This window comes from Streptomyces sp. NPDC042346 (assembly GCF_055581845.1).
This window is the reverse complement of sequence record NZ_JBVJEH010000004.1, coordinates 610,364-720,679: the sequence shown is the minus strand read 5'-3', so window position 1 is coordinate 720,679 and position 110,316 is coordinate 610,364. Positions and strand designations below refer to the sequence as shown.

At 72.1% G+C, this 110,316-nt stretch carries 109 protein-coding genes, 4 tRNA genes and 1 pseudogene (2 of these 114 only partly in view); 67 read left to right on the top strand and 47 right to left on the bottom strand.

Annotation, left to right across the window (positions count from 1 at the left end):
- Window positions 1-66: the end of an MMPL family transporter gene (locus ACZ6K0_RS21340; protein ID WP_376398245.1), read on the top strand. The gene continues 2,049 nt to the left of window position 1, outside the view; 66 of the gene's 2,115 nt are visible here — the last part of the coding sequence; its start codon lies beyond the left edge, outside the window; the stop codon is at window positions 64-66.
- Between the two features lie 195 nt (window positions 67-261).
- On the top strand, window positions 262-483 hold the full coding sequence (locus ACZ6K0_RS21335) for a hypothetical protein (RefSeq protein WP_376398242.1): 222 nt from the start codon (window positions 262-264) through the stop codon (window positions 481-483).
- A 98-nt stretch (window positions 484-581) separates the two neighbouring features.
- Here ACZ6K0_RS21335 and ACZ6K0_RS21330 read toward each other — a convergent pair whose 3' ends face one another.
- Complete coding sequence (locus tag ACZ6K0_RS21330) at window positions 582-1,175, bottom strand: hypothetical protein (protein ID WP_469231402.1); 594 nt, start codon at window positions 1,173-1,175, stop codon at window positions 582-584.
- A 283-nt stretch (window positions 1,176-1,458) separates the two neighbouring features.
- Between ACZ6K0_RS21330 and ACZ6K0_RS21325 the strand changes: the two genes are divergently transcribed.
- From ACZ6K0_RS21325 to ACZ6K0_RS21315, 3 genes are all read left to right on the top strand, one after another.
- A complete protein-coding gene (locus ACZ6K0_RS21325; RefSeq protein ID WP_376398236.1) occupies window positions 1,459-1,944 on the top strand; it encodes a DUF1269 domain-containing protein in 486 nt (161 codons plus the stop codon).
- Window positions 1,945-1,989: 45 nt separating this feature from the next.
- Window positions 1,990-2,667, top strand: a complete 678-nt coding sequence (locus tag ACZ6K0_RS21320) for a GAP family protein (protein WP_376398233.1) — start codon at window positions 1,990-1,992, stop codon at window positions 2,665-2,667.
- A 134-nt stretch (window positions 2,668-2,801) separates the two neighbouring features.
- A complete protein-coding gene (locus ACZ6K0_RS21315) occupies window positions 2,802-4,430 on the top strand; it encodes a SulP family inorganic anion transporter (protein WP_469231400.1) in 1,629 nt (542 codons plus the stop codon).
- Between the two features lie 7 nt (window positions 4,431-4,437).
- Here ACZ6K0_RS21315 and ACZ6K0_RS21310 read toward each other — a convergent pair whose 3' ends face one another.
- On the bottom strand, window positions 4,438-5,457 hold the full coding sequence (locus ACZ6K0_RS21310) for an AraC family transcriptional regulator (protein ID WP_469231399.1): 1,020 nt from the start codon (window positions 5,455-5,457) through the stop codon (window positions 4,438-4,440).
- A gap of 85 nt (window positions 5,458-5,542) precedes the next feature.
- Here ACZ6K0_RS21310 and ACZ6K0_RS21305 point away from each other — a divergent pair, with 85 nt between their 5' ends.
- The 5 genes from ACZ6K0_RS21305 (at window position 5,543) to ACZ6K0_RS21285 (ending at window position 10,307) form a co-directional block, all read left to right on the top strand.
- Complete coding sequence (locus ACZ6K0_RS21305) at window positions 5,543-6,529, top strand: NADP-dependent oxidoreductase (protein WP_469231397.1); 987 nt, start codon at window positions 5,543-5,545, stop codon at window positions 6,527-6,529.
- Window positions 6,530-6,629: 100 nt separating this feature from the next.
- On the top strand, window positions 6,630-7,037 hold the full coding sequence (locus ACZ6K0_RS21300) for a hypothetical protein (protein ID WP_469231395.1): 408 nt from the start codon (window positions 6,630-6,632) through the stop codon (window positions 7,035-7,037).
- Window positions 7,038-7,094: 57 nt separating this feature from the next.
- Entirely contained in the window at window positions 7,095-7,769 is a 675-nt protein-coding gene (locus ACZ6K0_RS21295; protein WP_469231393.1) for an ABC transporter ATP-binding protein, read from the top strand.
- A gap of 68 nt (window positions 7,770-7,837) precedes the next feature.
- Entirely contained in the window at window positions 7,838-10,018 is a 2,181-nt protein-coding gene (locus ACZ6K0_RS21290; protein ID WP_469231391.1) for an ABC transporter permease family protein, read from the top strand.
- Between the two features lie 79 nt (window positions 10,019-10,097).
- Window positions 10,098-10,307: a DUF4287 domain-containing protein gene (locus ACZ6K0_RS21285; protein WP_376398214.1), complete on the top strand. Its 210-nt coding sequence runs from the start codon at window positions 10,098-10,100 to the stop codon at window positions 10,305-10,307.
- 6 nt (window positions 10,308-10,313) lie between these two features.
- On the opposite strand, the gene ACZ6K0_RS21280 is transcribed toward ACZ6K0_RS21285, so the two are convergent.
- Entirely contained in the window at window positions 10,314-11,534 is a 1,221-nt protein-coding gene (locus ACZ6K0_RS21280; protein WP_376398211.1) for an MFS transporter, read from the bottom strand.
- Window positions 11,535-11,637: 103 nt separating this feature from the next.
- On the opposite strand from ACZ6K0_RS21280, the gene ACZ6K0_RS21275 reads away from it, so the two are divergent.
- The 3 genes from ACZ6K0_RS21275 to ACZ6K0_RS21265 all read left to right on the top strand — a co-directional run bounded on the left by ACZ6K0_RS21275 (window position 11,638) and on the right by ACZ6K0_RS21265 (window position 14,656).
- Window positions 11,638-12,624 (top strand): ArsR/SmtB family transcription factor, encoded by a 987-nt coding sequence (locus tag ACZ6K0_RS21275; RefSeq protein ID WP_376398208.1) that lies wholly within the window; start codon window positions 11,638-11,640, stop codon window positions 12,622-12,624.
- 14 nt (window positions 12,625-12,638) lie between these two features.
- The gene (locus ACZ6K0_RS21270) at window positions 12,639-13,469 is read left to right on the top strand and encodes an alpha/beta fold hydrolase (RefSeq protein ID WP_376398206.1); all 831 of its coding nucleotides are present in this window, start codon (window positions 12,639-12,641) and stop codon (window positions 13,467-13,469) included.
- A 128-nt stretch (window positions 13,470-13,597) separates the two neighbouring features.
- Window positions 13,598-14,656 carry an aldo/keto reductase gene (locus ACZ6K0_RS21265; protein ID WP_469231388.1) on the top strand — a complete coding sequence of 353 codons (1,059 nt, stop codon included), beginning with the start codon at window positions 13,598-13,600 and terminating at the stop codon, window positions 14,654-14,656.
- 87 nt (window positions 14,657-14,743) lie between these two features.
- Here the strand turns inward: ACZ6K0_RS21265 and ACZ6K0_RS21260 are convergent, their stop codons facing one another.
- Window positions 14,744-15,604, bottom strand: coding sequence for a helix-turn-helix transcriptional regulator (locus tag ACZ6K0_RS21260; RefSeq protein ID WP_376398200.1), 861 nt, complete (start codon window positions 15,602-15,604; stop codon window positions 14,744-14,746).
- 155 nt (window positions 15,605-15,759) lie between these two features.
- On the opposite strand from ACZ6K0_RS21260, the gene ACZ6K0_RS21255 reads away from it, so the two are divergent.
- Together ACZ6K0_RS21255 and ACZ6K0_RS21250 are read left to right on the top strand one after the other, a co-directional pair.
- Window positions 15,760-16,620 (top strand): alpha/beta fold hydrolase, encoded by an 861-nt coding sequence (locus ACZ6K0_RS21255; RefSeq protein ID WP_469231386.1) that lies wholly within the window; start codon window positions 15,760-15,762, stop codon window positions 16,618-16,620.
- 16 nt (window positions 16,621-16,636) lie between these two features.
- Window positions 16,637-17,851 (top strand): winged helix DNA-binding domain-containing protein, encoded by a 1,215-nt coding sequence (locus ACZ6K0_RS21250; RefSeq protein WP_469231384.1) that lies wholly within the window; start codon window positions 16,637-16,639, stop codon window positions 17,849-17,851.
- A gap of 14 nt (window positions 17,852-17,865) precedes the next feature.
- Here the strand turns inward: ACZ6K0_RS21250 and ACZ6K0_RS21245 are convergent, their stop codons facing one another.
- Window positions 17,866-18,495 carry a MarC family protein gene (locus ACZ6K0_RS21245; RefSeq protein WP_376398190.1) on the bottom strand — a complete coding sequence of 210 codons (630 nt, stop codon included), beginning with the start codon at window positions 18,493-18,495 and terminating at the stop codon, window positions 17,866-17,868.
- A gap of 133 nt (window positions 18,496-18,628) precedes the next feature.
- Here ACZ6K0_RS21245 and ACZ6K0_RS21240 point away from each other — a divergent pair, with 133 nt between their 5' ends.
- A complete protein-coding gene (locus ACZ6K0_RS21240) occupies window positions 18,629-19,045 on the top strand; it encodes a YciI family protein (RefSeq protein WP_376398187.1) in 417 nt (138 codons plus the stop codon).
- Between the two features lie 46 nt (window positions 19,046-19,091).
- On the opposite strand, the gene ACZ6K0_RS21235 is transcribed toward ACZ6K0_RS21240, so the two are convergent.
- Complete coding sequence (locus tag ACZ6K0_RS21235; protein WP_469231382.1) at window positions 19,092-20,588, bottom strand: MFS transporter; 1,497 nt, start codon at window positions 20,586-20,588, stop codon at window positions 19,092-19,094.
- A 64-nt stretch (window positions 20,589-20,652) separates the two neighbouring features.
- Between ACZ6K0_RS21235 and ACZ6K0_RS21230 the strand changes: the two genes are divergently transcribed.
- Both ACZ6K0_RS21230 and ACZ6K0_RS21225 read left to right on the top strand, forming a co-directional pair.
- Window positions 20,653-21,327, top strand: a complete 675-nt coding sequence (locus ACZ6K0_RS21230) for a TetR/AcrR family transcriptional regulator (RefSeq protein ID WP_469231380.1) — start codon at window positions 20,653-20,655, stop codon at window positions 21,325-21,327.
- Between the two features lie 107 nt (window positions 21,328-21,434).
- Entirely contained in the window at window positions 21,435-21,722 is a 288-nt protein-coding gene (locus ACZ6K0_RS21225) for a metal-sensitive transcriptional regulator (protein WP_141299218.1), read from the top strand.
- An 83-nt stretch (window positions 21,723-21,805) separates the two neighbouring features.
- Here the strand turns inward: ACZ6K0_RS21225 and wrbA are convergent, their stop codons facing one another.
- Window positions 21,806-22,414 carry an NAD(P)H:quinone oxidoreductase gene (gene wrbA / locus ACZ6K0_RS21220; RefSeq protein WP_376398178.1) on the bottom strand — a complete coding sequence of 203 codons (609 nt, stop codon included), beginning with the start codon at window positions 22,412-22,414 and terminating at the stop codon, window positions 21,806-21,808.
- Window positions 22,415-22,581: 167 nt separating this feature from the next.
- Here wrbA and ACZ6K0_RS21215 point away from each other — a divergent pair, with 167 nt between their 5' ends.
- The 5 genes from ACZ6K0_RS21215 to ACZ6K0_RS21195 all read left to right on the top strand — a co-directional run bounded on the left by ACZ6K0_RS21215 (window position 22,582) and on the right by ACZ6K0_RS21195 (window position 27,154).
- Entirely contained in the window at window positions 22,582-23,220 is a 639-nt protein-coding gene (locus tag ACZ6K0_RS21215; RefSeq protein ID WP_469231377.1) for a TetR/AcrR family transcriptional regulator, read from the top strand.
- Between the two features lie 74 nt (window positions 23,221-23,294).
- Window positions 23,295-23,855: an RBBP9/YdeN family alpha/beta hydrolase gene (locus ACZ6K0_RS21210; protein WP_376398172.1), complete on the top strand. Its 561-nt coding sequence runs from the start codon at window positions 23,295-23,297 to the stop codon at window positions 23,853-23,855.
- Window positions 23,856-23,865: 10 nt separating this feature from the next.
- On the top strand, window positions 23,866-24,816 hold the full coding sequence (gene pip, locus ACZ6K0_RS21205; protein ID WP_376398170.1) for a prolyl aminopeptidase: 951 nt from the start codon (window positions 23,866-23,868) through the stop codon (window positions 24,814-24,816).
- A 42-nt stretch (window positions 24,817-24,858) separates the two neighbouring features.
- Window positions 24,859-25,485 carry an HhH-GPD-type base excision DNA repair protein gene (locus tag ACZ6K0_RS21200; protein ID WP_469231375.1) on the top strand — a complete coding sequence of 209 codons (627 nt, stop codon included), beginning with the start codon at window positions 24,859-24,861 and terminating at the stop codon, window positions 25,483-25,485.
- Window positions 25,486-25,600: 115 nt separating this feature from the next.
- Entirely contained in the window at window positions 25,601-27,154 is a 1,554-nt protein-coding gene (locus ACZ6K0_RS21195) for a M28 family metallopeptidase (RefSeq protein ID WP_469231373.1), read from the top strand.
- A 19-nt stretch (window positions 27,155-27,173) separates the two neighbouring features.
- Here ACZ6K0_RS21195 and ACZ6K0_RS21190 read toward each other — a convergent pair whose 3' ends face one another.
- Window positions 27,174-28,784 carry a helicase HerA-like domain-containing protein gene (locus ACZ6K0_RS21190; protein ID WP_469231371.1) on the bottom strand — a complete coding sequence of 537 codons (1,611 nt, stop codon included), beginning with the start codon at window positions 28,782-28,784 and terminating at the stop codon, window positions 27,174-27,176.
- A 97-nt stretch (window positions 28,785-28,881) separates the two neighbouring features.
- On the opposite strand from ACZ6K0_RS21190, the gene ACZ6K0_RS21185 reads away from it, so the two are divergent.
- Together ACZ6K0_RS21185 and ACZ6K0_RS21180 are read left to right on the top strand one after the other, a co-directional pair.
- Window positions 28,882-29,178: a type II toxin-antitoxin system VapB family antitoxin gene (locus tag ACZ6K0_RS21185; protein WP_017240525.1), complete on the top strand. Its 297-nt coding sequence runs from the start codon at window positions 28,882-28,884 to the stop codon at window positions 29,176-29,178.
- 109 nt (window positions 29,179-29,287) lie between these two features.
- Complete coding sequence (locus ACZ6K0_RS21180; protein ID WP_376398157.1) at window positions 29,288-29,917, top strand: LytR C-terminal domain-containing protein; 630 nt, start codon at window positions 29,288-29,290, stop codon at window positions 29,915-29,917.
- A 64-nt stretch (window positions 29,918-29,981) separates the two neighbouring features.
- On the opposite strand, the gene upp is transcribed toward ACZ6K0_RS21180, so the two are convergent.
- A complete protein-coding gene (upp, locus tag ACZ6K0_RS21175) occupies window positions 29,982-30,617 on the bottom strand; it encodes a uracil phosphoribosyltransferase (protein ID WP_024756127.1) in 636 nt (211 codons plus the stop codon).
- Window positions 30,618-30,709: 92 nt separating this feature from the next.
- Between upp and ACZ6K0_RS21170 the strand changes: the two genes are divergently transcribed.
- The 9 genes from ACZ6K0_RS21170 (at window position 30,710) to ACZ6K0_RS21130 (ending at window position 36,415) form a co-directional block, all read left to right on the top strand.
- Window positions 30,710-30,919 (top strand): hypothetical protein, encoded by a 210-nt coding sequence (locus tag ACZ6K0_RS21170; protein ID WP_376398154.1) that lies wholly within the window; start codon window positions 30,710-30,712, stop codon window positions 30,917-30,919.
- Between the two features lie 204 nt (window positions 30,920-31,123).
- Window positions 31,124-31,663, top strand: a complete 540-nt coding sequence (locus tag ACZ6K0_RS21165; RefSeq protein ID WP_376398151.1) for a tRNA adenosine deaminase-associated protein — start codon at window positions 31,124-31,126, stop codon at window positions 31,661-31,663.
- Between the two features lie 107 nt (window positions 31,664-31,770).
- Entirely contained in the window at window positions 31,771-32,199 is a 429-nt protein-coding gene (tadA, locus tag ACZ6K0_RS21160; RefSeq protein ID WP_376398471.1) for a tRNA adenosine(34) deaminase TadA, read from the top strand.
- A 67-nt stretch (window positions 32,200-32,266) separates the two neighbouring features.
- Window positions 32,267-32,351: transfer RNA gene (locus ACZ6K0_RS21155), tRNA-Ser, on the top strand.
- Between the two features lie 417 nt (window positions 32,352-32,768).
- The gene (locus tag ACZ6K0_RS21150) at window positions 32,769-32,930 is read left to right on the top strand and encodes a hypothetical protein (RefSeq protein WP_469576705.1); all 162 of its coding nucleotides are present in this window, start codon (window positions 32,769-32,771) and stop codon (window positions 32,928-32,930) included.
- Window positions 32,931-32,941: 11 nt separating this feature from the next.
- Window positions 32,942-33,235 carry a Dabb family protein gene (locus tag ACZ6K0_RS21145; RefSeq protein ID WP_055642352.1) on the top strand — a complete coding sequence of 98 codons (294 nt, stop codon included), beginning with the start codon at window positions 32,942-32,944 and terminating at the stop codon, window positions 33,233-33,235.
- 243 nt (window positions 33,236-33,478) lie between these two features.
- Complete coding sequence (locus tag ACZ6K0_RS21140; RefSeq protein WP_376398147.1) at window positions 33,479-34,321, top strand: RNA polymerase sigma factor SigF; 843 nt, start codon at window positions 33,479-33,481, stop codon at window positions 34,319-34,321.
- A 235-nt stretch (window positions 34,322-34,556) separates the two neighbouring features.
- The gene (locus ACZ6K0_RS21135; protein WP_376398145.1) at window positions 34,557-35,465 is read left to right on the top strand and encodes an RNA polymerase sigma factor SigF; all 909 of its coding nucleotides are present in this window, start codon (window positions 34,557-34,559) and stop codon (window positions 35,463-35,465) included.
- A 50-nt stretch (window positions 35,466-35,515) separates the two neighbouring features.
- Window positions 35,516-36,415 (top strand): hypothetical protein, encoded by a 900-nt coding sequence (locus tag ACZ6K0_RS21130; protein ID WP_469231368.1) that lies wholly within the window; start codon window positions 35,516-35,518, stop codon window positions 36,413-36,415.
- On the opposite strand, the gene ACZ6K0_RS21125 is transcribed toward ACZ6K0_RS21130, so the two are convergent.
- Window positions 36,402-37,349 (bottom strand): oxidoreductase, encoded by a 948-nt coding sequence (locus ACZ6K0_RS21125; protein ID WP_469231366.1) that lies wholly within the window; start codon window positions 37,347-37,349, stop codon window positions 36,402-36,404. The two genes, ACZ6K0_RS21130 and ACZ6K0_RS21125, sit on opposite strands and share 14 nt — an antisense overlap.
- Before the next feature lie 81 nt (window positions 37,350-37,430).
- Between ACZ6K0_RS21125 and ACZ6K0_RS21120 the strand changes: the two genes are divergently transcribed.
- Window positions 37,431-38,066 (top strand): TetR family transcriptional regulator, encoded by a 636-nt coding sequence (locus ACZ6K0_RS21120; protein WP_469231364.1) that lies wholly within the window; start codon window positions 37,431-37,433, stop codon window positions 38,064-38,066.
- A gap of 69 nt (window positions 38,067-38,135) precedes the next feature.
- Here ACZ6K0_RS21120 and ACZ6K0_RS21115 read toward each other — a convergent pair whose 3' ends face one another.
- Window positions 38,136-38,384: a hypothetical protein gene (locus tag ACZ6K0_RS21115; protein WP_376398134.1), complete on the bottom strand. Its 249-nt coding sequence runs from the start codon at window positions 38,382-38,384 to the stop codon at window positions 38,136-38,138.
- A 209-nt stretch (window positions 38,385-38,593) separates the two neighbouring features.
- Between ACZ6K0_RS21115 and ACZ6K0_RS21110 the strand changes: the two genes are divergently transcribed.
- Both ACZ6K0_RS21110 and ACZ6K0_RS21105 read left to right on the top strand, forming a co-directional pair.
- Window positions 38,594-39,037, top strand: a complete 444-nt coding sequence (locus tag ACZ6K0_RS21110) for a MarR family winged helix-turn-helix transcriptional regulator (protein ID WP_376398468.1) — start codon at window positions 38,594-38,596, stop codon at window positions 39,035-39,037.
- Window positions 39,038-39,130: 93 nt separating this feature from the next.
- Window positions 39,131-40,630 (top strand): annotated as a pseudogene (locus tag ACZ6K0_RS21105) (MDR family MFS transporter); the annotation flags it as partial.
- Between the two features lie 195 nt (window positions 40,631-40,825).
- Here ACZ6K0_RS21105 and ACZ6K0_RS21100 read toward each other — a convergent pair.
- From ACZ6K0_RS21100 to ACZ6K0_RS21040, 13 genes are all read right to left on the bottom strand, one after another.
- Window positions 40,826-41,611 carry a TetR/AcrR family transcriptional regulator gene (locus ACZ6K0_RS21100; protein ID WP_376398128.1) on the bottom strand — a complete coding sequence of 262 codons (786 nt, stop codon included), beginning with the start codon at window positions 41,609-41,611 and terminating at the stop codon, window positions 40,826-40,828.
- A gap of 35 nt (window positions 41,612-41,646) precedes the next feature.
- Window positions 41,647-43,185: an MFS transporter gene (locus ACZ6K0_RS21095; protein WP_469231362.1), complete on the bottom strand. Its 1,539-nt coding sequence runs from the start codon at window positions 43,183-43,185 to the stop codon at window positions 41,647-41,649.
- 75 nt (window positions 43,186-43,260) lie between these two features.
- Window positions 43,261-45,429, bottom strand: coding sequence for an ArnT family glycosyltransferase (locus ACZ6K0_RS21090; protein WP_469231361.1), 2,169 nt, complete (start codon window positions 45,427-45,429; stop codon window positions 43,261-43,263).
- The gene (locus tag ACZ6K0_RS21085) at window positions 45,426-46,706 is read right to left on the bottom strand and encodes a bifunctional glycosyltransferase family 2/GtrA family protein (RefSeq protein WP_376398119.1); all 1,281 of its coding nucleotides are present in this window, start codon (window positions 46,704-46,706) and stop codon (window positions 45,426-45,428) included. Before ACZ6K0_RS21085 ends, ACZ6K0_RS21090 begins: the two co-directional genes overlap by 4 nt.
- A 26-nt stretch (window positions 46,707-46,732) precedes the next feature.
- Complete coding sequence (locus ACZ6K0_RS21080) at window positions 46,733-48,325, bottom strand: sensor histidine kinase (protein ID WP_376398116.1); 1,593 nt, start codon at window positions 48,323-48,325, stop codon at window positions 46,733-46,735.
- Window positions 48,326-48,330: 5 nt separating this feature from the next.
- A complete protein-coding gene (locus ACZ6K0_RS21075; RefSeq protein ID WP_376398113.1) occupies window positions 48,331-49,074 on the bottom strand; it encodes a response regulator transcription factor in 744 nt (247 codons plus the stop codon).
- Between the two features lie 97 nt (window positions 49,075-49,171).
- Window positions 49,172-50,047 (bottom strand): amidohydrolase family protein, encoded by an 876-nt coding sequence (locus tag ACZ6K0_RS21070; RefSeq protein ID WP_469231358.1) that lies wholly within the window; start codon window positions 50,045-50,047, stop codon window positions 49,172-49,174.
- Window positions 50,034-50,369, bottom strand: coding sequence for an antibiotic biosynthesis monooxygenase family protein (locus tag ACZ6K0_RS21065; protein ID WP_376398107.1), 336 nt, complete (start codon window positions 50,367-50,369; stop codon window positions 50,034-50,036). Before ACZ6K0_RS21065 ends, ACZ6K0_RS21070 begins: the two co-directional genes overlap by 14 nt.
- Before the next feature lie 74 nt (window positions 50,370-50,443).
- Window positions 50,444-51,313, bottom strand: a complete 870-nt coding sequence (locus ACZ6K0_RS21060; protein ID WP_469231356.1) for a DUF2797 domain-containing protein — start codon at window positions 51,311-51,313, stop codon at window positions 50,444-50,446.
- A gap of 138 nt (window positions 51,314-51,451) precedes the next feature.
- The gene (locus ACZ6K0_RS21055) at window positions 51,452-52,279 is read right to left on the bottom strand and encodes a BRO-N domain-containing protein (protein ID WP_376398101.1); all 828 of its coding nucleotides are present in this window, start codon (window positions 52,277-52,279) and stop codon (window positions 51,452-51,454) included.
- 138 nt (window positions 52,280-52,417) lie between these two features.
- Window positions 52,418-52,783: a PH domain-containing protein gene (locus tag ACZ6K0_RS21050; protein WP_024756150.1), complete on the bottom strand. Its 366-nt coding sequence runs from the start codon at window positions 52,781-52,783 to the stop codon at window positions 52,418-52,420.
- A 99-nt stretch (window positions 52,784-52,882) separates the two neighbouring features.
- Window positions 52,883-52,955 (bottom strand) — tRNA-Arg (locus tag ACZ6K0_RS21045).
- 288 nt (window positions 52,956-53,243) lie between these two features.
- Window positions 53,244-53,334 (bottom strand) — tRNA-Ser (locus tag ACZ6K0_RS21040).
- A 292-nt stretch (window positions 53,335-53,626) separates the two neighbouring features.
- Between ACZ6K0_RS21040 and ACZ6K0_RS21035 the strand changes: the two genes are divergently transcribed.
- Both ACZ6K0_RS21035 and ACZ6K0_RS21030 read left to right on the top strand, forming a co-directional pair.
- On the top strand, window positions 53,627-54,052 hold the full coding sequence (locus ACZ6K0_RS21035; protein ID WP_376398097.1) for an SSI family serine proteinase inhibitor: 426 nt from the start codon (window positions 53,627-53,629) through the stop codon (window positions 54,050-54,052).
- A 141-nt stretch (window positions 54,053-54,193) separates the two neighbouring features.
- Complete coding sequence (locus tag ACZ6K0_RS21030; protein ID WP_469231353.1) at window positions 54,194-57,970, top strand: response regulator; 3,777 nt, start codon at window positions 54,194-54,196, stop codon at window positions 57,968-57,970.
- A 120-nt stretch (window positions 57,971-58,090) separates the two neighbouring features.
- Here the strand turns inward: ACZ6K0_RS21030 and ACZ6K0_RS21025 are convergent, their stop codons facing one another.
- From ACZ6K0_RS21025 to ACZ6K0_RS21015, 3 genes are all read right to left on the bottom strand, one after another.
- A complete protein-coding gene (locus ACZ6K0_RS21025) occupies window positions 58,091-59,743 on the bottom strand; it encodes a long-chain fatty acid--CoA ligase (RefSeq protein WP_376398091.1) in 1,653 nt (550 codons plus the stop codon).
- A gap of 146 nt (window positions 59,744-59,889) precedes the next feature.
- Entirely contained in the window at window positions 59,890-60,447 is a 558-nt protein-coding gene (locus ACZ6K0_RS21020) for a SigE family RNA polymerase sigma factor (RefSeq protein WP_317597343.1), read from the bottom strand.
- Window positions 60,448-60,767: 320 nt separating this feature from the next.
- Window positions 60,768-61,736: a DUF1906 domain-containing protein gene (locus ACZ6K0_RS21015; protein WP_376398087.1), complete on the bottom strand. Its 969-nt coding sequence runs from the start codon at window positions 61,734-61,736 to the stop codon at window positions 60,768-60,770.
- Between ACZ6K0_RS21015 and ACZ6K0_RS21010 the strand changes: the two genes are divergently transcribed.
- Window positions 61,729-61,872, top strand: coding sequence for a hypothetical protein (locus ACZ6K0_RS21010; RefSeq protein ID WP_376398084.1), 144 nt, complete (start codon window positions 61,729-61,731; stop codon window positions 61,870-61,872). The two genes, ACZ6K0_RS21015 and ACZ6K0_RS21010, sit on opposite strands and share 8 nt — an antisense overlap.
- A 60-nt stretch (window positions 61,873-61,932) precedes the next feature.
- Here ACZ6K0_RS21010 and ACZ6K0_RS21005 read toward each other — a convergent pair whose 3' ends face one another.
- The 8 genes from ACZ6K0_RS21005 to ACZ6K0_RS20970 all read right to left on the bottom strand — a co-directional run bounded on the left by ACZ6K0_RS21005 (window position 61,933) and on the right by ACZ6K0_RS20970 (window position 68,394).
- Window positions 61,933-63,099, bottom strand: a complete 1,167-nt coding sequence (locus ACZ6K0_RS21005; RefSeq protein ID WP_376398082.1) for a lipid-transfer protein — start codon at window positions 63,097-63,099, stop codon at window positions 61,933-61,935.
- Window positions 63,096-63,479 (bottom strand): MaoC family dehydratase, encoded by a 384-nt coding sequence (locus ACZ6K0_RS21000; protein ID WP_376398079.1) that lies wholly within the window; start codon window positions 63,477-63,479, stop codon window positions 63,096-63,098. The genes ACZ6K0_RS21005 and ACZ6K0_RS21000 overlap by 4 nt, the downstream gene beginning before the upstream one ends.
- Entirely contained in the window at window positions 63,476-64,597 is a 1,122-nt protein-coding gene (locus ACZ6K0_RS20995; RefSeq protein WP_376398076.1) for an acyl-CoA dehydrogenase family protein, read from the bottom strand. Before ACZ6K0_RS20995 ends, ACZ6K0_RS21000 begins: the two co-directional genes overlap by 4 nt.
- Before the next feature lies 1 nt (window position 64,598).
- On the bottom strand, window positions 64,599-65,555 hold the full coding sequence (locus tag ACZ6K0_RS20990; RefSeq protein ID WP_469231350.1) for a bifunctional MaoC family dehydratase N-terminal/OB-fold nucleic acid binding domain-containing protein: 957 nt from the start codon (window positions 65,553-65,555) through the stop codon (window positions 64,599-64,601).
- Window positions 65,552-66,718, bottom strand: a complete 1,167-nt coding sequence (locus ACZ6K0_RS20985; protein WP_469231348.1) for an acyl-CoA dehydrogenase family protein — start codon at window positions 66,716-66,718, stop codon at window positions 65,552-65,554. The genes ACZ6K0_RS20990 and ACZ6K0_RS20985 overlap by 4 nt, the downstream gene beginning before the upstream one ends.
- 240 nt (window positions 66,719-66,958) lie before the next feature.
- A complete protein-coding gene (locus ACZ6K0_RS20980) occupies window positions 66,959-67,264 on the bottom strand; it encodes a hypothetical protein (protein ID WP_376398068.1) in 306 nt (101 codons plus the stop codon).
- Between the two features lie 440 nt (window positions 67,265-67,704).
- Entirely contained in the window at window positions 67,705-68,229 is a 525-nt protein-coding gene (locus ACZ6K0_RS20975) for an O-acetyl-ADP-ribose deacetylase (protein ID WP_376398065.1), read from the bottom strand.
- A 78-nt stretch (window positions 68,230-68,307) separates the two neighbouring features.
- A tRNA-Ser gene (locus tag ACZ6K0_RS20970) sits at window positions 68,308-68,394 on the bottom strand.
- A gap of 164 nt (window positions 68,395-68,558) precedes the next feature.
- Here ACZ6K0_RS20970 and ACZ6K0_RS20965 point away from each other — a divergent pair.
- Window positions 68,559-69,500, top strand: a complete 942-nt coding sequence (locus ACZ6K0_RS20965; RefSeq protein WP_376398063.1) for an MHYT domain-containing protein — start codon at window positions 68,559-68,561, stop codon at window positions 69,498-69,500.
- Here the strand turns inward: ACZ6K0_RS20965 and ACZ6K0_RS20960 are convergent.
- Window positions 69,497-70,978: a S1C family serine protease gene (locus ACZ6K0_RS20960; RefSeq protein WP_376398060.1), complete on the bottom strand. Its 1,482-nt coding sequence runs from the start codon at window positions 70,976-70,978 to the stop codon at window positions 69,497-69,499. The two genes, ACZ6K0_RS20965 and ACZ6K0_RS20960, sit on opposite strands and share 4 nt — an antisense overlap.
- A gap of 241 nt (window positions 70,979-71,219) precedes the next feature.
- On the opposite strand from ACZ6K0_RS20960, the gene ACZ6K0_RS20955 reads away from it, so the two are divergent.
- From ACZ6K0_RS20955 to ACZ6K0_RS20945, 3 genes are all read left to right on the top strand, one after another.
- Window positions 71,220-72,050 (top strand): glycerophosphodiester phosphodiesterase, encoded by an 831-nt coding sequence (locus ACZ6K0_RS20955; protein ID WP_351814560.1) that lies wholly within the window; start codon window positions 71,220-71,222, stop codon window positions 72,048-72,050.
- A gap of 168 nt (window positions 72,051-72,218) precedes the next feature.
- Window positions 72,219-72,734, top strand: a complete 516-nt coding sequence (locus ACZ6K0_RS20950) for an ATP-binding protein (protein ID WP_376398056.1) — start codon at window positions 72,219-72,221, stop codon at window positions 72,732-72,734.
- 195 nt (window positions 72,735-72,929) lie between these two features.
- Window positions 72,930-73,907 carry a DUF5926 family protein gene (locus tag ACZ6K0_RS20945; RefSeq protein ID WP_376398053.1) on the top strand — a complete coding sequence of 326 codons (978 nt, stop codon included), beginning with the start codon at window positions 72,930-72,932 and terminating at the stop codon, window positions 73,905-73,907.
- Window positions 73,908-75,068: 1,161 nt separating this feature from the next.
- Here ACZ6K0_RS20945 and ACZ6K0_RS20940 read toward each other — a convergent pair.
- Window positions 75,069-75,776 carry a bifunctional DNA primase/polymerase gene (locus ACZ6K0_RS20940; protein WP_469231345.1) on the bottom strand — a complete coding sequence of 236 codons (708 nt, stop codon included), beginning with the start codon at window positions 75,774-75,776 and terminating at the stop codon, window positions 75,069-75,071.
- 613 nt (window positions 75,777-76,389) lie between these two features.
- On the opposite strand from ACZ6K0_RS20940, the gene ACZ6K0_RS20935 reads away from it, so the two are divergent.
- Window positions 76,390-77,841 carry a PP2C family protein-serine/threonine phosphatase gene (locus ACZ6K0_RS20935; protein WP_469231343.1) on the top strand — a complete coding sequence of 484 codons (1,452 nt, stop codon included), beginning with the start codon at window positions 76,390-76,392 and terminating at the stop codon, window positions 77,839-77,841.
- A 151-nt stretch (window positions 77,842-77,992) separates the two neighbouring features.
- Window positions 77,993-79,456, top strand: coding sequence for an aminopeptidase P family protein (locus ACZ6K0_RS20930; RefSeq protein WP_376398045.1), 1,464 nt, complete (start codon window positions 77,993-77,995; stop codon window positions 79,454-79,456).
- Window positions 79,457-79,600: 144 nt separating this feature from the next.
- Here ACZ6K0_RS20930 and ACZ6K0_RS20925 read toward each other — a convergent pair whose 3' ends face one another.
- Window positions 79,601-80,071 carry an ATP-binding protein gene (locus ACZ6K0_RS20925; protein WP_469231341.1) on the bottom strand — a complete coding sequence of 157 codons (471 nt, stop codon included), beginning with the start codon at window positions 80,069-80,071 and terminating at the stop codon, window positions 79,601-79,603.
- A gap of 204 nt (window positions 80,072-80,275) precedes the next feature.
- On the opposite strand from ACZ6K0_RS20925, the gene ACZ6K0_RS20920 reads away from it, so the two are divergent.
- The 9 genes from ACZ6K0_RS20920 (at window position 80,276) to ACZ6K0_RS20880 (ending at window position 90,158) form a co-directional block, all read left to right on the top strand.
- Window positions 80,276-81,046, top strand: coding sequence for a hypothetical protein (locus tag ACZ6K0_RS20920; RefSeq protein ID WP_469231339.1), 771 nt, complete (start codon window positions 80,276-80,278; stop codon window positions 81,044-81,046).
- A 110-nt stretch (window positions 81,047-81,156) separates the two neighbouring features.
- Window positions 81,157-81,963, top strand: a complete 807-nt coding sequence (locus ACZ6K0_RS20915) for a YcnI family copper-binding membrane protein (protein ID WP_469231337.1) — start codon at window positions 81,157-81,159, stop codon at window positions 81,961-81,963.
- Between the two features lie 53 nt (window positions 81,964-82,016).
- Window positions 82,017-82,748, top strand: a complete 732-nt coding sequence (locus tag ACZ6K0_RS20910) for an SCO family protein (RefSeq protein ID WP_376398034.1) — start codon at window positions 82,017-82,019, stop codon at window positions 82,746-82,748.
- Window positions 82,745-83,215, top strand: coding sequence for a copper chaperone PCu(A)C (locus ACZ6K0_RS20905; RefSeq protein WP_376398031.1), 471 nt, complete (start codon window positions 82,745-82,747; stop codon window positions 83,213-83,215). The genes ACZ6K0_RS20910 and ACZ6K0_RS20905 overlap by 4 nt, the downstream gene beginning before the upstream one ends.
- Window positions 83,216-83,239: 24 nt before the next feature.
- The gene (locus ACZ6K0_RS20900) at window positions 83,240-85,210 is read left to right on the top strand and encodes a copper resistance CopC/CopD family protein (RefSeq protein WP_469231334.1); all 1,971 of its coding nucleotides are present in this window, start codon (window positions 83,240-83,242) and stop codon (window positions 85,208-85,210) included.
- A gap of 74 nt (window positions 85,211-85,284) precedes the next feature.
- Window positions 85,285-86,535 carry an iron uptake transporter deferrochelatase/peroxidase subunit gene (gene efeB, locus ACZ6K0_RS20895; protein ID WP_469231502.1) on the top strand — a complete coding sequence of 417 codons (1,251 nt, stop codon included), beginning with the start codon at window positions 85,285-85,287 and terminating at the stop codon, window positions 86,533-86,535.
- Between the two features lie 99 nt (window positions 86,536-86,634).
- The gene (gene pheA, locus ACZ6K0_RS20890; protein ID WP_376398025.1) at window positions 86,635-87,570 is read left to right on the top strand and encodes a prephenate dehydratase; all 936 of its coding nucleotides are present in this window, start codon (window positions 86,635-86,637) and stop codon (window positions 87,568-87,570) included.
- 495 nt (window positions 87,571-88,065) lie between these two features.
- The gene (gene serS, locus ACZ6K0_RS20885) at window positions 88,066-89,355 is read left to right on the top strand and encodes a serine--tRNA ligase (protein WP_376398023.1); all 1,290 of its coding nucleotides are present in this window, start codon (window positions 88,066-88,068) and stop codon (window positions 89,353-89,355) included.
- On the top strand, window positions 89,352-90,158 hold the full coding sequence (locus tag ACZ6K0_RS20880; protein ID WP_469231331.1) for an HAD family hydrolase: 807 nt from the start codon (window positions 89,352-89,354) through the stop codon (window positions 90,156-90,158). Before serS ends, ACZ6K0_RS20880 begins: the two co-directional genes overlap by 4 nt.
- 176 nt (window positions 90,159-90,334) lie before the next feature.
- Here the strand turns inward: ACZ6K0_RS20880 and ACZ6K0_RS20875 are convergent, their stop codons facing one another.
- The gene (locus ACZ6K0_RS20875) at window positions 90,335-90,952 is read right to left on the bottom strand and encodes a rhomboid-like protein (RefSeq protein WP_376398463.1); all 618 of its coding nucleotides are present in this window, start codon (window positions 90,950-90,952) and stop codon (window positions 90,335-90,337) included.
- A gap of 113 nt (window positions 90,953-91,065) precedes the next feature.
- Window positions 91,066-92,469: a dihydrolipoyl dehydrogenase gene (lpdA, locus tag ACZ6K0_RS20870; RefSeq protein ID WP_469231329.1), complete on the bottom strand. Its 1,404-nt coding sequence runs from the start codon at window positions 92,467-92,469 to the stop codon at window positions 91,066-91,068.
- Window positions 92,470-92,592: 123 nt separating this feature from the next.
- On the opposite strand from lpdA, the gene ACZ6K0_RS20865 reads away from it, so the two are divergent.
- Together ACZ6K0_RS20865 and ACZ6K0_RS20860 are read left to right on the top strand one after the other, a co-directional pair.
- On the top strand, window positions 92,593-93,330 hold the full coding sequence (locus ACZ6K0_RS20865) for a FadR/GntR family transcriptional regulator (protein WP_469231327.1): 738 nt from the start codon (window positions 92,593-92,595) through the stop codon (window positions 93,328-93,330).
- The gene (locus ACZ6K0_RS20860) at window positions 93,327-94,625 is read left to right on the top strand and encodes a CynX/NimT family MFS transporter (RefSeq protein WP_469231325.1); all 1,299 of its coding nucleotides are present in this window, start codon (window positions 93,327-93,329) and stop codon (window positions 94,623-94,625) included. The genes ACZ6K0_RS20865 and ACZ6K0_RS20860 overlap by 4 nt, the downstream gene beginning before the upstream one ends.
- Before the next feature lie 95 nt (window positions 94,626-94,720).
- Here ACZ6K0_RS20860 and ACZ6K0_RS20855 read toward each other — a convergent pair whose 3' ends face one another.
- Genes ACZ6K0_RS20855 through ACZ6K0_RS20840 form a run of 4 tightly spaced genes read right to left on the bottom strand, consistent with a single transcriptional unit; the run spans window position 94,721 to window position 98,233 of the window.
- Window positions 94,721-95,440, bottom strand: coding sequence for an ABC transporter permease subunit (locus ACZ6K0_RS20855; protein ID WP_469231323.1), 720 nt, complete (start codon window positions 95,438-95,440; stop codon window positions 94,721-94,723).
- Window positions 95,441-95,454: 14 nt separating this feature from the next.
- Complete coding sequence (locus tag ACZ6K0_RS20850) at window positions 95,455-96,366, bottom strand: ABC transporter ATP-binding protein (protein ID WP_376398007.1); 912 nt, start codon at window positions 96,364-96,366, stop codon at window positions 95,455-95,457.
- Window positions 96,363-97,271: an ABC transporter permease gene (locus ACZ6K0_RS20845; RefSeq protein ID WP_376398004.1), complete on the bottom strand. Its 909-nt coding sequence runs from the start codon at window positions 97,269-97,271 to the stop codon at window positions 96,363-96,365. The genes ACZ6K0_RS20850 and ACZ6K0_RS20845 overlap by 4 nt, the downstream gene beginning before the upstream one ends.
- Complete coding sequence (locus tag ACZ6K0_RS20840) at window positions 97,268-98,233, bottom strand: ABC transporter ATP-binding protein (protein WP_376398460.1); 966 nt, start codon at window positions 98,231-98,233, stop codon at window positions 97,268-97,270. Before ACZ6K0_RS20840 ends, ACZ6K0_RS20845 begins: the two co-directional genes overlap by 4 nt.
- A 283-nt stretch (window positions 98,234-98,516) precedes the next feature.
- On the opposite strand from ACZ6K0_RS20840, the gene ACZ6K0_RS20835 reads away from it, so the two are divergent.
- The 6 genes from ACZ6K0_RS20835 (at window position 98,517) to ACZ6K0_RS20810 (ending at window position 104,435) form a co-directional block, all read left to right on the top strand.
- Window positions 98,517-99,362 carry a M24 family metallopeptidase gene (locus tag ACZ6K0_RS20835; RefSeq protein WP_376398001.1) on the top strand — a complete coding sequence of 282 codons (846 nt, stop codon included), beginning with the start codon at window positions 98,517-98,519 and terminating at the stop codon, window positions 99,360-99,362.
- Window positions 99,362-101,170 (top strand): SDR family oxidoreductase, encoded by a 1,809-nt coding sequence (locus ACZ6K0_RS20830; RefSeq protein WP_469231320.1) that lies wholly within the window; start codon window positions 99,362-99,364, stop codon window positions 101,168-101,170. The genes ACZ6K0_RS20835 and ACZ6K0_RS20830 overlap by 1 nt, the downstream gene beginning before the upstream one ends.
- Before the next feature lie 201 nt (window positions 101,171-101,371).
- On the top strand, window positions 101,372-102,301 hold the full coding sequence (locus ACZ6K0_RS20825; RefSeq protein WP_469231318.1) for a MerR family transcriptional regulator: 930 nt from the start codon (window positions 101,372-101,374) through the stop codon (window positions 102,299-102,301).
- 159 nt (window positions 102,302-102,460) lie between these two features.
- Entirely contained in the window at window positions 102,461-103,003 is a 543-nt protein-coding gene (locus ACZ6K0_RS20820; RefSeq protein WP_469231316.1) for an RNA 2'-phosphotransferase, read from the top strand.
- Between the two features lie 46 nt (window positions 103,004-103,049).
- Window positions 103,050-103,502, top strand: a complete 453-nt coding sequence (locus ACZ6K0_RS20815; RefSeq protein WP_469231314.1) for a hypothetical protein — start codon at window positions 103,050-103,052, stop codon at window positions 103,500-103,502.
- 30 nt (window positions 103,503-103,532) lie between these two features.
- Complete coding sequence (locus ACZ6K0_RS20810) at window positions 103,533-104,435, top strand: LLM class flavin-dependent oxidoreductase (RefSeq protein WP_376397987.1); 903 nt, start codon at window positions 103,533-103,535, stop codon at window positions 104,433-104,435.
- A 10-nt stretch (window positions 104,436-104,445) separates the two neighbouring features.
- Here the strand turns inward: ACZ6K0_RS20810 and ACZ6K0_RS20805 are convergent, their stop codons facing one another.
- Together ACZ6K0_RS20805 and ACZ6K0_RS20800 are read right to left on the bottom strand one after the other, a co-directional pair.
- Window positions 104,446-104,955, bottom strand: a complete 510-nt coding sequence (locus tag ACZ6K0_RS20805) for a DUF6083 domain-containing protein (RefSeq protein WP_469231312.1) — start codon at window positions 104,953-104,955, stop codon at window positions 104,446-104,448.
- A gap of 197 nt (window positions 104,956-105,152) precedes the next feature.
- A complete protein-coding gene (locus tag ACZ6K0_RS20800) occupies window positions 105,153-105,674 on the bottom strand; it encodes a MarR family winged helix-turn-helix transcriptional regulator (RefSeq protein ID WP_469231310.1) in 522 nt (173 codons plus the stop codon).
- A gap of 69 nt (window positions 105,675-105,743) precedes the next feature.
- Between ACZ6K0_RS20800 and ACZ6K0_RS20795 the strand changes: the two genes are divergently transcribed.
- From ACZ6K0_RS20795 to ACZ6K0_RS20780, 4 genes are all read left to right on the top strand, one after another.
- Window positions 105,744-106,469: a hypothetical protein gene (locus tag ACZ6K0_RS20795; protein ID WP_376397983.1), complete on the top strand. Its 726-nt coding sequence runs from the start codon at window positions 105,744-105,746 to the stop codon at window positions 106,467-106,469.
- Between the two features lies 1 nt (window position 106,470).
- Window positions 106,471-107,427 (top strand): GDSL-type esterase/lipase family protein, encoded by a 957-nt coding sequence (locus tag ACZ6K0_RS20790; protein WP_469231307.1) that lies wholly within the window; start codon window positions 106,471-106,473, stop codon window positions 107,425-107,427.
- Window positions 107,424-108,074: an NAD(P)-dependent oxidoreductase gene (locus ACZ6K0_RS20785; RefSeq protein WP_469231306.1), complete on the top strand. Its 651-nt coding sequence runs from the start codon at window positions 107,424-107,426 to the stop codon at window positions 108,072-108,074. Before ACZ6K0_RS20790 ends, ACZ6K0_RS20785 begins: the two co-directional genes overlap by 4 nt.
- An 89-nt stretch (window positions 108,075-108,163) precedes the next feature.
- Complete coding sequence (locus tag ACZ6K0_RS20780; RefSeq protein ID WP_469231304.1) at window positions 108,164-109,036, top strand: Cof-type HAD-IIB family hydrolase; 873 nt, start codon at window positions 108,164-108,166, stop codon at window positions 109,034-109,036.
- A 47-nt stretch (window positions 109,037-109,083) separates the two neighbouring features.
- On the opposite strand, the gene ACZ6K0_RS20775 is transcribed toward ACZ6K0_RS20780, so the two are convergent.
- Window positions 109,084-110,316: the 3' portion of a sensor histidine kinase gene (locus ACZ6K0_RS20775; RefSeq protein WP_376397974.1), read on the bottom strand. The gene runs 480 nt beyond the window's last position; the window shows 1,233 of its 1,713 coding nt (coding positions 481-1,713); its start codon lies off the right edge, out of view — the gene reads right to left on this strand; its stop codon occupies window positions 109,084-109,086.

The window sequence follows — 110,316 nt, the reverse complement described above, 5'->3', positions numbered from 1 at the left end:
CACCACGAGGCCCCCGGGGCGCCGGCGGGCAGGCCCGACCCCGAACCCGCCCTCACGCGCATGTGACGAGCAGCTCAGAGGGCTGGATCGCGTAGGCGTTCCGGCCCCCTGAGCGGCGCTCTGGCGGTGCTCAGGGGGTGTTCTGGCGGTGTTCTGGCGCTCCTCTGGCGGTCCCCCGTCGGGGGTTCGACCCCGGCTTCCGTCGTATTCGTCGGCGGACGACCACCGCACAGGGCCGTTCGCGGGCGCATACTGGTCGCAATGACAAAGCCAGCTGCACCGAAGCGCTACTTGCCGACCAGTCCCTTCAAGGCCCCGGTCGCCCCGCCGCCCAAGGAGTTCGCCGTGGGCGACCAGGTGACACACGACATGTACGGCCTCGGCCGAGTGATCGGCATCGAGGACGGAGTCGCCGCACTTGTCGACTTCGGCTCGGTGCAAGAGCGGATCCTGAGCCCGTACTCCAAGATGAGCAAGCTGTAGGACCGCTGTGTCGGCCACGGCACGGCAGCCCCAGAGGGCCGGACCGCATCAAGCGGCCCGGCCCTCTGGCATTCCCGGAGCGGGAGCGTCCTGCGGGGCTACACGGGGCAGGGGCGGTATTCGAGGCTGAGCTCGCGGTCGACGGCGTAGCTCGTACGCATCGAGGCGTCGATGACCTGCTGCCACGAACCGTACTTGGCGTACAGCTGATCCGCGTTCGGGCCGAGCGGGTTTCCGTACTTGGCGAGGTTCCGCTCCTCCAGGATGCGGACCTCCTCCGGGCTCATGCCCGCGCGGGTGATCTCCTTCGCCTGGTTCCGCATGTCGACGAGCTCCCGGGCGATCTCCTCGTCGGTGAAGCCCGCCTCGCGCATGTTCGCCTCGGTACGGTGCATGTCCTCCAGGAGCCCGTGGTACCGCATCCGCGTCCGCTGGGCCTCGACCTTCTCGTCCATCGGCAGGACGCGGATCCGGCACACGACCGGGTCGGTGCTGGGACAGGGGTCGTCGGCGGAGACGGGCCGCGCGAGCGGGGCCGTGATGACCGATCCGCACGACTCCGCCGCCGTGACCACGGACGTGCCGGCCGTGCCGAGGAGCGCGACCGCGGCCACGAACGGGAGCAGTGCGCGGCGCAGGCGGCGAGAGGCAAGGGGAGGAGAGGGCGCAGGGGAGAGGGAGGGAAGGTGCATGCGCGCCACCCTGGCCAGGGCGCGGCGCCCCTTCACGCAGGCGCACCGATGATCACCCCTACGGGGACCCGGTTCCTTGGCCGTCCTTGGTCGCCCGTGGTCACCCGTGGTCGCCCTTGACTGTCCTTGGTCGTCCTTGGCCGTCCTTGGCCGTCCTTGGCCGTCCTTGGCCTACCGCCTCGCACACCTCACCCATATGTCCGAGATGCGCCATTCGTGATCACCGCATTTACTAGGGCTACCTGTTGCCGAGCGCCGTTGGGCGAGCTTCTGGAGGCTGGACGTGGCCACGTTGACCGTGTGGAAATTCGATGCACCCGAGGGTGCCGGGGCCGTGGAGGACACCCTGCTCCAGCTGCAGAAGCAGGAGCTGATCAAGGTCATCGACGCAGCCACCGTCAGCTGGCCGGAGGAGGCGAGCAAGCCGAAGACGAAGCAGCTCAACAACCTCACCGGCGCCGGCGCGCTCTCCGGCACCTTCTGGGGCATGCTCTTCGGCCTCCTCTTCTTCATGCCGCTCCTCGGCGCGGCGGTCGGCGCGGCCGCCGGTGCGCTCGGCGGCAAGATGGCCGACGTCGGCATCGACGACGACTTCATCGACTCGGTCAAGTCGAAGGTGACACCGGGTAGTTCAGCGCTCTTCCTGCTGTCCGCCGACGCCGTCGTCGACCGCGTGAAGGACGCCTTCCCGAACGGCCACGCCGAGCTGATCCAGTCCAACCTGGACAGCGAGAAGGAAGCCAAGCTCCGCGAAGTCTTCGCGAACTGACCCGAGTTCGCAGAACCACGACAGAGGAAAGCGGGGCTGATCCCCATGGGCGACGCTGTCGGACAGATGCTGACCTCGGCCGTCGGCATCGCCATCAGCCCCGTCCCTCTCATCGCGGTCATCCTGATGCTGGCGACCCCGCGCGGGCGCGGCAACGGCATCGCGTTCACGGCGAGTTGGATGGTCTCGCTCGCCGTCATCGTGACCGCCGTCGTCCTGCTCGGTTCGGGCGCGGGCGCCTCCGGTGACGACGGGCCCGCCGACTGGACGCTGTGGCTCAAGCTCGGGCTCGGCGTCCTGTTCCTCCTCATGGGCGCCAAGCAGTGGAAGGACCGTCCGCGGGAGGGGCAGGAGCCCGAGCCGCCGGGCTGGATGAAGGCGATCGACCGGTTCACGCCCGGCAAGGCGGCAGGCCTCGCCGCGGCCCTCGTGGTCGCCAACCCGAAGAACCTGGTCCTGGCGATCGGCGGCGCCGTCTCCATCGCCGGCAGCGGCGCCTCGGCCGGCGGCAAGACCGTCGCCGCCGTCCTGATGGTGCTGATCGCCTCCCTCTGCGCCCTGGCACCGCTCGCCGTCTACCTGCTCGGCGGCGAGCGGTCCGCGCAGACCCTCGGCGGCTGGAAGATCTGGATGTCCCGGCACAACGCGGCGATCATGATGGTGGTGCTCGTGGTCCTCGGGGCGAAGTACGTCGGCGACGCGATCAGCGGACTGGCGGGATGACCCGAGGGGGGCGGAGCCGCCGTACATCGGGGCGGAGCCGTAAGACCGTGTGGACGGGGCAGGCGGGGCGGCGGCCAGGGCGGGGGTTCGGCCGGCGCCTCGGTCGGCGCCTCGGACGGCCCCAGCCCGCCGACGTGGGATCCGGCCTCGTCACCGGCCTCTTCTCCATCCCCGAGGGCATGGCGTACGCCGCCATCGCCGGTTTCAACCCGGTCGCCGGTCTCTACGCCGGTGTCGTCCCCGCGATCGTCGGCTCCGTCACCGCCCGCACCGTCCTCATGGTCACCACCCTGACCAGCGCCATCGCCCTCACCTCCCAGAGCGTCCTGTCCGACGCGGGTCTCGACGCGAAGGACCCCGGCAACATCGCGACCCTCACGCTCCTCGCCGGGCTCGTCATGCTCCTGATGGGCGTGCTGCGGCTCGGGGCGGTGATGAGCTTCGTCTCGAACGCCGTCATGACCGGCTTCTCCACCGGCATCGCCCTCCAGATCGTCACCGGCGTACTGAAGGACGCCACCGGCTACAAGCCGCAGGGCCACAACCGGCTCTATCAACTCGGCGACTGGCTCGCCCACATCGGCGACTGGGCGCTCGACGCGACCCTCGTCGCCGTCGCCACGATCGCCGTCTGGGCCGTGACCCGGCGCGTGAAACGCCTCGAACCCGTCGCCCTGCTCGTCGCGATGGTCCTGGCGAGCGTCGCCGTGGCCGTTCTCGGGACGGACGTGGAACTCGTCCGGGACATCGCCCACATCCCGGCCTCACTGCCCGGCTTCTCCGCGCCCGACCTCTCCGTCGTCCCCGAGCTGCTCGGCGGCTCGGTCGCCGTCGCCCTCGTCGCCCTCGCCCAGGCCGCGAGCATCGGCCCCTCCGTACCCAACCCGGACGGCTCCCGCTCCTCCTCCGTCAACGGCGACTTCGCCGCCCAGGGCCTGGCCAACCTCGCCGGCGGCTTCTTCCAGTCGCTGCCCGCGGGCGGCTCCCTCTCCCGTACGGGCGTCGCCGTCTCCGCCGGGGCCCGCACCCGCTGGGCCGGCATCTTCTCCGGCATCCTGCTCGCCGTCATCGTCCTGATCTGCGCCCCGCTCGCCGAACGCATCCCGATGCCCGTGATCGGCGGGCTGATCCTCGTCGTCGGCGGCGAACTGATCTGGGGGAAGCGGGGCGACATCCTGCTGGTGCTCCGCACCTCGCGCCTGTCGTCGGCGGCGATGATCCTGACGTTCCTCGCCACCACCCAACTCCCGCTCCAGCAGGCCATCGTGCTCGGCGCGGTCCTCTCCCTCCTCCTCTACTGCGCCCAGGCCGCCCGCCGCGCCCGTCTCGTCGCCTTCGTACGCGACGAGGAGGGCGGCTGGCGCACGGCCGAGCCGCCGAAACGCCTCACCGCGGGCGAGACCACCGTCCTCTACTACGACGGCATCGGCTTCTTCGCCGAACTCCCCCACATCGAGGACACCTTGCCGCGCCCGGACGACGCTCCGGGCGCCGTGCTCGTCCTCGTCATGCGGGGCGTTCCGGACGTGCCGTCCTCGACCGTCGTCAAGCTCCTCCGCCGCTACGTGACGGAGCTCCAACGGCACGGCGGCCGCCTCGTCATCGCGGGCGCGGAACCCGGTCTCGTCCGCACCCTCAAGGCCACGGGACTCGACCGCGACCTCGGCCCCGGCGGCATCATCCCGGCCGAGGGCACGCTCTTCGCGCCGCTGGACCGGGCGCTGGCGGAGGCGGCGCGCGGACGGCAGGACCAGGGAGCCTGACCTCCGGCTACCCGCCGGAGGTGGCGGTACGGCTGGCGGTACGGCCGGCGGTGCGGCGGGTGGTGCGCCGGTAGCCGCCGGGGGCCGAGCCGTGGACGCGCTTGAAGGCCGCCGAGAAGGCGAACTCCGTTCCGTAACCGACCTGTTCGGCGACGGCACGGAGCGGGGCGTCCGTCGTCCGGAGCAGCCGCTCGGCGAGGGTCATGCGCCACCAGGTGAGGTACGCGAGGGGCGGCCGCCCGACGAGCGCGGCGAACCGGCGGGCGAACGGGGCCCGCGAGAGACCCGCCTCCGCCGCGAGGCGCTCCACCGTCCAGGGCGCGTCGGGCGACCGGTGCATCGCGTGCAGCGCGGCCGTGACCGCCGGATCCCCGAGCGCGGCGGCCCAGCCGGAGGCGCCGGGCCCCGCCGCGGCCGCCTGCTCGGCGAACCAGATGCGCAGGATGTAGAGGAGCAGGGTGTCCAGGAGGGCGGGCACGGCGGCGTCCGTGCCGAGCCCGGGCCGCCGCAGCTCGGCGGCGAGCAGCGTGACGGCCGCGGCCAGCTCGGGGGCGCGACCGGACCGGGCGGCCGGCAGGTGGATCAGGTCGGGCAGGCCGTGCAGCAGGGGGTGCGTACGGGCAGGGTCGAGCTGGTACGTGCCGCAGAGCAGCGCGGTGACGGGGCCGCCGCGGCCGGTCGGGTCGACGCGGTCGGACACGTAGGGGGAGGCCGAGAGGGTGGGGGCGCAGTCCTCGCCGGGGCCGCTGAGCGTCGGCTCGTGGTGCGCGTCCCCGGAGGCGGGGCAGTCGGCGAGGAGGTGCCCGGTGCCGTGCGGAAGGAACACGACGTCTCCGGCGGCCAGTTCGAGGTCACCGGCGCCGGCGCCGGGCGAGCGCAGGACGCAGGTGCCCTCCAGGACCACCTGGAACCCCGCCGATCCCGGCACGGAGGCGAAACGCTGCGCCCAGGGCGCGTGCCAGCGGACGGAGGCGGACCGGGGGCGGCCGGTCCGCATCACGGCGATCACATCGCTGAGGACGTCCATGGAGGGGAGCCTAGCGAGACGGCTGCGTATGAAGAAGGGACACAGACACATGGATCGTCTCTCTCGACGCTCCTAGATTCACCCCATGACGACATCAAGATCACCCCAGAGCCCGCGCCTGCCTCTGTCGATGAAGGCCGCCCGGATCCATCAGTACGGCGACGCCTCGGCAATCCGTTACGAGGACGTCCCCTTGCCCGTCCCGGCCGCCGGCGAGGTGCTCGTACGGGTCGCGGCGACCTCGTTCAACCCGACCGAGACGGCCCTGCGGGCGGGCCTGCTGCACGGCTTCCTGCCGGTGGACCTGCCGTTCACGCTCGGCTGGGACGTGGCGGGAGTCGTCGCCGAAGTGGGGCCGGGAGTACGGGACTTCGCGATCGGCGACCGGGTCGTGGGCCGACTCGACGGCGGGGCCGGGGCCGCGTACGTGGCGGCGCCGGCGAGGCTGCTGGCCGCCGCGCCGACCTCCGTACCACTCGCACACGCCGCCGCGCTGCCCGTCGCCGGCCTCACGGCATGGCAGGCGGCCTTCGAGCACGGGCGGGTGAAGGAGGGACAGCGGGTCCTCGTGAACGGCGCGGGCGGCGGAGTCGGCGGCTTCGCCACCCAACTGGCGGCCCACGCGGGCGCGGACGTCACTGCCACGGCGAGCGCCAGGAGCGCGGCGGCGGTGCGGCGGCAGGGGGCGCGACGGATCCTCGACTACACGACGACCCCGCTCGCGGAGGGCCTGCCGTCCCCGGTCGACCTGCTGCTGAACCTGGTCCCCGTCACGACGGAAGAGGCGGCGAGACTGCCCGCCCTCGTGCGCCCGGGCGGCCACATCGTCTCGATAGCGACACCCATACCGCCGGACCCGGTCCGGTCGGTGACGTCCCAGCACATGGTGGCCAGGAACGACGTGAGCCAACTGGAGGAACTGATCGCGCTGGTGGACGGGGGTGCGGTGACCGTGGACATCACGGAGACGCGACCGCTGGAGGAGCTGGCGGACGTCCACAGGTCGAGCGAGAGCGGGGGCGTACGGGGGAAGGTGCTCCTGGTGCCGGGAGGGGACTCGTTCACCGGATAGGGGGGTGCTGGGAGGGAGGGACGTTCCTGCGGCCACCGGTGTGTAGTGATGCCGATACTTTCTGTGATGACCAGTCGGTTCGACCAGACAGGGGTTATCGATGCGGAAGTTGGCGACTGCGGTGGTGGCTGCGGGGCTGTTCTTTGGGGGGATGGGGGTGGCGGTGGCGGACTCAGAGCACCCGCTGCTCATCACCGACCCAGGTGTTGTGTTCGCCGGCACGTACCAGTGGCAGCCCACGAGCAAGGTGCCGAGCGGACTTCACGTGAAGGGCGAGCTGAGGGACGACGACCACGATGACGGCCACAACGTCTACCTCCGCTCTCGAGTTGAGGGCTATCCGTGGGGCCGCTTCACAGGCACTCAGAAGAAGAGCGTCAAGGTCGACAAGGTCTTCTTCGACGGCGCGGTTCTGAAGACAAAGGAAGTCCGGCTGCAGGTGTGCCGCGACCGTGGCTCCTTGCGGCCGGACAACTGCTCCCCAGAGCGGCTGTTCTCGCGGCGATAGTCGACGGTTCTGGGAGCCGCCTCTGTGCGGCTCCCAATCTGTAGGGAGCACACCACGATGGACGTCATCCTCCGCGCCGAGGGCGTGGATCTTTCATACGGCACACATCAGGCCGTCAGCGGTGCCGACTTCACGCTCAAGCGCGGCGAGGTAGCCGCCATCATGGGCAGCAGCGGGTCAGGGAAGTCGTCTCTGCTGTACTGCCTCGCGGGGGTTCTTCCTCCCTCCAACGGAACGGTGACCTTCGACGGGGTCCAGCTCTCGTCTCTCCCCGACGGGGAGCTGAGCGCCCTGCGCCGTACTCGCTTGGGGTTCGTCTTCCAGTACGGGGAGTTGTTGCCCGAGCTGACCGTGGAGGAGAACGCTGCGCTTCCCCTCCGGCTTGCCGGGATCAGTAAGACGCATGCTCATGCGATGGCCGGCCAAGTACTCGGACGGCTGGGGATGAGCGACCTGCTCCGGCGAAGGACTTCAAAGCTGTCGGGTGGCCAGAGTCAGCGCGTGGCGGTTGCACGGGCTCTTGTTCACCGGCCGGACGTGGTGTTCGCGGACGAGCCGACCGGGGCCCTGGACAGCGCCAACGCGGCTGCCGTGTTGGAGGAGTTCCTCCAACTGGCGCGGAGACAGAAGACGGCCGTGGTCATCGTCACGCACGACGCCGACGTAGCTGGAAAGGCGGACACGCAGTACACAATGTCGGACGGTCTGCTGACTCAGCGGGTGACGGTGTGAACGCGTTTCTCCTCGGTCTCCGCCTACTTCATGGCAGTGGACGCAGGGGGCGGGCTCGGTTCCTCCTGATGGCACTCGGATCTGCGCTCGGGGTGGCCTGTCTTGCCGCAGTACTCACCATCCCGTCGATTCTCACCGCTCATGACGCTCGCACGGCTGCCCGGGAGCCACGGCCCGGCGATAGCAACTCCGAATATCGCGAGTTTCGGGACCCGTACGGGTCGCAGCCACTTCATCGGGTCTTCGTCGCGCGCACAAAACCCGGGCCGACACCGGTGCCACCAGGTATCGACAAGCTTCCCGAGGCCGGGGAGGCGATCGTTTCTCCGAGGCTGGTTGAGATCCTGGCAGCCAATCCGCAGGCGGCAGGTCTTGTCCCTGGGCGCGTAATCGGCACCATCGCGCCAGAGGGATTGGGCGACTCGGACGATCTGTATGCCTATATCGGCACCACTTCAGCCGAGCTAATCGGAGCAGAGCAACTGGGCAGCTTCGGCACCGGTCGGTCGTGGCGGCAGATCGTCGACCCATCCACACTCGACATCTTGCGGTTCACCCTCGGGTGCATCGTGCTGCTCCCCCTCGTCATCTTTCTCTCCGTCTGCGCTCGCCTCTCCGGCGAATCCAGGGCCCGTCGGCTCGCTACCCTCCGGCTCGTCGGGCTCAGTGTGAAGGACACCCTCCGCGTCAATGCTGGAGAGAGCGTGGTTGCCGCCTTCGTTGGGGCCACACTCGGAGTCGTCGGGTATCTCGGGGTCAACGAGGTCATGGCGCGGGTCGGGTTGCCGGGACTGCGGTGGTATCCGGCTGACGGGCGGCCCGGGGCATCGACGATTGCCGTGTGTCTGCTCGGGTGTCCAGCGCTCGCTTGGGTCGTGGGGCAGTTCAGTGCGCGACGGGCAGCCCTGTCGCCAATCAGCGTCCGGCGGACCGGGGAGCGTAAGCCGCCAAGGATGTACGGCGCCTTGCTGCTGATCCCGGGGCTCGGGGTCATCGGCGGGTACTGCGTACTCAGTGTGATGGGTCGGGATCCATCCGGGGGTTCCGCCAGTTCCGTGCTCGTGCCCGGTGCCGTGTTGCTGACCGGCGCCGGGCTCGTCTTCGGTCTGGCACCGATCACGGCATGGCTCGCACGACAGATGGCCGGGATGTCGAAGTCACTGCCGGTGGCGTTGGCGATGCGGCGTATGGAGGTCGACCCCGGCTCCTCGCTGCGGGTCGCCACCGGGCTCGTCCTGCTCGTGTTCGGGGCCTCGCTCACGCAGGGTGTGCTCGTCGAACTGGACCAGGTCAGTCGACGGACGGCTCCCGTTCAGGAGTACAAGATCAGTCTCGGCGAACTGAATGCCAAGCAAAGGCACCAGCTCACACAAGTCCCTGACGTGCGGATGCAGGTGGCCTCGTACACCTCATGGGATCCGCTGGACGGCAACCTACGACAGCGCGTCGATCTATTGGTCGCCACTTGCGCCCAGCTCACCGGAGCGACTCAGTGGGCTAGAGGCTGTGTGGACGGAAGGGTCATGCAGTTGCACGACACCAACTCTGCTTACCCGGAGGACCCTCAGCCTGGTGACCGGTTCCCCTTCGAGACGCGTGACGGCCGAAGGATCGTTATCACCGTTCCTCCCGAGCGGATCGGCATGAGGCCGTACCAACCGTCCGTCTTCCACACGAGCGCCCTGCTCGTACCGCCCTCCCTCGTCCCTCCGAACCTGGCAGACGCGGCCGGCACCCTCACCCTCGTCAGTGATTCCGACCCCGCCACCATCCGTTCCGTTCTCGACGGTGTCGGGGCCATCGCGCCCACCGCGGCCGTCGAGCCCGTCGGGATTGTGATCGATTCGCTCGCGCAGCTTGCCGTGATTCGGAGTCTGTTGGCCGTCGGGATGGTGTTGGGGCTGGTCATCGGGGTCGCCGCGTTTGTCGTGTCCGTGGCCGATCGGGCCATGGAGCGGCGGGGGCAGGTGACCGCGCTCGCCTTGTTGGGGGCTCGGGCCGGGACCTTGCGGGTGGTGCAGGTCGTGCAGGTGGTGTTGCCGTTGGGCGTGGGGTTGGGGGCGGCGATCGTCACCGGGTGGCTGGCCGAGTCCAGTTATCTGATCACCGGGGGTGGAGCCGTTCACTGGGACTGGGAGGGGCTGCCGCTGCTCTTCGTCTGTGCCCTGGGCGTGCTGCTCGCCGCCGCTCTCGCCTCCGTGCCCATGGTCCGGCGGCACATCGATCCCGAACACATTCGGCGGGATTGATCTTGCGGTCGGCGATGAGTTCCGGGTGGGGTGGGAGTCATACGACCAGTTGCCCGCCCCACCCCACCAGGAGTTCATCGTGGCCGAGAACACGCCCAAGGGTCCCGCCAGCTACTTCCCCTCCATCGAGAAGAAGTACGGGCGCCCCATCTCCGAGTGGCAGGAGCTCATCCGTTCCTCGCCGCTCACCAAGCACATGGAGCTCGTTTCCTGGCTCAAGGCCGAGCACGGGCTCGGGCACGGGCACGCCACCGCTCTCGTCGTGCACACCCTGGCCGAGGGTAAGTAGGCGTCTTCAGGCCGCCAGTTCGTGGGCCGTGCGGCGGGCGACCCGGGGTGCCAGGGCCAGGGTCGCGACCGCGGCCGCCGTTCCCGCCACCAGCGCCGTCCACCACAGCGCGGCCGGGCCCAGGCTCGTGTACGCCGCGACGCCCACGGTGAGGGCCGCGAAGCGGGCCACTCCCCACGTCCAGCTGAAGGCGCCCTGGTAGCGGCCCCGGGCGTGCGCCGGGGCGAGGTTGGCGACGACGCCGGCGGCGATGCCGGCGACCACGACCTCGCCGAGCGACCAGACCACGACCGACACCGTGAAGCCGACGACCCCGTCCGCGAGGCCGGTGAGCGCGACGCCCGCCGCGATCAGGACACTGCCCGCGCACTGCACCGCCAGCTGCGGCAGCTTGGCCAGCCGGGCGGTCGCGAAGGGCTGGAGGGCGACCACCAGGACCGCGTTGACCGCCGCCATCGCCCCGTACACCGCCGGCGAGAGGCCGCTGTCGCGGACCGCCAGCGGAAGCGCGACCTCGGTCAGCGAGTACACGAAGAGCTGGATGCCGAAGAGCGGCAGGAGAAGCAGGGCCAGGCGGTCTCGGAGGACCACTCCGTAGCCGATTCCGTCCTTCTTCCCGGTCGTCGAGGGCGTCGCTCGGGTCGGGTCCTTCAGGCGCGTCGCCACCACCCCCGCGTACAGCAGCATCGAACCCGCGTCCACCGCGAACAGCAGCCAGTACCCGTGGGCGGCGAGGTAGCCGCCCAGGACGCCCGCGACGGCGGTGCCGATGTTCACGCCCCAGCCGAAGAGGGCGTACGCGCGCTGGCGGCGTTCGCTGTCGACCGCGTCGGCCAGCAGCGCGTACGCCGCCGGCGACACCGTGCTGCCCGCCGTGCTGATCAGCAGCGACGCCGCCGCCATCGTCCACACCCCCGGCGCCAGGAACAGCGCGCCCTGCGCCGCCGCCGCGCCGATCAGGCCGATCAGCATCGTCGTCCGGCGGCCGATGCGGTCGGCGAGGATGCCGCCGACGGCCGGGCCGATGAGGTTGCCCGCGCCGAGGGCGCCGAGGACGTACGAGGTGTCGGTGCCGGTCACTCCGCGCGAGGCGAGGAAGAAGACCAGGAACGGCGTGACGAGGTAGCCGAGGCGGTTGACGATCGTTCCGGCGAAGATCGTCCAGACGACGGGCGGGAGACCTCGGAAGGGGGAGGCCGAGGAGGAAGGCGAGGAGGTAGAGGGCATGGGGGGATCCTCTGGCCCTCGCCCCTCTGCCTCCAATGATTAAGCTCAGGACGAATCCATTCATCCGCAGTGCCGCCGTGACGACGAGGACGTGACTCACTCCATGGAATCCGGGCTCCGTTTCTCCGCCGCCGATCTCGCCCAGACCCGCTTCGCCGTCTCCCCCATGTGGGAGGTCGTCACCAGCTTCCGTCTCCTCGCCCGGCACCCCGACAGCACCGGCGCCTCCCCGCACCGCCGTTGGGCCGCCCAGGTCCGCCCCCGCCTCGTCCGGGCCGGACTCGACCGCGGCTGGCTCGCCGCCCTCGTCCCCGCCCACGGCTACCTCGCCGACTTCCTCAACCCCACCCCCACCGGCCCCTTCCCCACCCTCGACGCCGAGCTCGACGCCATCCGCCGCACCCCGCCCGAGCAGGTACGCGACGACCTCCGCCGACTCGCGGTCGAGGGCGGCGACGGGGCCCGGCGCCGGCTGCTGCACGAGGCCCCCGAGGCCGCCCTCCGCAAGGTCGCCGACGAGGTCGACACGTATTGGGAGATCGGACTCGCGCCCTACTGGGCCCGTATCCAGAAGCTCCTGGAGGCCGACGTCTTCCACCGGGCCCGCCAGGTCGCCGAGCACGGTTCGGCCCGGGTCCTGAGCGAACTCCACGAGACCGTACGGTGGGACGACGGCACCCTGCGACTCGTACGCCGCCACTGCTCGCTCACCCGCGACCAGGCCGGCTCCGGGCTGCTGCTCATCCCCTCCGCCTTCGCCTGGCCCAAGGTCCTCACCCGGTCCGTCCACCCCGATCCGCCCCAGCTCGCCTACCCCGCCCGGGGCATCGGCACCCTGTGGGAGCCCCGTACCACCGGCGCCACGGACGCCGTCGCCGCCGTCCTCGGCCGCTCCCGCACCCTGCTGCTCACCGAGCTCGACACCCCGGCCTCCACCACCCAGCTCGCCACCCACTGCGGCCTGTCCGCCGCCGGCGTCTCCCAGCACCTCATCGCCCTGCGGAACGCCGGCCTGGTCACCGCCCACCGCAGCGGGCGCTCCGTCCTCTACGCCAGGACCGCCGTCGCCGACCAGCTCCTCAACCCGTAGAGGAGGATGGGGGGATGGGTGATCATTCGCGTTTCCGCTGGTCCGAGCGTGTCGTCGTGGCGCGTGACGGGGTACGCCTGTCCTGTCGCGACTGGGGCGGTTCCGGGCCCGACGTGCTCCTCCTCCACGGGCTCGCCGGGCACGCCGGGGAGTGGGACGCGACCGCCCGCGCCCTGTGCGGCGCCGGCTACCGCGTCCTCGCCCTCGACCAGCGCGGCCACGGGAACAGCGAGCGGCGGCCCGCGGACGTCTCGCGCGCCGCGTACGTCGCCGACGTCATCGCCGTCGTGACCGAACTCGGGCTCCGGCAGCCCGCGTTGGTCGGGCAGTCCCTCGGCGGGCACACCGCGCTGCTCACCGCCGCCGCCCGCCCCGAGCTGCCGAGCGCCCTCGTCCTCGTCGAGGCCGGGCCCGGCGGGTCGAACCCCGGCGTGCAGGACGCCATCGGCGCGTGGTTCGCCGCCTGGCCCGTGCCCTTCCCCACCCGAGAGGCGGCCGTCGCGTACCTCGGCGGCGGGAAGCGGCCCGTCGGCGAAGGGTGGGCTAGCGGTCTCGACGAGCGCGCCGACGGGCTCTGGCCGCGCTTCGACACCGACATCATGGTCCGGTCCCTCGACGACAACGCCACCCGCGCCTTCTGGGACGAGTGGGCGGCGATCACCTGCCCCACCCTCGCCGTCCTCGGACAGGGCGAACAGGACGGGATCATCGGCGACGAGGAGTACGCCGAGATGGTCCGGCTCCGGCCCGGCCTGCACGGGGTCGGCGTGCCCGGCGCCGGACACGACGTCCATCTGGAGCGGCCCGAGGTCCTGCACTCGCTGCTGACGGAGTTCCTGGGCTGACCGGGTCTGCCGGGCCGCCCCGGCCTGCCCGGTCGGCCTGGCCTGCCCCATCGGCCCGACCTGCCCCGTCAGCCCCGGCGGCCTTTCGCTCTTGCCTTGGAGCGCACTCTCATTCCTAGAGTGCGCGCATGCGCTATCGAACACTCGGCGGGACCGGGATCGACGTCAGCACCTACTGCCTCGGCACCATGATGTTCGGTGCCGTCGGCAATCCCGACCACGAGGAATCCGTACGGATCATCCACGCCGCCCTCGACCAGGGCATCAACTTCGTGGACACCGCCGACATGTACTCGGCCGGGGAGTCCGAGGAGATCGTCGGCAAGGCGCTGCGCGACTCCCGGCGCCGCGAGGAGACCGTCCTCGCCACCAAGGTGTACTTCCCGATGGGCGGCGAGGGCCCCAACAAGGGCGGGCTGTCCCGCCGTTGGATCACCCTCGCCGTCGAGAACAGCCTGCGGCGGCTCGGTACCGACTGGATCGACCTCTACCAGGTCCACCGGCCCGACCCCGGTACGGACATCGAGGAGACCCTCGACGTCCTCGGCGACCTCGTCACCCAGGGGAAGATCCGGGCGTTCGGCTGCTCCACCTTCCCGGCCGAGGAGATCGTCGAGGCGCACGCCGTCGCCGAGCGACGCGGGCTGCGCCGCTTCCGCTCCGAGCAGCCGCCCTACTCGCTGCTCGCGCGCGGCGTGGAGGCGTCCGTGCTGCCCGTGGCCCAGCGGTACGGGATGGGGGTGCTGACCTGGAGCCCGCTCGCGTCCGGCTTCCTCACCGGCCGGTACCGCAAGGGCGCGCCGATCGACCTGACCAGCGGGCGGGCCGCGCTCACCCCGCACCGCTTCGACCCGACGCTGCCGGTCAACGCCGCGAAGCTCGACGCCGTCGAGGAGTTCGTCGCGCTGGCGGACGAGATCGGGTGCAGCCTGCCCGAGCTGGCGATCGCCTTCGTGACCGCGCACCCGGCGGTGACCTCCGTCATCCTCGGGCCGCGCACGATGGAGCAGCTGGAGGGACTCCTGAAGGGGGCGACGGTGGTGCTCGCGGACGAGATCCTCGACCGGATCGACGCGATCGTGCCGCCGGGGACGAACCTCTACCCGCCGGACGGCGTCTGGCGCCCCCGTGCCCTCACCGAATCGGGCCTGCGGCGGCGGCCGTTGGAGGAGCGGGCGGCGGGGTGAGACCAGGGCCGGGGTGGGTGGGTAGGTAGGTAGATAGGACTAGGGCCGGGCCGGAGCGAGACAGGGGCGCGGGCGGTGCCCGGGCGCCTATCCCCCCTGCGCCGGCGCGAACTGTTCCCCGCCCACCACCCTGAGCAGCGCCAGTCGTTCCCCCGCGTCCGTGCCCGGCGGCGGTGTGTGGATCACGAGCCGCTGCTCGCCCTCCGGGGCCAGCAGCACCTGGCAGTCCAGGTCCACCGGGCCGATCACCGGGTGCACGACCCGCATCCGGCTGTGCCGCCGGACCGCCACCTCGTGCAGCGCCCACAGCTCCGCGAACTCCTCGCTCGCCCCGCGCAGTCGCTCCACCAGACGGGCGCTTGCCGGGTCGCCGGAGCGGCGGCCGACGGCCGCGCGCAGGTCGGCGACGTGGAGGCGGCTGTAGTACGCGTGCTCCTCGGCCGGGTACGCCGCACGGCCCTCGGGGTCGGCGAACCAGCGCCACACCACGTTCCGCCCGTGCTCGGACACCGTGCACACGCCGCCGAGCAGGGCGCGGGCCATGGCGTTCTGGGCGAGGACGTCCCCGAGGTCGCTGAGGACCTGCGCCGGAGTCGTGTCCAGCTGGTCCAGGAGGTGCAGGAGGCCGGGTGAGACGTGGTCGCCCACGGTGGGCCCGGCGGGCGGGCGGTGCCCGGCGAGGAGGTGGAGGTGGTCCCGCCCGTCGGTGTCGAGGCGCAGCGCGCGGGCGAGCGCGGCCAGCATCTGGGGTGAGGGATGGGGGCCCCGGGCCTGCTCCAGGCGGATGTAGTAGTCGGCCGACATGCCGGCGAGCTGGGCGACCTCCTCGCGGCGCAGCCCGGGCGTACGGCGGCGGGGACCGGCCGGGAGGCCGGCGTCCTGCGGTCGGACCCGTTCGCGGGAGCGGCGCAGGAAGTCGGCGAGTTCGCGTCGGTCGATCGTCGTCATACGGACCATCCTGCCGGAGGAGCGGGGGCTCATCCAGGCCGTATCCAGGGACTGCCGATCCCAGGGTCGGAAGGGCTCTCCCGCCCGTTCCCGCAGGTCGGCAGAGTCCTCGGTGTCAGCCACTCACCCCCTCCACTCCACCGGGAGCAGCGATCATGGCCACCGTCACCGTCGGCACCGCCCACGTCCACTACGACGTCCAGGGCTCGGGCGCCGGTCCCGCCCTCCTCCTCGTCCACGGCACCGGTTCGGCCGGCTCCGCCCTCACCTGGGGCGGGACGACGCCCCGCTTCACCGTCGACCGCACGGTGATCACGCTGGATCTGTCCGGTGCCGACCTGACCGTCGACGACGGCGGGCCGCTGACCGTCGAGTCGCTCGCCGCGCAGGTGATCGCGGTGATCGAGGCGGCGGGTACCGGGCCGGTCGACCTGCTCGGCTTCTCGATGGGCTCCCCGGTATCGGCGGCCGTCGCCGCCCTCCGCCCCGACCTGGTGAACAAGCTGGTGCTGGTGGCGGGTTGGGCGTACACGGACGGCGACGAGTACCTGCGGAACCTGTTCACGCTGTGGCAGCGGCTCGGTACGTACGATCCGGCGGGCTTCGGGCGGAGCGTGACGATGACCGGGTTCAGCCGCGGCTTCCTCAACGGCATCGGCCGCGAGGGCGTCGAGGGGCTCATCCCGAACATGCCGCCCACTCCCGGCACCCTGCGGCACGTGGCGCTCGACCTGGAGGTCGACATCCGGGAGCTGCTGCCCCGGATCACGGCGGAGACGCTGGTCGTGGGGTGCGCTCAGGACGCGACCGTACCGGTGGAGAACAGCCGGGCGCTGCACGCGGCGATCGACGGCAGCACGTACGCGGAGATCGACGCCGGGCATGTCGTCTTCTTCGAGAAGGAGGACGAGTTCGTGGAGACGGTGACGGGCTTCCTCGGCTCCTCCGGGCGCTCCTCCGGACGCTCCTTCGTCGGCTCCCCCGTCGGTTCGCTCGTCGGTTCGGGGCGCTCCTGACTTCATGCTTGGCCCCATGAGTGAGACGCGTACGAGAACGATCGGCGACGCCGAGCGCAGGGCCCGGCTCGCGGTGCGGCACCGGCTGGCCGGGGCCGCGCGGGCGGCGACGGCGGAGGAGGTCGGGGACTCCTTGGTGGCGCTGCACGGGACGGACCCGGCGAGTGTGTTCCTCGCGGTGGGGGCGCGGCTGGCGGGGGACGCCGGGCCCGTCGGGGAGCTGGAGCGGGCACTGTACGAGGACGGGTCCCTGATCCGGATGCACGGCATGCGGCACACGGTCTTCGTGTTCCCGTCCTCCCTCGCGCCGGCCGTGCGGTCCTCGACGGCCCTCCCGGCGGCCGTCCGTGAACGGGCCGTGCTCGTACGCCACTTGGCGGAGGGAAGCTCCTTCGACGAGGACTGGCTGGCGGAGACCGAGCGGCTCGTCCTCGCCGAACTGGCCGTCCGCGGGGAGGCGACCGGCACCGAACTGGGCGCGGCCGTACCGAGGTTGCGGGAGACGTACGTGTACGGGCCGGGCACGCGCCAGGAGGGCGTCCAGTCCGTGGCGAGCCGGGTGCTGCGGATCCTCGGCATGGAGGGGCGGATCGTCCGGGGGCGGCCGCAGGGGACGTGGACGTCGAGCCGCTTCCGCTGGACGCTCCCGTACGCGCGCACCGGGGAGGCCCCCGCTGCGGAGCTCCCGGCCCCGGAGGTCCCGGCCGCGGAGGCGCGGGCCGAGCTGATCGGGCGCTGGCTGGCGGCCTGCGGGCCGGCGAGCGAGGCGGATCTGAAGTGGTGGACGGGGTGGAAGGTCACCGACGTGCGCGGGGCGCTCGCCGCGGTGGGGGCGGTGCCGGTGACGCTGGCCCACGGGACGGGCTTCGTCCTGCCGGACGACCTCGACCCCGTACCGGCACCGGAGCCGTGGGCGGCGCTGCTGCCCGCGCTGGACCCGACGGCGATGGGCTGGCAGGCCCGGGACTGGTACCAGGACCCGGAGCACCGGGCCGCGCTGTACGACCGCAGCGGGAACATCGCGCCGACGGTGTGGTGGGACGGCCGGATCGTCGGGGTGTGGGCGCAGCGGCCGGACGGGGTGATCGCCCGCCGCCTGCTGGCCGACGTGGGCCGGGAGGCGGAGCGGGCGATCGGGGCGGAGGCGGAGCGGCTGGCGGCGTGGGTGGGGGACGTACGCGTGACACCCCGGTTCCGTACGCCCCTGGAACGGGAGCTCGCCGCGACCTGATCACCGGCACCCGCCTACTCGGTGTCGCCGAGTCCGGGGACCCCCAGCTCGGCGAGGCCGTTGAGGACGAGGTCGACGCCGACCGCGGCGAGCAGCAGGCCGAGGAGCCGGCCGAGGAGCTCGATGGTGGTTCCTTTGGCTCGGCGCAGGACGCCGGCGAGGAGCAGGACGCAGGCCAGGTCGAGGGCGATGACGGCCGCGTACGCGAGGACGACGGTCGAGCGCCAGCCGAAGGAGTCGCCGGAGGCGCCCCCGATGAGGATCGCCGTCATGGCGAGGGGGCTCACGACGTACGGCGTGAGCAGCTCGCGCACTCCGCTGACCAGGTCCGGGGCGTCCTGGTGGACGCTGACGGGGCCGATGTGGAGACCGAGGACGAGCCCGAGGGCGTAGAGGAAGAAGATGACGCCGCCCGCGAGCATGAGCGCGGGCGTGCTGATGTGGAAGAGATCGAGCAGCCACGGGGCCGTGATGCCGGTGCCCACTCCGACGAGGACGGCCAGGCCCGAGGAGACGAGGGCGATGGAGCGCAGCTGGCGGGCGGAGTGGATCTGGGCGAGGCCGGCGAACGAGAGGAGCACCTTGGGCGGGCCGACGACGGAGAAGAAGGCGATGAAGGCGGTGGAGAAGCTGAGTGCGTGCACCCTGGAATCATGGGTCGGTCGGGTGATTTCTCCCGTCTTTCCGGCTGTTGTCCGCGCGGTGTCGAGAACCGTCCGCCGGCTCCGACTCTCCTGCGAAAGGGCAGAAACGGAACCCGGAGGCTAGGAGGACGTCATGAAGTACCTGGTGATGGTGCAGGGCTCGCAGGCCGACTACGAGGCGATGGTGGGCCGCGGCTCCGCCGGGAGCCCCGCCTGGGACAAGGCGGCGCTCAAGACGATGTTCGAGCACATGAACGCGATCAACACCGAGCTGACCGCCCGTGGCGAGATGCTCGACGCCCAGGGCCTCGCCGCCCCGTCCACGACCCGCTTCGTGACGGTGGACGGGGAGGGCAGGCCGGTCGTCACCGACGGCCCGTACGCGGAGACCAAGGAAGTCCTCGCCGGCTACTGGCTCCTCGACTGCGCCTCACTGGACCGCGTCACGGAGATCGCCGCCCAGGTGGCCCGCTGCCCGGTCCCGGCCGGCTCCCCCGAGTACGCGGTGGTGATCCGGCCGGTCGACGAGGGCGGTCCGAGCCAGGACTGAAGGCAGGACTGAAGGCAGGGCTGAGAGGGCGACCTGGCTCCCTTCCTCAGTGCATCCCGTGGGGGCCGCCCGTCGGGCGGGGGGTGCCCCGGGGGATGAGGAAGGGGGCGGCCAGGGCCGCCGCGGCCGCCGCTGCCGTGCAGAGGGTGAAGGCCGCCGTGAAGCCGGCCGGCGTCGCCTCCGTCGTGGCGGTGAGGGCGAGGGTGGACACGGCGGCGATGCCGATGGAGCCGCCGACCTCGTGGAAGGTGTTGACGATGCCGGAGGCGAGGCCGGCCTCGTGCGGGGCGATCAGGCCGAGGGAGGTGGTGGTCGCCGCGACGAAGACCGCGCCCAGGCCGAAGGAGGCCGTGGCGAGGGCCGGCAGGAGGGTGGCCCAGGGGTTGGCGCCCGGGGTGAGGAAGGTCAGCGGCAGGCAGCCGAGGGCCGCCAGGGCCAGGCCGCCGGTGGCGCAGGCGCGCGGGCCCGCCGTCGTCACCAGGCGCGAGCCGAGGTGGGCGCCGATCGCGGTGGTCAGGGCGATCGGGAGGAAGAGCAGGCCGGTGCGGAGGGCCCCGAGGCCGTAGACGTGCTGGAGCTGCATCGAGCCCAGGAAGAAGAACGAGATCAGCAGCGCCGTCGCGACCAGCATGAGCAGGGAGCCCGCCACGACCGGGCGCCGCTTCAGCATCCTCAGGTCCATCAGCGGGGCGCTGCTCGCCCGCTCGACCGCGGCGAAGACCCCGTAGAGCGCGAGCGCGCCGAGCAGCGGCAGCAGGGTCGCCGCGGAGGCCCAGCCGGAGTCGCCCGCCTGCACGAGGCCGTACACGAGCGCGCCGGTGGCCGTGGTCACGAGGAGGGCGCCGGGGACGTCCAGGCGGGTGTGCGTACGGGAACGGGCGGCGGTGTCCGCGGGGAGGACGCGCGGGAGCGCGGCCAGCAGGGCCAGGCCCACCGGGACGTTGACGTAGAAGACCCAGGGCCAGCCCGGTCCTTCCGTGAGGGCGCCGCCGAGCAGGACGCCGACGGCCGAGCCGGTGCCGCCGATCGCCGCCCAGGCGCCGAGGGCCTTGGCCCGCTCGGCGCCGTGGAAGGCGGTCGTGACGAGGGCGAGCGCGGCCGGGGAGAGGAGCGCGGCGCCGATGCCCTGGGCGATGCGGCCGCCGAGCAGCACGGGGGCGTTCGCCGCGAGGCCGCAGACCAGGGACGCCGTGGTGAAGAGGGCGAGTCCGGCGAGGAGGACGCGGCGGGCGCCCAGGGCGTCGGCGAGGCGGCCGCCGAGGAGCATGAGCCCGCCGAAGCAGAGCGTGTACGCGGTGACGACCCAGGTCAGGGCGGTGCGCCCGAGGTCGAGGTCGGCGGAGAGGGCGGGCAGCGCGACGTTCACGACGGTGACGTCGAGGATCAGCATGAACTGGGCCGCGCAGATCAGGGCGAGGGCCGTCCAGCGGCGGGGATGCGGGTCGCCGTGGGGGTGCTGGGGGGCCGAGTGGCCAGGGGTGGCGGGGGCGGAAGGTGTGGAGTGGGCAGGGGTGTGGGCTTGGGCGTCCGGGTGAGCCGTCATAACTGAACTGTACGGCACAGTACAGTTGAACTCAACGGTACAGTTCGGTTGTAGGGTGACCGGTATGAACGCGCAGCCCTCGGACGGTCCCGCCGCATCCAAGCCCGCACCCACCGGGGCCCGCGCCGCCCGCAAGCGGCAGGCCGTCGTACGGGCCGCCCGCGACCTCTTCCTCCGCGAGGGCTTCGGCGTCGGCATGGACGCCATCGCCGCCGAGGCGGGCGTCTCCAAGGTCACCGTCTACAACCACTTCGGCAGCAAGGAAGCGCTCTTCACCGCCGTCGTCGCCGGCGCCCTCGACGAGCCCCTGGCCTCGGGAGAGGGCGCGGAAGGGCCGGACCTCGCGCTGCTCGTCGCCGCCGAGGGGCCCGACGCGCTCAAGGCCGCCCTCACCGACGCCGGCCACGCCTGGGCCCGGGCCGTACGCGCCGACGACGAGGGCCGCGCCCTGCGCACGCTCGTCGCCACCGAGCTCCACCGATTCCCCGAGCTGGGCCGCGCCTGGCGCGCCCACGGCCCGGCCGGCCACCACCCCGCCGTCGCGGACGCGCTGCGCGCCCTCGCCGACCGGGGCCTCCTGGAGATCCCCGACCTGGAGGTCGCGGTCCTCCAGCTCTACTCGCTGCTGGTCTTCCCGCAGATGGTCTTCGAGCAGTACGGGACGGAGCTCGCCGAGGGGCTGAGCGAGCGGCTCGTCACGGACGGGGTCGAGATGTTCCTCCGCCGCTACGCCGCCTGAGACGCACGACACCTCCCGAGCCTCGCCGCAAGTGTCATCCTTGGTCTTCGGCGTAGCCCCGTGCTGGGGAGTAAATTACCCCCTGGGGTATCTGTGGAGGAGTCATCGTGGAACTCGATCTCGCGGGCGCGGAGCTCAAGGCCGTACTGAACCGGCTGCGCCGGGCCCAGGGCCAGATCGCCGGCGTGATCCGGATGATCGAGGAGGGGCGCGACTGCGAGGAGGTCGTGACCCAGCTCGCCGCCGCCTCCCGCGCCCTCGACCGGGCCGGGTTCGCGATCATCGCGACCGGGCTCCAGCAGTGCCTGACCGACATCGAGGACGGCCGGAAGAACGGCGAGGACCGCGATGCCATGCGGGCGCGCCTGGAGAAGCTCTTCCTGTCGCTGGCATAGAGCCACCCTGACCAGAGACGCCGAGCGCCCCCGGGATGTCCCCGGGGGCGCTCGGCATTTCTCACGTACTCAGTCGCCAGTCGTCAGTCGTCCGCGAGGCCCTTCAGGCGCTTCGCGATCCGCGTCAGGCGGGCGCCCTGGTACCGGGCGGCCTGGAGGACGTTCTCCTCCGGGGCGCCGTTGGCGCCGGGGTGGGAGGTGCCGTAGGGGTTGCCGCCGGCCGCGTACACGGCCGGGTCGGTGAAGCCGGGCGAGACGATGACCGAGCCCCAGTGGTGGAAGGTGTTGTAGAGCGCGAGCAGCGTCGACTCGTTGCCGCCGTGGACGTTGTGGGCGCTGGTGAAGGCGGTGGCGGCCTTGTCCGCCATGACGCCGCGCTGCCACAGGCCGCCCGAGGTGTCGACGTACTGCTTGAGCTGGGCGGCGACGTTGCCGAAGCGGGTCGGGGAACCCAGCGCGTACGCGTCGGCCCACTCCAGGTCGTCCAGCGTGGCGGTCTCCACGTCACCCGTGGCGTCGACGTGGGCGCGCCAGGCCGGGTTCGCGTCGATGGCGGCGTCGGGGGCGAGCTCGGACACCCGGCGCAGGCGGACCTCCGCGCCGGCCTTCTCTGCGCCCTCGGCGACGGCCTGGGCGAGCTGGTGGACGGCACCGGTGGCCGAGTAGTAGATGACGGCGACCTTGACGGACATGACGAACTCCCTCAACCGGATTCTTTTCCGCTTCGATGGTTCGAGGTTAAACGGATTGCTATCCGGTTTGCAAGGGCAGCAGGTATGCTCACTTCAAGGAGCGGCCGAGGGAACGCGGGGGAACACGGGCGAGCGCGGACGAACGCACGAAGGACAGGAGCCGGCAGATGAGCACGAGAGAACCGCAGAGCGGGAACGCGGCGGCGCCGATGCTCAGCCTGCTCCCCACCGTCGGCGGCGGCCCCGCCCCCGAGCGCGCCGACGCCGCCCGCAACCGGCGCAAGATCCTCGACGCGGCCGCCCGGATCGTCGCCGAGGACGGCCCCGAGGCCGTCACCATGAACCAGGTCGCCCACGCCAGCGGCATCGGCGTCGGCACCGTCTACCGCCGCTTCGGCGACGTCTCCCAGCTCCTGTGGGCCCTGCTCGACGACCGCGAGCGCCAGTTCCAGGAGGCGTACATGAGCGGCCCGCCGCCGCTCGGGCCCGGCGCCCCGGCCGCCGAGCGGCTCGACGCCTTCCTCGACGCGCTCGTCGACCGGGTCGGCGAGCAGCGCGAGATCCTGCTCGCCGCCCACTCCGCGGCGCCCCGCGCCCGCTACCACAGCGGTGCCTACCGGGTGATGCACACCCATGTCGCGCTGCTCATCGGGGAGTTGAGGCCCGGCTCCGACGCCACGCTCCTCGCGCACCTGACGCTCGCCTCGTTCTCGCCGGACGTCATGCACCACCTGACGGTCGAGCAGGAGCTGTCGAGCGAGCGCCTGAAGGCGGGCGTACGGGAGCTGCTGACCCTGCGGGGCTGACCGTCCGCCGGTTCCCGCGCCCGCTCCGTGGACGGTGGTGGACCGGGAGCGGGCGGCGGTCGCAGGATCGTGCCATGACCACGTACCTGATCCTGCACGGCTTCCAGAACCACCGTCCCGCCGGCCACTGGCAGCACTGGCTCGCCGGGGAGCTGCGGGCGCGCGGCCACGAGGTGCGCTACCCGCAGCTGCCCGAGGCGGACGCGCCCGTCCTCGCGGACTGGCTCGCGGCCCTGGAGGAGCACGGGAAGCGCCCGGCCGAGGGCGAGTTCACGGTCCTCGCGCACAGCCTGTCGGTGCTGCTGTGGCTGCGGGCCGGGGAGCGGCGGCCGGCCGCCGACCGGGTGCTGCTCGTCGCCCCGCCCTCGCCGCCGGTGACCGCGTCCATCCCGGAGATCGCCGCGTTCGCCGACGGCCTCGACCTGGCGGAGAAGGGCCTGGCGGCCCGGCTCGTGTACGGGGACGGCGACCCGTACTGCCCCGAGGGCGCCGACGTCCACTACGGCACCCCGCTCGGCCTCGACACGGACCACGTCCCGGGCGGCGCGCACCTCAACCCCGATTCGGGGTACGGGGAATGGGCCTCGCTCCTGGAATGGTGCGAGGACCCGGCGGTGCGCGTCCGGGGTCGGTAGCCTCGGTCGGATGTACTCCGAGACCGCACCGTACGACCAGGGCCTGCTCGACGTGGGCGACGGCAACCTCGTCCACTGGGAGGTGTCCGGCAACCCGGCGGGCAGGCCCGCGCTCGTCGTGCACGGCGGGCCGGGCTCCGGGTCCTCGCCGCGCAACCGGCGCTACTTCGACCCGGCGGCGTACCGGGTCGTCCTCTTCGACCAGCGCGGCTGCGGGCGCTCCACCCCGCACGCGAGCGACCCGGCCGCCGACCTGTCCGTGAACACCACCGCGCACCTGGTGGCCGACATGGAGCGGCTGCGCGAGCACCTCGGGATCGACCGCTGGCTGCTGTACGGCGGCTCCTGGGGCTCCACGCTGATCCTGGCGTACGCGGAGGCGTACCCGGAGCGCGTCACGGAGATCGTCATCGCGGCCGTCACGACCACCCGCCGCTCCGAGACGGCCTGGCTGTACGAGGGCGTCGGCCGGTTCTTCCCGGAGGCCCACGACCGCTTCCGCGCCGGGGTCGACGGGGCCGCGACCGACGGGGCCGCCGAGCTCGTGAGCGCGTACGCCGCCCGGATGAACGACCCCGACAGGGCCGTACGGGAGAAGGCGGCGGCCGACTGGTGCGCCTGGGAGGACGCCGTCCTGTCGATGGAGGGCCAGGGCACCCCGTACACCGACCGGGTCGACGACACCCGGCTCGGCTTCGTCCGGATCTGCTCGCACTACTTCGCCCACGGCGCCTGGCTGGCGGAGGGCGCCCTGATCCGCGACGCGCACCGGCTCGCCGGAATCCCCGGCGTCCTGATCCACGGCAGGCTCGACATGGGCGGCCCGCTCGCCACCGCCTGGGAGCTCTCCCGCGCCTGGCCGGACGCCGAACTGCACGTGGTCGAGGACGCCGGCCACCTGGGCGGCGAGCAGACCCGGAAGCTGGTCCTGGCGGCCCTGGACCGCTTCGCGATGGGGTGAACCCACCGGGCGGACGCCCGGCGCGGGCGGGATGATCGGTTCATGAGCACCAAGCCCCAGGCCCCCGAGATCCATCTCGCCCAGCAGCCCGAGGCCGACGAGCTGCTCGGGCGTTCGCCGCTCGCCGCGCTCGTCGGCATGCTCCTGGACCAGCAGGTCCCGATGGAGTGGGCGTTCTCCGGCCCGTACACGATCGCCTCACGGCTCGGGGCGGACGATCTCGACGCCCACGAGATCGCCGTCCGCGACCCGGAGGAGTTCGCCGCGCTGCTCTCCGAGAAGCCGGCCGTGCACCGCTACCCGGGCTCGATGGCCCAGCGCGTGCAGCAGCTCTGCCGGTTCCTGGTCGAGGAGTACGGGGGCGACGCCGAGGCCGTCTGGGCGGACGCGGCCACCGGGAAGGAGCTGCTCGCGCGGCTCCAGGCGCTGCCCGGCTTCGGGAAGCAGAAGGCGCAGATCTTCCTGGCGCTGCTCGGCAAGCAGTACGGGGTGCGGCCCACGGGCTGGCGGGAGGCGGCGGGGCCGTACGGCGAGCAGGGCTCGTACCGCTCGGCCGCCGACATCACCGGGCCCGAGTCGCTCGCGAAGGTGCGCGCCCACAAGCAGGAGATGAAGGCCGCCGCGAAGGCGGCGAAAGCCACCAAGAGCAGCAAATCATCCGGGAATTGATAATTCCAGATGTCAATCCTGCTCAAGGTGACAGGAATTGCGCAGAACCTGTTCACAGAACCCCCCTGAGATCGCTAACTTCCCCTCAACCTCGTCCGTACCGGGAAGGACTTCTGTGAACGCAACCCAGCGCCGTGCCGCGGCCATTCTGGCCGCCGCCGCCCTCGCCACCCCGCTGGTGCTCGCCTCTCCCGCCACCGCCGGCCAGGACCCCGCGGCCGCGCCGGCCCGCGACGCCGCCAAGCTGGCGAAGAAGCTGGTCCGCGAGACCTCCGGCCAGGACGCCTTCAAGCACCTGCAGAAGTTCCAGGCGATAGCCGACTCGGCCGGCGGCAACCGCGCGGCCGGTTCGCTGGGGCACGACGCCTCCGCCGCGTACGTCTACACGCAGCTCAAGAAGGCCGGCTACGACGTCCGGTACCAGAAGTTCGAGTTCCTCTTCACGGAGACGCTCGCCGAGAAGGCCTCCGTCGTCTCGCCCGCGCCCCGCACGCTCGACGTCAAGGCGATGACGTACACCAAGTCCACCCCGGTCGGCGGCCTCACGGCGGCCCTCGCGGCCGTGCCCGTCGACGCCGACGGCACCACCGGCTGCGAGCCGGGCGACTTCGCCTCCGGCACCTTCACCGGCAAGATCGCCCTGATCAAGCGCGGTGGCTGCAGCTTCGCCATCAAGCAGCAGAACGCCGCCACGGCCGGCGCCGCCGCCGCCCTCGTCTACAACAACGTCGACGGCGTCCTCTCCGGCACCCTCGGCGACCCCGCCTCCGGGAAGCTCCCGACCGGCGGTCTCACCCTGGCCGAGGGCACGGCGCTCACCACCGACCTCGCGAACGGCCCGGTCTCGCTCTCCGTGGAGATCCGCCAGCTCCAGGAGAAGCGTTCCACCAACAACGTCATCGCGGAGACCAGGGGCGGCAACGCCGCCAACACCGTGATGCTCGGCTCGCACCTCGACTCCGTCACCGCCGGCCCCGGCATCAACGACAACGGCTCCGGCTCCGCCGGCCTCCTCCAGACCGCCCTGGAGCTCGCCAAGTCGAAGGACAAGGTCCGCAACAAGGTCCGCTTCGCCTGGTGGTCCGCGGAGGAGAACGGCCTCCTCGGCTCCGAGCACTACGTGGACAACCTCACCGCGCTCGACAAGAGCGAGATCAAGCTCTACCTCAACTTCGACATGATCGCCTCGCCGAACTACGGCCTGTTCGTGTACGACGGCGACAACTCCGACGGCGTCGGCGCCGAGGCGGGCCCGGAGGGCTCGGCCCAGCTGGAGCGCGACATCAACGACTTCATGGACCAGCGCGGGGTCCCGCACGAGGGCACCGACTTCACCGGCCGCTCCGACTACGGCCCGTTCATCGCGGTCGGCATCCCCTCCGGCGGCACCTTCACCGGCGCCGAGGGCATCAAGACCGCCGCCCAGGCCGCCAAGTACGGCGGCGAGGCGGGCGTCGCGTACGACGTGAACTACCACGCCAAGGGCGACGACATCCGCAACATCAACATGAAGGCCTTCGACGTCAACATCGACGTCATCGCCAACGCCGTGGGCACCTACGCCCACGACATCTCCTCCCTGCGCAAGCCGGTCGTCTCCGTTCCGACCACCGGTGACGCGGGCAGCGGCGGCGGCCTGCACGACGACCACCACGAGGTCACCGAGTAGCACGCGGTCCACGGGGAGGTCAGCGCCTCCGGCGGGCCGTCCCGAAGATCGAGCGGCTGATCTCCCGGCCCAGCTGGGTGCCGACCGACCGGGCGAGGGACTTGAAGATCCCACTGCCCACCACCTGTTCGGCGAGCGAGGGCTCCGGCTTCGGAGCCCTCGCTCCCTGCTGTCCGGACGCCGTCCCGCCCTTCTCGGCCTCCTTCTCGGCCTCCTTCGCCGCCGCTTCGAGCGCCGCCGCCTCCGCCGCCCGCTGCTCCGCCGTCAGCCGCTCGTACGCCGACTCCCGGTCCACCGCCTGCGCGTACCGCCCGTACAGCGGCGACCCCTTCACGGCGGCGTCCAGGGCGGCCGCGTCGATCGGCCCCATCAGCGACTCGGGCGCCCGCAGCCGCGTCGCCGCCACCGGCGTCGGCGCGCCCTTCTCGCTCAGTACGGTGACCACCGCCTCGCCCGTACCGAGGCCCGTGAGCACCTCCTCCAGGTCGTACGGGGAGTTCGGGAAGGTCCGCACCGTCGCCTTCAGGGCCTTCGCGTCGTCCGGGGTGAACGCGCGCAGCGCGTGCTGCACCCGGTTGCCGAGCTGGGCGAGCACGTCCGAGGGAACGTCCTTCGGCGTCTGGGTCACGAAGAAGATCCCCACGCCCTTCGAGCGGATCAGCCGGACCGTCTGCGTGATCGACTCCAGGAACGCCTTCGACGCCCCCTTGAACAGCAGGTGCGCCTCGTCGAAGAAGAAGACCAGCTTCGGCTGCTCCAGGTCGCCGACCTCCGGAAGGTCGTTGAAGAGGTCCGCCAGCATCCACATGAGGAAGGTCGAGAACAGCTGCGGCTTGTCCTGCACGGCCGGCAGCTCCAGGACCGAGACGGTCCCCCGCCCGTCCGCCGCCGTCCGCAGGAACTCGTTCGTGTCGAACTCCGGCTCCCCGAAGAACTCCCCCGCGCCCTGCTGCTCGAACGCCGTGATGGACCGCAGGATCACCCCGGCCGTCACCGTCGAGAGCCCGCCGATCCCCTTCAGTTCGGCCTTCCCGGTGTCCGAGACCAGGAAGGCCACCACCGCCCGCAGGTCCTTGAGGTCGACGAGCTCCAGGCCCTTGGAGTCGGCGTAGTGGAAGATCAGGCCGAGCGACTGCTCCTGCGTCCGGTTGAGCTGGAGCACCTTGGAGAGCAGGACCGGGCCGAAGCTGGTCACCGTGGCCCGCACCGGGATGCCGGGGCCGATGCCCCCGAGCCCGTAGAACTCGCAGGGGAAGCCCGTACCCCGCCACTCCTGGCCGACCTGGGCGGCCCGCTCCCGCACCTTCTCGCCGTCCGCGCCGGGGGCCGAGATCCCCGAGACGTCGCCCTTGATGTCGGCGAGGAAGACCGGCACGCCATGGGCCGAGAGCTGCTCGGCGATCAGCTGGAGCGTCTTCGTCTTGCCGGTGCCGGTGGCGCCGGCGACCAGACCGTGGCGGTTGAGCATCGGCAGCGGGATGCGCACCGGCGCGTCCGGGTGACATGCACCGTCCCAGAGCAGCGCCCCCAGATCGAGTGCCGCACCGTCGAAGGCGTACCCGGCGGCGATGTCGGCGGCGGGCCCGGCAAGGGGGGCGGGCGGCTGCGCGCTCTGCTCACTGACGCTCATGACGGCACCTTGATTTCGCTTTTGTCACGGTTCGCACCAGCATCCCACCGCCCTCGCGTGGCTGCGCCGGGAGCCGCTCGCCCGGTAGGCTTTCCGTGTGATCTTCAAGCGCATCGGAAACGGAAAGCCGTATCCCGACCACGGCCGGGAAAGCACCCGGCAGTGGGCTGACGTCGCCCCGCGCCCGGTCCGCCTCGACCAGCTCGTCACCACCAAGGGCCAGCTGGACCTGGAGACGCTGCTCGCCGAGGACTCCACCTTCTACGGCGACCTCTTCGCGCACGTCGTGAAGTGGCGCGGCGACCTCTACCTCGAGGACGGACTGCACCGCGCCGTCCGCGCGGCGCTCCAGCAGCGCCAGGTGCTGCACGCCCGCGTCCTGGAAATGGACTGACCGCCGAGTGACCCGCGGCTGACCCTTTCGGGGTCAGTTCGCCCCCATCCGGACGCGATCACATGATCATCAAGTAGGCATCGCCGACGGGCGGCATTACGCTGCGTTCATGAGCATGCTCACTCCCCCCGGAATGGGCGGAAAGTACCGCATCACGGGGGATGTCTACCCGCGCATGCGCCGCCCCCACCGCCGGCGCCGGATCATCCTCGCGGCCGCGGCCTCCGTGGTCGTTCTGGGCGCGGCCGGCTGGGGCACGCTCCAGCTCGTCGACGTCTTCTCCGGCGACGAGGGCAAGAAGACGACCGCCGGGAAACAGGCCGACTGCAAGCCCGTGGCCAAGGCGACGACCCCGCCCGCCGCCGCCCTCCCCAAGCCCGGCCAGATCACGGTCAACGTCTACAACGCGACCCCGCGCAGCGGACTCGCCAAGACGACCGCGGACGAGCTCAAGAAGCGCGGCTTCAAGATCGGCAAGGTGGGGAACGCTCCCGCCGCCTTCGACAAGAAGGTCCCCGGCGCGGGGCTGCTGCTCGGCGCGCCCGCGGCGACCAAGGGCGCCTTCCCGGTCCTCGGCACCCAGCTCAAGGGCGCCACGACCAAGACGGACACCCGGGCCACGGCGGACGTCGACCTCATCATCGGGACGGCGTTCAAGACGCTGTCCCCGAAGACGACGGCGGACGCGGCCCTGGTCGCCCTCACCAAGCCCGCGCCCGTACCGACCGGAAAGTGCTGAGAGAAGCCGCTGCTGCTCGGCGGAGCCGGCTGCGACTTCTCCTCGGCGGAGCCGGCTGTGACTGCTACTCGGCGGAGCCGTACATGCGGTCGCCCGCGTCGCCCAGGCCCGGGACGATGTAGCCGTTCTCGTTGAGCCGCTCGTCGACCGAGGCCGTCACGACGGTCACCGGCGTGCCCGCGAGCTCGCGCTCCATGATCTCGACGCCCTCCGGGGCGGCGAGGAGCACGACCGCGGTCACGTCGTCGGCGCCGCGCTTGATCAGTTCCCGGATCGCCGCGACCAGCGTGCCGCCGGTCGCCAGCATCGGGTCCAGGACGTACACCTGGCGCCCCGAGAGGTCCTCCGGCATCCGCGTGGCGTAGGTCGACGCCTCCAGCGTCTCCTCGTTGCGGATCATGCCCAGGAAGCCGACCTCGGCCGTCGGGAGCAGGCGGACCATGCCGTCGAGCATGCCGAGCCCGGCACGCAGGATCGGGACCACCAGCGGACGGGGGTACGAGAGCTTCACACCGGTCGTGGGCGTGACGGGGGTCTCGATGTCGACCTGCTCGGTCCGCACGTCCCTGGTGGCCTCGTAGGCGAGCAGGGTGACCAGCTCGTCGGCGAGACGGCGGAAGGTCGCGGAGTCCGTGCGCTTGTCGCGCAGGGTGGTGAGCTTGTGGGCGACCAGAGGGTGGTCGACGACGTGGAGACGCATGACTCAACAGTAGCCCGCCCCGCACTGGCGTCGACCCACGCCGCTGGGGGAAGGTGGGGGCACAGGGACCCAGCGATGGGGTGGTGTGGCCGATGCCCGACCTGGAAGAACCGGCCGAGGAAGCCGCCGAGGGGGCGGCCGATCGACCGGCACCGGAGACCGACGCGCAGCGCCGCAGGCGCCGCGCCCAGTTCCTCCGCGAGCTGAACGAGGCCAAGGCGCTGCGCGAGCGCGTGCAGCCGCGGCGCGCCCGGGCCGCCCGGATGCGTCAGGCCATGCGCATGCGGACCTTCCGCTGGTGAGACCGCCCGGCACGGCCCGCCGTGCGCCCCCTGTGTGCGCCGGGGTCGCACGCCCGCCCGATGGCGGTGCCCTTCAGACTGATGCACGACGCAAGAGCCGAAGACCTCTCCTGAGCGCCCTGTTTCTGTCACGATGCCGATTGGGCGGGGCATCAGGAGCGCGCCGCCGGAACGTCACACCTCTGATCAGTGGGAGAGAGTCAGGTGTACTTCGCCGCACTGCTCGCGCGCACCGAAGACGGGTGGGAAGCGAGCGACACGGAGCTCGACGACGTGGAGACCCTGTCGGATCTGGCCGAGCTCGCCCGTGAGGCCTCGGACGACGACACGGTGATCGTCTACATCGAGCAGGAGGACGCGTGGTTCGGGGTCGTCCGGATCGAGGGTGAGGAAGACCCTCGGATCTACGTCTCCGACGGCGCCGCCGCCGCCCGTTCCTCGTACGGGGAGATCCTCACCCGGGAGATCCTCGGCGACGACCTCGACGCCGAGCTCGACGAGCTGGAGTCGCTGGACCTGGACGGCACGGAGGACGGGGAACCCCTCGCTTCCGACGCCGACGATGACGACGACGAGCGGGCGGGACCGGCCGCCGAGGCCGTGCCGGCCGCTCCCGTGGGCGACGCGCTGGTCCTCGCGGACCTCGGTCTCTCGGAGCGCGAGCTCCGGGCGCTCGACAGCGACGCGCTCGCGGTGATCGCGGACGCGCTGGGCGCCGCGGAGGTCCTGGAGGCCGTCCGCTAGTGGCCCACGCAGTCCCCGACCCCGACCCCGACCCCGTACCGACGCCCGGCGCCGATCCCGTACGGCTGCCCGGCGCCGATCCCGTACGGGACCCCTGGCGGGACGCCATGCGGCTCGCCCTCGCCGAGGCCGACGCGGCCGCGCCCGCCGGTGACGTACCGGTGGGCGCGGTCGTGCTCGCCCCGGACGGCACGGTCCTCTCCCGCGCGCACAACGAGCGGGAGGCGGCCGGCGACCCGACCGCCCACGCCGAGGTCCTCGCCCTGCGGCGGGCGGCCGCGGCGACCGGGGAGTGGCGTCTGACGGGCTGCACGCTCGTCGTCACCCTGGAGCCGTGCGTGATGTGCGCCGGCGCGCTCGTCCAGTCGCGGGTCGAGCGGGTGGTGTTCGGCGCGCTCGACGAGAAGGCGGGCGCGGCGGGCTCGCTCTGGGACCTCGTACGGGACCGGCGGCTCAACCACCGCCCCGAGGTGATCCACGGCGTCCTCGGCGAGGAGTGCGCGGAGCAGCTGACGGCCTTCTTCCGCACCCGCTGACCACCGCTCCGACCTGCGCGTCGATACGGATTTCATCGCAGCGCCAGTTTCGGCTAAGCTCTCTCTCGGTAGCGTGTCCGAGCGGCCGAAGGAGCTCGCCTCGAAAGCGAGTGTGGCGCAAGTCACCGAGGGTTCAAATCCCTCCGCTACCGCTTCGATCGAAGGGCCTGGTGCATCAGCACCGGGCCCTTCGGCGTATCCCCCGCATGCCCGCGGGCGCGTACGTACGGGAAAGGCCCCGGTCCGCGCGCAGGGCGCGGGCCGGGGCCTTCTCCGTAGGACGGGGGGAACGGCATCGGGGGGACAAGCCGCTCCCCCCGATGAGAACCGGACCTACAAGTCCTGCGCCGCAGTCAGGGGGGAAGCTCGCGGCGCGGACCCCGCAGTGCGGGCCGGTTCCAGAAGCCCTTCGGATTCCTGCCAGATCCTCCGGGCTCGACATCCATACTGCTCGCCCGTCACTCTTCCGGGGGGCGGCAAAAGGCCTCGATCTCCGGGCCCTTGGTCCATAAAGGCTCGGTTAGAGTGGCGCGGTTCGTACGGCGGGGGACAGGGAGGGCTGAACAGTGGTGCAAGCGAGGAAGGTCGCGCTGTACGCGGTCGCGGTCTTTGTGCTGTACACGATCATCAACTCCCCAGAGCGGGCGGCGGATCTCGTGGGAGTAGGGTTCGAGGGCATTGCCGGTGCCGCGCAGGGCGTCGGCGAGTTCATGACGGAACTCATCAACTAGGAGCCCTCTCCGTGATCCGCCATCTGGTCCTCTTCAAGCTCAACGAGGGTGTCGAGCGCGACGAGCCGCGCGTCGTCGCCGGCGTCGAGGCGTTCCGCGCGCTCGGCGAGCAGATCCCCGAGCTGAGGTTCTGGGAGTGCGACTGGAACATCACGGACCGGCCGATCGCGTACGACTTCGCCATCAACTCGGCCGTCGAGGACAAGGACGCCCTCCAGCGCTACCTGGAGCACCCCGCGCACCAGGCGGGTGTCGCCCAGTGGCGCGAGTTCGCCACCTGGGTGATCGCCGACTACGCGTTCTAGACACACCTCTGTCGAGGCCCCCCGCCGTCACGGCGGGGGGCCTCGTGGGTTTCCCGCCTCCCCCCGAGCACCCCCCGGCCGCCCCTGGCCTCCCCTTTTTGCTCCAACATGCCCTCAACACGTGGCTATACGGTGCTTGCACACAGTGGACATGTCTTGTGATGCTATGACCGCTTTTGACGGATGAGTTGACCGTAGTTGACCCAGTCGACCAGCAAGACCAGCCAAAGGGGTGGCGTGAACGTGCCGGCCAGTACAGCGCCACAGGTCCCGCCCCAGCACGAGGCGGGCGCGGAGACCCCGCGCCCGCGCCCCCAGAGCACCCGTGGCGCCGACACCCGCGCCCTCACCCAGGTGCTCTTCGGGCAGCTCAAGCACCTGGAACCGGGCACGCCCGAGCACCACCGCGTACGCGGGGCCCTCATCGAGGCCAACCTCCCCCTCGTGCGGTACGCGGCGGCCCGCTTCCGCTCCCGCAACGAGCCGATGGAGGACGTCGTCCAGGTCGGCACCATCGGCCTGATCAACGCCATCGACCGCTTCGACCCCGACCGTGGCGTGCAGTTCCCGACCTTCGCCATGCCCACGGTCGTCGGCGAGATCAAGCGGTACTTCCGCGACAACGTCCGGACCGTGCACGTGCCGCGCAGGCTGCACGAGCTGTGGGTCCAGGTGAACGGCGCCACGGAGGACCTGACGACCGCTCACGGCCGCTCCCCCACGACCGCCGAGATCGCCGAGCGGCTGCGGATCGGCGAGGACGAGGTGCTCGCCTGCATCGAGGCCGGACGCTCGTACCACGCGACCTCCCTGGAGGCCGCGCAGGAGGGCGACGGGCTGCCCGGACTGCTCGACCGGCTCGGCTACGAGGACCCCGCGCTGGCCGGCGTCGAGCACCGGGACCTCGTCCGGCACCTGCTCGTCCAGCTGCCCGAGCGCGAGCAGCGGATCCTGATGCTGCGCTACTACAGCAACTTGACCCAGTCTCAGATCAGTCAGGAACTCGGCGTCTCGCAGATGCACGTGTCAAGGCTCCTCGCCCGCAGCTTCGCGCGTTTGAGATCCGCAAACAGAATCGAGGCGTAACCGAAACGGGTAGACCGGTTCGGAGCAGTTCTGCGGCACCCCAAATGCCGTACACCCCTTGTTTCCTGCGGAAATGCACCGTCTGCTTGTCGACAAGTCACTACAGCGTGTTGCCGACATGTGACATTCTGCTGGAACCGAGTTTGCCGCAGCCCCGCCGCCGGTATTCAGGTGGTGGCTGCGTTCCTCAGATGGTCGCGGCCACCGCGACCGTCCGCGACCTCAAGGGGGTGGCATGTCCACAGAACTGGGCAGCTCGAAGGTGCTCACGCTCACGCCCGTTCCCGTGCCCACGCAGACGACGGCTCCGACCGCGGCCGAGAGCGCGGAGGCCACGCCTCCGCCGCCCGTGGTCGTCTCGTCCGGGGCCCTCGACACCCGCACCCTCTCGCGCTCCCTGTTCCTGCGGCTGCGCGCCCTCGACACCGAAGGCGCGGCCTCCGACAGCCCGGAGCGGACCTACGTCCGCGACACCCTCATCGAGCTCAACCTCCCCCTCGTGCGGTACGCGGCGGCCCGCTTCCGCTCCCGCAACGAGCCGATGGAGGACATCGTCCAGGTCGGCACCATCGGCCTGATCAAGGCGATCGACCGCTTCGACTGCGAACGGGGCGTGGAGTTCCCGACGTTCGCCATGCCCACGGTCGTCGGCGAGATCAAGCGGTTCTTCCGCGACACGTCCTGGTCGGTGCGCGTGCCGCGCCGGCTCCAGGAGCTGCGGCTCGCCCTCACCAAGGCCAGCGACGAGCTCGCGCAGAAGCTCGACCGCTCCCCCACCGTCCCCGAACTCGCCGCGGTGCTCGGGGTGTCGGAGGAGGACGTCGTCGACGGCCTCGCGGTCGGCAACGCCTACACGGCCTCGTCCCTCGACTCGCCCTCCCCCGAGGACGACGGCGGCGAGGGCTCGCTCGCCGACCGCCTCGGCTACGAGGACACCGCGCTCGAAGGCGTCGAGTACCGCGAGTCGCTCAAGCCGCTGCTGGCCAAACTCCCGCCGAGGGAGCGACAGATCATCATGCTGCGCTTCTTCGCCAACATGACCCAGTCGCAGATCGGCGAGGAGGTCGGCATCTCCCAGATGCACGTCTCGCGGCTGCTCACCCGCACCCTGGCCCAGCTGCGCGAGGGCCTCATCTCCGACTGACTTCCCGAAAACCACGCCTTGCTGACGATCCGTCAGCCACACTGTGATGCATGAGGCGAAGGAAGCCGGGACTCGTGGCGGTGGCGCTCTGCCTCGGCGGGGCGCTGACCGCCTGTGGCGGTGGAGGAGACGGCGAGGGGTACGCGGCGGTCGGCGCCGGCCCCTCCCCGAGAGGCGCGGTCGCCCCCTCGGGCGCGGTCACGCTGATCCCCCTGGACAGCCCCACGGCGAGCGGGACGACCTCCAGCACGTCGTCCCCGGCGCCTGCACCGTCGGGTTCGTCCCCAGCGGCGTCTTCCTCTTCGTCATCGTCGTCGTCGGATGCGGTGGGCGGGGGTACGGGGACTTCGTCCGACGCCTCCGACCCCTCCGACTCCTCTGCCACGCCGGGCGGCTCGGGCTCATCCGGTACGGGCTCCTCCGGTACGGGGTCTTCCGGTACAGGGTCCGGTACGGCTCCGACGACCTCCGCGCCCGGCGGCTCCGGCGGCTCCGGCACCTCCAGTACGGCTCCGGGGGCCGGCAGCGGCACCCCGCCCCGTACCCCCTCCGGCGCTCCCGGCACCGGCGGCCCCGGGCCGTCGTCCGCCCCGCCGACCACCCCGCCCTCCTCGCCGTCGCCGTCCCCCACCCCCGCGCCCCGGCCCGCCGCGCTGACCGTCTCCGCGCCCGTCCTCGCGGACGCCGACCGGCGCTGGTGCGAGCAGGTGACCGTCACCTTCAGGAACACCGGCGGCACGGCGGCCCGCTCCGGCACGGTCGCCTTCGCCACGCACGTCATCGGCGCCCTGGGCGTCGACTGGGCGACGCTCACCTCCAGCCAGCCCCTGCCGGCGCCGATCGCCGCCGGGACCGCGCGGACGCAGACGTACCGCGTGTGCGTGGACTCCTGGCGGGTGCCGCTGGGCATGCGGATCGACACCCGGCAGGTCACGGTCAGCTGGCAGTGACGAGCGGGAAGCGCACCCCCGTCAGGCCCTCTGACACCTCCCACAGCCGGCGCCCCGTGTCGGCATCGGCCGCCGCGTCGGAGAGGCGTACGCGGGTCGGCGCGCCCCGCAGTTCGGCCGGACCGTCCGGGCCGATGAACTCGCCGCCCGCCACGTCCGGCCCGGTCGCCGCGTACAGCTGGGGCAGCGCGCCCCGCTCCGGGGACTGGGCGAGCAGCGGGTTGCCGATGCGGCCGAAGACCAGCCGCGTCAGGCCGCGCGTGTCCCGGGTCTGGAGGCTCGTCGCCGTGTAGCCGGGGTGGGCGAGCACGCTGCGGACCGGGCTTCCGGCCCCGGTCAGGCGGCGGTGGAACTCCCGGCCGAAGACGGCGTTGGCCAGCTTCGACTGGTTGTAGAAGGCCATGGGCGCGTAGCCGTGCTCGCCGTCGAGGTCGTCGAACCGGAGGCGGCCCTGCCGGTGGTTGATCGAGCTGACGGTGACCACCCGGGGGTCCCGCCCGGCGGCGAGCAGGTCGAGGAGCAGCCCGGTGAGGGCGAAGTGGCCGAGGTGGTTGGTGGCGAACTGGAGCTCGTGGCCCTGGGCGCTCAGGGTGCGGGGCGGCGCCATCACGCCCGCGTTGTTGACGAGCACGTCGAGGTGCCGGTGCTCCTCGTGCAGACGGGTGGCGAAGGCGCGTACCGAGTCGAGGTCGGCGAGGTCGAGCCGCCGCACGTCGAGCAGGCGGGCGTCCAGGGGGCCCTCCTCCGTCACCAGGCCCTCGACGACCGCGCGCCCCCTCTCCTCGTCCCGTACCGCGAGGATCACGCGCCCGCCCCGGCGGGCGAGCGCCCGGGTCGTCGCGAGGCCGAGGCCACTGGTGGCCCCGGTGACGACGAAGACCCGTCCTGTCTGGTCCGGGATGCGGTCGGCGGTCCAGCTCTGCTTCTTGGTCATACGACACACGCTGCCGCTGGTGTCACCGAGTGTCAAGTGCGCATCCTGGTGTCATCAAGGGCACCGGGTTACCATCTCCCCGTGAGCACCCGCCCCGACGTCACCCTCGCCCAGCGCAAACGCCAGCTCGTCGCGACCGAGCTGACCGAGGCAGCGCTCCAGCTGCTCGCCCTCAGGGGCTTCGACGCGGTCACCGTCGACGAGATCGCGACCACCGCGGGGGTCTCCAAGCGCACGTTCTTCCGCTACTTCGCGTCGAAGGAGGACGTGGTCGTCCAGTTCCTGGCCGACATGGGCGCCGACATGCGCGCGGGCCTCGCCGCCCGGCCGCCCGAGGAGCGCCCCTCCGAGGCACTGCTGCACGCCGTCTCCGTACCGCTGGCCCTCTGCGGCGATCACGCGGAGCGCGCGCTGCCGGTGGTCCGGCTGATCCTGCGGACGCCGGCGCTGCTCGCCCGCTTCCTTGAGCACGAGGCGCGGTGGCGGGAGGAACTGACGGAGGAGCTGACGGAGCGGCTGGGGCTCGACCCCGGTGCCGATCTCTTTCCGCGGCTGGCCGCGGGCATGGCCGTCGCGGCGTTCGACACGGTGCTGCACCACTGGAGCGCCGACGGGGCCACCGAGGACCCGACGGTCCTGATCGGCCGGGCCTTCGCGCTGCTCGCCCCCGCCCTGGACCGCGAGCCCGCCCCCGCCCTGGACCGCGAGACGGGCTGAACGCGAAGGTGGGCCGGGTCCGCGTGATGCGGACCCGGCCCACCTGGAGCGTGCGGGAGGGACGAGCGGTCAGCCGAGGGCGAGCCAGGCGACGGCCGCCAGGACGACGATCACCGCGACGACGCCGACGATCAGGCCGACGCGCGGTCCGGCCGGCGCCGCCGCCGGAGCCGCGGCCTGCGGCTGCTGCCGCTGCGGGGCGCCCTCGTCGACGAAGGCGCGGAACATCTGCGTGCTGCCGGCGGGGTCGTAGCCCTCGGGGCCCTGCCCCTGGGGTGCCTGGCCCTGGCCGTACGGTGCTTGGGGGTTGTGTGCCATGAGCCAGGACCCTAGCGAAGTGCGGGTGGGGGGCCCAAGCCCGTCACCCTCCTCCAGGGCCGCGAAGCCGCCCCGACGCCACCCCGACCGCGCTTTGCCGATTCTTTAGCGCCGTTTGACCGATTTAGTTTGCCTGAAGCAACCATCCATCTCTATCGTTGCCCTAAGCAACAACATCCATGGAGTGCCCGATGGACCCGACGGATCCGATGGACCACGGCAAGCGCTACGAGAACCTCGCCCGCCAGGTGAGCGCGATCGGAGCGGTGAAGCGCGGTCTCGCGCGGACCCTGCCCGCCGACTGCCCCGGCGGATCCGCCATCGTCCTCGCCCTGCTCCACCACCACGGGGACGTGCGGATCGGCCGCGTGTCCGAACTGATGGCCGTCGACATGTCGGTCAGCAGTCGCCACGTGGCCCACACCGTGGACCGCGGCTGGGTCGAGCGACTGCCCGACCCCGCCGACAAACGCTCCCGCATCCTGCACCTGACCCCCGCGGGCGAGTCCATGCTCGCCGTCCTCGACCGACGGCTGACCGACATGCTCGCCCGCACCCTCGTCGAGTGGTCCGACGACGACGTCGAACTGCTCACCGACCTGCTTGCCCGCCTCCGCGACTCCTTCGGGGACTGCCGGGCCCACCACGCTTGAGAACGAAGGAACTTGATGGCTACCACCACACCTGCCACCGGTGTGCGCGGCGGGAGCGCCCAGCAAGGGGACACCGCGACCGGCGGCGCCCCGATGACGCACCGGCAGATCATGGAGGCGCTGTCCGGCCTGCTGCTCGGCATGTTCGTCGCCATCCTGTCCTCGACGATCGTCTCCAACGCCCTCCCCCAGATCATCACCGACCTGGGCGGCGGCCAGTCCGCGTACACCTGGGTGGTCACCGCAGCACTCCTCTCGATGACCGCGACCACCCCGCTCTGGGGCAAGCTCGCGGACCTCTTCTCGAAGAAGCTGCTCGTCCAGATAGCCCTGATCATCTACGTCGCGGGCTCGATCGTCGCCGGCCTCTCGCAGAGCACGGGCATGCTCATCGCCTGCCGTGTCGTCCAGGGCATCGGCGTCGGCGGTCTGACCGCCCTCTCCCAGATCATCCTGGCCGCGATGATCGCCCCGCGTGAGCGCGGCCGGTACAGCGGCTACCTCGGTGCGACCTTCGCCGTCGCCACCGTCGGCGGCCCGCTGCTCGGCGGCGTCATCACCGACACCGACTGGCTCGGCTGGCGCTGGTGCTTCTACGTGGGCGTGCCCTTCGCGTTCATCGCGCTGATCGTCCTGCAGAAGACCCTCAACCTCCCCGTCGTGAAGCGCCAGGTCAAGGTCGACTGGGCGGGCGCGTTCTTCATCAGCGCCGCCGTCTCCCTGCTCCTCATCTGGGTCACCTTCGCCGGCGACAAGTACGACTGGATGTCCTGGCAGAGCGCCGTGATGGTGCTCGGCGCGATCGCGCTCGGCGGGATCTTCGTCCTCGTCGAGTCGAAGGCCGGCGAGCCGATCATCCCGCTCCGCCTCTTCCGCAACCGCACGATCACCCTGGCCTCGCTCGCCTCGCTCTTCGTGGGTGTCGCGATGTTCGCCGGCACGGTCTTCTTCAGCCAGTACTTCCAGCTGGCGCGGAACGAGTCGCCGACGATGTCCGGCGTCCTCACCATCCCGATGATCGCGGGCCTGTTCGTCTCGTCCACCGCCTCCGGCATGATCATCACGAAGACCGGCAAGTGGAAGGCGTGGCTGGTCAGCGGCGGTGCCCTGGCCGCCGGCGGGCTCGGGATGCTCGGCACGATCCGCTACGACACGACGTACTGGCACATCGCGATCTTCATGGCGGTCCTCGGCCTCGGCCTCGGCATGATGATGCAGAACCTCGTGCTCTGCACCCAGAACCAGGTGGACCCCGCCGACCTCGGCGCCGCCTCCTCCGTCGTCACCTTCTTCCGCTCCCTCGGCGGTGCGATCGGCGTCTCGGCGCTGGGCGCGGTCATGGCCCACCGGGTCACGGACTACGTCAAGGAAGGCCTGGCCGAGCTCGGTCCGAAGGCCGCTGGCGCCATGGGCCAGGCCGGCTCGGGCGGCGGGATCCCGGACATGGACAAGCTGCCGGGCCCGATCCGCACGGTCATGGAGAGCGCGTACGGACACGGCGTCGGCGACGTCTTCCTCTACGCGGCACCGTTCGCGCTGCTCGCCTTCGTGGTGACCCTGTTCATCAAGGAAGTCGCCCTCAAGAGCAGCACGGTCACGGCTGACGACAAGTAAAGAGACTCCCGGCCGCGCTTCGAGCGGAGGCGCGGCCGGGTCGGGAACGGAGCGGCGGGCAGGGGACGGCCCGCCGCTCCGTCATGACGAAGCCCGGAGCATGAGCTCCGGGCTTCGTCGTGTCCGGACCCGGTGCTCATGCCCCCGGGGCTCCGTCACGTCCCCACCCGGTGCTCACGCCCCCGGGGTGTCCTCCGTGCGGCTCCGCTCGACCATGACCTCGATGCCCGCGATGAGCACCTCCAGGGCGTAGTCGAAGTCGCGGTCCCAGATGGCGGTGACGCTGCCGTGCGAGGCGCGCTCGTCGAGGATCTCCGCCATCGGCTCCAGCGCGTCGACGAACTGCGGGTCGTCGCGGAAGGCCCTGACCGACTCGCCGTAGAAGTCGTCCTGCGACATGCCGGCCTCGGCCGCCCGCCGCTCGAACTGGGACTGGATCGTCCCGTATCCGTACACGAACTGGAAGACCGCCGACATCGCGCTCGGTTGACGGGCCATCGGCAGCCCGGTGTCCCGGATCGCCTCCTGGATCTTCCCGCCGACGAGGATCGCGTGCGGGCCGATGTTCAGGTACTGGCCCGCGCACGGCGACATCCACGGGTGGTTCACCAGCATCCGGCGGTAGTCCAGGGCAAGTACCCGGATCCGCTCCCGCCAGTCCCCCGCGGCGTCGACCACGTCGAGGTCGATCTCGCCGTAGACCGTGTCCACGGCGTACTCGATGATGTCGTCCTTGGTGTCCACGTACCAGTAGAGGGACATGGCGGTGACGCCCAGCTCGGTCGCGAGCTTGCGCATCGACAGCTTGGCCAGGCCCTCCTCGTCGAGCATCCGGATCGAGGCGGCGACGATCCTGTCCCGGTCGAGCCCCGCCGGGCCGCCGCCGCTGCGGGCGGCCCGGGTCTCCAGCCAGACGCTGGAACGCGCCGGGTTCTTGGCCCGGTCTGCTGCCTTGACCATCGCGTTCCTCCGTCTGTCAGCGGTCCGTCACCATGCTATGCAGCCGTCTCGATCCGCTTCGCCGCCTCGGTCGCCGTCGCGGCCCTGGCCTCCGTCCGTTCGGCCCGCCGGAGCAGGGCCGCGGCGACCAGACCGCCGGCGAAGACGGCGATCGCGCCGACCAGCTGACTGGTCTGGAGGCCGGAGGCGAAGGCGTCGGAGATCTCCTGGCGCTCGGCCGCGCTGCCCGCCGCGGCGAGGGCGGCCGGGAGCGAGGTCGCGGTGACGGCGACGAGCGCGGCGAAGCGGGCGTTGAGCACGGCTCCGAGGACGGCGACGCCGAGGCCGTTGCCGAACTCGGCGAGGGTGCCGTTGATGCCGGCGCCCACGCCCGCCTTCTCCGGCGGGATCGAGCTCATGATCGCGTTGGCCATGGCCGGGGAGGAGACGGCGATGCCGCCGCCCATCAGGAGCAGACCGAGGAGCATGCCCCAGTAGCTGCCGTCGGTGCCGCCGCCGAGCAGCGATATCGAGGTGAGGCCGGCGGCGACCAGGGTCATGCCGAGGACGACCGTGGGCGGGGTGCCGAGCTTCATGACGATCTTCGGGCCGATGCCGGTGAGGTTGAGGGCGACGATCGTCAGCGCGAGCGGCGCCATCCGCAGACCGGCCTCCAGGGGCTCGTACCCGAGCACGAACTGCAGGTGCTGGGTGAGCAGGAAGAGCGAGCCGCCCATGCCGAACATGACGAGGATCGAACCGCCTATGGCGCCGACGAACTTCTGGTTGCGGAAGAAGTGCATGTCGAGCATCGGGTACGGGGTGTGCAGCTCCCACAGCGCGAAGGCGCCGAGTCCGAGGACGCCGATGGCGGCCGGTATCAGGACTTCGAGGGAGAGCCAGCCGTGCTCGGGGCCGGTGATGATCGCGTACACGACGGCCGTCATGCCGATCGTGGAGAGCAGCGCGCCGAGCAGGTCGGGGCGGTCGCCCTGCGGGTTCTTGGACTCGGGGACCAGCTTGAGGACGGCGACGAGCGCGAGGAGCGCGACCGGGATGTTGATGAGGAAGATCATTCCCCACCAGAAGTGGTTGAGGATCACGCCGCCGATCAGCGGCCCGCCGGCGAAGCCGAGCGAGGCGACCGTGGACCAGAGCGCGATGGCCTTGACCCGCTCGGAGTCGTCGAAGATCTGCATGACGACGGCGAGCGTGGTGGTCATGAGGAGCGCGCCGCCGACGCCCATGCCCGCGCGGGCGGCGATCAGCTGCGTGGTGGAGTCGGCGAGGCCGGCGGCGAGCGAGCCGAGGCCGAAGAGCGCGAGGCCGGCGGCGAGGAGCTTCTTGCGGCCGTAGCGGTCGGCGGCGTTGCCCGCGCTGAGCAGGAGGCCGGACTGGACGAGCGAGTACGCGTTGATCATCCACTGGATGTCGGTGGTGGTCGCGTGGAGTTCCGAGGTCAGCGAGGGGATGGCGACGCTGAGCACGGTGTTGTCGAGCAGCACGGTGAGCTGGGCGAGGCAGATGACGCCGAGGATCAGCCAGCGCTGCGGGTGGCCGCCGGTGGGCGCGGCCGGGGCGGTCGACGCCGTCATGGGCAGGACTCCTTGTACGGTGTACGGGACTTGGTCTCGTACACCGTACAAGGGCTCTCGTACACTGTATAGCGATTACTTCGTCCGGGTCAGGTCGTAGAAGGTGGCGCCGCCGAGGGTGACCTTCTCGAAGGTCTCCGAGACCCAGGTGGAGATCTCCGAGTTGCCGCCGCCGGGACCGCCGCCGAAGGCCATGCGGCCGGCTTGGCTGCCGCCGGCTTCGTTGCCGCCGGCTTCGTTGCCGCTGCCTTCGCTGCCGCTGCCTTCGCCGCCGCCGATGAAGTAGTGGATCTTCCCTTCGGCGACGTACTGCTTGAACTGGGCGAGCGTCGGGGACGGGTCGCTGCCGTTGAAGCCGCCGATCGCCATCACGGGCTTCTCGGTGGCGAGCTGGTAGCTGGCCGCGTTCTGGGCGCCGACCGTGGCCGCGACCCAGGTGTAGTCGTCGGCGTCCGCGAGGAGCGCCGCCTTCGCCTCCGTACCGACGCTGGCGCCGTTGAGGAGACCGCCCATGCCACCGCCCCCGCCGCCTGGGCCGCCTTCACCTCGGGTCATGCCCTGGGGCATGCCTTGCGGCATTCCCTGGGGCATTCCCTGGGGCGGGGTGCCGCCGCCGGGACCGCCGGGCATCTGACCGCCCTGGCCCTGGCCTTGACCACGCTGGCCGCCCTGGCCGCCCGGGAACGCCCCGCCCTCGAACATCCGCATGCCGCCGCCGCCCGGGCCCCGGCCGCCCATGGCGCCGCCCGCCGGGCCCGCCGTGACGATCGAGCCCTGGTGCCCGGAGTTCAGCGTCTCCAGGGTGTACGCGAACGGGCCCGCGAGTCCCGCCGCCAGGCCGAGGCCCGCCGCCGCGAGCCCGAGGCGCCGGTCGAGCCGTCCCGCGAACAGCAGGCCGAGCGCGGCCACCGCACCCGCCACCAGGACCGCCCAGCGCAGCCACGGCAGCCAGTCCGGCGTGCGCCCGAGGAGCGTCCATCCCCAGACCGCCGTCGCCGCGACCGTCACCGCGAGGGCCGCGGAGGCAAGCCATCGCGTGCGCTCCTCCCACAGCACCGCGGCGCCCATGCCGACGAGCGCCGCGAGGTACGGGGCCAGGGCCACCGTGTAGTACTCGTGGAAGATGCCGGCCATGAAGCTGAAGACGGCGAGCGTGATCAGCAGCGAACCGCCCCACACCAGGAACGCCGAGCGCGCCGTGTCCGTCCTGGGCGCCCGCCAGGTGACCACGAGCCCCGCGACGAGCAGGATCAGCGCGGCCGGGAGCAGCCAGGAGATCTGACCGCCGACCGAGTCGTTGAACATCCGGCCGATCCCGGTCTCGCCCCAGCCGCCGCCCTGGCCGCCGCCACGACCGCCGCCGCCGACACTGCCGGTCTCGTTGCCGTTGATCCGGCCGAGGCCGTTGTAGCCGAAGGTCAGCTCCAGGAAGCTGTTGTTCTGCGAGCCGCCGACGTACGGGCGGGAGGCCGCGGGCCACAGCTCGACCAGGGCCACCCACCAGCCCGCCGACACGACCATCGCGAGCCCCGCGAGGGCGAGCCGGCCGATGCGGCGGCCGATCGCACCCGGCGCGCACACCCCGTGGACGAGCGCGAGCGGCGGCAGGATCAGGAAGGCCTGGAGGGTCTTCGCGAGGAACGCGAAACCGAAGGCCACCCCCGCCCCGACCAGCCACTTCGCCGCGCCCTTCTCCTGCTCCAGGGCCCTCAGCACGCAGTACACCGCGACCGTCATGAGCAGCGCGAGCAGCGCGTCCGGGTTGTTGAAGCGGAACATCAGCGCGGCCACGGGCGTCAGCGCGAGCACCGCGCCCGCGATCAGACCCGCGCCCGCGCCGAACCGGCGCCGGACGGCCGCGTAGAGCACGGCGACCGTGGCCACGCCCATCAGCACCTCGGGCACCAGGATCTGCCAGGAGCCGAGCCCGAAGAGACGGACGGAGAGCGCCATCGGCCACAGGGCGGCCGGGGGCTTGTCGACGGTGATGGCGTTGGCCGCGTCGAGGGAGCCGAAGAAGAAGGCCTTCCAGCTCTCGCCGCCCGCCTGGACGGCGGCGGAGTAGAAGGAGTTGGCGTAGCCGGAGGCGCTCAGGTTCCAGAGGTAGAGCGCGGTGGTCACGGCGAGCAGGCCGAGGAAGGCGGGCCGGACCCAGGGGGCGTCCTCGGCGCGACCGCGCCACAGCCGGGCGGGAGAGCCGCCCCGGGACGGCGCGGCGTGGGCCGCGGTGGGCAGGGTGGTCATCGGTCGTTCCTTGCTGAAGCGCGGTCCGGGAAGACCCAGAGCCGGAAGAGGAGGAAGCGCAGGACGGTCGCGGCGAGATTGGCGACGATCAGGACGGCGAGCTCCGTGGAGTGCGCCGGATCGCCGGTCGCCGCGCTCAGAGCCGCGAGCGAACCGCTCGTCAGGGCCAGGCCGATGGCGAAGACCACGAGCCCCTGCGCCTGATGGCGGACGGCCCGGTCCCGGCCCCGTACGCCGAAGGTCAGGCGCCGGTTGGCCGCCGTGTTGGCGACGGCCGAGACGAGCAGGGCACCGGCGTTGGCGAACTGCGGGCCGACGCCGAGCCGGAAGGCCGAGTACAGCGCGACGTAGAAGAGCGTGGACAGCGCGCCGACCACGCAGAAGCCGACGAGCTGGCGCGCGAGTCCGCCCGGCACTCCGCTGAGGTCGCGGTCCCGGGGATCGTCCCCGAAGGGCCGGGCCAGCCGGTCGAGGGGCAGCGAGCCGGTCGCGAGGGCGCGTCCGACCCGCAGGACGCCCTTCAGGTCGTCGGTGGCCGTCTTCACGATGTGCACGGTCGAGTCGGGGTCGTCGACCCAGTCGACCGGCACCTCGTGGATGCGGAGCCCGGCCCGCTCGGCGAGGACCAGCATCTCGGTGTCGAAGAACCAGCCGGTGTCCTCCACCATCGGGAGGAGCCGCTCGGCGACGTCCCGCCGTATCGCCTTGAATCCGCACTGGGCGTCGGAGAATCGGGCGGCGAGCGAGCCGCGCAGGATCAGGTTGTACGCCCGCGAGATGAACTCCCGCTTCGGCCCGCGCACCACCCGCGAGGAGCGGGCGAGCCGGGAGCCGATCGCCAGGTCCGAGTGACCCGAGATGAGCGGCGCGACCAGCGGCAGCAGCGCGTTCAGGTCGGTCGACAGGTCGACGTCCATGTAGGCGAGGACGGGGGCGTCCGAACCCGACCAGACCGTCCGCAGCGCCCGTCCGCGTCCCTTCTGCTCCAGCCGTACGGAGCGCACCTCGGGCACCTCGGCGGCGAGGGCCGCGGCGACGACGGGGGTCGTGTCGGTGGAGGCGTTGTCGGCGACGGTGATGCGGAAGCCGTACGGGAAGGTCCGGACGAGGTGGTCGTGGAGCCGGCGGACGCACGGCTCCAGGTCCTTCTCCTCGTTGTAGACGGGGATCACCACGTCCAGAACGGGCCTTCCGGCGACGCTCACCGGCAGGTGCTCCCGGGCGGGAAGGGCGCCGGGAGTCCCGTACGCGGGGCCCGCGATCGTTGGAGTTCGCATACGGACGACACTCGCCGGGGCCGCTGTCACCGCTGTGTGATGAGCCTGTGCCCTCGCTGTGAGTCCGGCTGGGGGCGCTGCCGGGAGTCCGGCGGGGAGTCCGGTAGGGGCGCCTTGTCGGAGGGGAGCCGGACGGTGAAGACGGTCCGGATCCCCGGGGTGCTCGCGACGCTCACCTCGCCGCCGTGGGCGAGGGCGACCGCGCGGACGATCGCGAGGCCGAGGCCGGTGGAGCCGGCGTGCCGGGAGCGGGAGGCGTCGCCGCGCGCGAACCGCTCGAAGACGGAGGGCAGGAGCTCGGGCGGGATGCCCGGCCCGTCGTCCTCGATGTCGACGAGGGCGCTCGGCCCGTCCGACCGGACCCGGGCGGTGACCTTCGTTCCGGGCGGGGTGTGGGTCCGGGCGTTGGCGAGGAGGTTGACGAGCACCTGCTGGAGGCGGGCCCCGTCGGCCCGTACGGTCACGGCCTCGCCGTCCGCGGGCAGTTCGAGGCGCCAGTGGTGCTCGGACCCGGCGGCGCGGGCGTCGCTCACGGCGTCCACGACGAGGGGGACGACGTCGGTGCTCTCGTACGAGAGCGGCCGGCCGGCGTCGAGCCGCGCGAGCAGCAGGAGGTCCTCGACCAGACCCGTCATCCGGGTCGCCTCGGACTCGATGCGGCCGAGCGCGTGCCGCGTGTCGGGCCCGCACTCCTCCCGGCCGCGCCGAGTCAGCTCGGCGTACCCCCGGATCGAGGCGAGCGGGGTGCGCAGCTCGTGGCTGGCGTCCGCGACGAACTGGCGGACCCGGGTCTCGCTCTGCTGGCGGGCGTCGAGCGCCGAGTGGACGTGGTCGAGCATCCGGTTGATGGCCGCGCCGACCTGGCCGACCTCGGTGCGCGCGTCGGCCTCCGTCTCCGAGACCCGCTGGTGGAGCGCCACCTCGCCGCTGTGCAGCGGGAGCTGGGCGACCTGACCGGCGGTGGCGGCGACCCGCCGCAGCGGGCGCAGCGCCACCCGGACCAGCACGGTCCCGGCGATCGAGGCCGCGACGAGCCCGGCGCCGGTGACGCTCAGCTCGACGAGGACGAGGGTGGAGAGGGCGTCCTCGACCTCGGTGAGCGGGATGCCGGTGAGGAACGAGCCATGGCCCCCGGAGGCGTACTCGACCCGGTAGGAGCCGAGGCCGCCGGGCAGCTCGACGGTGTGCGGCTCGCCGTCGCGGGGGACGGCGGCGAGTGCGGCCCGCTGGGCCGCTGTGAGGTCCGTGGTCGGGACGTTCCGTCCGTAGGCCCCGCCGTCCTCGGGCGCGGCCTCCTCCGAGTACAGGGCGGTGGTCACCTCGCCGTCCACCAGGACGGCGCCGAGGGTGCCGATCGCGCCGGGCCCTTTCACGAACGCGAGCAGGTCCTGCCCCCTGCCGGGGTCGGGCATGCCGGGGACGGAGCCCATGGCGGCCGGCGGGCCCGCGGCCCGTACCGAGACGCTGTTCAGCCGCTCGTCGGCCTGGTCGTACAGGTACGAGCGGAAGGCGATGGTCGTCACCGTCCCGATGACGGCCGCGACGACCGCGATCAGCGCGACCGCCGAGACGACGAGCCGGGTCCGCAGCGACCACGGCCGCCGACGTCGTACGCGCACGGGCGCTACTCCCCCGGCTTGATGAGGTACCCGGCCCCGCGCCGGGTGTGGATCATCGGGGCGCGGCCCGCGTCGATCTTCCGGCGCAGGTAGGAGATGTAGAGCTCGACGACGTTGGCCTGGCCGCCGAAGTCGTACGACCAGACGCGGTCGAGGATCTGCGCCTTGCTGAGCACCCGGCGCGGATTGCGCATGAGGTAGCGCAACAGCTCGAACTCGGTCGCGGTGAGGTGGATCGAGTCCCCGCCCCGGGTGACCTCGTGGCTGTCCTCGTCGAGGGTCAGGTCCCCGACCGCGAGCAGCGACTCGCTGCGCGACTGCGCCGCACCGGACCGGCGGATGAGGCCGCGCAGGCGGGCGACGACCTCCTCCAGGCTGAAGGGCTTGGTGACGTAGTCGTCGCCGCCGGCGGTGAGCCCGGCGATCCGGTCCTCGACGGCGTCCTTCGCCGTCAGGAAGAGGACCGGCACATCGGGCAGCTCGCGACGGATCGAGCCCAGCAGGCTGAGCCCGTCGGCGTCGGGAAGCATCACGTCGAGGATCACGGCGTCGGGCCGGAACTCGCGTACGGAACGCAGGGCGGTGGCGCCGTCACCGGCGCTCCGTACCTGCCAGCCCTCGTAGCGGAGGGCCATGGAGAGGAGCTCGGCGAGCGAGGCCTCGTCGTCGACGACGAGGACGCGGACGGCGGTGCCGTCGGCACGGAGCATGTCGGCGCGGGTGCCGGGGCGGCGCGTGGTGACGGTCATGCACCCACGCTCTCCGTCGCCGCTGAGAGCCCTCTTTCCCTTTCCTGTGAATTCCCTGAGAAAGGTCCCTCGGGAGACCGCGGGAGGTCTCGGCGGCTCACGGTTTCACGTGAAACAACGCGGCGCCGTTCTCATAGAGGACCCGCCGCAGCCAGTCGTCCCCGAGCCCGAGGCGTTCGAGGGCGTGGAGCTGGTGGGCGTACGGGTAGGGGATGTTCGGGAAGTCGGAGCCGAGGAGGATCCGGTCGCCGAGGTCGGCGAGCCGCCCGAGCTCCGTCGTGGGGAAGGGCGCGAGCCGCTCGCTGAAGTCGGTGAAGGCCATGGTGGTGTCGAGACGCACGCCCTCGTACCGCTCGGCCAGGGTGAGGAAGTCGCTGTACTCGGGCATCCCCATGTGCGCGACGATCACCCGCAGCCGGGGGTGCCGGTCGAGCAGCCGCCCCATGGGCCCGGGGCCGGTGTACTTGCCCGGGGTGGGCCCGGACCCGCAGTGCACGACGACGGGCGTACCGCTGTCGGCGAGGGTTCCCCACGCGCTGTCGAGCAGCGGGTCCGTCGGGTCGAACGCGCCGACCTGGAGGTGCACCTTGAAGACGCGGGCGCCTGCGTCGAGCGCCTCGCGGACGTACGTGTCGACGCCCGGCTCGGGGAAGAGGGTCGCGGTGTGCAGGCAGTCGGGCGTGCGGGCGGCGAAGTCGGCGGCCCACGAGTTCAGCCAGGTGGCCATGCCGGGCTTGTGCGGGTAGAGCATCGCGGTGAAGGCGACGGCCCCGAAACCGCGCAGGATGGCGAGCCGGCGGTCCTCCTCCTCGCGGTAGGTGATGGGCCACTCCAGGCCCGTCAGGGGGCCGGCGGAGTCGAAGTACGCCCAGACCTTGTCGAGGACGTTCTGCGGCATGAAGTGCGTGTGCACGTCGACGAGCCCGGGAATCCCGAGCCGCGCGATCAGCGCCGGGATGTCACTCTCGCTCAAAGCTGTAGCTCCGTTCGACCTTGCCGATGTGGACGCTGTAGCTCTCGTACCAGTGCTCCCGCCCGTACGCCTTGGCCGCCTGGTGCTCGGTGTCGAGGCGCCAGGCGTCGAGGGAGTCGAGGTCGCGGAAGTAGGCGACGGTGATGCCGATGCCGCCGGGGGTACGGGCGGACTCGTAGCCGAGGAACCCGGGGATGTCCTTGACGATGTCCTGCATCCGGGTGGAGGTCTCGGCGTACCCCTCGGGCGCTTCGGGGCGGACGGAGGTGAACACGGCGGTGTAATAGGGCGGTTCCAGGCCCGCCACCAGCTTCGGAGTCATGTGATCACCCTCGTCCGGGCCGGGCCGGGATGTCCACGGGCGCAGACCAAAGGGATCCAAGACTTTACGAAGTGTCAGAAGAGCTCGCCCTGAGCGCTCTCGGGCTCCGCGACGGCCGAGGAGGCGACCGGCACCGAGAAGTCCTCCCCTTCCCCGACCCGCTGGAGCGCCCATCCCCCCATGAGCCGGGTGTCGAGGACGACGCAGCGCCCGCCGGGATCGAGCAGGTGCAGATCGGGCCCGGCGGCGGCGAGCAGCCGCCCCGTGACGACACCGCCGTCGACGAGTTCGGTGACCGTCCCGTCGAGCGGCGGGAGCCCGTCGAGATGGAACGCCCCGACGTGGTCACGGGGGACGAAGTCCAGCGGCTCCAGGGTCTCCGTCCAGCCGCCGACCGCCCGCGCGCTCCGGTACAGCTCCTCGACCTCCCGGGCTCGCTCCTCGGCGGGCGGCAGGACGTGCCGTACGGCCCGCTTCCGCTCGTACGCGATCCGGTCGGGCACGCCGAGCGCCTGCCGCAGCACCTCCTCGGTCCGGCGCGCGGCCATGAGGGGCCCACGCCCGAGCCAGCTGAAGGCGACGGCGCCCTGCTCCAGGAGCCGGGCCTCGCCACGGGCCTCGGCGGTGATCCCGACCTTGGTCATCCCGGGCCCGAACCAGGCGAGATAGACGCGATAGGGCTGCGGATCGTCCAGCAGGGTGTCGGCCGCGACGGAGTGCGCCCGGTCGAGCCGCGCGCACTCACCGCACCGCCCTCCGGTGGCCCGTCCGGACACGACGGCCTCCAGGGGACAGGGATTGCCCCGGGCGCCCGGACACCGCCGCACTCCGGAGGCCCGAAAGGAAAGCCTCTGCCCTTGGACAAGAGTGCTCACCCTCCCGCCGCGCCACCGCAGCCCGGGCACTCCACCGGCCCACCCGAGCCCCCGACACCACCACTCCACCGGCCCACGCCTCCCTACCCTGCTGTGGTGTCCAGTCTCCGCCACATCCGCTTCGAGTCCCCGACCCGAGGCCCCCGGGGCCATCACCCCGGCGCCTTCGGCCTCGCCAACGCGCTCGCCGGATAGTGGCGGCCCCCCTCAGGGCAGCACGTAGATCCGAGCCCCGTCGGGATCCGGGGCACCCACCTCGCGCATGCAGCCGCGCTCCAGAAGGATCCGGACGCAGTCGCGGACGCACTCCCCGGACAGCCCGGTGCGGCGGGTGACGTCCTGGGGCCGGTAGCGGACCCCGCCCCGCACGAGCGCGGGCGCGAGGCAGCAGGCGACGGTCCGCATGTCGCCGGTGATGGCCCAGGACTCGACGAGCTGCTGCGGGGTGAGCGCGGCGACGGCGGCGCCGGTGCGCTGCCGGGGCACCGAGAGACGCGCAAGGGAGTCGGCGGCCCTTGCGAGGTTCTCGCGTGTCTCGCGGAGCAGCTCCGCGCGGTCGACGTACTCCTCGTACACGGCGGCCTGCTCGTCGAACTCGCCCTCCAGCCGTACGAGCGCGTCGACGAGCTCCGGCGGCAGGAGGAACCCGGCGCGGACCGGCGAGGGTTCGAGCCCGTAGCCGCCGTGCCGCTGGACCGCCGTGACGACCTCCGCGACCCACGCCCGGAACGGCCCGGCCTCCGGCCTCCGGCACGCGCCCACGAGCTGGACGAGCCCCGGCAAGTTCACCATCCGCGCCGAGGCCCTGACCCCGCTGAGGGCGAGTATCGCGGCGCTCCCCGCGAGCTTCCCCGCCCCGACCAGGCACCCCTCGGGCAGCGCCACGGTCCGCAGCGCCTCCCGCGTCCCGGCGTACCCCAGCCGCTTCGCCACGTCCACGACCGGGAACCAGTGCGTCCCGTCCGGCGCGGTCAACCGCCTCAGACGCGCCCCGGTGGCGACGTGCACCATGTCATCGATGTCGATCGCATCCATCGATCATCACCTCCACCTCGCAAGCTAGGCCGAGGGCATATTCAACTGACATGCAAATCAGACAGGTTCACCCAAAAGGGGAGGGCCCCCGGGAATCCCGGGGGCCCTCACCAAACCGTCCGCTCCGCTACGTCACCGCTACTTCGCGACGAACTGCGTCAGGATCGCCTGCACCTCGTAGATGTCGACGCCCTTGGTGAAGGTCTTCTGGACGGGCACGGCGTTGCCCGAGATCCAGATCTTCAGCTCGGCGTCGAGGTCGAAGGTGCCGGCGGTCTCGACGGCGAAGTGCGTGATGCTCCGGTACGGGATCGAGTGGTACTCGACCTTCTTGCCGGTGATGCCCTGCTTGTCGACGAGCACCAGCCGCCGGTCGGTGAAGAAGATGGTGTCGCGAATCAGCAGATACGCGGCGTGCACCTGCTCCCCCTGCCCGAGCAGCCGCGCGAAGTCCTGCTGCGCCTGCGCCGGATCGATCGCGTGCGCGTTCCCGAAGAGTGCCATGCCCCTACCCCCATGGATGAAGAGAAAGAACGATCATCCGACCTGGCACCACACCAACGCAAGAGGCCCCGGACTCTCGTCCGGGGCCTCTTAGCTATGTGCACTCGGCAGGATTCGAACCTGCAACCTTCTGATCCGTAGTCAGATGCTCTATCCGTTAAGCTACGAGTGCTTGTTTTGTTTTCTTGTCTCGCTCCCCGGTCTTTCGACCCGCTCGCGGCGACAGGAAGAACATTACATGACTGCCGCCGTCATGTGAAATCCATTCACCCCACCCCTTGTGACCTGCGAAAACGCCGTACGGGGGAGGTTCGGGGGGCCTACGGTCGAGGGGTGCCGGCGAGGGCCCGAGGGGCGAGAACGCGGCGAAAGAGACCGGGGTCACATCCGCGTGCCGGTGAAGGCGGAGGCCGGGAAACGGCCGAAGCCCCGGCCGTGTGGGCCGGGGCTTCGGTAGGGGCGGAGGCGGAGGGATTTGAACCCTCGATGGGCTTTAAGACCCAAACCGCATTAGCAGTGCGGCGCCATAGACCGGACTAGGCGACGCCTCCATGCACCCCGCGCATACGCGAGTGGTGCGTGCAGATGATGACACAGGCGAACCGGCTGTCACCAATCGATTCTCACCGTACTAGGCCTCCGGGGTCCAGGGCAAAGCCCCGGGCGCCCGCGCCGCCCACCCGGCGCACCCCGCTTGCGCAACGCCCCGGCGCCCGGAGCGTTAGAGGGGGCGGGAGACGCCGTGCGTCCGCAGCACCCCGTTCCCCTTCCCGTTCCCGTTCGCGTTCCCGCACTGGCAGCCCGCACCCGTGTCCGCCGCACCCGCCGTTCCTGGAGATCCGAATGTTGCGCCGTCTCGCCCTCGCGACCCTCGCCACCGCCGCCGCCGGGACCGCCGGGTTCGGCCCCCTGCCTCCGCTGACCCTGCTCTCCCCGCCCGACACGCTGACCGTGACGGTCGCGGAGAGCGGCCGTCCGGGCGTCGACGGGACGGTCGAGCTGACCTGTGACGACCGGGCCGGCGGGACGCACCCGGACGCCGAGGACGCCTGCGCACGCCTTGAGCAGTTCGCGAAGGAGGGCGTGAACCCCTTCAAGGCCGTTCCGCAGGACGCCTTCTGCACCCAGGTGTACGGCGGGGACGCCGTCGCGCACGTCACCGGCACCTGGCAGGGCCGCGAGATCGACGCCCGCTTCTCCCGCGTCAACGGCTGCGAGATCGACCGCTGGGAGAACCTCCGGCCGGTCCTGCCCGTCCTCGGGCAATGACGCCGGCATGGGTGCTGCCAATGAACGGCGGGCGGCGGCTCCCTTAGACTCCCTCCGTGACAGGCTGCGGCCCGAGGGGCAAGATGGGGCCCGCCTGCCGACAGGCAAGCACGTGCAGTGGGTCAGGGAGGAACCGTCGTCGTGAGCAGCAGGCCATCCCGAGGCGCTGCTCGCCTCGCAGCCATACTCGACGCCCTCCCCGACGGCCTCGTGCTGGTCAACTGCAACGGCACGGTCGTCAACGCCAACACGATCGCCCTCGGCATGTTCGAGACCCCCGGCACCGCGCTCGTCGGCCGTGGCCTGCTCGATCTGCTGCCCGGCTTCGACTCGCGCCTCATCCCCGGCTCCATGCGCCGCCCCGAGGGCACCGACGAGCGGGGCCGCACCAAGCCGACCCGGATGATCGCCCGCCGCACCGACGGCAGCGAGTTCCCCGTCGAGGTGACCAGCGCCAGCCTGGAGGACGGCCGCGAGGCCTACGACTCGTACAGCGGGTACACCGGCGACGAACTGCTCATGCTCGTCGTACGGGACCTCACCGGCACCCTCGACACCGAGGCCGAACTCGCCCGCTCCCAGCGCCAGACCGAGATGATCCTGCGCGCCGCGTCCGAGGGCGTCGTCGGCACGGACACCGACGGCCGGGTCGTCCTCGTCAACCCCGCCGCCGCGCAGATCCTCGGCTACCGCGCCGGTGAGCTCGGCGGGCAGGAGCTGCACCCGCTGATCCTCGCCACCCGCGCCGACGGCGAGCCCTTCCCGTACGAGGAGTCGCCGCTCGCCGACACCCTCAAGTCCGGGCGCAAGCACCGGGTCCGCGGGCAGGTCCTGTGGGCGAAGAAGGGCGACCGGGTGCCGGTCGACCTCACGACCGCTCCCGTCCGGGACGGGGACCAGCTCGTCGGCGCCGTGATGACCTTCGCCGACCGCAGGCCGTACGAGCAGCTCGCCGAGGAGCACGCCGCCGAGCTCGCCGACCGCGCCGAGCGCCACGCGGCCGAACGGGAGGCGCAGCAGGAGCGGTACGCCTCGCTGGCCGCCCGGCACGAGCAGCTGACCGCCGTCCTCGCCGAGTCGCTGCGCGGGCCCCTGGAGGAGCTGCGCACCCGGCTGGGCGCGCTCGCCGCCGACGACGCAGGGCAGCTGTGGCCCGAGGCCAACCAGGTGCTGCACCATCTGACCGCCGGATACGCCCGGATGACGGCCCTCGTGGACAACGTCCTGGGCTACCAGCGCCTGGACGCGGGCGAGGAGGAGCTCGACCGGCGGGTCGCGCTGCTCGACGGGGTCGTGACGGCCGGCATCGACGCGGCCGTCGAGCTGATCGGGCCCGGCCGCGCGCAGTTCGCCGTGCACGCGCCGCCGATCGAGGCCGAGGTGGACCCGGACCGGCTCGCGACCGCGCTCGCGCATCTCGTCGCGGACGTCGCCGGCGTCGACGCGACCGGCAAGAACAGGGCCGCCGCGCAGGGCGCCGGGCCGGCCGACTCCACGATCGTCGTCGCGGCCGCCCAGCGCGGAGACGTCGTACGCATCGAGGTCCGCGGCCCGTACGCGGGCGGCGACCCGGTCCACGGGCCGGTCGTGCGCGGGATCGTGGCGGCGCACGGCGGAGTCGTGCAGACCCACGAGGTACCGGGCACGAGCGGCGGCGCGTACGTCCTCGAAGTCCCGGTCGGGGCAGGGCGGGGAACGGTCCCCGCGTCTGCTCCCGCACCCGCGTCTCTTCCCGTTCTCTCATCCGATTCGCCGTCGCAGGACGCCGGTGTACGGGACGTTCCCGCGCTGCCCGCGCAGGCCACGGGCGCGGAGGGGGAGACCTCGGGCGGCGGACGTCGCCGGGCCCGGCGCGCCTCCACGGACGCCTTCCTGGAGAGCCCGGTCGCCGCGGAGGGTGCCGAGGCCGGCGGTCGCCGCCGTGCCCGTACGGGAGAGTCGTCCGGTCACGCCGAACTGATCCCCGCCCAGCAGAACGCCGCCGTGGCCGCGCTTCCGGCGTCGGTTGCGGGTTCGGGTTCCCCCGTCGGTGGGCCCGCCGCCGAGCCCACCGGGCGCCGCCGGGGCCGTCCCGCCGAGGGGTCCGTGGTGACCGCCGCCGAGGGCGCGCAGGGGCGGGCCGCGCTGGGCGCCGCCGTGCCGCCGCAGGGTGTCGCCGCCGACGGGCACATGAACGCGCCCGTGCCCGCCCACGGCCCCGCGCTGGCCCTGCCCGCCGTCGCCTCCGGTGACGTGCCCGCCGACCCGCCGAGCGGACGCCGCCGGCGGGCGCTGGCCGCCGCGCAGGAGCGGGCCGCAGCGGCCGAGGCCGGGCCCCGGACGCCGTTCGCGCTCCCGCCGGCCGACGCCGACCGCCCCGATGCCGACCCCGTCGCGGGCGCTCCGGCCCCGGCCCCCGTGGCGGTTCCGGCGGCCGGCGCCGCGCTGCCCGTCTCCGACGAGGGGCAGCACGAGGCCGTACGCGGTGTCCCGGGCTCCGACCACACGCCCCCGCAGCCCCATCCGCACCTCGCGTCGCAGCCTCAGCCGCTGCCCGAGCCGAGCGGTCGCCGCCGGGCCATGGCGCCGCCGGCGCCCGTGCCGTCGTCGGCGACCCCGCTGCCGGGTGCCGTCCCGGCCCCCGCGGCCGCCCCGCTGCCCGCGCCGCAGAGCGGCACCGGTTCCGGGACGGGCACCGGCTCCGTACCGCTGCCGCCCGAGCTGCCCATGCCGAAGGACTCGACGCAGGGGCGGGCGTTCAGCGTGCGCACCCTCGGGCAGGGCGTTCCCTTCGTCCCGCCGGCCGCCGCGTCCGCCACGTCCGTCGCTCCGGCGGCCCCCGTAGCGCCCGTCGCCCCGGTGGCCCCTCCCGCCCCCTCCGTACCCGCCGCCCCGGCGGCCCCCGCGCCCTCCAACGGTTCCGGGCGGCGGCGCAAGCTCGCCACCCCGCCGGAGGTCGACCCGCCGGCCCCGTCGGCCCCGTCGGCTCCGTCGGCGCTCCCCGTACCGGCCGCCGCCGAGAACGCGGCAAAGCCGCACCCGCAGTCCTCCCCCGAGGCCGCGCTCGGGCTCTCCCCGGCCGCCCCCGAGGGCCGCGCCTATGCCATAGGGGCGCCCGCGGAGGGCTCCGCCGAAGGTCCCGAGCCGCTCGACGGCCCCGGTGGCGCGGTCGAGGTCGCCAACCGTCCCGCGCCGCGGCCCGTCGACGACGAGCTGCCCCCCGAGCCGCTCGACAACCCGCGCCGGCTGCTCGTCTGGCCCGCGCCCGACGTCTCCACCCAGCAGGCGCTCAGCGACCGCGGCTACCGCCCGGTGATCGTGCACTCCCGCGAGGAGGTCGACGCCCAGATCGCCGCCTTCCCCGCCGCGCTCTTCGTCGACCCGCTGACCGGCCCCATCACCCGTACCGCCCTCCAGTCGCTGCGGCAGGCCGCCGTCGCCGCCGAGGTGCCGGTGCTGCTCGCGGCCGGTCTCGGGCAGGCGACCCGGGAGGCCGCGTACGGCGCCGACCCCGCCGTACTCCTCAAGGCGCTCGCGCCCCGCGACAGCGAGCAGCACCCGTCGCGGGTCCTGCTGATCGAGGAGCACGACGACATCGCGGAGGCGCTCGCCGCCACCCTGGAGCGGCGCGGCATGCAGGTCGCCCGCGCGGCCACGGACACCGAGGCGGTCACGCTCGCCACGCAGACCCGGCCGAACCTCGTCGTGATGGACCTGATGCAGGTACGCCGCCGACGGGCCGGGATCATCGACTGGCTGCGCGCGAACGGGCAGTTGAACCGCACCCCGCTCGTCGTCTACACCTCGGCCGACCTGGACGAGGAGGAGCTGCCGACGCTGTCCTCCGGCGAGACGGTCCTCTTCCTCGCCGAGCGGTCGAACAGCACCGAGGTCCAGGCCCGGATCGTCGACCTGCTCGCGAAGATCGGCACCAACTAGTCGGGCACCGACCGGTCCGGCACCGACCGGTCCGGCACCGACCGGCCGTACCGACACGGGTGAGGGGGAGGGCCGCCAAGCCCTCCCCCTCACCCGTCTCCGTCCCTACAGCCGGCCGGCTTACAGCTGCGTCACGTCCAGCTCGCCCTCCGCGTACTGCCTGCGGATGACCTTCTTGTCGAACTTGCCGACGCTCGTCTTCGGCACCGCCGGCACGATCGCCCAGCGCTCCGGCAGCTGCCACTTGGCGATGCCGCCCTCGCTCGCGAGGAAGGACCGCAGCGTCTCGTAGTCCGCCGTGGCCCCCTCCTTGAGGACCACCGTCGCGAGCGGCCGCTCGCCCCACTTGTCGTCCGGCACGGCGACGACGGCGGCCTCGGCGACCTCCGGGTGCGCCATGAGGGCGTTCTCCAGGTCGACGCTCGAAATCCACTCGCCGCCGGACTTGATGACGTCCTTCGCCCGGTCGGTGAGGGTGAGGTAGCCGTCGGGGCTGATCACACCGACGTCGCCCGTCTTGAGCCAGCCGTCCTCGCTGAACTTGTCGGCCGGGCGGATCTCCTCGCCGTCGGCACCGCCGAAGTACGAGCCCGCGATCCAGGTGCCGCGCACCTCCAGCTCGCCGGCCGACTCACCGTCCCAGGGCAGGTGATCGCCGCCGGGGCCGACGAGCCGCGCCTCGACACCGGCGGGGAAACGTCCCTGCGTGACCCGGTACGGCCACTCCTCCTCGGCGCTCAGACCGGCCGGCGGGTGGGCCATCGTGCCCAGCGGGGAGGTCTCGGTCATGCCCCAGGCGTGGCAGAGACGGACGCCGAGCCGGTCGTACGCCTCCATGAGGGAGGGCGGGCAGGCCGCGCCGCCGATGGTGACCTGGGCCATGGAGGAGAGGTCGCGGGGGTTCGCGGTGACCTCGGCGAGCAGGCCCTGCCAGATGGTGGGGACGGCTGCCGCGTGGCTCGGCCGCTCGCGCTCGATCATGTCGGCGAGCGGGGCCGGCTGGAGGAAACGGTCCGGCATGAGCATGTTGATGCCGGTCATGAAGGTGGCGTGCGGGAGGCCCCAGGCGTTCACGTGGAACTGCGGCACGACGACGAGGGTCGTGTCCTTGTCGGTCAGGGCCATCGACTCGGCCATGTTCACCTGCATGGAGTGCAGGTAGATCGAACGGTGGGAGTAGACGACGCCCTTGGGGTCGCCGGTGGTGCCGGAGGTGTAACACATGGCCGCGGCGGAACGCTCGTCGAGATCGGGCCAGTCGTACGTGGTCGGGCGGCCGGCGATCAGCTCCTCGTAGTCGTGCACGCGCGGCGCGGCGCCGTCCAGTACGGAACGGTCGCCGGGGCCCGCGACGACGACGTGCTCGACCGTCGGAAGGTGCGGGAGCAGCGGGGCGAGGAGCGGCAGCAGCGAGCCGTTGACGAGCACGACCCGGTCGTCGGCGTGGTTGACGATCCACACCAGCTGCTCGGGGGGAAGACGGAGGTTGAGGGTGTGGAGGACCGCGCCCATCGAGGGGATCGCGAAGTACGCCTCGACGTGCTCGGAGTTGTTCCACATGAGGGTGGCGACCCGCTGGTCGCCGGTGACGCCGAGTTCGTCGCGCAGGGCGTTGGCCAGCTGGTGCGCGCGGGCTCCGGCCTCCGCGAACGTGCGACGCTGCGGCTCGGGCTCGCCCGTCCAGGTGGTGATGGTGGACTTTCCGTGGATCGTCATCCCGTGCTTGAGGATGCGGCTCACGGTCAGCTGTACGTCCTGCATGGTGCTGTACACGGGGCGTCCTCCCGGTGGGCGCTACGTGGCAGAAAGGGTGGGGAGATTCTGCGCACGTACCGCGCGGTATGTCACTACCCGGGAGTACGTAAATTGCCAGTGATCACTGGCGGTAGTTGCTCTTCCCCTGATCACTCAGGGCGTCTTCACCGTACGGGGGTCAGCTCCGGGTCCTCGCGGAGCTTGCCGAGCGCTCGCGACACCGCGCTCTTGACCGTGCCGACCGAGACCCCGAGGACCTCCGCGGTCTGGGCCTCGCTGAGGTCCTCGTAGTACCGCAGGACCACCATCTGACGCTGGCGCTCCGGCAGCTTCATCACCGCGCGCCACATCGCGTCGTGCAGCACCTGGCGGTCGGCCGGGTCGGGCTCCGGCAGACCGGTCGGCTCCGGCAGCTCCTCGCAGGCGAACTCGTCGACCTTGCGCTTGCGCCACTGCGACGTACGGGTGTTCAGCAGCGCGCGGCGGACGTAGCCGTCCAGGGCGCGGTGGTCCTCGATGCGCTCCCAGGCCACGAAGGTCTTGGTGAGCGCGGTCTGGAGGAGGTCCTCGGCGTCGCAGGGGTTGGCGGTCAGGGAGCGCGCCGTACGCAGCAGCACGGGACCACGCGCCCGGACGTACGAGGAGAACGACGGGTACGGCACGTGGCCGAGGGCGGCCTTCGAGGCGCCGGTGCAGACGGGGCCAGAGGGTGGCGGAGTCATGACTCCACGCTAGAAGCGGACGTTGCCCGGCGGATCGGCCCCAGGTCCCGAACCGGGGTCCGCCTCAGGTTGGAGGAACCGCGCCGCCAGGACCTTCTCTGGGTGGAGTCGCCCCGCCGATGGCCTCAGGGTCGAGACCGGGTCGAACCAGGGTCGGGGGGAGGTTGCGGCGGGGTCGGGGCGGGGTGAGGCGAGGTCGGAGCCGGGCCGAGACGGGTGCGGGGGGCGGGTGCGGGGCGGGTGCGGGGGGGCGGGTGCGGGGCGGGTGCGGGGGGGTGCGGGGGGGGTGCGGGGGGGGGTGCGGGGGGGCGGGTGCGGGGTCAGATGCCGGGCGCCGTTACGCGGGCGACCGGCGCGTCCACCGCGTTGCGGTCGATCAGCATCCGGCGGCCTCCGTACGTCTCGGCGACGTTCCCCACGTACTGGTGGATCCGGGCGTGCGGCATCCAGGCATCCGGGTGCAGCGACGTCTCCTCGTACAGCGCGGGCACGCCACGCCAGCGCGCGAACCACAGCACGGACGGCAGGTCCGCCGTGCCCGCCTTCCGCGCCCCCTCGATGTGCCGGATGCCGGTGTCGGCGCTGCTGTAGTAGCCGGGCAGATAGCCGAGGCGCCGCACCTCGCGGTTCCAGGCGCGGACGAAGGAGAGGGTGGTGGCGGCACAGCTCGTGTCCTCCACCTGGAAGGACTCGATGTCCAGGTAGAGCGGGCTGCTCGTGCCGATCCCCAGGGCCCGCGCCGCCCGCACCGCGTCGCCCGCCTCCCGGGTGCCCTGGCTCCAGGGGGTGCTGCCGATGGCGTACGGCCGCTTCGCGGCGGCGTAGACGCACGGCGCCTGGGAGCCGACGAAGAGCGGCAGCAGCCGCCAGCCCATGGCGTGGGCCGACGCGACCCAGGCGGGGGTCAGCTCCTTCTGGGTGGGACAGCCCCGTCCCCGGCCCCCGAAGTAGACGCCGACGGCCCGGTACGGGGAGCTGAGCCAGGCCTTCATCACCGTGAGGGACGGCGCCTCACAGGTGTCGAAGGCCTTGCCCGCGAAGTGCGGCGCGGGCGCGAGCCTGGATGCGGACGCGAACGTCGGTGCGGGTTCGCGTGCGAGTTCGGGGTCGAGTGCGGGGTCGGGTGCGGGTTCGGGTGCGGGTGCGGGTTCGCGTACGGGCGCGGGAGCGCCGGCGGCGGGTGCGGCCGGGGCGGGGGCCGAGGCCGGCGGGGAGGCCACGGCCTTGGCGGGGGTCGGTCCGGCGAGGAGGGCCGCGCCGGCCAGCGCCACCACCAGCGCGGTGACCACGGTCCGCGCCCCGGGAGGCGGCGCGGACCGTGCGTACGGCGGACGGACGGGCGACGGCGACGACGGCGACAGCATCGGCGGCAGCACCGGGGACGGCGACAGTGACGGCGACGGCGAGCGCGGGGGTGGCGCGTGAGTGCTCATGGCGCGAGTGAAGAGCCGCCCGCCCCGCCCGGCCACCGCTGGGGCCGTCGCGTCAGCCGTCCGTGCCCAGGATCAACCCGGACGTGGGAACCCCCGTGCCCGCCGTGACCAGAGTCCGGGCCGCGCCGGGTATCTGGTTCACCGAGGTACCGCGCAGTTGCCGCACCGCCTCCGCGATGCCGTTCATGCCGTGCAGATAGGCCTCGCCGAGCTGGCCTCCGTGGGTGTTCAGCGGTATCGCGTCGGCCGCGACGAAGTCCGCCGCCTCCCCGGGACCGCAGAAGCCGAACTCCTCCAGCTGCATCAGCACGAACGGGGTGAAGTGGTCGTAGAGGATCGCCACGTCGATGTCGTCCGGTGCGAGGCCCGCGGTCCGCCAGAGCTGCCGGGCGACCACGCCCATCTCCGGCAGCCCGGTCAACTCGTCCCGGTAGAAGCTGGTCATGGCCTCCTGCTTCCGTCCGGCGCCCTGCGCCGCCGCCAGGATCACGGCGGGCGGCCGGGGCAGGTCCCGGGCGCGCTCGACGGAGGTGACGACGATCGCCTGGCCGCCGTCGGTCTCCTGGCAGCAGTCGAGGAGCCGCAGCGGCTCGACGATCCAGCGCGAGGCGGCGTGGTCGGCGAGGGTGATCGGCTTCCCGTGGAAGTACGCGGCGGGGTTGCGGGCCGCGTGCCGCCGGTCGGTCACGGCGACGTGGCCGAAGGCGTCCGGGGTGAGCCCGTAGGTGTGGAGGTACCGCTGGGCGGCCATCGCGACCCAGGAGGCCGGGGTGAGCAGCCCGAAGGGAAGCTGCCAGCCGAGCGCGGCGCCCTCGGCGGAGGGCTCGCGCTGCTGGACGCCGGAGCCGAAGCGGCGCCCGGAGCGCTCGTTGAACGCCCGGTAGCAGACGACGACTTCGGCGACCCCGCTCGCGACGGCGAGCGCGGCCTGCTGGACGGTGGCGCAGGCGGCCCCGCCCCCGTAGTGGATGCGGGAGAAGAAGGACAGCTCGCCGATGCCGGCGGCCTGGGCGACGGTGATCTCGGGGTTGGTGTCCATGGTGAAGGTGACCAGGCCGTCGACGTCGCCGGGGGTCAGTCCGGCGTCGTCGAGGGCGGCCCGTACCGCCTCGACGGCGAGGGAGAGTTCGCTGCGGCCCGAGTCCTTGGAGAACTCCGTCGCCCCGATGCCGACGACGGCCGCCCGCCCGCCGAGGCTGTCCCTGGTGCGGACGCTCATCGCGCCACCTCCACGGTGACGGTCCCCGTGACGTGGTGCCCCAGGCCGTTGGCCCCGACGACCCGGACCGTGGCCGTGTCGCCGGCCACCTCGGTGACCGTCCCGGTCAGGGTCATCGTGTCCCCGGGGTAGTTGGGGGCGCCGAGCCGGATGGCGACCCGGCGGAGGGCCGCACGGGGGCCGAAGTGGTCCGTGATGTACCGGCCGACGAGCCCGTTGGTCGTGAGGATGTTCATGAAGATGTCCGGGGAGCCCTTCTCCCGGGCCAGTTCGGCGTCGTGGTGCACGTCCTGGTAGTCGCGGGAGGCCACGGCCCCGGCGACGATCAGGGTGCGGGTGATCGGGATCGACAGCGGCGGCAGCTCGTCCCCGGGCTTCATGACAGGTCTCCCTTCGCGAGCAGGTCGCCGAGTTCGGCGAGGAGTTCGGTGCCGCAGCCCAGATAGGCGTCGAGCTGGCGGCCCCAGAGGAAGTGCCGGTGGACGGGGTGGTCGAGGTCGGCGCCCATGCCGCCGTGGAGGTGCTGCCCGGTGTGGACGACCCGCTTGCCCGCCTCGGACGCCCACCAGGCGGCGGTCAGGGCGGCCCCGGTGGCGTCCAGGCCCTCGTCGTGACGCCAGGCCGCCTCGTAGGCCGTGACCCGGATGGCCTCGGTGTCCATGTGGGCGTCGGCGGCCCGCAACTGGACCGCCTGGTGGGTGGAGAGCGGGCGCCCGAACTGCTCCCGTACGGAGGTGTACTCCACGGCCCGGGCGAGGGACCCCGCGCACACCCCGGCCTGGAGCCCGGCGAAGGCGACCCGGGCGGCGGCCAGCACGTCCTCGTAGGCTCCGGGGCCGGTCCCCAGCCGCTCCCCCGCCGCCCCGTCGAGCACGAGCCGCCCCGCCGACCAGGGCGCGGTGAGCTCGACGGGCTCGATCCGGGCCGCGTCCTCGGTGCGGACGAGCCACAGTCCGCGCTCCGCGTCCGGTACGAGGACATGGGTGGCGTCCCTGAGCCACGGCACCCAGTCGACGACCCCGTCGAGCCGCCCCTCGCCCGACGCGACCGAGCCGGACGACGTGACCGAGCCGGACGCCTCGACCGAGCCGGACGCCTCGACCGAGCCGGTCGACGCGACCGAGCCGGACGCCGCGACCCCGCCGGTAGCGGGGAGCGCGCCCGTCACCACCGTCGTCCCGTCGCGGAGGCCCGGCAGGAGCCGGGCGCGCTGTTCCTCGGTGCCGTGCCGGGCGACGGCGAGGATCCCGTACACACAGCTCGCGGCGAAGGGGACCTGTGCGGTCGTGCGCCCCTGCTCCTCCAGGAGGAGGACGAGGCCGAGCAGCCCGGTCTCCTCGACGGCGCCGGGGAGTCCCGCCGCGCAGAGGGCCTTCCACAGCTCGGCGTCGCTGCCGGTGCCGGCGGCCGCGAGCCGCTCGTGGGTGGCGAGGTCGCCGAAGATCCGCGCGGCCAGGTCCCGGGCGGCCTCCTGCTCCTCGGTGGGGGTGAAGTCCATGTCAGCCCTCCCCTCCCGCACGGAAGACGGGGAGCTCCAGCTCGTCGTCGACCCGCAGGAACTCCAGCCGCACCGGCATCCCGATCCGGACCTTGTCGTACGGCACGCCCACCACGTTGCTGACCATCCGGACGCCCTCGGCCAGTTCGATCAGCCCGACCGCGTACGGGGGGTCGAAGGCCGGGAAGGGCGGGTGGTGCATCACCACGTACGAGTAGACGGTCCCGGCGCCGCTCGCCTCGACCGTGTCCCACTCCGGCGAGCCGCACTCGGCGCACCCCGGCAGCCAGGGGAGGCGCAGGCTCGCGCAGTCGCCGCAGCGCTGGATGAGCAGCCGGTGCGCGGCCACGCCCTCCCAGAATCCGGCGTTGTCCCGGTTGACGACCGGCCGGGGCCGGCGGGGCGCCGCGGCGGCGGGCGCGGCGGGCTCCGAGCTTCGCCGGTCGGGCTTCGGGGGGCGCCCCGCGGGCGCGTACTTGAGGATCCGGAAGCGGTGGGTGCCCGCGAGCTCGCCGTCCGCCAGGACGTCCATCCGGGTCGTGACGAAGTGCCCGGTGCCGAGCTTGGTCGTCTTGCGCGGCGACACGGACTCGATGACGGCGTCGAAGGTGATCGCGTCCCCCGGCCGCAGCGGTCGGAGGTACTCCTGCTCGCAGTCGGTCGCGACGACCGAGGTGTACCCGGCGCCGTCGAGGAGCGCGAACAGCTCGTCGTACGCCTCGGAGCGGTCGCCGTGCCCGGAGAGGCCGCCCATGGTCCACGCCTGAAGCATGGTCGGGGGCGCGATCGCCCCGGGCCCGTCGTAGGCCGGGTGGGCATCGCCCATGGCCTCGCACCAGTGGCGGATCATGGGCAGGTTGACCGGGTCCTTGCCGATCCCGGCGGTGGCGGCGGACCGTCCCTCGTAGCCGGCGAGCCGCTCGTACAGCTCGTCCTGTGCCGTCTCCGTACCGGTCATCGCCGCCCCCTCCCCTTCATGCCGAGCCGCATCCTCGCGACGATCTCGCGCTGCACCTCGCTCACCCCTCCCCCGAAGGTGTTGATCTGCGCGGCCCGGTTCATGCGCTCCAGCTCGCCACCGTCGAACTCCCCCGGCGATCCCGCTCGCACCGTCCCCGCCCCGCCCGCGATCTCCTGACATATGCGATAGACCTCGACCGCCGATTCGGTTCCCGCGAACTTCACGCCGCTCGCGTCCCCCGGGGCCAGCCGGCCGGCCCCCACATCCCCCACCAAACGCCAGTTGAGCAGGCGTGTCGCCGCCAGCCGGGCATGTGCTTCGGCGGCCCGGATCCGGATCCACGGCTCGTCGACACGACGCCTGCCCGTCACCGGATCGGGGGTACTCGCCCGGTCGAGCGCCGCCGCGAAGAAGTCCTCGGCCTGCATGCCGATCGCGGCGAGCGCGACCCGCTCGTGGTTGAGCTGCTCGGTGATCAGCCCCCAGCCGCCGTGCTCCGGCCCGACGAGGTTCCCGGCGGGCACCCGTATCCCGTCGTAGTAGGTCGAGGTCGTCGTCAGCCCGCCGACGGTCGCGATCGGGGTCCAGGAGAACCCCGGTGCGCCGGTGGGGACGAGGACGATGGAGATGCCCCGGTGCGGCGGCGCGTCGGGATCGGTGCGGCAGGCCAGCCAGATCCAGTCGGCGTTCTGGGCGTTGGAGGTGAAGATCTTCTGCCCGTCGATCAGCCACTCCGCGCCGTCCCGCACCGCGCGCGTCCGGAGGGAGGCGAGGTCCGTGCCGGCCTCGGGCTCGCTGTAGCCGATGGCGAAGACCGTCTCGCCGCGCAGGATCCGGGGCAGGAAGTACGCCTTCTGCTCGTCGGTCCCGTACCTCATGAGGGTGGGTCCGACGGTGTTGAGGGTGACCATGGAGACGGGTGCGCCCGCCCGGTAGGCCTCGTCGAAGAAGACGAACTGCTCGTCGGGGCCGCGCCCCTGGCCTCCGTACTCCTCGGGCCAGCCGAGGCCGAGGAGCCCGTCCGCCCCGATCCGGCGGAGCAGTCGGCGCTGGGCGGCGGCGTCGTCGGCCGGAGGTGGGCCGTCGGGCATCACCTCGCGGAAGTACACGCGGAGTTCGGCGCGCAGCCGCAGCTGCCGCTCGGTCGGGGCGAGGTGCACGGCGACGGCCTCCCGTGGGACGACTGAGGTTTCTGACTGTCCGTCAGATTCAGGACCCCTGTCAAGGTCGGCGACGTACGCCCCCGGGCGCGCGGTCGACGAAAGGCGCATCCCGGCGCGCGCACCAGGAAACGCGGGACGGCCCGCACGCCGGTACCGAAGTACCGGCGCACAGGCCGTCGTTCCTCGTTCACACCGCGGTCACGCCCCCCGTCGGGCCGGCTCCCGTGCTGCTGCCGACTACCACCACGGGTAGAAGTTCACCACCGCGTTCGTCTGGTCGATGTGGGTGAACGCGGAGCCGTTCACGCTCGCCGTGTTGTTCTGGTTGGAGGCACCGGAACCGGTCGCCACCTGCTGCGTGGTGGTGGAGTTTCCGTTGTTGTCCCCACCCACACCACTGCCGATGATCGTGGCGACGCTCGTGTTCGATCCGTCGTCCGCGAATCCACCGTTGTCGGCCTGGGCCACCCCGGTGAAGAGCGCGGCGGCGAGGGGCAGGGCGGCGGCAGCGGCGAGAACGCGGGCGGTACGGATGCTTGCCATGTCTGTTCCTCCGGGAACTGAAACTGATGCTTTGCACGGAACTGCTTCGAGAACTTCTCTGAACTACAGCCATTACCCAGGCAGTTGGCCGACCGCCTCGGTCGTTGTGCTCGACGTCGCGAATCCAGAGTTGCCCACCGAATCCCCGTCGAACCACCCCGGAGCGGCTTATTCCCCCGCAAGCGTGAGGACAGACCGATAAACCCCGGCGAAGCGAGAACGGCGCAGCTCAGCCGGTCGGAGGAAGGTGCGTCACCGGGAGAATCCGTGCGCGGCAAGGGAGGAAGCGTTCCGGCAGATTTTCCGCCAATCTTTCTCTCGGAAAGACGGCCCGGCGAGTCCCGCCAACATGGCATTCGAACACCCTGGCCATTCGGAAAAGAGCGTTCCACGGAAGGCCCTCCTGCGGAAAAGCCCTACGAAGGGCCCTACGAAGAGCCCTACGAAAGGGCCTGCCCGCCGACCGCCGCCTCGAAGGCCGCGTACGCCCCCGCGTCGAACAGCACGAACCGCACTTCCTCCACCTCGGTACGGGCGGACCGCACGGTCTCCACGGCGATCCTGGCCCCGTCGCCCATCGGCCAGCCGTAGATCCCGGTGGAGATGGCGGGGAACGCGACCGTACGGGCCCCCAACTCGTCCGCGACCCGCAGCGATTCGCGGTAGCAGGAGGCCAGCAGCGCCGACCGGTCCTCGTCCCGCGACCAGACCGGCCCCACGGTGTGGATCACGTGCCGGGCCGGCAACCGCCCCCCGGTCGTCGCCACGGCCCGCCCGGTCGGCAGCCCCTTGCCGTAGTGCGAGCGCCGCAGATCCTGACAGGCGGCGAGGATCTCCGGCCCGCCCTTCCGGTGAATGGCCCCGTCGACGCCCCCGCCCCCGAGCAGCGACGAGTTCGCGGCGTTGACCACCGCGTCCGCCGCCTCGGCGGTGATGTCCCCCTGCACCAAAACGATCCGCACCATGCCGAGAACCCCTTCATGCCAAAGGGGCGCTCCTGGTGAGGAGCGCCCCTTGCGATCAGCTCGGGCGCTGATCCGGTGCGGTGGGTGTGGGATTTGAACCCACGGAGACATCGCTGCCTCGACGGTTTTCAAGACCGTTCCCTTAGGCCGCTCGGGCAACCCACCTTCGCCCCTGCCCACCTGGGGTGGAGCGGGCTACAGCGTACCGGCTGGGGAGCGGGGCGGGGCGGGGTCGGCCGAGGAGGGGGCTGAGTTAGAGTCCCTTGTTCACAAGATCTCCACATTTGAGTTCCGCGGCGTGCGCCGCGTGATTCCCGAAGGGTTGCAGGGTGCACGGCACGATCGACGGCTTCAGCTACGGCATGGTCACGCCCTTGGTGGGTTACGTGATGGCCTGTCTGGGAAGCGCCCTGGGGCTGCGCTGCACGGTCAGGTCCCTCAGCACCGACCGTGCGCGGAAGCCCGGTTGGCTGGCGCTCGGCGCGGCCTCCATCGGGTGCGGCATCTGGACGATGCACTTCATCGCCATGCTCGGCTTCCAGGTGCGCGAGACACCGATCTCGTACGACGCGTCCCTGACGTTCCTCAGCCTCCTCGTGGCCGTGGTCGTCGTGGGCGTCGGCGTGTTCATCGTGGGCTACCTCGGCGCCCGGCCGGCCCCGCTGCTCGTCGCGGGCGTCTTCACCGGGCTCGGCGTCGCCGGCATGCACTACCTGGGCATGGCGGCCATGCGGATGAACGGGCAGCTCGGCTACGCCCCCGCCGTCGTCGTCGTGTCCGTGGTCATCGCCGTCGTCGCGGCGACCGCCGCGCTCTGGGCGGCGGTCTCGATCCGCGGCTTCCTGGCCAGCCTCGGCGCCAGTGTCGTCATGGGCGTCGCCGTGACCGGCATGCACTACACGGGCATGGCCGCGGTCAGCGTGCACGTCGCCGACGCGTCGCACACGGCCGAGAGCTCCTCGCTCCTGAACGTGCTGCCCATGCTCGTCGGCCCGCTCGTCTTCCTCGTCCTGGCCGCGGCCGTCGTCATGTTCGACCCCCTGCTGATCATGGGCGACGACGAGCCGCGCCGCCCGGCGCCCCGGAATCACTCCCGGGGCAGCGGGTTCGGCGCCACGCGGATCGACATCGGGGACGTCGAGGGCGGGGACGTCGAGAACGGGGGCGTCGAGAACGGGGGCGTCGGCCACGGGTACGTCGGCCACGGCGGGGACGGGCCTTCGTCCTGGGAGACGAAGGCCGAGGTCCTCACGTCGTACGACAGGCCCTAGCTGTCACCCGTGCGCTCGCCGAGGGTGACCGTGGCCGTGGACGTCTTGCCGTCGCGCTCGTAGGTGATCTTGACCGAGTCGCCCGGCTTGTGGGTCCAGATCTCGCTGATGAGCGTGGGGCCGCTGTCGATCACGTGGCCGTCGAAGTCCGTGATGACGTCGCCGGCCTTGAGGCCCGCCTTCGCCGCCGGACCGTTCGGGATGACCGGGGCGGTGCCGCCGGTGCCCTGGGACGCGATCGTCGCGCCCTCGCCCTGCTCGGTCATGTTCACGGTCGCGCCGATCACCGGGTAGACCGGCTTGCCCGTCTTGATCAGCTGCTGCGCCACGTTCTTCGCCTGGTTGACCGGGATCGCGAAGCCGAGGCCGATCGAGCCCGCCTGGGACTGGCCGAAGCCGTTCCCGGTGGACTGGATGGCCGAGTTGATGCCGATGACCGCGCCGCTCGCGTCGAGCAGCGGGCCGCCGGAGTTGCCCGGGTTGATCGAGGCGTCGGTCTGCAGCGCGCTCATGTACGAGTTGCCGCCGCCCGAGCCGTCACCCGAGGCCACCGGGCGGTTCTTGGCGCTGATGATGCCCGTCGTCACCGTGTTCGACAGGCCGAAGGGCGCGCCGATCGCGATCGTCGAGTCGCCGACCGCCACCTGGTCGGAGTTGCCGAGCGGCAGCGGCTTCAGCCCCTTCGGGGCGCTCTTCAGCTTCAGGACGGCCACGTCGTAGCCCTGGGCCCGGCCGACGACCTCCGCGTCGTACGTCTTGCCGTCGGAGAACGTCACGGAGAGCGTGCCGCCGTCCGCGGCCGAGGCCACCACGTGGTTGTTGGTGACGATGTGGCCTTCCTGGTCGTACACGAAGCCGGTGCCCGTGCCGCCCTCGCTCTCGCCCTGCGTTCCGCCGGACTTCGCCTGGATCGTGACGACGCTGGGCAGCGCCTTCGCCGCGACCGCCGCGACCGTCCCCGGGTCGCGCTTGAACGACGCGGGCGCCTCGGCCGAGGAGACCGTCGTCGAGCCGGTCCCGTTGTCGCCGCGCTCGGCCGCCCAGTAGCCGATGCCGCCGCCGACACCGCCCGCGACGAGCGCCGCGACCAGGACGGCCGCGACGATCCCGCCGGTCCGCTTGCGGGGTGCCTCGGGGGCGGGAGGGAGGGGCGCACCCCAGGCCGGTACGGCCGGCGGGGGCGGCGGCCAGCCGCCGGCACCGGCGGCCGGAGCCGTCGCGGGGGCGGGGGGAGCGGGCGGCGCGGCAGCCGCGGGAGCCGCGACGGTCACCGGTTCGGCAGGTGCGGGGGCAGGGGCCGGTGCCGGTGCGGGGTCAGTGGCGGGCGCGGAGGCCGCGGCCTCCGCCGTCGTCGGCGTCGTCGGCGTCTCCGTCGTCACCGCCTCCGCCGGCGGCGCCGAAGGGACGGGAGGCGTCGGAGGGGCGGACGGGGCAGTCGGGTCCGCCGGAACCGCCGTGCCCTCGTTCTCGGTGCTCACAGCTCGCTCTCCTCGTTGACTGCTCGATCACTGCGCGGGGTGGGTGCGGGGTGGTCGGGGGTGTGCTGATGCGTGGTCGTGGGTGGTCATGTCTGGCTCAGGCTCTTGTCACCAGCTTTTCCCACCGGGCGTCAGGCCGCTGTAAGGCGGAGCTGTGCATCTGCGCTCCATCCTTTATATACGGACAGAACGGACAGCTTCCGGTGTGCTCGCCCCACCCCGCCAATGGCACCATGACGCCGTGACTCACGCACGGCAGCACCCGAACAGCGCACCCGTCCAGGTCGTCGCCCACCGCGGAGCCTCCGAGGACGCCCCGGAACACACCCTGGCCGCCTACGTGAAGGCCATCGAGGACGGCGCCGACGCCCTGGAGTGCGACGTCCGGCTCACCGCCGACGGCCACCTCGTCTGCGTCCACGACCGACGCGTCAACCGTACGTCCAACGGTCGCGGCGCCGTCTCCGCGCTCGAACTCGCCGACCTCGCCGCCCTCGACTTCGGCGTCTGGAAGGAACGGGAGGAGCGGGACGACGCCTCGGAGAGCCCCGACTGGGGAGACCCCGAGTACACGTCCGTCCTCACCCTGGAGCGCCTCCTGGAGCTCGTCTCCGACGCCGGGCGCAGGGTCGAGCTGGCCATCGAGACCAAACACCCCACCCGCTGGGCGGGCCAGGTCGAGGAGCGGCTCCTCCAGCTCCTGAAGCGGTTCGGCCTCGACGCCCCCGCCTCCCGCGACGACTCTCCCGTACGGGTCATGAGCTTCTCGGCCCGGTCCCTCCACCGGATCGCCGCCGCCTCGCCGACCCTGCCGACCGTCTCCCTCACCCAGTTCGTCACCCCGCGCCTGCGCGACGGGCGCCTCCCCGCGGGCGCGCGCGTGGCGGGCCCCTCGATCCGGATCGTCCGCCACCACCCCGCCGTGATCCTGCGGCTCCAGAAGGCCGGGCACCAGGTCCACGTCTGGACGGTGGACGAGCCCGAGGACGTCGAGCTCTGCGTACGTCTCGGGGTGGACGCGATCATCACCAACCGTCCGAAGCAGGTGCTCTCCCAGCTGGGCCGCGGCTGACCTACAACCCCATACGTCACACCTTCCCCAGGGCTTACAGGGAGTGCACCGGCGCGTTCAGCGCGTACTCGATCGTCACGAGTGCCACACGCCACGTGCACTGGCCGGTTTCCGGTCCAGTCCAGTGGGGCATCCACACGGTGGCGTGGGGCAAAGGAGGTCTCGGGGGTGGCGTTGGTGGTGGCACAAGAGGTGCCCACGTCGTCGAGCATGGCCGTACCCCATGGCCCTGCGGGCGTGGGTGAGGCGCGACACCGGATGCGGGACGAGCTGTACCGCAGCGGGGTGTCCGAATCGGTCGTCGACGACGCGGTACTGATCCTTTCGGAGCTGCTCAGCAATGCCTGTCGCTACGGCAGGCCGCTGGGACGGGCGGAGCGGGGCGAGGGCGATGTCCGGGCGGCCTGGCGGGTCGACCCGGCGGGTGGCCTGCGGGTCGAGGTGACGGACGGCGGTGGTCCCACGAGACCCGTCCCGTCCACCCCTTCGGTCACGGCACGCGGCGGACGCGGGCTGAACATCATCAGCGCGCTGGCCCAGGACTGGGGCGTACGGGACAGCGCGACCGGCGAGGTCACGGTCTGGGTCGTGGTCACCGAGGGACACCGCCGCGAGGACTTCGCGGCGCGCGTCGGCGGTGGCTCGGGCTTCGACTTCCTCGACGCGTACGACGATCTGGACTGACGAACGGTCCGAACGGTCCGAACGGTCGACACGTACGACGACCTGGACCGGCACCGGCACCGGCACCCGGTCCCGGACCGACGTGCCTCGGGCGGGGCCGCGCCCCGCCTGAGGGGCGGCGGTGCCCGGTGCGGCTAGGCTCGCGCCCGATACAGCACGCACACAGCACCGCCGCGATCGGGAGAAAGCCACACCATGGCCAAGAAGCGCCCCCAGACGAAGGCCGGCAAGGCCGGCCAGGCACAGGTCACGAGCGGGGAGATCCCGGTCGTCGGCGCGCGCGAGCCCTGCCCCTGCGGCTCGGGCCGCCGCTACAAGGCCTGTCACGGCCGGTCCGCCTCGCACGCCGTGACCGAGCTCGTCCAGCGCCCCTTCGAGGGCCTGCCCGGCGAGTGCGACTGGGTCGCGCTCCGCGAGCTGGTCCCCGCCGCCACCGTGCCGCTCACTCTGAAGGGCGGACTGCCCGAGGGCGTGCCGTCGGTGACGCTCGCGACCGTGCTGCCGATGGCGTGGCCGGCGCTGCGCCGCGACGACGGCTCCGTCCTCCTCGCCCTGCAGAACGACTCCTCCTCCGGCGACCTCGCGCGCGACCTCGCCGACACCCTCCAGCGCGCCCTGGAGACCGAGCCGGGCACCCCGGTCCCCCCGCGCCGCGTGCCGGCCGAGGGCCCGCGCCTGCAGGAGCTGCTCGACGCGGACGCCCCGTTCGCCCCGGAGGTCCACACGGGCTTCGAGTTCTGGATCCCGGCCTCCGCGGACGGCGCCGACCCCGAGGTCGCCGCCTCCCTGGAGCGGGCCAACGCCGCCGCGATCCCGACGGTCAAGCTGACCGGCGTCGACTCCGCGTACTGGTGCGAGGTCCCGGACAAGAACCACCTGCGCTGGGTCATGCCGCACCCGGAGGAGAAGCTCCTCGACGCGCTCGCCCGGCTCCAGGCCGGCGAGGGCACCTCCCTCGGCGCGGACACCCGGCTCGTCGGCTCCTTCCGCGCCCACGGCCTGATGGTGCCGGTGTGGGACCTGCCCAGCTCGATGACCGCCGAGGACTGCGAGAAGCCGGCCGCCGAGCTCGCCGAGCGGCTCGCCGAGGCGCTCGCCTCGGACGCCCCGCTCACGGCCGAAGAGCGTCGCGCTCGCGGCGGTCTCACGAACCGTCAGGTGACTCTCAGCTGATACCCCAGGTGGTATCGGTGACTGACAGACCGACCAGTCGGTGACTTCCGCCACAACCCGGTCTGCGGGCGGGTAAATCCCTGTCCGAATAACCGAGATCGAATTTGCGAACAGCAGATCTCTTGTTACCGTTCTGGAAGCCCGGTCGCTGGTGCATCCCCCGTCGCCAGCGATCGGGCGTTTCCATGCCCGCCCCAGGCCGCGCCGGGGCGTTCGGCACTCAACTTCCTTCGGTGTCCGCCGTGTTGCTGCCCGACCTCAGCAGCAGCGGAGTGGTGTCCCCTTCGCCGGTACCCGCGAATTCCGCCACCGCCGTATACGTCGTGGCCTTGCCCCGACCGCGTTCCCTGGGCGTTTCACAGGTTCCCGGTTCGTCCTGCGCCGCGACCGGACAACGCACTTGTACGGTCCGCCCGCCGGGCGCCATGAGGGTAAGAAACGCGTCGAGTTCCTGCCCCGTCGCGTTTCGGTAGTACGTACGTGCCCAGGTATCGGGTCCCTCGGCCAGAACGCAGGTCTGCGCCTCGATCCCCTCGGGAGAGGCGAGTTCCGGACCACATTTCGTGACGCGCTCCGGCCCCTCGGAGGAAGCCGAGGAAGGTGAGGAAGCCGAGGGGGGCGAGGCAGGCGAGGAGGGCGAGGCGGGTACGGAAGCAGGAGCGGGAGCCCGATCAGGGCCGGCCGCCGGACCGGCATCCCGACCGGCGCCGGGAGTCCCCGCCGTACGGGATCCGCCGCCGAGCCCCAGGTCCGACAGCAGGTCCCCGCTCTCGCCCCCGCGCTCGCCGCCGGGCTTCGCGTCGCCCTGGCCCGCGGGCGGCCGTGCGGGATCACCCGTCTGCCCCGCCACCGCGACGATCGGCAGCAGGACGGCGACCGTGACGGCCGCTCCGAGTCCGATCATGCGGAGTTTCGCCGGGCTCATCACCGGACTCATGCGTCCCACCTGCTCTTTCGCCCGGGATCTTCGACGGGTGGGGCGAACATATCGGCGGCCGGCGGGCGCCCGGTCGGCCGCGCGCGCGTTTCCCCTGCAAGTCGGGCCAGGACACACCCGTTCGGGTGAACGAGCCGCGCCGCCCGGCCCGTACGCGGACGGCCTCCGGACGCCACCGCCGGACGGTCACCGCCGGGCCGTCACCGCCGGACCGATGGCGGCCCTCAGTACGTGAGCCGGCTCCCGCCGCCCGGGGTGCTCGTGCTCGCCTCGACCAGGGCGTCCACCACGGCCTCCACGTCCGGCAGCCACGGCCGGGCCGAGCCCGCGAGCGGCGCCCGCTCCCACCGCACCTGCCCGTTCCCGGCGACCGAGGGAGGCAGCAACAGATAGCCGCCCTCACTGTGGAACCGCAGCGAACTGGGCACGCTGTCCTTCGCGTACAGCAGCTCGCCCAGCCGTTCGAGGCCGTACGGGGCGACGAGGATCGACCAGCGCGTCGGCGTCGCCACCACCGGGCCGAGCCGCATGCCCATCGCGTCGAGCGCGGTCAGCGCCCGCGCTCCCGCCACCGCGGGCAGGCTCACCGCGCACGGCGCACCGCCACCCGTGGCGAGGAGCACCGGGGCCTCCGGACGCCTGGTCCACCACCAGCGGATCATCCGCTCGTCGGTGGTGGCCGCGAGGATCCCGGGTTCGTACGGGTGCGCGCCGGGGACCGCGCATTCGGGGTCGGGGCAGACGCAGGCGGGCCCCGCGGCCGGGCGGGTCGTCGCCCTCAGGCCGGCGCCCGGCAGGACGGGCCAGCCCCACTCGACCGCGAAGGTGACCGCCGCGTCGAGCCGGGCCGGCCTCACCTCGCGCCGGAGCCGGAGCCTGCGTCGGCTTCCTCGCCTCACAAGGGGTCCCAGGATTCCGAGGATCTCGCGCATGAGCGCTCGTTCCTTTCCGTTGAACGCCGAATCCACATCACACCATGTGCAGATCTCTTCACCGTGCGTATCAGCGCGTACAAGGTCGGTGGTGCGCCGCCCCGCGCCGAAGCGGGGTCGACGGGCCAGGTATGAACCGGAGGAGCCAGGTCGAGCCGGGGAGGAACCGGTGGAGCAGGTCAGAACCAGGTGGAGCCAGGTCGGAACCAGGTGGTGCCAGGTCGGAACCAGGTCGAGCCAGGTCGATCCGTATCGGTGCCAGATCCAAGCCGGGTCAGAACACGTTCCCCGCCACTGGGGGACGGGCCGAGGCCTGCGGCACGTAAGACGCCGGGGTTCCGCGGCACGTTCCGGGGCAGCTCCAACTGCCCCTGCCTGTCATCGAGTACGTACCCAGCACGCTCGGAATGACGCGCTTTCAAACGACGCCAGTCGACCGCAAAAGGTGCACACCGGGGGCAATTTTCGGCCAACTTCCCGCGCACTTCAACCCTTGCGTCCAAGCTCACGGACACCACAAGTCCCATGGGGACAATGCTGGACATCGCTCCTCCAGTGCGTGTACATGTGGATGCATCGAGCGGCGCAGAATGACATGGGGGTTTGCGATGCTATGGCGTCAAACGCACCGGTCGGAAAGCCGACTGACATGAGCGCCCCACACATGCCGAAAGTGGCCGGAATCGATTCCATGGTTCCCCACCCCCCGCACACTACGGCGCCCCTTCCCGGGGTCCCCGCGGCGGCGACGCCCGCCGACGCGGCCCTCCCGCCCGGCGCGCTGATCCAGGACCGGCTGGCCGGCTGGGTCTCCGACCTCACCACCCTCCACGAACTCACCGAGCGCCTCATCAGGACCTCGTCCCTCGACGAGGCCCTCCCCGAGGTGCTCCGCGCCGGCGCCGCCCTCGTCGGCGCCCGCCGGGGCATGGCCGTCCTCGAACCCGCCGACGGCCTCGGCCCCGCCACCACCATCGGCCTCGGGCTCGCCCACGCCGAGCTCGGCACGATCGAGACCGTCCCGCGCGGCGCCACCAGCTACGGGCGCCTCCTCGACGGCCTCCCCGATCCCGCCGACCCGGCCCGCGTCCCCGATCCGATCGCCATCCCCGACGTCCGTACGGAGGAGGGCCTCGACCCGCGCCACCGCGAGGTCGCCGCCCGCCTCGGCTACGCCGCGAGCTACGCCCTCCCCCTCGCCACCGAGGAGGCCGGCCGGCTGGGCGCGGCCGTCTGGCTCTACGACGAGCCCGCCGAGCCCTCCGAACGCCAGCGCCACCTCATCGGGCTCTACGGCCGCTTCGCGACCGAGCACCTCGCCCGCCTCCTCCAGGTCGAGCGCGCCCGCGCCCAGGTCTCCACCATCGCCGAGGAGCTGCTCCCCAGCCGCCTCCCCCGCGTCCCCGGCGTCCAGCTCGCCGCCCGCCACCGCACCGGCCCCCGGGGCGGCGGCGACTGGTACGACGCGCTGCCGCTGCCGGAGGGCGCCCTCGGCCTCGCCGTCGGCTCCGTCTCCGGGACCGGGCCGAGCGCGCTGGCCGCCATGGGCCGGCTGCGCGCCTCCCTCCGGGCGTACGCGGTGATGGAGGGCGAGGATCCCGTCGCCGTCCTCTCCGACCTGGAGCTCCTGCTCCGGCTCACCGAGCCCGCCCGCTCGGCGACCGCGCTCTTCGCCTATGCCGAGCCCGCGCAGCGCCGGATCGTCCTGGCCGGGGCCGGGCACGCCCCGCCGCTGATCATCGGCGAGCACCGCACCGAGTTCGTCGAGACCTCGCTCTCGGCTCCGCTCGGGATGCTCTCCTGCTGGGAGGCGCCGAGCGTCGAGCTGTCTCCCGCCCCGGGAGAAACGGTGCTTCTCTACACGGACGGGCTGCTCCGCCGTACCGGTGACGCCATGGACCGGGCCTTCGCGCGGCTCCACGCGGCCGCCGCGAGCGTGCCGAAGGCGGACCGGGGCGACCCGGGCGCGATCGCCGACCACGTCCTGCGGACCCTGCTGCCCGAGGGCCTCGACACGGCCGACGACGAGGAGGACGTGGTCCTGCTCGCCGCACGCTTCGAGTGAGCTCCGCGGGGCACTCGCGCGGGAGCTCCGCGGGACGCCCGCGCGTGAGCGGAACGTGACGCTCCGGTAAGAGGCCTTCCGGCCCTGGGCCCCCTTCCGTACGACCGTACGATGGTGGGGGTTCAGTGTCGTACCAAGAGGAGGCAGACCCGTGGCCGAGGAGCTCACGCCGGAGACCCCGGAAGAGACGACCGAAGAGCAGGCGATCAAGCAGCGGAAGAACGGCCTGTACCCGGGCGTGTCCGACGAGCTCGCCGAGAACATGAAGTCCGGCTGGGCCGACACCGAGCTGCGTGACCTGGCGCCCGTCGCGCAGGCCGACAAGACGGCCGCGCGCCGCGCCGCGCTGTCCGCCCGCTTCCCTGGCGAGCGTCTGGTGATCCCCGCCGGCAACCTGAAGACCCGGTCGAACGACACGGAGTACGCCTTCCGTGCCTCGACCGAGTACGCGTACCTCACCGGCGACCAGACTCAGGACGGCGTCCTCGTCCTGGAGCCGGCGAAGAGCGGCCACAAGGCCACGATCTACCTGCTGCCGCGCTCCGACCGCGAGAACGGCGAGTTCTGGCTCGACGGCCAGGGCGAGCTGTGGGTCGGCCGCCGCCACTCCCTCACCGAGGCCGAGCAGCTCCTCGGCGTCCCCGCGAAGGACGTCCGCGAGCTGGCCGCCCAGCTGAAGGAGGCCACCGGCCCCGTCCGCGCCGTCCGCGGCCACGACGCCGGCATCGAGGCGGCCCTGACCGACAAGGTCACCGCCGAGCGCGACGAGGAACTGCGCGTCTACCTCTCCGAGGCCCGCCTGATCAAGGACGACTTCGAGGTCGCCGAGCTCAAGAAGGCCTGCGACGCCACCGCCCGCGGCTTCGAGGACGTCGTCAAGGTCCTCGACAAGGCCGAGGCGACCAGCGAGCGCTACATCGAGGGCACCTTCTTCCTGCGCGCCCGCGTCGAGGGCAACGACATCGGCTACGGCTCCATCTGCGCCGCCGGCCCGCACGCCACCACCCTCCACTGGGTGCGCAACGACGGCGACGTCCGCTCCGGCGACCTGCTGCTGCTCGACGCCGGCGTGGAGACCACCGAGCTCTACACCGCGGACATCACCCGCACCCTGCCGATCAACGGCCGGTACACCGAGCTCCAGCGCAAGATCTACGACGCCGTGTACGAGGCCCAGGAGGCCGGCATCGCCGCGGTGAAGCCCGGCGCCGCCTACCGCGACTTCCACGACGCCGCCCAGCGCGTCCTCGCCGAGAAGCTCGTCGAGTGGGGCCTCGTCGAGGGCCCGGTCGAGCGCGTCCTGGAGCTCGGCCTCCAGCGCCGCTGGACCCTGCACGGCACCGGTCACATGCTCGGCATGGACGTCCACGACTGCGCCGCCGCGCGCACCGAGGCGTACGTCGACACGACCCTCGCGCCGGGCATGTGCCTGACCGTCGAGCCGGGTCTGTACTTCCAGGCCGACGACCTGACCGTGCCGGAGGAGTACCGCGGCATCGGCGTCCGGATCGAGGACGACATCCTCGTCACCGAGGACGGCAACGTGAACCTCTCGGACGCGCTGCCGCGCACCTCCGAAGAGGTCGAGGCGTGGATGGCCGGCCTGAAGGGCTGACCTCCGCGTTCGCGCCGCGGCGCGGACGTTTTCGCGCAGCCGTTTTCGCGCGTACGTTGGAAACGAAGGGCCCCCGCCGACCGACCGGCGGGGGCCCTTCCCCGTACGCGCACGTCTCGCACGCCTCGCACGCCTCTCCCGGGCTCAGGCCATCAGGAGGGACGGGCCGTCCTTCCACTTAAGGATCTTGTCGAAGCTGACGACCGCGCCGCCCCGGCCCGAGCGGTTGCCGAACTGCACGTGGTCGGCGAGCTCCTCGATCAGGCGCAGCCCCCGGCCGTGCTCGGCATCGTCGGAGGCGGGCGGCGGCGCCGCCGCCGTCCCGGCACCAGGGCGGCCGGGTCCCGCGCCGGGGAAGCCCGGGCCCGAGTCCGCCACCTCGATACGGCAGGTCTCGCCGTCCAGGTACGCCGTCACGCGGTACGCCCTGCCCGTCCCGCCGCCGTCGCCGCCGTGCTCGACCGCGTTCGCACAGGCCTCGGTGAGCGCGACCGACAGCTCGTACGACACGTCGGGATCGACCCCGGCCGTCTCCATCGTGCCCAGCAGAAGCCGGCGGGCAAGCGGCACGCTCGCGGCCTCGCGCCGCAGATGGAGTGACCACCAGATGCTCATGCTCCAGCCTCCCGGCAGCGGCTCGACATACCGATACCTATTGCCGGACGGAACCCTTCGTAAGCCCCCGAAGGCGACAAGAGCGCTCGTTCGGCGGATGCACCGCGCCGGTACGCCGGTGTATGTCACCCCGAAGACGCCCAAGAACGACCTTACGGACCTGCCTCATGGCGGCCCTGCCCCTGGTGCGATGATGGGCCCGCCATGACTGCCCCCGCGCTCGCTCCACGGCTGCTGAGGGCCGCGGTGTTCACCGCGGTCTGCGTCGTGCTGTCCGCGCTGGGACACGCCCTCGCCGCCTGTGCGGGCATCGCCCTGTGGACCCTCCTCGCCGGTTTCCTCAGCGTCTTCGGGATCACCGTCCTCTTCGCCGGACGCGAACGCTCCCTCGCCTTCGTCGTCGGCGCCCTCGCGGGCGGGCAGCTCGGCCTGCACGTCCTCTTCAGCCTGGGCCGGCGCCCTCTCGCGCTGAGCCCCACGGCCGACGACGCCCTCGTGCGGCTGGCCGCCAAGCTGGTCTGCGGAGCGGGTACCGGGGCCATCAGTCCGGCCGACGCCGCCAGGATCGTCGGCGACGCCGGGCTCGCCCCGGCCACCGCCCACGGCCACCTGGGGCACGCGGCGGCCCCGTCCGACGGGCTCCTGCCCGGACTGCCCATGCTCCTCGGCCACCTGCTCGCCGCCCTCGCCGCGGGCTGGCTGCTGCGCCGCGGCGACCGGGCCCTGGTCCGGCTCGTCCAGCTCTCCGAGCAGGGCGCGACGGAGCTCGCCGAGTGCACCCTCGTGCGCTCGCTCCGGGCCGCGCTCCGCCTCGTACGGAGCCTGCTCGCCGGACTGCCCGCGGCCCCGCACACGGCATCGCGGCGGCCCGTACGTACGGCCTTCGACTCCGCTCCGCCGCCGGTCTTCGAGGCGCTCGAGAACACGGTGATCCGACGCGGCCCCCCGGCCGCCGACTGCGTCCTCGCAGCCTGACGCGGACCGCTCACCAGGAGCGGGCCGCGTACGTCCGCACGCCTGAGCAGGGGTTCCCCCTCGGCGCGCCGGATCCCGCCGTCCTTCTCCGAGCTGGAGTGTCTTCCGCCATGAGCGTTTCCCGTACCTCTTCCTCTTCTTCCTCGCGTCTCTCCTCCGCCACCCGTGTCGCCCTCGCCGGCGGCATCGCGCTCTCCTCCGTCGTGCTGCTGTCCGGCACGGCCTTCGCGCACGTCAGCGTGCAGCCGCAGGGCGAGGCCGCCAAGGGCGGCTACGCGACCGTCAACATCAAGGTCCCGAACGAGCGCGACAACGCCTCCACCGTGAAGCTGGAGGTCAACTTCCCGCTCGACCACCCGCTGGCCTCCGTCATGCCGCAGCCCATCCCCGGCTGGAAGGCCGAGGTGACGAAGAGCAAGCTCAGCAAGCCGCTGGAGCTGCACGGCAAGAAGATCAACGAGGCCGTCTCCAAGGTGACCTGGACCGCCGACGGTTCGAAGATCGGCCCCGGCCAGTTCCAGCAGTTCCCGCTCTCCCTCGGCCAGCTGCCCGAGGACGCGGACGAGCTCGTGCTCAAGGCCATCCAGACGTACGACAACAAGGAGGTCGTGCGCTGGATCGAGGAGGCGAAGGACGGCGCGGACGAGCCGCAGAACCCGGCTCCCGTCCTGAAGCTCTCCGCCGCGAGCGGTGACCACCACGGCGGCGGCGCCACCGCCCCCTCCGCCTCGGCCTCCGCCTCCGGCGACGCGAAGTCCGGGCACGACGACAAGGCCGGCGCCCACGAGGAGAAGACGGCCGCCGCCTCGTCGTCCTCCTCCGACACCACGGCCCGGATCCTCGGCGTCATCGGCATCCTGGTCGGCATCGCCGGCGTCGCCTTCGGCGTCCTCGCCGGCCGCCGCCGCTCGGCCTGACACTCCTTCTCCTTTCACCCGACTTCCACCCGACGAGTTCGGAAAGAACCACGATGTCCGCAGAGAAGACACCCACCCCGCAGCCCGAGGGCGGCGCCGCCCGCCCCGGGCGGCGCACCCCGCTGATCGTCGCCGCGGTCGCGATCGTCGCCGCGCTCGGCATCACCGCGGCCGTCGGCCTCGGTGGCAACGACGACAAGCCCGGCACGGGCTCGAACGCGGTCGCCGAGATCTCCGGCGGCAGCGACTCCACCAAGGCCGCCACCGTCCTCGACCGGCCGTTCACCAAGCCCTCGCTCGTCCTCACCGACACCAAGGGCGAGAAGTACGACCTGCGCGAGCGGACCAAGGGCAAGCCGACCCTCGTCTACTTCGGCTACACGCACTGCCCCGACGTCTGCCCCATGACGATGAGCAACATCGCCATCGCCATGAAGCAGCTCCCCAAGGCCGACCAGGAGAAGCTCCAGGTCGTCCTCATCACCACCGACCCCGAGCGGGACACCCCCGCCGAGCTCGCCAAGTGGCTGCCCGCCGCGGGCGACCCCTCCTTCATCGGTCTCACCGGCGAGTTCTCCACCATCCAGGCGGGCGCCCGCTCGATCGGCATCGGCATCGACCCGCCGAAGAAGGAGAAGAACGGCTCGGTCGTCTCCATGCACGGCGCCCAGGTGATCGCCTTCTCGCCCACCACCGACCAGGGCTACGTCCTGTACGGCGAGGACACGACCGTCGAGGACTACGCCAAGGACCTGCCGAAGCTCATCAAGGGGGAGAACCCGTGAACCGCCGCACCACCGCCCTGTCCGCCGCCGTGGCCCTCGCCGCCTCGCTCGCGCTGACCGGGTGCTCGTCCGACTCCGGATCCGACTCCGCGGGCGGCAAGCCCGAGCTGAAGGTCAGCGGCGCGTTCATGCCGCAGCCGGTGATGGACATGGCCGGCGGCTTCCTCACCGTCACCAACAGCGGCGGCACGGCGGACAAGCTCACCTCCGTCACCAGCCCGATCTCGGACGACATCACGATCCACGAGACGAAGAACCAGAAGATGGTGCAGGTGACGTCCTTCGACATCCCCGCCAACGGGGAGCTGAAGCTCGAACGCGGTGGCAGCCACATCATGTTCATGGAGCTGAAGAAGAAGCCCAAGCAGGGCGAGAAGGTCAGCATCGAGCTCCACTTCGAGAAGTCCGCCCCTCTCAAGGTCGACGTTCCCGTCGAGGCCGCCAACCACAACCCGCAGCAGCACTGAGCTCGTTGACGGAGTGACATACAGATGACAACCACCACCGCCCCGCGCCTCGGTACCGCCGTGGCCCGGCTGCTGATCCTCGCGGCCGCGCTGCTCGGCACGCTGCTCGCCGGCGCCGCCCCCGCCTCCGCGCACGCGGCGCTCACCGGAAGCGACCCGAGGGACGGGGCGGTGGTCGCCACCGCTCCCAAGGAGGTCAACCTGACCTTCTCCGAGCAGGTCGCCATGAGCGCCGACTCGATCCGGGTCCTCGACCCGGCGGGACGGCGGGCCGACACCGGCGAGATACGCGACCTGTGCAGCGGCTCGATCGTCCGGTACGGAGTCGGGCTCCGCGCCGGGCTCCCGGACGGTACGTACACCGTGGCCTGGCAGACCGTCTCCGCCGACAGCCACCCGATCGCCGGTGCCTTCACCTTCTCCATCGGGGCCCCCTCCGCGACCTCCGTCGCGCTGCCCGAGCAGAACGCCGGCGGTGGCCTCGTCGGCGCCCTCTACGGCATCGCGCGCTACCTCTCGTACGCCGCCTTCGCCGTCCTCGTCGGCGGCGGCGCCTTCGTCCTGGCCTGCTGGCCGCGCGGCGCGGGCGTCCGCCCGATCCAGCGGACCGTGGTCCGCGGCTGGCTGACCCTCACGGTCGCCACGCTGGCGATGCTCCTCCTCCGCAACCCGTACACCGGCTCCGGGGAGCTCTCCGACGCCTTCGACCTGGCGGGCCTGAAGTCCGTCCTGGAGACCAAGACCGGGGCCGCGCTCACCTCCCGTCTGCTGCTGCTCGGCGCCGCGGCGCTCTTCGTCGCGGTCCTCTTCGGTTCCTACGCCCGCCGCACCGACCCGAAGGAGCGGAAGGACCTCGCCTTCGGACTCGGCCTCGGCGGCACCGTCGTCGCCGCCGGTATCGCCGGTACGTGGGCGCTGGCCGAGCACGCCTCGACCGGCATCCAGCCCGGCATCGCCATGCCCGTCGACATCCTGCACCTGCTGGCCGTCGCCGCCTGGCTCGGCGGACTCACGGTGCTGCTCGTCGCCCTCTACCGGGCGCCCTCCGTCGAGCGCTCGGCGGTGGCACGCTTCTCGAAGGTCGCCTTCGGCTCCGTGGTCGTCCTCGCGGCGACCGGGCTCTACCAGTCCTGGCGCCAGGTCGGCTCCTGGTCCGCGCTGACCGACACCCGCTACGGGCAGCTGCTGCTGGTCAAGCTCGGCCTGATGGCCGTCCTCCTCGGCATCGGCTGGGTCTCGCGCCGCTGGACCCAGCGCCTCGCCGACTCCACGCCCACCGAGCACCCGGCCGAAGCGAAGGAAGCCGAGGCGGCTGGAGAAACCGAGGCAGACGAGGAAGTCGGGGCCCTCGTCGGCGCCGACTCCGACTCCGTCTCCGGCCCTGAGCCCGACGCCGAGGCCGGCCCCGAGCCCGACGCCGAGCGGGCCGCTCAGCTCGCCCGGCAGCGCGCCGCCGTCGCCACCGCCCGCCGCAAGCGGGAGCGGGACGCCGACCCCGAGCGGGCCGGTCTTCGCCGCTCGGTGCTGACCGAAGCCGCCGTCGCCGTCGTCCTCCTCGCCGTGACCACCGTCCTCACCTCCACCGAGCCCGGTCGCACCGAGGAGGAGCCCGGCCGGACCGGCTCCACCGCCGGCTCGGCCGCCGTGCCCGACCGTCCCGTCGACATCCGGCTGCCGTTCGACACCGGCGGCGTCGACGGCAAGGGCGTCGTCCGTCTCAGCCTCGACCCCGGCCGCACCGGCGCCAACGCGCTCCACGTCTTCGTCGAGCGCCCCAACGGCAAGCCGCTGGACGTCCCCGAGATCAAGGTCGCCCTCACCCTGGAGGCCAAGGACGTCGGCCCCCTGCCCGTCGCCCCCGACCGGATCCAGACCGGACACTGGAGCGCGAGCGGCGTCCAGATCCCGATGCCCGGCGAGTGGAAGATCCAGGTGACCGTCCGCACCTCCGACATCGACCAGACCACCATCGACAAGAACGTGAAGATCGGCTGACCCTCGTGACCGAGAGCGACAACAACGCCAACAGCGACAGCAGCGGCCACAGCGGCGGCGACAGCACCGGCCACGTGGACATCTCCCGGCGGCGGCTGCTCGGCACCGTCGGCGCTGCGGGCGCGGCCGGACTCGTCATCGGCGCGGCCGGCGGCGTCGGGGTCTCCGGGGCCGTGTCGGGCGATGACACCACCACCGCCGGCGCCGGCGGCCCGCAGGCCCTGGCCTCCGTCGGCGCGACCGAGGTGATGTTTCACGGGAAACATCAGGCCGGTATCACCACCCCTCTCCAGTCCCGCGGGCATCTGGTCGCCTTCGACCTGGCCCCGGGCGCCGGGCGCAAGGAGGCCGCCGCCCTGCTGCGCCGCTGGTCGGCCACGACGAAGGCGCTGATGGCGGGGAAGGCCCCGGCCGGGGACACCGGCATCGCGCTCGACGCCGGGCCCTCCTCTCTCACGGTCACGTTCGGCTTCGGCCGTACCTTCTTCGACCGCACCGGGCTGGCCTCGCGCCGCCCCTCCGCGCTCGACCCGCTGCCCGCCTTCTCCTCCGACGCGCTCGACCCGCGGCGGTCCGAGGGCGATCTGTGGGTGCAGATCGGCGCCGACGACGCCCTCGTCGCCTTCCACGCGCTGCGGGCCCTGCAGAAGGACACGGGCGACGCGGCCCGGGTGCGCTGGCAGATGAACGGCTTCAACCGCTCGGCCGGTGCCACCGCGAAGCCGATGACCGCGCGCAACCTCATGGGCCAGGTCGACGGCACGGGCAACCCGAAGCCCACGGAGCCCGACTTCGACCGGCGGATCTTCGTCCCCGCCGGGGCCACCGGCACCGAGGAGTGGATGGCCGGCGGTTCGTACGCGGTGGTGCGGCGGATCCGGATGCTCCTCGACGACTGGGAGAAGCTGCCGCTGGACCGGCAGGAGAAGGTGATCGGCCGCCGGAAGTCCGACGGCGCCCCGCTCACCGGTGGAACCGAGACCACCGAGCTCGACCTGAACAAGTTCGGGCCGGACGGACAGCTGGTGATCCCGGACAACGCCCACTCCCGGATCTCCGCCCCCGAGCAGAACGGCGGTGCGGCGATGCTGCGCAGGCCCTTCTCCTTCCACGACGGAATCGGTCCGGACGGGACACCGGACGCCGGGCTCCTCTTCGTCTGCTGGCAGGCCGATCCCCTCCGGGGGTTCGTCCCGGTGCAGCGCAAGCTCGACCGGGGCGACGCGCTGTCCACGTTCATCCGGCACGAGTCGAGCGGTCTCTTCGCGGTCCCGGGCGGCCCCGCCGAGGGCGAGTACGTGGGCCAGCGGCTCCTGGAGGCGTAGGGCCTGTCCGGCCCCGATCCACCGGACAGGCCGTGACCGCGTCCCGTCACCCCGTTCGAGCGGGCGGCCCGTGCGCCCGGCGACCACTAGGGTGACGGTATGTCCGCCACCCGGTTCACGTATCTCGGCCCCGAAGGCACCTTCACGGAGGCCGCGCTGCGTACGCTGCCCGAGGCCGCGACCCGGGAGCTCGTCCCGATGGTCTCGGTGCCGGCCGCGCTCGACGCCGTACGGAACGGCGAGGCCGCCGCCGCACTCGTACCGATCGAGAACTCGGTCGAGGGCGGGGTGACCGCGACCCTGGACGAGCTGGCCTCCGGCGAGCCGCTGATGATCTACCGCGAGGTGCTGCTGCCGATCGCCTTCGCGCTGCTCGTGCGCCCCGGGACCAGGCTCTCGGAGATCAAGACGGTCACGGGTCATCCGGTGGCTCAGCCGCAGGTCAGGAACTGGCTGCGGGCACACCTGCCCGACGCCGTGTGGGAGTCGGCCGCGTCCAACGCGGACGGGGCCCGGCTGGTCCAGGAGGGCCGGTTCGACGCCGCCTTCGCGGGCGAGTTCGCGGCGGCGACGTACGGTCTGGAGCCGCTGGTCACCGAGATCCACGACGCGGAGAACGCCGAGACCCGGTTCGTGCTCGTGGGGCGGCCGGCCCGCCCGGCGGCGCCGACCGGCGCGGACAAGACCTCGGTGGTGCTGTGGCTGGGTGACGATCATCCGGGTGCCCTCCTCGAACTGCTCCAGGAATTCGCGGTGCGCGGGGTGAACCTGATGCTGATCCAGTCCCGGCCCACGGGGGCGGGGATCGGGAACTACTGCTTCGCCGTGGACGCCGAGGGCCATATCTCGGACCGCCGGGTGGGCGAGGCGCTGATGGGGCTCAAGCGGATCTGCCCCAAGGTGCGCTTCCTCGGCTCGTATCCGCGGGCGGGCGTCGCGGTCGAGGACGTGGCGGCGCTGCGGCGCGGGACGTCGGACGTGGAGTTCATGGCGGCCTCCGACTGGCTGGCGAGGGCCCAGGACGGTCGGGCCTGACCCGATACTGACCGACCGCTCCCGCTGCCGGGAGCGGTCGTCCACAGGTACGAACAACTAGTCCTACCTGCATACTTTTCAGTTACCCACAGAGGTTATCCACAGGGCTCCGCTCGACCTGGGGACAAGTCGACATCGCAAACCGACATGGTCGACAAATCGCCCCAGCGACTCTCTGGCAACTCCCGAGTCGTCCACAGTGCGCTGATGACGCATCCGTCACCGCGTTTCCCAGGATCAACTCTTTGGAGCGAGCAATTCCCACCCGATTGAGTGGGGAAATGGCGTTTGATCACGGAATTGCCAGGTCCGGGGTGAGGAATCCCAAGGAATCCCCGCGACCCTCCCCGTAGTCCACAGAACTTCCGCACAGCCTGTGGATAAGTGAATGCGGCGGCCCCCGGTCCACTTTTCCCCGGGCGGCAATTCGGGCAAAACAACACGCGCGACCTTATCCGGTGGGGTCGCGCAAGCGGGCACCGGTAGCCTGGTGGGGTGATTGACCTTCGCCTGCTCCGTGAGGACCCCGACCGTGTTCGCGCCTCCCAGCGCGCCCGTGGAGAGGACGTCGCGCTCGTCGACGCCCTGCTCTCCGCCGATGAGCGGCGCAGGTCGTCCGGCGTCCGCTTCGACGAGCTCCGATCCGAGCAGAAGGCGCTCGGAAAGCTGATCCCCAGGGCCACGCCCGAGGAGCGCGCCGACCTCCTGCAGAAGGCGGAGCAGCTCAAGACCGACGTCAAGGCCGCCGAGGCCGAGCAGAACGAGGCCGACGAGACGGCCAAGCGGCTCCTGCTCCAGCTCGGGAACATCGTCCACGCGGACGTCCCGGTCGGCGGCGAGGAGGACTTCGTCGTCCTGGAGACGCACGGCACCATCCGTGACTTCGCGGCCGAGGGCTTCGAGCCCAAGGACCACCTGGAGCTGGGCGAGGCGCTCGGTGCCATCGACGTCGAGCGGGGCGCCAAGGTCTCCGGCTCGCGCTTCTACTACCTGACCGGCGTGGGCGCCCTCCTGGAGCTCGCCCTGGTCAACGCGGCGATCGCCCAGGCCACCGAGGCCGGCTTCGTCCCGATGCTGACCCCGGCGCTGGTCCGCCCGCGCGCCATGGAGGGCACCGGCTTCCTCGGCCAGGCCGCGGAGAACGTGTACCACCTGGAGAACGACGACCTCTACCTGGTCGGCACCTCCGAGGTCCCGCTCGCGGCGTACCACATGGACGAGATCATCGACGCCGACAAGCTGCCCCTGCGGTACGCGGGCTTCTCGCCCTGCTTCCGCCGCGAGGCCGGCACGTACGGCAAGGACACCCGCGGCATCTTCCGCGTCCACCAGTTCGACAAGGTCGAGATGTTCTCGTACGTCGCGCCCGAGGACGCGGAGAACGAGCACAAGCGGCTCCTGGACTGGGAGAAGCAGTGGCTGACCGCTCTGGAGCTGCCGTTCCAGGTCATCGACGTCGCCACCGGTGACCTCGGCGCCTCCGCCTCCCGCAAGTTCGACTGCGAGGCGTGGATCCCGACCCAGGGCAAGTACCGCGAGCTCACCTCCGCCTCGAACTGCAACAGCTTCCAGGCCCGCCGGCTCTCCGTCCGCATGCGCGACGAGCAGGGCGGCAAGAAGACCGTGCAGCCGCTGGCCACCCTGAACGGCACGCTGTGCGCCGTACCGCGCACGATCGTGGCGATCCTGGAGAACCACCAGCTGCCCGACGGTTCGGTGCGCGTGCCCGAGGTCCTGCGGCCGTACCTGGGCGGGCGCGAGGTCCTGGAGCCGATCGCCAAGTGAGCCCCTTCCCCTACCGCCTGGTGGCGACGGACCTCGACGGCACGCTGCTGCGCGCCGACGAGTCCGTCTCCGACCGCACGCGGGACGCGCTCGCCGCCGCGACCGAGGCGGGCGCCGCGCACATCGTCGTCACCGGCCGTGCGGTGCCCTGGACGCGGCACATCCTCGACGACCTCGGCTACGAGGGGATCGCGGTGTGCGGGCAGGGCGCGCAGGTCTACCACGCCGGTGAGCACCGGCTGCTGACCTCGCTGACCCTGGACCGGCAGCTCGCCGGGCTCGCCCTCTCCAAGATCGAGGCGGAGGTCGGCCCGCTGGCGCTGGCCGCCAGCCGCGACGGCCTGGAGGGCGAGGTCCTGATGGGCCCCGGCTACCGGATCCAGGAGGGTCCCCTGCCGTACGTGCCGTACGAGGACCCGGCGGAGCTGTGGGCGGCGCCGCTGACCAAGCTCTACCTCCAGCACCCGGAGCTGAGCGACGACGAGCTGGTGCGGATCGCCCGCGAGACGGTCGGCGGGCTCGTGGACGTCGTCATGGCCGGGCCGGGGATCGTGGAGATCCTCCCGCTCGGCCTGAGCAAGGCGACGGGGCTCTCCCTGGCCGCGCGCCGGCTGGGCGTGAAGGCCGCGGAGACGATCGCCTTCGGCGACATGCCGAACGACATCCCGATGTTCGCCTGGGCGGCACACGGTGTGGCGATGGGCAACGCGCACGAGGAACTGCGGGCGGTGGCGACCGAGGTGACCTCGTCGAACGAGGAGGACGGCATCGCCGTCGTCCTGGAGCGCCTGCTCTCCGCCTGAGCCTCCTGCCTGGACCTCCTGCCGGAGCGCCTGCTTCGGCCCGAGCCTCCCTGAACCGACGACGAAGGCCCGCTCCCCGAAAGGAGCGGGCCTTCGTCGTTCACGGCCTCGCGCGGACGCCTGTCCACGCGCTCGAAGCGGCCGCTTCCGGGAGATCCCCCGTTTCCCCCGCACAACTAGTGTGCGCCGTGCCCCTGTTCGGGAGCGACTGGTTTTCCGCGGGTCAGCGGATAGCAGGCGAGGCCGATCGCCAGGGAGATCGCGTGCCCGAGGTCGGTGTACGTACGACCGGTCACGAGCGGCACGAGGAAGAAGGCGACGGCTCCCGCGAGGTAGAACCAGCGCCAGGGGCGGGGCAGTCGGTAGGTCAGGATGCCCACGGAGGCGGCGAGCCCGTAGCTGACCCCGATGTCGACGACGTGCGCCATGCTGCGCGGCACGTCGTGGTCGCGGATGGCGTCCAGGACGAGTTGCTGGCTGATGAGCGTCGCCGCGATGTGCGCCGTGGCCACGACGAAGAGCCACTTCGGGGTGCCGAGCCAGCGTTCCACGGGGGCGTGGAAGAGCTCGAAGAGGACCGCGTACAGCAGCAGGTCGGCCGGGTTCTCGATCCAGAACGCGCTGCCGAGCAGGGCGCGCACGGGGTGGTGCGCGAGCTGGTGGAGGTTGCTGCTGTTGCGGTGGAGGAGGTAGGCCTCCAGGCCGTCGGGGGAGAGCGCGATGACGAGGCTCGTGATCGCGATGACCAGCAGCCAGACATGCGTACCGGGTGACGAACGCACCCACGACCTGATCGGTCGGGACGGTTCGCCACCCGGCGAGGTGTCTCTGCCCGGAGAGGCGTCGCTGCCCGGGGATTCTGTGTTCGGCACCTTTCAGTGCCTATCACTTGAAACCAGGAGAAACCTTAGAAATTGATCATGTGTCCGGCAATGCCGTGGATGGCTTCCTTCACGGCCTCGCCCAGCGTCGGGTGCGCGTGGACGTTCCGCGCGACCTCGTGGACCGTGAGGTCCCACTGCTGGGCCAGCGTCAGCTCGGGCAGCAGCTCGGTGACGTCGGGGCCGATCAGGTGGGCGCCGATGATCTCGCCGTGCGTCCCGTCGGCGATGATCTTGACGAAGCCCGCGGCGTCGCCGAGACCGTGCGCCTTGCCGTTCGCCACGAACGGGAACTTGGCGACCTTGACGTCGAAGCCCTTCTCGCGGGCCTGCGCCTCGGTCCAGCCGAAGCTGGCGATCTGCGGCTGGCAGTAGGTCGCGCGCGGGATCATCGGGTAGTCGAGCTCCATCGTCTCGGCGTCCCCGATGGTCTCGGCCGCGATGACGCCCATGGCCTCGGCGGTGTGCGCGAGCATCAGCTTCGCGGTCACGTCGCCGATGGCGTAGATGTGCGGCACGGAGGTGCGGCAGCGGCCGTCGACGTCGATCGCGCCGCGCTCGGTGAGGGCGACACCGGTGGCCTCCAGGCCGTAGCCGGTGACGTTCGGGGCGAAGCCGATGGCCTGGAGGACCTTGTCGGCCTCCAGGACCTTCTGGACACCGTCCTTGCCGGTGACGGTGACGCGGACCTGCGGGCCGGACTCGTCGATGGCCTCGACCCGGGTGGAGGTCAGGACGTCGATGCCGAGCTTGCGGTACTGCTTCGCCAGCTCCTTGGAGACCTCCTCGTCCTCCAGCGGGGCGATCCGGTCGAGGAACTCGACGATGGTGACCTTGGTGCCGTAGTTGTTCAGCACGTACGCGAACTCGATGCCGATCGCGCCGGCGCCGGCGATGACGATCGACTTCGGGGCGTCCTCGGCGAGGATCTGCTCCTCGTAGGAGACGACGCGCTCGCTGCGGGCCGTGCCCGGGAGCAGGCGCGGGGTGGCGCCGGTCGCGATGACGCAGTTGTCGAAGGTGATCGTCTCCGAGGTGCCGTCGACCTTCGCCACCTGGAGGGTGTTCGCGTCGAGGAAGGTGCCCCGGCCGTTGAACTCGGTGATCCCGTTCTTCTTCATGAGGAAGTGGACGCCCTTGACCCGGCCGTCCGCGACCGAGCGGCTGCGGCGGTAGGCGTCGCCGTAGTCGAAGGTGACCGTGCCGTCGACCTTGATGCCGAAGGTCTTGGCCTCGTGGTTGAAGATGTGGGCGAGCTCGGCGTTGCGCAGCAGCGCCTTGGTGGGGATGCAGCCGACGTTCAGGCAGACACCGCCCCAGTACTTCTCCTCGACGACCGCGACCCGCTTGCCCAGCTGGGCGGCGCGGATGGCGGCGACGTAGCCGCCGGGGCCAGCTCCGAGTACGACGACGTCGAAGCGGTCTGACATGACTGACTCCCGAGGGTGGTGAGGGTGTTCGGTCCGCGTACGGCCCCACAGTAGTCCGGTGTCCCGCGCGGGGTCAGTTGTAGGATGACTGGGCAACCGGGCGAATGGAGAGGTCGGAACGGCATGGCACTCAAGGCGGCGGGGCGGACCTCGCTGGTGGACTCCGCGGTGGAACAGCTCCGTGCGCAGCTCACCGACGGGGAGTGGGCGGTCGGCGACCGCATTCCCACCGAGCACGAGCTCGCGCAGCAGCTCGGCGTGGGCCGCAACACCGTCCGCGAGGCGGTCCGGGTCCTCGTCCACGCGGGGCTCCTGGAGTCCCGGCAGGGCAACGGCACCTTCGTCAGGTCGACCGCCGATCCGGCCGCCGTGCTGCGCGGGGTGCGCCACGCGGGCGCGGCGGACGTGCTCGAACTGCGGGTCGCCCTGGAGGCGGAGGCCGCCCGGCTCGCGGCGGTACGCCGGGACACCCACGACCTGCTGCGGCTGCGGGCGGCGCTGACCACCCTGCGGGAGGAGGGCGACCGGGACGCGGACGCGGACCTCGCCTTCCATCTGGCGGTCGTGGGCGCGACGCACAACGCCGCCTTCGTCGAGGTGTACCGCTTCTTCTCCACGCAGGTGCACGAGGTGCTGGTGGAGGCGCTCGGCGACCGGGAGATGCCGCCCGTCGACATAGACGCCCACGAGGCCCTGGTGGAGGCGGTCGAGGCGGGCGACCCGGAGGCGGCGGAGCGCCAGGCGCGCGAGCTGCTGCGGTTGCCGCTGGAGACGATCGCGGCGCTGGAGCAGGACCTGGCGGAGCAGGACCTGCCGGAGCGGAACCTGCCGGAGCGGAACCTGCCGGAGCGCAACGGATGACCGCGATACGTACGGGAGGCGAGGCCCTCGCGGAGGCGGAGGGGCCGGCGCGCGTCCTCGTCGATGCCGAGGCCGGGGTCGCGCCGTCGGCCGAAGGGGTCGCGGCCCGCCGCACGCTGCTCGCGCACCCGGCGGTGCTCCTGATCGGGATCGTCCTGGCCTCGCTGAACATGCGGGTCGCCCTCGCGAGCGTGGCGCCCCTGGTGGGCGAGATCTCCGCCGCCTTCGGTCTCTCCTCGACGGCGAGCTCGCTCGTCACCTCGGTCCCGGTCCTGTTCCTGGGCGTGGGCGCGCTGGTCGCTCCGTGGCTGGGTCGCCGCTTCGGCGCCGAACGGGTGCTGTTCGCCGCGCTCCTCCTGCTCGGCGTCGGCATCCTCGCGCGCGTCCTGCCGTCCGTGTACGCGCTGTACGGCGGCGGGATCCTCGTCGGTACGGCGATCGCCCTGCTCAACGTGCTGATGCCGGGGCTCATCAAGCGGGACTTCCCGGACCGGGCCGCGGCGATGACCTCCGTCTACACGGGTGCGCTGATCGCGGGCGCGACGGTGGCGGCTGCGGCCTCGGTGCCGCTGGAGGAGGCCCTCGGCGGCGGCTGGGAGGCCTCGTTGGGCTTCTGGTCGCTGCTCGCCGGGGTCGCGGCGCTCGCCTGGCTGCCGCAGGTGCTGATCGCCAAGGGCCGTACGGGGCACGAGGTACGGGCCGTCCCGGCCGGCGCCAAGCCCCCCGTGAGCGTCTGGCGCTCGCCGCTGGCCTGGCAGGTGACCCTGTTCATGGGCGGCCAGTCGCTCTGGTCCTACGTCCTGATCGCCTGGATGCCGACGATCTTCACCGATCACGGCATGAGCCGCTCCACGGCCGGGATGATCTTCGCCTTCAACACCCTGACCCAGATCGTGGGCGCCTTCGCGGTGCCGCTCCTCGCGGGCCGGATGCGGAGTCAGCGCCCGCTGATCGTCCTGGTCACGACGCTGGTCGCGGCCGGTTACGCCGGTCTGCTGATCGCGCCCGCCGAGGGCGCCTGGCTCTGGGCGGCGCTGCTCGGCGTCGGCCAGGGCGGCGCTCTGGGCCTCGCGCTGACCCTGATCGTGCTGCGCTCGGGGGACGCGGTGACCGCGGCCAGGCTGTCGGGGATGGCGCAGACGGTCGGCTATCTCCTGGCCGCGGCGGGCCCGCTGGTGGCCGGCGCCCTGCACCAGGCCACCGGCTCCTGGTCCCTGCCGATCTCGCTGGTCCTCGTCGTCTGCGCGGCGTCCCTCGCCGTGGGCCTGCTGGCGGCCCGGAACCGCACGGTCTGAGGTGTGGGGGGCGCCCCGGCTCCGGGAGGGCCTCCCGGAGCCGGGGCGACGACCCTCGGAGCCGTACCGCCGCTGTGTCGTCCCGTCCCGGGGGCCTACTCCTCGCCCGCCAGGGTCAGCGTCCGCAGCTTGTGGCCGGCGAACCAGGTCGCCGCGACCGTGACCGCCACGAGGAGGACGGTCGCCGTGGCGAGTCCGACCTCGGAGTCGATCAGGCCGTCGCCGGTGACCTTCTCCGCGAGGGCGAGCGACCACTGCTGGACGCTCAGGGTCTTCGCGCCGGAGATCAGGGAGCCGAAGAGGGTCTCCCAGACCAGCGCGTAGACGAGGCCGATGACGACCGCGTGCCGGCTGACCGTGCCGAGCAGCAGGAACAGCGCGCTGTAGGCGATGGAGGCCACCAGGGCCGCCACCGTGTACGCGACGGCCACCTGCTGGCCGTTGCCGTTGAGGATGAATCCGGCGATCAGCGTCGGCACCGCCGAGAAGACCATGGTCACGGCGATCGCCACGATGAGCTTCGTGAAGATGATCGTGGGCCGCTTCACCGGCTTGGACAGCAGGTAGACGATCGAGCCGTCGTCGATCTCCGGCCCGATCGCGCCCGTGCCGGCGATCACGCCGATCAGCGGCACCATCGTGGCCAGCGCGAAGCCGCCCAGGACGTCGGCGGCGACCTGGTCGTCCGCGCCGCTGAAGGCGCGCACCGCCCCGGCGATGAGCACGAGCAGGGCGGGCAGCAGGAAGAGGATCAGCGCCCGCCGGCGGCCGAGGAGGGCCCGGTAGGTGAGCCGGGCGACTGTGGGGTTGTACATCGGTCAGGCTCCTTTCAGGCCGCGACGAGGTACGAGAAGACCGATTCGAGGGACTCGTCCGAGGGCGAGACCGTCAGGAGGCGGATGCCCCGGTCCTTCGCGACCCTGGGCAGCAGCTCCGTGAACCGCCCGAAGTCCACCGCCTGGACGCGCAGTCCGCCCTCCACGTGGTCGACCTCGATCCCGGCCGTGGACGGGTCGGCGATGAGTGCGGCGGCCAGCGCCCGGTCGTCGCTGGAGCGGACGAGATAGCGGTGGGGCCGGTCCGTCATGAGCCGGCGGATCTTGCGGAAGTCGCCGGAGGCCGCGTGCCGCCCGGCCACGATCACCTCGATGTGGGAGGCGAGCTGCTCGACCTCCTCCAGGATGTGCGAGGAGAAGAGGACCGTGCGGCCCTCCGCGCCCATCCGCCGCAGCAGGTCCATCAGCTGCATGCGCTGGCGCGGGTCCATGCCGTTGAACGGCTCGTCGAGGAGGAGCACGGACGGCTGGTGCACGAGGGCCGAGGCCATCTTCACGCGCTGCCGCATGCCCTTGCTGTACGTGGAGATCTTGCGGTCCTGGGCGTACTCCATCTCGACCGTGGCGAGGGCCTCCTGGGCCTCCTTGTCGCCGAGGCCCTGGAGTTCCGCGTTGGCCACGACGAACTCACGGCCGGTCAGGAAGTCGTACATCGCCTCCCGCTCGGGGACGACACCGATCTGGCGGTAGACGGACTCGTTGCCCCAGATCTTCTGTCCGTCGAGCGTGACGCTGCCGGTGGAGGGGTCGAGGAAGCCGCCCATCATGTTGATCAGGGTGGACTTCCCGGCGCCGTTCGGGCCGAGGAGGCCGGTGACGCCCGGGCCCACCGCCATCGTGACGTCGTTCACGGCCACGACGTTTCCGAACCAGCGGGAGACGTGGTCGATGTGGAGCGTGGTCACAGCCCGACCTTTCGGTAGCGGCGCATCAGGATGCCGTACGAGCCGGCGATGAGCGCGAGGACGACCAGCACGTAGATCACGCCGGCACCGGTGCTCGGACCCCCGAGTTCGGGGAAACCGGGAGGGGCGCCAAGGAAGGTGCTCTGCACACCGTCGATGAGGGTCATCGGCGAGAAGAGGCCGAGCCACTGGATGGCGCCCGCATTGTCCGTCGCGAAGGCGATGCCCATGAGGGTGGAGACCGCGCCGTACGAGACGGTCAGGACGGCGATCACGGCGGCGACGCCGAAGCCGCGCCGCGGGGTGAGGGCCGCCATGACGAGGCCGATGCCGCCGAAGAGCACCGAGAGCAGCGCCACGGAGACGAGGCCCTGGCCGAACATCTTGGTCTGCTCCGCGAAGTCCATCTTGGCGAGCAGCGAGCCGATCCAGAGGATCAGCAGCGGCGACGCGGTGAGGATGAAGAGCGCCGAGGCCATCGCGCCGAACTTGGCGAGGACGTAGTCCGCGCGCTCGATCGGGCGGGAGAAGTACAGCGGCACCGTCCGGAACCGGAGGTCCCGGGAGACGGACTGCGGTGCCTGCGAGGCCAGGTAGATGCTGATGACGACCTGGAGGTAGATCGCGTACTGCGTGTACTCGATCGAGAGCTTGGACTGCTTCCCGACCACGGCGACCGCGACGAGGATCAGCGCCGGGACGCACATCACGGCGAAGAGCAGCATCGGCAGCACCTTCGACTTGGCGCTGCGGCCGAGGCCGTAGGCGCCGCGCAGGGACTGCGAGAAGAGCGACCGGCGCGCGTAGGCCCGGCCGAGGCGCGGGCCGTCGTAGGACCGGTAGCCGATGTTGTGGATCTGCGTCGTGTCGGGAGCGGCCTGGGAGGGGTGGGGCTGGGTGCTCATCGGGCCGGCACCTCCTCGTGCCGCGGGGGCGTCTCGGGCCGGAAGACCTCGGCGATGTGGTGGCGGCGCTGCTCCATGCGGACGAGTCCGAGGCCGAGGTCGGCGACGGTGTCCCGCACGAGGTCGTACGTCTCCTCGCCGGCCGCTTCCAGGAGCAGGATGTGGCCGGCGCCGGGCAGACCGTCCTCCACGCCCGCGTGGAGGACGACACCGGCTTCGGCGAGGGCCGCGCGGAGCGCTCCCGTGCCGTCGGGGTGGGTGTCGGAGTCGGTGACCTCGACCGCGAGCGTCGTGGTGGTCCGGGTGAAGTCGCTGGTGGAGCTGGAGCGGAGCAGCTGCCCGCCGTCGATGACGACGACGTGGTCGCAGGTGCGCTCCAGCTCGCCGAGGAGGTGCGAGGTCACGAGGACGGAGATGCCGAAGTCGGTCCAGACGCGGCGGATCAGTCCGAGCATCTCGTCGCGGCCGACCGGGTCGAGGCCGTTGGTCGGCTCGTCGAGGAGGACCAGCTTCGGGTCGTGGACGAGGGCCTGCGCGAGCTTCACCCGCTGCTTCATGCCCGTCGAGTAGCCGCCGATCGGGCGGTAGCGCTCCTCGTACAGGCCGACGTGGCGGAGGGTGTCGGCGGTCCGCTCCCTGGCGGCGGTCGCGGGCAGGCCCGACATCCGCGCCATGTGGACGACGAACTCGGTGGCCGAGACGTCCGGGGGCAGGCAGTCGTGCTCCGGCATGTAGCCGACCTGCTCGCGGATCCGGGCGCCGGAGGTGCTGACGTCGAGGCCGAGCACCTCGGCGCGGCCCTCCGTGGCGGGGGAGAGTCCGAGCAGGATCTTGATCATGGTGGACTTGCCGGCTCCGTTGGCACCCACGAGTCCGGTCACACCGGGCCCGATGTCCAGGGAGAGCCGGTCAAGAGCGGTCACCCGGGGGAACCGCTTGCTGAGGCTTTCGGTCGCGATCACAGTCACGGTACGACGGTAGTGGCGTGCGCCACAGGAATCGTCAGCCCAACGGCTCGATCCTTCTCCGACCAGAGGAGTACAAGCCCGTAGGGGAGTCGCGACGAAAGTCTTTTTCCGCCGGCTCGCCCCCTGACTTCTCCACCTTCTTCTCCACCTCCTTCCCCACCTTTTCCACAGGCCGGCGTTCGACCCCTTGACTCAGCCGCCGGGCATTGTCACATTCATCGGTGTCAAGTTACGGACGCGTAGTGCGATCGGGCGCTCACACGGGACGGCGGATGGCATGGCCTCAGCAGTGACAGGTGAACTCTCCGCGGAGCTGCGGGGGTTCAGGGAAGTGCAGCGCCTCTCGTACGAGTGCGCGGAAGCCGTCGCGGCGCAGCTCAGGCCGGGGGTGACCGAGCGCGAGGCCGCCCGGATGCAGCGGGAGTGGCTGTACGAGCGCGGGGTGCGGGACTGGTTCCACCGGCCGTTCGCCTGGTTCGGGGACCGCACGGCCTTCGTCGACTTCAAGATCCCCCTCCAGTTCTTCCCGACGAACCGGCGCCTGGAGGCGGGGATGCCGTTCATCCTCGACATGGCGCCGGTCTACAAGGGGCACACCGCCGACATCGGCTACAGCGGCTGCCTGGGCCTCAACCCCCTGCACGACAAGCTGCTCGCCGATCTCCGCGACCACCGCGAGCTGATCCTGCGCGAGGTCCGCGAGCGCCGCACGCTGCGCGAGATATACGAGGACGTGGACCGGCTCATGGTCCGCCAGGGGTACGCGAACCGGCACCGGGCCTATCCTTTCGGCGTCATCGCCCACAAGATCGACCGGGTGAAGGAGCGCCGCTGGTCGCCGACGCTCTTCGGCTTCGGCACGCAGGCGCTCAAGGGCCTGGCGAGCGACGCGGTCCACGGCCACCGGGACGGCTGGTCGCCGCTCTGGTCGCCGTACACGTTCTCCGACCACCCGCCCGTGCCCGGGCTGTGGGCGGTCGAGCCGCACCTCGGATTCCGGGGGACGGGCGCGAAGTTCGAGGAGATCCTGGTCGTCACCGACTCGAAGGATCCCGAGCAGAGCGCGTTCTGGCTGGACGACGATCTGCCGCACGTGCGGCGTTGGAACGAAGGGGCGGTCTGATGGCGGGAATCGCTGGGCTCGACGGCGCGCGGGAGCGCTGGGTCCGGACGGGCGGGGTCGAGCTGTGTGTCGCCGAGCTCGGCGACACGGACCGGCCGACCGTGCTGCTCGTGCACGGCTACCCGGATTCCAAGGAGGTCTGGTCGGAGGTCGCGGCCCGGCTGGCCGAGCAGTTCCACGTGGTGCTGTACGACGTCCGGGGCCACGGCCGGTCGACGGCTCCGGCCCCGCTGCGCGGCGGCTTCACCCTGGAGAAGCTGACGGACGACTTCCTCGCGGTCGCCGACGCCGTCAGCCCGGACCGGCCGGTCCACCTCGTCGGCCACGACTGGGGCTCGGTGCAGTCCTGGGAGTTCGTCACCGTCCCGCGCGCCGAGGGGCGGATCGCCTCCTTCACCTCGATGTCGGGGCCGAGCCTCGACCACTTCGGGCACTGGATCAAGCAGCGCATGGCCCGGCCCACCCCCCGCCGGGTCGGTCAGCTCCTCGGCCAGGGCGCCAAGTCCTGGTACGTGTACATGCTGCACACGCCCGTACTGCCGGAGCTCGCCTGGCGCGGGCCGCTCGGCAAGCGCTGGCCGAAGATCCTGGAGCGGGTCGAGAAGGTCCCGGCCGGCGACTACCCGACGCCGTCGCTGCCGAGCGACGCGGCGCACGGCGCCTGGCTCTACCGGGACAACGTCCGGGCCCGGCTCGGCAGGCCGCGCCCCGACGCGTACGCGCACGCGCCCGTGCAGCTGATCACGCCGACCGGAGACGCCTTCCTCTCCGAGCGGCTCTACGACGACCTGGGCACCTGGGTGCCGGACCTGACCCGGCGCACCCTGCCCGCCAAGCACTGGGTGCCGCGCACCCGGCCGGACCAGCTGTCGGCCTGGATAGCCGAGTTCGTCCGGGCCAACGAGGACCCGGCGACCAAGGCGTCAGGTCTTCGTCCTGTCGCCTCGACGGCGGCGAAGAACGGGGTGCGGCCGGAGTACGCGGAGCGGTTCGGTGGGCAGCTGGTCCTGGTGACCGGGGCGGCCAGTGGCATCGGGCGGGCCACGGCGTTCGCGTTCGCGGAGGCCGGCGCCCGGGTCGTGGCCGTGGACCGGGACGCCGAGGGCGCGGGCCGTACGGCCGAGATGGCCCGGCTGATCGGCGCTCCCGAGGCCTGGGGCGAGACCGCCGACGTCGCCGACGAGCAGGCGATGGAGAAGCTGGCCGCGAAGGTGGCCGGCGAGTACGGGATCGTCGACGTCCTGGTCAACAACGCGGGCATCGGGCTCACCGGCTCCTTCTTCGAGACGACGAGCGAGGAGTGGAAGCGGGTCCTGGACGTCAACCTGTGGGGCGTGATCCACGGGTGCCGGATCTTCGGCGCGCAGATGACCGCGCGCGGCCAGGGCGGTCACATCGTGAACACCGCCTCCGCGGCGGCCTTCCAGCCTTCCCGGGCCCTGCCCGCGTACAGCACGTCGAAGGCGGCCGTGCTGATGCTCAGCGAGTGCCTGCGCGCCGAACTGGCCGGCCAGGGCATCGGGGTGTCCGCGATCTGCCCCGGCATCGTCAACACCAACATCACCGCGACCACGCGGTTCGCGGGGGTCGCGGACGCGACGGAGGAGAAGCGGCGGCAGAAGAAGGCGTCGCGGCTCTACGGTCTGCGGAACTACCCGCCGGAGAAGGTCGCGGACGCGATCCTGGGGGCGGTCCTGCACGACCGGGCCGTCGTCCCGGTGACCCCCGAGGCCCGGGGCATCCACGCCTTGTCCCGGCTGAGCCCGGGCGCGCTGCGGGCGTTCGCCCGCTGGCAGCCGCCCGCGTAGGCGGGTCCCCGGCTCCGCGGGTCGTGCGCGATCGCGCACGCTGTCGTACGCGATGGCAGCACGCCGTCGCACGCGATGGCGTACGCCGTCGCACGCGATGACGCACGCGGAGGGACGGTGGAGGGGCGGGCGGTCGTACGATCCCTCCCAGGAGGGGCCCCGCGGCGACGGGGTGCGGGAAAGCGGGCGGTGGGAGCGGGTTTGTCCGAGCAGTCAGCACAGCCGGAGTACCGGATCGAGGATCTCGCGCATCACAGCGGGGCCACGGTCCGGACGATCCGCGCCTACCAGGACCGCGGCCTGCTGCCCCGCCCCGAGCGGCGCGGCAGGTCCAACGTGTACGGGGACGCGCACCTCGCCCGGCTGCGGCAGATCGCCGATCTCCTCGACCGCGGCTACACCCTGGCCTCGATCAAGGAGCTTCTGGAGGCCTGGGACACGGGCCGGGGCCTCGGCGGGGTGCTCGGCCTGGTGGCGGAGGTCCACGGTCCGTGGACGGACGAGGAGGCGGACCGGATCTCCCGTGCGGAGCTGGACGCCCGCTTCGGCGGCACACCGGACGAGGACGCCATCCGGGAGGCCGTCGAGCTCGGCGTACTGGAACGGCTTCCGGACCGGGAGGCGGAGGAGTACCTCGTACCGAGTCCGCAAGAGCTCGCCGTGGCGGTGGAGTTGTACGCGGCGGGGGTGCCGCTGCCGGCAATAACCGGGCATCTGAGGGAACTTCGCGATCAGGTGGAGCACATCGCCTCCCGCTTCCTGGAGTTCACGACCGAGCACGTCTTCGCGCGCTATCTGGAGCACCGGCCGCCGACGGACGCGGACGCGGCCGAGGCGGCGACGATGGTGCGACGGCTCCGGCCGCTCGCCCAGCAGACGGTCGACGCCGAACTGGCCAGGGCGATGCGCGTGTTGGCCACCCGGCACCTCCAGCTCCACCTCTCGCCCGACGCACCGCCGGCGCGGGACGACGAGCCTCGCGCGGTGGGCCTGCCGGCGGAGACGATTCGGGCCGTGCAGAATCTCGTTGGCGCGGAGGGTGTCGCGGCCTTCGTCACGGCCGCCACCGAACGAGAGCTCCATAAAAGGACATTGGACACTCTTGCCGCAACTGGCAAGATATCTGGCTAATTACCCCAATGCATCTTAAATAACGGCCCCGTTGTCCACAGAATCGCCAACTAGCCTGTGGATAAACCGCTTTGGCTGTGGATCAAACATCTCCGCTCCCCTTCAGTTCAGTTCAGTTCAGTTCCGTTCAGCTCGCTTCATTCACTTCAGGGGAGACCCATGGACGAACGACGCACCGTGAAGGTGTCGAAGTACCTCGCGAAGCATCTGCGCCATCAGCCCGAACGCATCGGCCTGGTCCTCGACGCGCAGGGCTGGACCGAGATCGACACGCTCCTGCGGGCGACGGCCGCGCACGGCTTCCCGGTCACCCGCGAGGAACTCGACCACGTCGTCGCGACCAACGACAAGAAGCGCTTCGCGATCGAGGGGACCCGCATCCGCGCGAGCCAGGGCCACACCGTCGAGGTGGACCTGGACCTGCCGGTCGCCGAGCCGCCCGCGTACCTCTACCACGGTACGGTCGCGGACCGGCTCCCCGCGATCCGGGCCGAGGGGCTGCGCCCCATGGCCCGCCACCACGTGCACCTCTCCCCCGACCGGGAGACCGCGACCCGGGTCGGCGCCCGCCGCGGCCGGCCGATCGTGCTGAGCGTCGACGCCGGCGCCATGCACCGGGCGGGACACGTCTTCCACGTCAGCGCCAACGGCGTCTGGCTGACCGACGCCGTGCCGCCGGTGTTCCTCCGCCTGCCCTCCTGAGACCCGACCGGCCGCCGAGCCGGACGGCTGAGGCATGATCGTCCCCATGGCACACCCGCACCTGCCCACCACCGAAGCGGCCGTCACCGCGATCCGCGCGATCGCCCAGGAGTTCCACCTGGAGATGACGGTGACCGACGACATCGGCGCGGACCAGACCTCCCGGCGCACCTCCTCCGGCGCGTTCACCGTCCTCGACCCGGACGGCTCCCTGCCGCACGAGGCCTACGTCGAGCTGGGCGGCTCCCCCTCGCTCACGGTCCAGGTCTTCCCCGAGGACGACGCCAGGATCACCGTGGACAACATCGAGTTCGCCGACGTGCCCCGCGACGCGGTCCCCGCCTTCCTCCGCTCCGTCCTCGGCGGCCTCGCCCACGTGAAGGGCCGGTTCTTCCCGCCCGGCTACTGGCTGGTCGTCCCGCTCGCAGGCGACACCACGTACAAGGAGCTCATCCCGGGCAGCTCGCTCACCCCCTGGATGAACCGCAACTTCCGCTGATCCCTCGCGCACCGCCGTAGGCTCGGGACCATGAGCCTGCGTCTGAGCACCGTCATCCTGCCCGTCGACCGTTGGCACGAGGGAGGCCGCGAGAAGTGGCGGCGCGCCGAGGAACTGGGGTTCCACACGGCGTACACCTACGACCACCTCTCCTGGCGCACCTTCCGCGACGGCCCGTGGTTCGGCGCACTGCCCACCCTCACCGCCGCCGCGACGGCGACCGAGCGGCTCCGGCTGGGCACGCTCGTGACGTCCCCGAACTTCCGCCACCCCGTGACCCTCGCCAAGGACCTGATGTCGCTCGACGACATCTCCGGAGGCCGGATCACGCTCGGCATCGGGGCCGGCGGCAACGGCTTCGACGCCACCGCCCTCGGCCAGGAGGCGTGGACGCCGAAGGAGCGGGCCGACCGCTTCGGAGAGTTCGTGCCGCTGCTCGACCGTCTCCTCACCGAGGACTCGGTGACGGAGCGGGGCACGTTCTACTCGGCGGAGGAGGCCCGGAACATCCCCGGCTGCGTCCAGCGCCCGCGGCTGCCGTTCGCGGTGGCGGCGACCGGGCCGCGCGGGCTGAGGCTCGCCGCCCGGTACGGGCAGGCGTGGGTGACGACCGGCGACCCGAAGATCTTCGAAGAGGGCACTCCGGAGCAGTCGGTGGAGGCGCTGCGCGGCCAGATCGAGAAGCTCGGCAAGGCCTGCGCCGAGACCGGCCGGGACGTGGCCGGGCTCGACAAGATCCTGCTGACCGGCTTCACCCCGGACCGCGGGCGCCCGCTGGAGTCTCTGGACGCCTTCGTCGACTTCGCCGGCACCCACCGCGACCTCGGCTTCACCGAGATCGTGATCCACTGGCCGATCGCGGACTCCGACTTCGCCGCCGACCAGGCCGTCTTCGAGAAGATCGCCACCGAGACCGTCGCCCAGCTGGGCTGAACCCTCGCCGTCACCTCGCTCTCTGGCGTCGGGCGTGCCCGCGCCACAGGGCGAGGAGGGTCGGGGAGCCGGCCGGGGCAGGCCGCTCCGGACAGACGTCGAAGTGGCTGATCCGGCAGGTGTCGGAAGGTACGGCGGAGCCGAGGGCGACCGCCGTACCGTCGCCCGCGATCCGCCAGCGCCGGCCCGCCGGAACGACCCGGGCCGCCAGCTCCCCCGGCTCCATCAGGATCCAGCGCCCTCGCAGCGTGCGATGCCACGCGGCCCCGGCCCCGCACCCGTCGCACGTCCCGGTCGACGGACGCCGCGGGTCCGGTACGGCGCTTCCGGTGCGGGCCGCGAACGTCACAGCGGCGGTCATGCCGGCCAGTACGTCCCCCACCAGCACCGGTTCCCGTACGGGATGCCCCGAGCCGTCCCGCTCGCAGGTCCCGCAGAGGGCCATGCCGAGGTTCGCGATCCAGCTGCCGTACGGCGCACCGCAGGCCTCGCACGCGTCGGACCACCGGCCCGAGACCATGCCTCCACCCCCTTGAGCGCCGCCGGCTCGCCTGTCTTCTGAGGGTCTTCCCCGCACATCCCCGAACCGAACGGGCGTTTACGGCCACATCCGTACGGTCGCGTCCGTACAGCCACGTCCGTACAGCCACATCCGTACAGCCACGGCCGTACGGACGCTCGGGTCGGCCGCTCAGGGCGGCCGCTCAGGGCGGCCGCTCAGCGTCGGCCGGGCCGCTTCGACAGGTGGCGGTAGCCCGGGTGGACGCCAGGCGTGAGGCCCTGCTGGTCGGCGATCCGCCCGAGGAGTGCCGTCAGCCGGACCCGTTCCTCCGGGTCGAGAGCGGCGAAGAGGTCGTCCTCGTGCGCGCCGGCCGCTTCCCGGACCCGTGCGAGCACCCGGCCGCCCTCCTCGGACACGTACAGCTCGTGATGACGGCGGTCCTCGGTGCTGCGGCGCCGTTCGACGAACCCCTTCTGCTCCAGGTTGTCGATGAGCGCGACGACCCGGCTCGGTACGACACCGAGGTCGGCGGCGAGGGAGCGCTGACTGCGCCCCGGGTCCATGGCGATCATCCGCAGCAGGCCGACGTCCGGCGGCGCGAGGCCGAGTTCGCCGACCCGTTCGCCGAAACGCTCCGCCGCGTGTGCCCCGAGCTGGGCGAGCAGGAACGCGCCGAAGCGCGGGGGCGCGACGGGGGCCGCCCCGGGATCTTCGGCTGGTTGCCGGTCGGTACTCACAGGGTTATGGTACGAGACAAGAATGATTCTCTCTAGTGAACTATTCTCCTAAGAGAACGGACAGGACTCGTGTCTGCAGAGAGCCGGACCGACACCCGTTACCCGACCGGAGCACCGGCGGAGCGCCGGGAAGCCCAAGGAGGACCGCCCCCGGGCGTGCTCGCCGTGGTCTTCACCGCGCTGTTCCTGGCCGGGCTCGTCCTCAGCACCGTGCTCGCCGGCGGCGACCCGTTCCCCTCGCCCTTCGGCGAGACCGCCGAGATCGTGGCGTACTTCCGCGCCCACTCCGACGCCGTACAGGTCTCCGGCGCCCTCCAGTTCGCCGCCTCGATCCCGCTGGCCGTCTACGCCGCCACCGTCTCGGCCCGGCTGCACCGGCTCGGCGTCCGCGCCCCCGGCGCCACCATCGCCCTCGCCGGCGGCCTCCTCGCCGCCGGGTTCCTCGCCTGCTGCGGCCTGGTGAGCTGGACCCTTTCCCGTCCGGAGGTCCTCGAACTCCCGCCGCTCGTCCGGGCCCTCCAGTACCTGGCCTTCGCCACCGGCGGCCCCGGGCACGTCGTGACGCTCGGCCTGCTCGTGGCGGGCATCGCCGTCCCCGGCCTCCTCGCCGGACTGCTGCCGCGCGCCTTGGCCGTCACCGGCCTCGTCCTCGCCACCATCGCCGAACTGGCCACCCTCACCCTGCTCTTCGACGGCGCCGCCCTGCTGCTGCCCCTGGCTCGCTTCACCTGCCTGGGCTGGCTGATCGCCGCCGGATTCCTGATGCCCCGCCGCCGCACCCGCAAGGAGCTCTGACATGTCCGAGGACAGGACCGGGAACACGCTCGAGAAGCTCGTCCGCTTCCAACAGCCCGAGAAGACCCTGCGCTACCTGGGGGAACTGCCCGAGGCCCGGCTGGCCGACCTCTTCGGCCTGGACACCGACGCCTACCGCGCGCTGCTGCGCGACTTCGACGACCAGGCACGCGCCACCGCCGCCGAGCTCCTGAAGGACCCCGACTTCGCCGACCTGGCCGACCGGCTGCCCTTCCGGCCCGGGCAGCGGATCGCGGCCCTCGGCGAGAGCACCACCGCCGACCGGCTGTCGTGGTTCTCGATCCTTCGCCACCTCCTCCCGGAAGGCGTCGTACTCGTCAACCTCGCGGTCTCGGGCCTCAGCACCACCCAGGCCCTCGCCCAACTGCCCCAACTGTCCTTCCTGCGCCCCGACTGGGTGTTGTGCATGCTCGGCGCGAACGACACCCAGCGGCTCGGCCGCGGCGCGGGGGCACCGGGCACCCGGCTGGTCAGCGAGGCGGAGACCGCCCGCAACCTCCTCGCCCTGCGGGAACTCGGCGGGACCGACGGTCTCGGCGGTGTCGGCGGTCCCACCGGGCCGGGCACGCATGCCGTGCTCCCCGGCCAGGATCGCTGGATCTGGCTCACCCCGAGCTCCGTGGACCAGGAACGGGCGGACGCCTACCCGCACTTCCGCCGCGCCGGCATCGGCTGGACGAGCGAGGACATCGACGGTGTCGCGGACTTCCTCCTCGGGCGGCCGGAACTCACGGTCGACACCCGGCAAGCCACGGCCGGCCTGCACCTCGACGACGGGATCCACCTCACGCTCGACGGCCAGCGGGCCGTCGCGGTCGCCCTCGTCGAAGCACTGGCGAAGGCCGCGGACGCGGCGTCGGGGACGGGGACGGGGACAGGGGCAGGGGCAGGGGCAGGGGCAGGGGCAGGGACGGGGACGGGGACGGGGACATCATGAAGCTCCTGCTCTTCGGCGTGACCGGCGGCACCGGCGCGCAGCTCCTGTCCCAGGCCATCGGCGCCGGCCACCAGGTGACCGCCGTGGCCCGCCGCCCCGCCCGCGTGCCGGTCACGGATCCCGAGGCGCGGCTGACCGTCGTACCCGGCGACGTCCTGTCACCCGATGGCTGGTGGCAGGCCGTACCCGGACACGACGCCGTCCTCTCCTGCCTCGGCAGCACCGACCGGAAGCACCCCACGACCGTCTACTCGGAAGGCACCCGGAACATCGTCGAAGCCATGCACGCCGCCGAGGTCGGCCGCCTGGTCTGCCTCTCCTCGGCCGGCCTGGAGATCACCCCCGACGTGCCGCTGCCGCAGCGCCTCGTCACCCGGTACGTGGTCCAGCGGCTCTACCGGCACGGCTACGCCGACATGGCCCGGATGGAGAGCTTCATGGCCTCGCCGTCCGTCGGCGACACGGACTGGACGGTGGTCCGGCCGCCGATGCTCACCGACGGCCCGCTGACCGGCCGCTACCGCACGGCCGAGAACGGCCACCTGGACCGGCCGAAGTCCCTCTCCCGCGCCGATCTCGCCCACTACCTGCTGACCCGTGTCGACGACGACCGCGCCCACCGCGCCGTCGTGGAGGTCGCGTACTGAGCCGGAGAAGCCACAGGAGGACCGAAACCAGCTCACTCATATGTGCGGCTCCCTGCACGCACGTGCGTCCGGTGCGGAAGAATGGTGCGGTGACCTCTCCCCGTTCCCCGCGTCCTTCCGCTCCGGCGACCCGGCTGATCGCCACCGACCTCGACGGCACGCTCCTGCGCGACGACAAATCCGTCTCCGAGCGCACGATCGCCGCCCTCGCCTCGGCGGAGCGGGCTGGCATCGAGGTCTTCTTCGTCACCGGCCGCCCGGCCCGCTGGATGGACGTCGTCAGCGACCACGTCCACGGCCACGGCCTGGCCATCTGCGCCAACGGTGCCGCGGTCGTCGACCTCCACTCGGGAGGCACCTTCCTGGAGGTCCGCCCGCTGGAGCGGCCGGCCGCCCTCGACGTGGTCCGGGCCCTGCGCGCCGCCGCGCCCGGGACCTCCTTCGCGGTCGAGCTCACCACCGGCATCCACTACGAGCCCCAGTACCCGCCCTTCTTCCTCGACCCGGGCGCCACCGTCGCCACCGCCGAGAAGCTCCTCTTCGAGGAGGCGCCGGGCGCCGCCGCTCCCGTGCTCAAGCTGCTCGCGCAGCACCCCGAGCTCGAACCCGACGCGTTCCTGGCCCTGGCCAGGGAGGCCGCCGGCGAGTTGGCCTCCTTCACCCGGTCCAGCCCCACGGCCCTCCTGGAGGTCAGCGCCCTCGGCGTCTCCAAGGCCTCCACCCTGGCCCGGTGCTGCGCCGAGCGCGGCATCGCCGCCGAGGAGGTCGCCGCCTTCGGCGACATGCCCAACGACATCGAGATGCTCAGCTGGGCCGGCCGCTCGTACGCGATGGGCAACGCCCACCCCGACGTCCTCGCCGCCGCCTCCGGCCGGACGGTCGGCAACAACGAGGACGGGGTGGCCGTCGTCATCGAACAGCTCGTGGCGGAGGCGTCGGCCTCGCGGCAGGACAATCCGTAACGAGCAGGGCCTCCCTTAAAGCAGGGCTCCCTTAAAGCAGGGCTCCCTTAAAGCGGGGCCTCCCACACCACCGTCGTACCGCCGCCGTCCTCCCCGAGGCCCGGCCCGCACCAGCTCGCGCCGCCCAGAGACTCGGCCCGTCGTGCCAGGTTGCGCAGGCCGCTGCGTCGCCCGCCCTCCGGGATGCCGACGCCGTCGTCCGCGACCGAGAGCCGCACCCCGGCCGAGCCGTCCGGCAGCGTGACCGAGGCGTCGACGACCACCTCGATGCGGCTCGCCTCCGCGTGCCGGAAGGCGTTCGAGAGGGCCTCGCGCAGGGCGGCGATGAGGTTCTTGCCGGTGAGCTCGCCGACCGCCGAGTCGATCACGCCGAGGAAGCGGTGCGCGGGCTTGAAGCCGAGCGGCACGGCCGCCATGTTGATCTCCCGCAGGACCCGGGTGCGCAGCCCCGACGGAGCCTCGGCGGGGCCCTGCTGGAGCGCGAAGATCGCCGTACGGATCTCCTGGATGGTCACGTCCAGCTCGTCCACGGCCTTGCCGACGCCCTCGCGCACGGCCGGCACGATCGACTTGCGCTGGGCGCTCTCCAGCATCATGCCGGTGGCGAAGAGCCGCTGGATGACCAGATCGTGCAGGTCACGGGCGATCCGGTCGCGGTCCTCGTACACGGCGAGACGCTCCCGGTCCCGCTGCGCGTCCGCCATCATCAGCGCGAGCGCCGCCTGGGAGGCGAACTGCGTGGCGAGCGTCCGCTCGGTCTCCGTGAACGGGCGCCCGCCCCGCACCCGGGGCGTCGCGAGCGCGCCGAGGACCCGGCCGCCGCTCTGCAGCGGCAGCATCATGCTCGGGCCGTACGCGGAGGTCAGCCGACTGATCATGCGCGGGTCCGTCGAGGCGTCGGCCACGAAGACCGCCTCGCCCTCCAGGAGCTGTGCCACCACGGCGCTCTCGGGCGGGATCACCACGCCCAGCGACTTGGTGGCGCGGGGCGAGGAGACGGCGACGATCTCCAGGCCCCCGTCCTCGGCGGGCAGCAGCACGATGCCGGCGTCCGCGTCGGCGAGCCGGCGGGCCTGTTCGGCGACGACCGTGAGCGCGTCGTCCGCGTCGCCGCCGGAGAGCAGCGCCGTGGTGACGGCGACCGAGCCGTCGATCCACCGTTCGCGCTGCCGGGCGGCCTCGTAGAGGCGGGCGTTGCCGATGGCGATGCCCGCCTCCGTGGCGAGCACCCTCACCATGTGGACGTCGTAGTCGTTGAACTCGCCGCCGCCGTGCTTCTC

What these genes read in the sequence shown, in the direction of transcription:
- ACZ6K0_RS20830 (WP_469231320.1), top strand. Translation starts at nt 99,362, where the DNA reads ATGGCGGGAATCGCTGGGCTCGACGGCGCGCGGGAGCGCTGGGTCCGG.
- tadA (WP_376398471.1), top strand. Translation starts at nt 31,771, where the DNA reads ATGCGGCTCGCCCTCGCCGAGGCCGACGCGGCCGCGCCCGCCGGTGAC.
- ACZ6K0_RS21130 (WP_469231368.1), top strand. Translation starts at nt 35,516, where the DNA reads ATGAGGCGAAGGAAGCCGGGACTCGTGGCGGTGGCGCTCTGCCTCGGC.
- ACZ6K0_RS21125 (WP_469231366.1), bottom strand. Translation starts at nt 37,349, where the DNA reads ATGACCAAGAAGCAGAGCTGGACCGCCGACCGCATCCCGGACCAGACA.
- ACZ6K0_RS20975 (WP_376398065.1), bottom strand. Translation starts at nt 68,229, where the DNA reads ATGGTGCGGATCGTTTTGGTGCAGGGGGACATCACCGCCGAGGCGGCG.
- ACZ6K0_RS21215 (WP_469231377.1), top strand. Translation starts at nt 22,582, where the DNA reads ATGAGCACGAGAGAACCGCAGAGCGGGAACGCGGCGGCGCCGATGCTC.
- ACZ6K0_RS20940 (WP_469231345.1), bottom strand. Translation starts at nt 75,776, where the DNA reads ATGCGCGAGATCCTCGGAATCCTGGGACCCCTTGTGAGGCGAGGAAGC.
- ACZ6K0_RS20845 (WP_376398004.1), bottom strand. Translation starts at nt 97,271, where the DNA reads ATGAGCACCCAGCCCCACCCCTCCCAGGCCGCTCCCGACACGACGCAG.
- ACZ6K0_RS20915 (WP_469231337.1), top strand. Translation starts at nt 81,157, where the DNA reads ATGAGCGTTTCCCGTACCTCTTCCTCTTCTTCCTCGCGTCTCTCCTCC.
- ACZ6K0_RS21055 (WP_376398101.1), bottom strand. Translation starts at nt 52,279, where the DNA reads ATGGATGCGATCGACATCGATGACATGGTGCACGTCGCCACCGGGGCG.
- ACZ6K0_RS20820 (WP_469231316.1), top strand. Translation starts at nt 102,461, where the DNA reads ATGGACGAACGACGCACCGTGAAGGTGTCGAAGTACCTCGCGAAGCAT.
- ACZ6K0_RS20920 (WP_469231339.1), top strand. Translation starts at nt 80,276, where the DNA reads ATGACTGCCCCCGCGCTCGCTCCACGGCTGCTGAGGGCCGCGGTGTTC.
- ACZ6K0_RS21005 (WP_376398082.1), bottom strand. Translation starts at nt 63,099, where the DNA reads ATGAGCGTCCGCACCAGGGACAGCCTCGGCGGGCGGGCGGCCGTCGTC.
- ACZ6K0_RS20925 (WP_469231341.1), bottom strand. Translation starts at nt 80,071, where the DNA reads ATGAGCATCTGGTGGTCACTCCATCTGCGGCGCGAGGCCGCGAGCGTG.
- ACZ6K0_RS20980 (WP_376398068.1), bottom strand. Translation starts at nt 67,264, where the DNA reads ATGGCAAGCATCCGTACCGCCCGCGTTCTCGCCGCTGCCGCCGCCCTG.
- ACZ6K0_RS21085 (WP_376398119.1), bottom strand. Translation starts at nt 46,706, where the DNA reads ATGCGAACTCCAACGATCGCGGGCCCCGCGTACGGGACTCCCGGCGCC.
- ACZ6K0_RS20790 (WP_469231307.1), top strand. Translation starts at nt 106,471, where the DNA reads ATGTCCGAGGACAGGACCGGGAACACGCTCGAGAAGCTCGTCCGCTTC.
- ACZ6K0_RS20945 (WP_376398053.1), top strand. Translation starts at nt 72,930, where the DNA reads ATGGCCAAGAAGCGCCCCCAGACGAAGGCCGGCAAGGCCGGCCAGGCA.
- ACZ6K0_RS21090 (WP_469231361.1), bottom strand. Translation starts at nt 45,429, where the DNA reads ATGACCACCCTGCCCACCGCGGCCCACGCCGCGCCGTCCCGGGGCGGC.
- ACZ6K0_RS20900 (WP_469231334.1), top strand. Translation starts at nt 83,240, where the DNA reads ATGACAACCACCACCGCCCCGCGCCTCGGTACCGCCGTGGCCCGGCTG.
- ACZ6K0_RS21075 (WP_376398113.1), bottom strand. Translation starts at nt 49,074, where the DNA reads ATGACCGTCACCACGCGCCGCCCCGGCACCCGCGCCGACATGCTCCGT.
- ACZ6K0_RS21255 (WP_469231386.1), top strand. Translation starts at nt 15,760, where the DNA reads ATGGCCACCGTCACCGTCGGCACCGCCCACGTCCACTACGACGTCCAG.
- ACZ6K0_RS21265 (WP_469231388.1), top strand. Translation starts at nt 13,598, where the DNA reads ATGCGCTATCGAACACTCGGCGGGACCGGGATCGACGTCAGCACCTAC.
- ACZ6K0_RS21110 (WP_376398468.1), top strand. Translation starts at nt 38,594, where the DNA reads ATGGACCACGGCAAGCGCTACGAGAACCTCGCCCGCCAGGTGAGCGCG.
- ACZ6K0_RS21295 (WP_469231393.1), top strand. Translation starts at nt 7,095, where the DNA reads ATGGACGTCATCCTCCGCGCCGAGGGCGTGGATCTTTCATACGGCACA.
- ACZ6K0_RS20865 (WP_469231327.1), top strand. Translation starts at nt 92,593, where the DNA reads ATGGCACTCAAGGCGGCGGGGCGGACCTCGCTGGTGGACTCCGCGGTG.
- ACZ6K0_RS21300 (WP_469231395.1), top strand. Translation starts at nt 6,630, where the DNA reads ATGCGGAAGTTGGCGACTGCGGTGGTGGCTGCGGGGCTGTTCTTTGGG.
- ACZ6K0_RS20860 (WP_469231325.1), top strand. Translation starts at nt 93,327, where the DNA reads ATGACCGCGATACGTACGGGAGGCGAGGCCCTCGCGGAGGCGGAGGGG.
- ACZ6K0_RS21000 (WP_376398079.1), bottom strand. Translation starts at nt 63,479, where the DNA reads ATGAAGCCCGGGGACGAGCTGCCGCCGCTGTCGATCCCGATCACCCGC.
- ACZ6K0_RS20990 (WP_469231350.1), bottom strand. Translation starts at nt 65,555, where the DNA reads ATGACCGGTACGGAGACGGCACAGGACGAGCTGTACGAGCGGCTCGCC.
- ACZ6K0_RS21020 (WP_317597343.1), bottom strand. Translation starts at nt 60,447, where the DNA reads ATGACTCCGCCACCCTCTGGCCCCGTCTGCACCGGCGCCTCGAAGGCC.
- ACZ6K0_RS21095 (WP_469231362.1), bottom strand. Translation starts at nt 43,185, where the DNA reads ATGACGGCGTCGACCGCCCCGGCCGCGCCCACCGGCGGCCACCCGCAG.
- ACZ6K0_RS21100 (WP_376398128.1), bottom strand. Translation starts at nt 41,611, where the DNA reads ATGGTCAAGGCAGCAGACCGGGCCAAGAACCCGGCGCGTTCCAGCGTC.
- ACZ6K0_RS21210 (WP_376398172.1), top strand. Translation starts at nt 23,295, where the DNA reads ATGACCACGTACCTGATCCTGCACGGCTTCCAGAACCACCGTCCCGCC.
- ACZ6K0_RS20935 (WP_469231343.1), top strand. Translation starts at nt 76,390, where the DNA reads ATGGCGTCAAACGCACCGGTCGGAAAGCCGACTGACATGAGCGCCCCA.
- ACZ6K0_RS21170 (WP_376398154.1), top strand. Translation starts at nt 30,710, where the DNA reads ATGCCCGACCTGGAAGAACCGGCCGAGGAAGCCGCCGAGGGGGCGGCC.
- ACZ6K0_RS20835 (WP_376398001.1), top strand. Translation starts at nt 98,517, where the DNA reads ATGGCCTCAGCAGTGACAGGTGAACTCTCCGCGGAGCTGCGGGGGTTC.
- ACZ6K0_RS21270 (WP_376398206.1), top strand. Translation starts at nt 12,639, where the DNA reads ATGGGTGATCATTCGCGTTTCCGCTGGTCCGAGCGTGTCGTCGTGGCG.
- ACZ6K0_RS21230 (WP_469231380.1), top strand. Translation starts at nt 20,653, where the DNA reads ATGAACGCGCAGCCCTCGGACGGTCCCGCCGCATCCAAGCCCGCACCC.
- ACZ6K0_RS21335 (WP_376398242.1), top strand. Translation starts at nt 262, where the DNA reads ATGACAAAGCCAGCTGCACCGAAGCGCTACTTGCCGACCAGTCCCTTC.
- ACZ6K0_RS20995 (WP_376398076.1), bottom strand. Translation starts at nt 64,597, where the DNA reads ATGGACTTCACCCCCACCGAGGAGCAGGAGGCCGCCCGGGACCTGGCC.
- ACZ6K0_RS20815 (WP_469231314.1), top strand. Translation starts at nt 103,050, where the DNA reads ATGGCACACCCGCACCTGCCCACCACCGAAGCGGCCGTCACCGCGATC.
- pip (WP_376398170.1), top strand. Translation starts at nt 23,866, where the DNA reads ATGTACTCCGAGACCGCACCGTACGACCAGGGCCTGCTCGACGTGGGC.
- lpdA (WP_469231329.1), bottom strand. Translation starts at nt 92,469, where the DNA reads ATGTCAGACCGCTTCGACGTCGTCGTACTCGGAGCTGGCCCCGGCGGC.
- ACZ6K0_RS21180 (WP_376398157.1), top strand. Translation starts at nt 29,288, where the DNA reads ATGAGCATGCTCACTCCCCCCGGAATGGGCGGAAAGTACCGCATCACG.
- ACZ6K0_RS21235 (WP_469231382.1), bottom strand. Translation starts at nt 20,588, where the DNA reads ATGACGGCTCACCCGGACGCCCAAGCCCACACCCCTGCCCACTCCACA.
- ACZ6K0_RS21290 (WP_469231391.1), top strand. Translation starts at nt 7,838, where the DNA reads ATGGCACTCGGATCTGCGCTCGGGGTGGCCTGTCTTGCCGCAGTACTC.
- ACZ6K0_RS21050 (WP_024756150.1), bottom strand. Translation starts at nt 52,783, where the DNA reads ATGGCACTCTTCGGGAACGCGCACGCGATCGATCCGGCGCAGGCGCAG.
- ACZ6K0_RS21065 (WP_376398107.1), bottom strand. Translation starts at nt 50,369, where the DNA reads ATGACTCCGAAGCTGGTGGCGGGCCTGGAACCGCCCTATTACACCGCC.
- ACZ6K0_RS21250 (WP_469231384.1), top strand. Translation starts at nt 16,637, where the DNA reads ATGAGTGAGACGCGTACGAGAACGATCGGCGACGCCGAGCGCAGGGCC.
- ACZ6K0_RS20810 (WP_376397987.1), top strand. Translation starts at nt 103,533, where the DNA reads ATGAGCCTGCGTCTGAGCACCGTCATCCTGCCCGTCGACCGTTGGCAC.
- wrbA (WP_376398178.1), bottom strand. Translation starts at nt 22,414, where the DNA reads ATGTCCGTCAAGGTCGCCGTCATCTACTACTCGGCCACCGGTGCCGTC.
- ACZ6K0_RS21305 (WP_469231397.1), top strand. Translation starts at nt 5,543, where the DNA reads ATGACGACATCAAGATCACCCCAGAGCCCGCGCCTGCCTCTGTCGATG.
- upp (WP_024756127.1), bottom strand. Translation starts at nt 30,617, where the DNA reads ATGCGTCTCCACGTCGTCGACCACCCTCTGGTCGCCCACAAGCTCACC.
- ACZ6K0_RS21135 (WP_376398145.1), top strand. Translation starts at nt 34,557, where the DNA reads ATGTCCACAGAACTGGGCAGCTCGAAGGTGCTCACGCTCACGCCCGTT.
- ACZ6K0_RS21240 (WP_376398187.1), top strand. Translation starts at nt 18,629, where the DNA reads ATGAAGTACCTGGTGATGGTGCAGGGCTCGCAGGCCGACTACGAGGCG.
- ACZ6K0_RS20785 (WP_469231306.1), top strand. Translation starts at nt 107,424, where the DNA reads ATGAAGCTCCTGCTCTTCGGCGTGACCGGCGGCACCGGCGCGCAGCTC.
- ACZ6K0_RS21280 (WP_376398211.1), bottom strand. Translation starts at nt 11,534, where the DNA reads ATGCCCTCTACCTCCTCGCCTTCCTCCTCGGCCTCCCCCTTCCGAGGT.
- ACZ6K0_RS21035 (WP_376398097.1), top strand. Translation starts at nt 53,627, where the DNA reads ATGTTGCGCCGTCTCGCCCTCGCGACCCTCGCCACCGCCGCCGCCGGG.
- ACZ6K0_RS21190 (WP_469231371.1), bottom strand. Translation starts at nt 28,784, where the DNA reads ATGAGCGTCAGTGAGCAGAGCGCGCAGCCGCCCGCCCCCCTTGCCGGG.
- ACZ6K0_RS20910 (WP_376398034.1), top strand. Translation starts at nt 82,017, where the DNA reads ATGTCCGCAGAGAAGACACCCACCCCGCAGCCCGAGGGCGGCGCCGCC.
- ACZ6K0_RS21320 (WP_376398233.1), top strand. Translation starts at nt 1,990, where the DNA reads ATGGGCGACGCTGTCGGACAGATGCTGACCTCGGCCGTCGGCATCGCC.
- ACZ6K0_RS21200 (WP_469231375.1), top strand. Translation starts at nt 24,859, where the DNA reads ATGAGCACCAAGCCCCAGGCCCCCGAGATCCATCTCGCCCAGCAGCCC.
- ACZ6K0_RS21115 (WP_376398134.1), bottom strand. Translation starts at nt 38,384, where the DNA reads ATGGCACACAACCCCCAAGCACCGTACGGCCAGGGCCAGGCACCCCAG.
- pheA (WP_376398025.1), top strand. Translation starts at nt 86,635, where the DNA reads ATGTCCGCCACCCGGTTCACGTATCTCGGCCCCGAAGGCACCTTCACG.
- ACZ6K0_RS21330 (WP_469231402.1), bottom strand. Translation starts at nt 1,175, where the DNA reads ATGCACCTTCCCTCCCTCTCCCCTGCGCCCTCTCCTCCCCTTGCCTCT.
- ACZ6K0_RS21275 (WP_376398208.1), top strand. Translation starts at nt 11,638, where the DNA reads ATGGAATCCGGGCTCCGTTTCTCCGCCGCCGATCTCGCCCAGACCCGC.
- ACZ6K0_RS21310 (WP_469231399.1), bottom strand. Translation starts at nt 5,457, where the DNA reads ATGGACGTCCTCAGCGATGTGATCGCCGTGATGCGGACCGGCCGCCCC.
- ACZ6K0_RS20805 (WP_469231312.1), bottom strand. Translation starts at nt 104,955, where the DNA reads ATGGTCTCGGGCCGGTGGTCCGACGCGTGCGAGGCCTGCGGTGCGCCG.
- ACZ6K0_RS20855 (WP_469231323.1), bottom strand. Translation starts at nt 95,440, where the DNA reads ATGTACAACCCCACAGTCGCCCGGCTCACCTACCGGGCCCTCCTCGGC.
- ACZ6K0_RS21260 (WP_376398200.1), bottom strand. Translation starts at nt 15,604, where the DNA reads ATGACGACGATCGACCGACGCGAACTCGCCGACTTCCTGCGCCGCTCC.